The 82343-nt window shown below is 71.4% G+C and carries 71 protein-coding genes and 2 pseudogenes; 30 read left to right on the forward strand and 43 right to left on the reverse strand.

All coding sequences use genetic code 11. From position 1 onward, the window contains the following. Nucleotides 1–35 precede the first annotated feature (35 nt). The 3 genes from IE263_RS19405 to IE263_RS19415 form a co-directional block, all read right to left on the reverse strand. Complete coding sequence (locus IE263_RS19405; protein WP_189938134.1) at nucleotides 36–818, reverse strand: ABC transporter permease; 783 nt, start codon at nucleotides 816–818, stop codon at nucleotides 36–38. A gap of 4 nt (nucleotides 819–822) precedes the next feature. Further along, complete coding sequence (locus IE263_RS19410; RefSeq protein WP_189938333.1) at nucleotides 823–1572, reverse strand: ABC transporter permease; 750 nt, start codon at nucleotides 1570–1572, stop codon at nucleotides 823–825. A gap of 98 nt (nucleotides 1573–1670) precedes the next feature. After that, nucleotides 1671–2648 (reverse strand): ABC transporter substrate-binding protein, encoded by a 978-nt coding sequence (locus tag IE263_RS19415; RefSeq protein ID WP_189938143.1) that lies wholly within the window; start codon nucleotides 2646–2648, stop codon nucleotides 1671–1673. Nucleotides 2649–3110: 462 nt separating this feature from the next. Between IE263_RS19415 and IE263_RS19420 the strand changes: the two genes are divergently transcribed. Both IE263_RS19420 and IE263_RS19425 read left to right on the forward strand, forming a co-directional pair. Beyond that, nucleotides 3111–3965, forward strand: coding sequence for a PaaX family transcriptional regulator (locus tag IE263_RS19420; RefSeq protein WP_229911068.1), 855 nt, complete (start codon nucleotides 3111–3113; stop codon nucleotides 3963–3965). 231 nt (nucleotides 3966–4196) lie between these two features. Then, the gene (locus IE263_RS19425) at nucleotides 4197–5090 is read left to right on the forward strand and encodes an alpha/beta hydrolase (RefSeq protein WP_189938146.1); all 894 of its coding nucleotides are present in this window, start codon (nucleotides 4197–4199) and stop codon (nucleotides 5088–5090) included. 74 nt (nucleotides 5091–5164) lie between these two features. On the opposite strand, the gene IE263_RS19430 is transcribed toward IE263_RS19425, so the two are convergent. Both IE263_RS19430 and IE263_RS19435 read right to left on the reverse strand, forming a co-directional pair. Beyond that, nucleotides 5165–6157, reverse strand: a complete 993-nt coding sequence (locus IE263_RS19430) for a DMT family transporter (RefSeq protein WP_373312012.1) — start codon at nucleotides 6155–6157, stop codon at nucleotides 5165–5167. Continuing rightward, complete coding sequence (locus IE263_RS19435) at nucleotides 6154–6762, reverse strand: TetR/AcrR family transcriptional regulator (protein ID WP_189938148.1); 609 nt, start codon at nucleotides 6760–6762, stop codon at nucleotides 6154–6156. The genes IE263_RS19430 and IE263_RS19435 overlap by 4 nt, the downstream gene beginning before the upstream one ends. 312 nt (nucleotides 6763–7074) lie before the next feature. On the opposite strand from IE263_RS19435, the gene IE263_RS19440 reads away from it, so the two are divergent. Both IE263_RS19440 and IE263_RS19445 read left to right on the forward strand, forming a co-directional pair. After that, complete coding sequence (locus IE263_RS19440; protein WP_189938150.1) at nucleotides 7075–7560, forward strand: hypothetical protein; 486 nt, start codon at nucleotides 7075–7077, stop codon at nucleotides 7558–7560. A gap of 330 nt (nucleotides 7561–7890) precedes the next feature. Continuing rightward, nucleotides 7891–8868 (forward strand): expansin EXLX1 family cellulose-binding protein, encoded by a 978-nt coding sequence (locus tag IE263_RS19445; RefSeq protein ID WP_189938152.1) that lies wholly within the window; start codon nucleotides 7891–7893, stop codon nucleotides 8866–8868. A gap of 7 nt (nucleotides 8869–8875) precedes the next feature. Here the strand turns inward: IE263_RS19445 and IE263_RS19450 are convergent, their stop codons facing one another. Genes IE263_RS19450 through IE263_RS19470 form a run of 5 tightly spaced genes read right to left on the reverse strand, consistent with a single transcriptional unit; the run spans nucleotide 8876 to nucleotide 13435 of the window. Beyond that, nucleotides 8876–9973 carry a DUF475 domain-containing protein gene (locus IE263_RS19450; RefSeq protein ID WP_189938154.1) on the reverse strand — a complete coding sequence of 366 codons (1098 nt, stop codon included), beginning with the start codon at nucleotides 9971–9973 and terminating at the stop codon, nucleotides 8876–8878. Next, entirely contained in the window at nucleotides 9970–10371 is a 402-nt protein-coding gene (locus tag IE263_RS19455; RefSeq protein ID WP_189938156.1) for a universal stress protein, read from the reverse strand. The genes IE263_RS19450 and IE263_RS19455 overlap by 4 nt, the downstream gene beginning before the upstream one ends. A gap of 15 nt (nucleotides 10372–10386) precedes the next feature. Beyond that, nucleotides 10387–11886: a tripartite tricarboxylate transporter permease gene (locus IE263_RS19460; protein ID WP_189938166.1), complete on the reverse strand. Its 1500-nt coding sequence runs from the start codon at nucleotides 11884–11886 to the stop codon at nucleotides 10387–10389. Continuing rightward, nucleotides 11886–12428 (reverse strand): tripartite tricarboxylate transporter TctB family protein, encoded by a 543-nt coding sequence (locus IE263_RS19465; RefSeq protein WP_189938168.1) that lies wholly within the window; start codon nucleotides 12426–12428, stop codon nucleotides 11886–11888. The genes IE263_RS19460 and IE263_RS19465 overlap by 1 nt, the downstream gene beginning before the upstream one ends. Continuing rightward, entirely contained in the window at nucleotides 12425–13435 is a 1011-nt protein-coding gene (locus IE263_RS19470) for a Bug family tripartite tricarboxylate transporter substrate binding protein (RefSeq protein ID WP_189938170.1), read from the reverse strand. The genes IE263_RS19465 and IE263_RS19470 overlap by 4 nt, the downstream gene beginning before the upstream one ends. A gap of 97 nt (nucleotides 13436–13532) precedes the next feature. On the opposite strand from IE263_RS19470, the gene IE263_RS19475 reads away from it, so the two are divergent. The 5 genes from IE263_RS19475 (at nucleotide 13533) to IE263_RS19495 (ending at nucleotide 19581) form a co-directional block, all read left to right on the forward strand. Next, complete coding sequence (locus IE263_RS19475) at nucleotides 13533–15197, forward strand: sensor histidine kinase (RefSeq protein ID WP_189938172.1); 1665 nt, start codon at nucleotides 13533–13535, stop codon at nucleotides 15195–15197. Next, the gene (locus IE263_RS19480; RefSeq protein ID WP_189938174.1) at nucleotides 15194–15871 is read left to right on the forward strand and encodes a response regulator; all 678 of its coding nucleotides are present in this window, start codon (nucleotides 15194–15196) and stop codon (nucleotides 15869–15871) included. Before IE263_RS19475 ends, IE263_RS19480 begins: the two co-directional genes overlap by 4 nt. A 130-nt stretch (nucleotides 15872–16001) precedes the next feature. Further along, nucleotides 16002–16712 (forward strand): hypothetical protein, encoded by a 711-nt coding sequence (locus IE263_RS19485; protein ID WP_189938176.1) that lies wholly within the window; start codon nucleotides 16002–16004, stop codon nucleotides 16710–16712. A 96-nt stretch (nucleotides 16713–16808) separates the two neighbouring features. Further along, nucleotides 16809–18911 carry a histidine kinase gene (locus tag IE263_RS19490; RefSeq protein WP_189938177.1) on the forward strand — a complete coding sequence of 701 codons (2103 nt, stop codon included), beginning with the start codon at nucleotides 16809–16811 and terminating at the stop codon, nucleotides 18909–18911. Next, nucleotides 18901–19581: a response regulator transcription factor gene (locus IE263_RS19495; RefSeq protein ID WP_268256039.1), complete on the forward strand. Its 681-nt coding sequence runs from the start codon at nucleotides 18901–18903 to the stop codon at nucleotides 19579–19581. The genes IE263_RS19490 and IE263_RS19495 overlap by 11 nt, the downstream gene beginning before the upstream one ends. A gap of 84 nt (nucleotides 19582–19665) precedes the next feature. Here IE263_RS19495 and IE263_RS19500 read toward each other — a convergent pair whose 3' ends face one another. Further along, nucleotides 19666–20724 carry a glycoside hydrolase family 5 protein gene (locus tag IE263_RS19500; protein ID WP_189938179.1) on the reverse strand — a complete coding sequence of 353 codons (1059 nt, stop codon included), beginning with the start codon at nucleotides 20722–20724 and terminating at the stop codon, nucleotides 19666–19668. A gap of 587 nt (nucleotides 20725–21311) precedes the next feature. On the opposite strand from IE263_RS19500, the gene IE263_RS19505 reads away from it, so the two are divergent. Beyond that, entirely contained in the window at nucleotides 21312–22253 is a 942-nt protein-coding gene (locus IE263_RS19505; protein ID WP_229911060.1) for a M28 family metallopeptidase, read from the forward strand. 97 nt (nucleotides 22254–22350) lie between these two features. Here the strand turns inward: IE263_RS19505 and IE263_RS19510 are convergent, their stop codons facing one another. From IE263_RS19510 to IE263_RS19540, 7 genes are all read right to left on the reverse strand, one after another. Further along, complete coding sequence (locus tag IE263_RS19510; RefSeq protein ID WP_189938183.1) at nucleotides 22351–24690, reverse strand: amino acid adenylation domain-containing protein; 2340 nt, start codon at nucleotides 24688–24690, stop codon at nucleotides 22351–22353. 44 nt (nucleotides 24691–24734) lie between these two features. Then, on the reverse strand, nucleotides 24735–25163 hold the full coding sequence (locus IE263_RS19515) for a nuclear transport factor 2 family protein (protein ID WP_189938185.1): 429 nt from the start codon (nucleotides 25161–25163) through the stop codon (nucleotides 24735–24737). Nucleotides 25164–25236: 73 nt separating this feature from the next. Beyond that, nucleotides 25237–26478, reverse strand: coding sequence for a beta-ketoacyl [acyl carrier protein] synthase domain-containing protein (locus IE263_RS19520; RefSeq protein WP_189938187.1), 1242 nt, complete (start codon nucleotides 26476–26478; stop codon nucleotides 25237–25239). Nucleotides 26479–26491: 13 nt separating this feature from the next. Beyond that, on the reverse strand, nucleotides 26492–27505 hold the full coding sequence (locus IE263_RS19525) for a zinc-binding dehydrogenase (RefSeq protein ID WP_189938188.1): 1014 nt from the start codon (nucleotides 27503–27505) through the stop codon (nucleotides 26492–26494). A gap of 25 nt (nucleotides 27506–27530) precedes the next feature. Then, complete coding sequence (locus tag IE263_RS19530; RefSeq protein WP_189938191.1) at nucleotides 27531–31532, reverse strand: non-ribosomal peptide synthetase; 4002 nt, start codon at nucleotides 31530–31532, stop codon at nucleotides 27531–27533. Further along, nucleotides 31529–31837: a cispentacin biosynthesis acyl carrier protein AmcB gene (gene amcB, locus IE263_RS19535; protein ID WP_189938193.1), complete on the reverse strand. Its 309-nt coding sequence runs from the start codon at nucleotides 31835–31837 to the stop codon at nucleotides 31529–31531. The genes IE263_RS19530 and amcB overlap by 4 nt, the downstream gene beginning before the upstream one ends. Further along, entirely contained in the window at nucleotides 31834–32772 is a 939-nt protein-coding gene (locus IE263_RS19540; RefSeq protein WP_189938202.1) for a ketopantoate reductase family protein, read from the reverse strand. Before IE263_RS19540 ends, amcB begins: the two co-directional genes overlap by 4 nt. A 678-nt stretch (nucleotides 32773–33450) precedes the next feature. Here IE263_RS19540 and IE263_RS19545 point away from each other — a divergent pair. From IE263_RS19545 to IE263_RS19570, 6 genes are all read left to right on the forward strand, one after another. Next, complete coding sequence (locus tag IE263_RS19545; protein ID WP_189938205.1) at nucleotides 33451–33798, forward strand: acyl carrier protein; 348 nt, start codon at nucleotides 33451–33453, stop codon at nucleotides 33796–33798. Between the two features lie 18 nt (nucleotides 33799–33816). Further along, the gene (locus IE263_RS19550) at nucleotides 33817–34890 is read left to right on the forward strand and encodes an SAM-dependent methyltransferase (RefSeq protein ID WP_189938207.1); all 1074 of its coding nucleotides are present in this window, start codon (nucleotides 33817–33819) and stop codon (nucleotides 34888–34890) included. Then, nucleotides 34890–35276, forward strand: a complete 387-nt coding sequence (locus IE263_RS19555) for a cupin domain-containing protein (protein ID WP_189938209.1) — start codon at nucleotides 34890–34892, stop codon at nucleotides 35274–35276. The genes IE263_RS19550 and IE263_RS19555 overlap by 1 nt, the downstream gene beginning before the upstream one ends. Next, nucleotides 35273–36355, forward strand: a complete 1083-nt coding sequence (locus IE263_RS19560) for a pyridoxal phosphate-dependent aminotransferase (protein WP_189938211.1) — start codon at nucleotides 35273–35275, stop codon at nucleotides 36353–36355. Before IE263_RS19555 ends, IE263_RS19560 begins: the two co-directional genes overlap by 4 nt. An 89-nt stretch (nucleotides 36356–36444) precedes the next feature. Next, nucleotides 36445–37488, forward strand: a complete 1044-nt coding sequence (locus tag IE263_RS19565; RefSeq protein ID WP_189938213.1) for a methyltransferase — start codon at nucleotides 36445–36447, stop codon at nucleotides 37486–37488. Further along, complete coding sequence (locus IE263_RS19570; protein ID WP_189938215.1) at nucleotides 37485–38339, forward strand: hypothetical protein; 855 nt, start codon at nucleotides 37485–37487, stop codon at nucleotides 38337–38339. The genes IE263_RS19565 and IE263_RS19570 overlap by 4 nt, the downstream gene beginning before the upstream one ends. 39 nt (nucleotides 38340–38378) lie before the next feature. Here the strand turns inward: IE263_RS19570 and IE263_RS19575 are convergent, their stop codons facing one another. The 12 genes from IE263_RS19575 to IE263_RS19630 form a co-directional block, all read right to left on the reverse strand. Beyond that, nucleotides 38379–39101, reverse strand: coding sequence for a thioesterase II family protein (locus IE263_RS19575; protein ID WP_189938217.1), 723 nt, complete (start codon nucleotides 39099–39101; stop codon nucleotides 38379–38381). Next, nucleotides 39098–40498, reverse strand: a complete 1401-nt coding sequence (gene amcH / locus IE263_RS19580) for an adenylate-forming 2-oxoglutaryl-ACP ligase AmcH (protein ID WP_189938220.1) — start codon at nucleotides 40496–40498, stop codon at nucleotides 39098–39100. The genes IE263_RS19575 and amcH overlap by 4 nt, the downstream gene beginning before the upstream one ends. Beyond that, nucleotides 40495–41043, reverse strand: coding sequence for a cispentacin moiety biosynthesis protein AmcG (gene amcG / locus IE263_RS19585; protein WP_189938222.1), 549 nt, complete (start codon nucleotides 41041–41043; stop codon nucleotides 40495–40497). Before amcG ends, amcH begins: the two co-directional genes overlap by 4 nt. Continuing rightward, entirely contained in the window at nucleotides 41040–42281 is a 1242-nt protein-coding gene (amcF, locus tag IE263_RS19590; RefSeq protein ID WP_189938224.1) for a cispentacin biosynthesis acyltransferase subunit AmcF, read from the reverse strand. The genes amcG and amcF overlap by 4 nt, the downstream gene beginning before the upstream one ends. A 203-nt stretch (nucleotides 42282–42484) precedes the next feature. Beyond that, complete coding sequence (locus IE263_RS19595) at nucleotides 42485–43522, reverse strand: rod shape-determining protein (RefSeq protein WP_189938226.1); 1038 nt, start codon at nucleotides 43520–43522, stop codon at nucleotides 42485–42487. A 204-nt stretch (nucleotides 43523–43726) separates the two neighbouring features. Beyond that, nucleotides 43727–47194 (reverse strand): SAV_2336 N-terminal domain-related protein, encoded by a 3468-nt coding sequence (locus IE263_RS19600; protein ID WP_229911061.1) that lies wholly within the window; start codon nucleotides 47192–47194, stop codon nucleotides 43727–43729. Next, nucleotides 47184–48239, reverse strand: a complete 1056-nt coding sequence (locus IE263_RS19605) for an AAA family ATPase (RefSeq protein ID WP_189938228.1) — start codon at nucleotides 48237–48239, stop codon at nucleotides 47184–47186. The genes IE263_RS19600 and IE263_RS19605 overlap by 11 nt, the downstream gene beginning before the upstream one ends. A 79-nt stretch (nucleotides 48240–48318) precedes the next feature. Continuing rightward, nucleotides 48319–50016 (reverse strand): VMAP-C domain-containing protein, encoded by a 1698-nt coding sequence (locus IE263_RS19610; RefSeq protein ID WP_189938230.1) that lies wholly within the window; start codon nucleotides 50014–50016, stop codon nucleotides 48319–48321. Next, nucleotides 50013–50366: a CU044_2847 family protein gene (locus IE263_RS19615; protein ID WP_189938232.1), complete on the reverse strand. Its 354-nt coding sequence runs from the start codon at nucleotides 50364–50366 to the stop codon at nucleotides 50013–50015. Before IE263_RS19615 ends, IE263_RS19610 begins: the two co-directional genes overlap by 4 nt. Before the next feature lie 129 nt (nucleotides 50367–50495). After that, nucleotides 50496–51827 carry a carboxyl transferase domain-containing protein gene (locus tag IE263_RS19620; RefSeq protein ID WP_189938233.1) on the reverse strand — a complete coding sequence of 444 codons (1332 nt, stop codon included), beginning with the start codon at nucleotides 51825–51827 and terminating at the stop codon, nucleotides 50496–50498. Further along, the gene (locus IE263_RS19625) at nucleotides 51824–53269 is read right to left on the reverse strand and encodes an acyl-CoA synthetase (protein ID WP_189938235.1); all 1446 of its coding nucleotides are present in this window, start codon (nucleotides 53267–53269) and stop codon (nucleotides 51824–51826) included. The genes IE263_RS19620 and IE263_RS19625 overlap by 4 nt, the downstream gene beginning before the upstream one ends. Nucleotides 53270–53327: 58 nt before the next feature. After that, complete coding sequence (locus IE263_RS19630; protein WP_189938237.1) at nucleotides 53328–54716, reverse strand: SLC13 family permease; 1389 nt, start codon at nucleotides 54714–54716, stop codon at nucleotides 53328–53330. 179 nt (nucleotides 54717–54895) lie between these two features. Here IE263_RS19630 and IE263_RS19635 point away from each other — a divergent pair, with 179 nt between their 5' ends. Further along, nucleotides 54896–55603, forward strand: a complete 708-nt coding sequence (locus IE263_RS19635) for a FadR/GntR family transcriptional regulator (RefSeq protein WP_189938239.1) — start codon at nucleotides 54896–54898, stop codon at nucleotides 55601–55603. Nucleotides 55604–55644: 41 nt separating this feature from the next. Here IE263_RS19635 and IE263_RS19640 read toward each other — a convergent pair. Then, nucleotides 55645–55842 (reverse strand): annotated as a pseudogene (locus tag IE263_RS19640) (MerR family DNA-binding transcriptional regulator); the annotation flags it as partial. 87 nt (nucleotides 55843–55929) lie between these two features. Here IE263_RS19640 and IE263_RS19645 point away from each other — a divergent pair. Further along, nucleotides 55930–56811, forward strand: coding sequence for an ATP-grasp domain-containing protein (locus IE263_RS19645; protein WP_189938241.1), 882 nt, complete (start codon nucleotides 55930–55932; stop codon nucleotides 56809–56811). A gap of 9 nt (nucleotides 56812–56820) precedes the next feature. Here the strand turns inward: IE263_RS19645 and IE263_RS19650 are convergent, their stop codons facing one another. Then, nucleotides 56821–57420, reverse strand: coding sequence for a hypothetical protein (locus tag IE263_RS19650; RefSeq protein WP_189938243.1), 600 nt, complete (start codon nucleotides 57418–57420; stop codon nucleotides 56821–56823). Between the two features lie 162 nt (nucleotides 57421–57582). On the opposite strand from IE263_RS19650, the gene IE263_RS19655 reads away from it, so the two are divergent. Further along, on the forward strand, nucleotides 57583–58356 hold the full coding sequence (locus tag IE263_RS19655; RefSeq protein ID WP_189938245.1) for an IclR family transcriptional regulator: 774 nt from the start codon (nucleotides 57583–57585) through the stop codon (nucleotides 58354–58356). Next, the gene (locus IE263_RS19660) at nucleotides 58353–59210 is read left to right on the forward strand and encodes an SMP-30/gluconolactonase/LRE family protein (RefSeq protein ID WP_189938247.1); all 858 of its coding nucleotides are present in this window, start codon (nucleotides 58353–58355) and stop codon (nucleotides 59208–59210) included. Before IE263_RS19655 ends, IE263_RS19660 begins: the two co-directional genes overlap by 4 nt. Before the next feature lie 78 nt (nucleotides 59211–59288). On the opposite strand, the gene IE263_RS19665 is transcribed toward IE263_RS19660, so the two are convergent. From IE263_RS19665 to IE263_RS19680, 4 genes are all read right to left on the reverse strand, one after another. Further along, nucleotides 59289–60122: a hypothetical protein gene (locus tag IE263_RS19665; RefSeq protein ID WP_189938249.1), complete on the reverse strand. Its 834-nt coding sequence runs from the start codon at nucleotides 60120–60122 to the stop codon at nucleotides 59289–59291. 118 nt (nucleotides 60123–60240) lie between these two features. After that, nucleotides 60241–61674 carry an NAD(P)/FAD-dependent oxidoreductase gene (locus IE263_RS19670; protein WP_189938251.1) on the reverse strand — a complete coding sequence of 478 codons (1434 nt, stop codon included), beginning with the start codon at nucleotides 61672–61674 and terminating at the stop codon, nucleotides 60241–60243. Continuing rightward, the gene (locus IE263_RS19675; RefSeq protein ID WP_189938341.1) at nucleotides 61667–62893 is read right to left on the reverse strand and encodes an MAB_1171c family putative transporter; all 1227 of its coding nucleotides are present in this window, start codon (nucleotides 62891–62893) and stop codon (nucleotides 61667–61669) included. The genes IE263_RS19670 and IE263_RS19675 overlap by 8 nt, the downstream gene beginning before the upstream one ends. Nucleotides 62894–63066: 173 nt before the next feature. Beyond that, a complete protein-coding gene (locus tag IE263_RS19680) occupies nucleotides 63067–63675 on the reverse strand; it encodes a toxin-antitoxin system, toxin component family protein (RefSeq protein WP_189938253.1) in 609 nt (202 codons plus the stop codon). A 254-nt stretch (nucleotides 63676–63929) separates the two neighbouring features. On the opposite strand from IE263_RS19680, the gene IE263_RS19685 reads away from it, so the two are divergent. From IE263_RS19685 to IE263_RS19710, 6 genes are all read left to right on the forward strand, one after another. Then, nucleotides 63930–65279, forward strand: coding sequence for an extracellular solute-binding protein (locus tag IE263_RS19685; RefSeq protein WP_189938261.1), 1350 nt, complete (start codon nucleotides 63930–63932; stop codon nucleotides 65277–65279). Next, a complete protein-coding gene (locus tag IE263_RS19690; RefSeq protein WP_189938263.1) occupies nucleotides 65276–66214 on the forward strand; it encodes a carbohydrate ABC transporter permease in 939 nt (312 codons plus the stop codon). Before IE263_RS19685 ends, IE263_RS19690 begins: the two co-directional genes overlap by 4 nt. After that, entirely contained in the window at nucleotides 66211–67074 is an 864-nt protein-coding gene (locus tag IE263_RS19695) for a carbohydrate ABC transporter permease (RefSeq protein WP_189938265.1), read from the forward strand. Before IE263_RS19690 ends, IE263_RS19695 begins: the two co-directional genes overlap by 4 nt. A 22-nt stretch (nucleotides 67075–67096) precedes the next feature. After that, the gene (locus IE263_RS19700) at nucleotides 67097–68065 is read left to right on the forward strand and encodes an arabinan endo-1,5-alpha-L-arabinosidase (RefSeq protein WP_189938267.1); all 969 of its coding nucleotides are present in this window, start codon (nucleotides 67097–67099) and stop codon (nucleotides 68063–68065) included. A gap of 128 nt (nucleotides 68066–68193) precedes the next feature. Then, nucleotides 68194–69708, forward strand: coding sequence for an arabinosylfuranosidase ArfA (arfA, locus tag IE263_RS19705; RefSeq protein ID WP_189938269.1), 1515 nt, complete (start codon nucleotides 68194–68196; stop codon nucleotides 69706–69708). Between the two features lie 53 nt (nucleotides 69709–69761). Further along, nucleotides 69762–70226, forward strand: a complete 465-nt coding sequence (locus IE263_RS19710; RefSeq protein ID WP_189938271.1) for an RrF2 family transcriptional regulator — start codon at nucleotides 69762–69764, stop codon at nucleotides 70224–70226. Nucleotides 70227–70231: 5 nt separating this feature from the next. Here the strand turns inward: IE263_RS19710 and IE263_RS19715 are convergent, their stop codons facing one another. After that, nucleotides 70232–70909, reverse strand: a complete 678-nt coding sequence (locus tag IE263_RS19715) for a macro domain-containing protein (RefSeq protein ID WP_189938280.1) — start codon at nucleotides 70907–70909, stop codon at nucleotides 70232–70234. 116 nt (nucleotides 70910–71025) lie between these two features. Here IE263_RS19715 and IE263_RS19720 point away from each other — a divergent pair, with 116 nt between their 5' ends. Together IE263_RS19720 and IE263_RS19725 are read left to right on the forward strand one after the other, a co-directional pair. Then, on the forward strand, nucleotides 71026–72648 hold the full coding sequence (locus IE263_RS19720; protein WP_189938283.1) for an ADP-ribosyltransferase domain-containing protein: 1623 nt from the start codon (nucleotides 71026–71028) through the stop codon (nucleotides 72646–72648). A 157-nt stretch (nucleotides 72649–72805) separates the two neighbouring features. Next, nucleotides 72806–73456: a DUF4360 domain-containing protein gene (locus IE263_RS19725; protein WP_189938285.1), complete on the forward strand. Its 651-nt coding sequence runs from the start codon at nucleotides 72806–72808 to the stop codon at nucleotides 73454–73456. A 60-nt stretch (nucleotides 73457–73516) separates the two neighbouring features. Here IE263_RS19725 and IE263_RS19730 read toward each other — a convergent pair whose 3' ends face one another. Both IE263_RS19730 and IE263_RS19735 read right to left on the reverse strand, forming a co-directional pair. Next, nucleotides 73517–73699 (reverse strand): DUF397 domain-containing protein, encoded by a 183-nt coding sequence (locus IE263_RS19730; protein ID WP_189938287.1) that lies wholly within the window; start codon nucleotides 73697–73699, stop codon nucleotides 73517–73519. Next, on the reverse strand, nucleotides 73696–74541 hold the full coding sequence (locus IE263_RS19735; RefSeq protein WP_189938289.1) for a helix-turn-helix domain-containing protein: 846 nt from the start codon (nucleotides 74539–74541) through the stop codon (nucleotides 73696–73698). The genes IE263_RS19730 and IE263_RS19735 overlap by 4 nt, the downstream gene beginning before the upstream one ends. A 127-nt stretch (nucleotides 74542–74668) precedes the next feature. Between IE263_RS19735 and IE263_RS19740 the strand changes: the two genes are divergently transcribed. Next, nucleotides 74669–75160, forward strand: coding sequence for an ATP-binding protein (locus IE263_RS19740; RefSeq protein ID WP_189938291.1), 492 nt, complete (start codon nucleotides 74669–74671; stop codon nucleotides 75158–75160). Between the two features lie 85 nt (nucleotides 75161–75245). Here the strand turns inward: IE263_RS19740 and IE263_RS19745 are convergent, their stop codons facing one another. The 4 genes from IE263_RS19745 to IE263_RS19760 form a co-directional block, all read right to left on the reverse strand. Then, complete coding sequence (locus IE263_RS19745; RefSeq protein ID WP_189938293.1) at nucleotides 75246–75893, reverse strand: hypothetical protein; 648 nt, start codon at nucleotides 75891–75893, stop codon at nucleotides 75246–75248. Nucleotides 75894–76107: 214 nt separating this feature from the next. After that, nucleotides 76108–76806 carry a hypothetical protein gene (locus IE263_RS19750; RefSeq protein WP_189938295.1) on the reverse strand — a complete coding sequence of 233 codons (699 nt, stop codon included), beginning with the start codon at nucleotides 76804–76806 and terminating at the stop codon, nucleotides 76108–76110. Nucleotides 76807–77962: 1156 nt separating this feature from the next. Next, on the reverse strand, nucleotides 77963–78538 hold the full coding sequence (locus tag IE263_RS19755) for an AMIN-like domain-containing (lipo)protein (protein ID WP_189938297.1): 576 nt from the start codon (nucleotides 78536–78538) through the stop codon (nucleotides 77963–77965). 236 nt (nucleotides 78539–78774) lie between these two features. Beyond that, on the reverse strand, nucleotides 78775–81537 hold the full coding sequence (locus IE263_RS19760) for a S8 family peptidase (protein WP_189938299.1): 2763 nt from the start codon (nucleotides 81535–81537) through the stop codon (nucleotides 78775–78777). Nucleotides 81538–82157: 620 nt separating this feature from the next. Between IE263_RS19760 and IE263_RS19765 the strand changes: the two are divergent. Further along, nucleotides 82158–82343, forward strand: a pseudogene (locus IE263_RS19765) (DUF4097 family beta strand repeat-containing protein); the annotation flags it as partial.

The following is an 82343-nucleotide window of genomic DNA, read 5'->3' on the forward strand; positions in this document are numbered from 1 at the left end:
CGTACGGGTGGTGGGCGTCGTGGCCGGACGGCGGGTCAGGTGTCGCGCTGGGCGCGGCGCAGGCCGTGGTACCAGGCCAGGGCCCGGTTCTCGGCGAACCGGAAGAGCAGCGACAGGACGAAGCCGAGCAGGCCGAGCAGCAGGACGCCGCTCCACATCTCGGGGATGGCGAACGTGCGCTGGAACTGCACGATGGTGAAGCCCAGTCCGTTGCTGGCGGCGAACATCTCGCTGATGACCATGAGGATGATCCCGATCGACAGCGACTGCCGCATGCCCGTGACGATCTGCGGGCTGGCCGAGCGCAGCACGAGGTGCCACAGGCGGGACGGGCCGGTGATGCCGTAGGAGCGGCAGGTGTCGCTGAGCACTTCGTCCACGGCGCGGACGCCCTCGACCGTGTTGAGCAGGATCGGCCAGACGCAGCCGCTGACGATGACCAGGATCTTCATGGTGTCGCCGATGCCCGCGAACAGCATGATCACGGGTACCAGCACCGGTGGCGGGACGGCCCGGAAGAGCTCCAGCACCGGCTCCAGGACGTCCCGTACGACGCGGCTCATGCCGACGACGAGGCCGAGTCCGACGCCGACGGCGACGGCGAGGAGGTAGCCCGCGGTGAGCCGGAGGAGGCTGGGCAGGATGTCGGCCGTGAGCCGGTCGCCCGCCCAGACCTCCCCGAACTTCCGCAGGATGGTGGACAGCGGTGGGAAGTAGACGTCGGTGCTGTCGGCGGTGGCGAACCACCACACGGCGAACAGGACCGCGGGCATGCCCAGCAGAAGCAGAATCCGCCGGCCCGCTGTGAGGACGGTCATCAGGTCATCCCTCCCTGCGCAGGGACTGGTGCCAGTGCAGCGCCCGCCGTTCGACGGCCCGCGCCACCAGGTTGATCGCGACTCCGAGCAGGCCGGTGACCAGCACCAGGGCATACACGCGCGATACGGCTCCGGAGTTCTGCGCGACGGCGATCTCGTGGCCCAGGCCGGGTGAGCCGATGACGAGTTCCGCGGTGATGGCGAGGACCAGCGCCACGGCGGACGCCAGCCGTACGCCCGTCATCACATACGGCAGCGCGGTGGGCCACAGGACGTACCGCACCCGGCCCCATCGGCCGAGCTGATAGCTGCGGGCGGTGTCGTCCGCCACCGGGTCGACGTCCTGTGTGCCGGCCAGCACCTGGACGAGCACCTGCCAGAAGGAGGCGTACACCACCAGCAGCAGTGTGGACTCCAGGTCGGTGCCGTAGAGCAGCACCGCCACGGGAATGAGTGCGACGGACGGGATGGGCCGCAGGAACTCGATGGTGGAGGCCGTCACCGCCCGCAGTACGGGAACGGAGCCGATCACCACTCCGGCCACCACCCCGGCCACGACCGCGATGGCCAGTCCGAGCCCCCACCCGGTCAGGGTGTCGGCGAGTGCCGTCCAGAACGCGTTCTCGGCGAGCAGGTGCCACAGTGTGCGGCCGATCTCCGAAGCGGGTGGAAGGTAGTCGGCCGAGACCACACCGGTGTGGGGCAGTGCTTCGAGGACCGCCACCAGACCGGCCAGGCCGGCGAGCCCGCGCAGCGCGGTGACGGTGCCGGGGCCGCGCCGACCGGGGGCCCCGCCGGGACCGGCACCGGTCCCGGCGGGCTTCGTCTTCACGGACGCGATGGCCGACGGTGTCACTGGAACAGCGCCTTCAGGTCGGGCTTCTTGTCGCTGAAGAGTCCGTCCTGCTCACCGAGCGAGGCCAGCTTCTCCAGGGAGGCCATGTCGTACTCCGCGGGCCACGACGGCAGCGTCAGGTTCTTCAGCACGTCACCGTCGATCTTGGTGTAGGTGGTGAGGATCTGCCGCGCCTCGTCCTTGTGCGCGGAGGCGTACGCGAGCGACTCGGCCATCGCCTCGGCGAACTTCTTCACCAGGTCGGGGTCTTCCTTCGTCAGCCGGGTCGAGGTGAAGAAGGTCGCCAGCGTGAGCTTGGGGTCGGTCTCGGCGAACGGCGACGCCACGACCCGGGCGCCCTGCGACTTGGCGATCGTCAGCGCGGGCTCGCCCATCCAGGCCGCGTCCACCTGGCCACCATCGAGGGCGGCCGGCATCTGGTCGAAGGGCATCTCGACGAACTTGACCTTCGAGGGATCGCCGCCGTCCTTGCGGACCGCCTCACGCACGGTGGTGTCACCGATGTTCTGCAGGGTGTTGACCGCCACCGTCTTCCCGGCGAGATCCTTGGCCGACTTGACAGGACTGTCCTTCTTGACCGCCACGCCGCTGATGTCGGTCGTGGTGTCTCCGGTCGTGGCCGAGCCGTTGGCCACCGACGTCACCGGAACTCCCTTGGTCTGGGCGATCATCAGTGACGTGGTGTTGCTGAACCCGAACTGGAACTGTCCGCTCACCACACCGGGAATGATGGCGGCGCCGCCCTGGGCGCTCTCCATCTTCAGCTCGATGCCGCGGCTGCTGAAGAAGCCCTTCTTCTGACCCAGATAGAGCGGCGCGACATCGACGATCGGGACGATACCGACCTTGACCTGGGTGGTCTTGCCGCTGCCCGAGGCGGACGAACCGCTCGTCCCAGCGGACGAGGATCCACATCCGGCCGCACCGGCGACCGTGACCACTGCTATCGCAAGCCCGAGAATGCGCCGTCGCATAGGGCTCCTCCTGACGGAAGTGTGAGTGAGAATGAATCACTTTGCGCACTTATGTGCTTACTTGAGCGAGTGGCGCGGACGTTATGTCGTTGCCGGACTTGTCGTCAATAGGGGTGCTGTGGGAGTTCTGGGTGGGGGTGCCCGGCTGCTCTGATGGCGCGGGGTGGTGGGGGGGCGTTCGTCGTGTCGAGCGGCTCGCCGACTACGACGACGGAATGACTCCGTGATGTTGTGCAGCTTCTTGACGGGCGCAATCTACACGCCTACCTTCGCGGTGTCATGCCCCCGGACGAAAGAGACCGAAGACAAAGGAGTCCGCTCCGTGAAGTCCGTACCTGCGCCCCAATGACCTGGCCCACCCCGCCGACCGGTACCGGCCCTGAGCCCACGCCGCCCGTGATGACCACGGGGGGCGACCGTACGCTTGCCGGCGTGACGCTCTCCCAGGTGAACGCTTCCGACGTGGACGACGGGTACGCCGGTGCGGCCCCGGACTCCCCGGCCGGTCCGCAACTGCGCCCGCAGTCGCTCCTGCTCGCCTTCTTCGGCGACCACGTCCTGGAAGAGGGCCCGCTGTGCGTGTACTCGGGGAGCATCATCGACGCCCTCGGACGCGTGGGAGTCGGGGAGCAGGCCGTCCGCTCCACCCTGACCCGCATGGTGAACCGCGGCCTGCTGCAGCGCCGGCGGCAAGGGCGCCGCATGTACTTCGGCCTGACCCCGCACGCGACGCAGATCCTCGACAACGGGCGCAAACGCGTCTGGCACACCAGTGCGGTCAACGACGACTGGGACGGCACCTGGACCCTGCTCGGTTTCTCGCTGCCCGAAGCCTGGCAGCGTCAACGCCACGACCTGCGCTCGCGGCTCACCTGGGCCGGCTTCGGTCCCCTCTACAGCGGGCTGTGGATCGCGCCGGGGGACGTCGACATCTCCGAGATCGTCGCCGAACTCGGCATCGCCGCCCATGTCAAGATCTTCCACGCGCACGCGGACGCCGCCACCGACATCGATGTGATGATCCGCGACACCTGGGATCTGGAGACCATCGCCGCCCGCTACGCCGCCTTCGAGAAACGCTGGATCACGCATCTCGGCGATCGCTCCGGCGACCCGCTGGCCACCCGCCTCCGCCTGGTCGCCGAGTGGCTGGGGACCATCCGCACGGATCCCCGGCTGCCCGCCCGGCATCTGCCACCGAACTGGCCCGCCCGGCCGGCCGAAGAGACCTTCCGGCGCCTCGCGGTGCAGACCGGGGAGCCCGCCCGCCGGGTGGCCGCCGATCTGCTGGAGACAACGCCTCTGGAACCTGCCTGAGCAGCACTCGGGCGCCTGGTGCGGGACCGGCGGATCATGCGCGGCGCGTCACTGCTCGGCAGGGTCTCCGACCACCGAGGCGACGTACTCGAAGGCCGCTGTCCGCACCTGCGCGGCGGATGACGAAGCGGCGTCGGCCGGTTGCTTGAGCCGACCCATTGCGTGATGCGGGACGGCCAGTCCATTATCAGGAATCCTGATATTTCAATGTTGCAATGATGAGGCGGGGTCATGCCATTCAGCTCACGAGTCCAGGCCAGAGGTATCCAGCTGCTGCTCGGCCGCATGATGGCCCGCGTGCACAAGGACCTGCGCTTCGCCGACATCCCGAAGCGCACCGAAGCCCTTCGGGTGGAGACCGGGGCCGGGCCGGTGGCCTGTACCGTCTACCGCCCGCCGGCCACGACCGGAGCCCTCGCCCCCGTGTACGTCAACTTCCACGGCGGCGGTTTCGTGGTCGGCCGCCCGGAGCAGGACGACCACATCTGCCGCTACATAGCCGCCACGGCCGGCTGCGTGGTGATCAACGTGGACTACGCCGTCGCTCCACAGACGCAGTTCCCCGTACCCGTCACCCAGGCGTACGACGTCACCGCGTGGGTCACCGAGAACGGCGCCGCCCATGACTGGGACGGTTCGCGACTTGCCGTGGGCGGACACAGCGCCGGGGCCAACCTGACCGCCGCGGTCTGTCGCACGGCCCGAGACCGCGGCACCTTCTCGCCCCGGCTCCAGATCATCGACTCCGCCCCGCTCGACCAGCTCGCCGACCCGGCCACCAAGCAGTCCCTCATCGCCAAGCCGCTGCTCAGCCCCCAGCTCATGCGGATCTTCACCGCCGCCTATGTCCCGGATCCGGCCGACCGTGCGCATCCCCTCGTCTCGCCCGGACTGGCCGATGACCTCGCCGGACTCCCTCCCGCCCTGGTCATCACCGCGGAGAACGACCGCCTGCGCGACGAGGGCGACGCCTACGCCAAGGCCCTGGATGCCGCCGGCGTCCCGGTCACCCACCGTGTCTTCGAGGGGGTCGACCACTACTTCACCCACACCGGCCCGGTGCCGGCGGCGAAAGAAGCCATCGATCTGATGGCCGCCACCCTGCGCACCGCACTCAGCGACTGACGCGAGCTCCGAAACCGCTCGCGCCGATCACGGCGCCTTCATCTCCGGCGAGTGTATGGAGCGCCGGCTTCGGCTCAGCGGACCGGATCCGCTGCCGGCGCTGCGCTGTCCTCCCGGGTGCCGGTGGTCGCCCGGGTCTTCGCGGCAGGGCGGGTCGGCGTGGTGAGTACGGCGAGGCAGCCGAGGACCAGGGCGATGCCGGCCCAGCCGAGCAGGGGCAGGCGTTCCCCGACCACCAGGACGGCGAGTACGGCCGCGACGGCGGGTTCCAGCAGCGAGAGTGTGGTCGCGGTGCTCGCCGGGACGTGTGCCAGGCCCCAGCCGAACAGGACGTAGCCGGTGAACATGGGCACCAGGGCCATGTAGGCGCCGACGGCCGCGTTGGACCAGGAGTCGAGGAGCGGGGCGCCGGTGGCCAGCAGCACGGGCAGGAGCAGCAGACCGCCCAGTCCGAAGACGGTGCCCATGGCCGCGCCGGAGGTGACGCCGTGGCTGATCAGGCGGTGGGCCGCCCAGGAGTACAGGGCGTAGGTGAAGCCGGCCACCAGGCCCAGAGCCACTCCGAGCACGGTCGTCTGCGCGGAGTGGGTCCCCGTGCCGGAAGGTGCCTCGGCCGCTTCGGCCGCGCACAGCAGAACGGTCCCGGTCAGGCCCAGAGCCGCACCGGTCGTCCAGCGGCGTGTGAGGCGGCGTTTGTCCACCACGCGCTCTATCACGGCCGAGGCGAGCGGGGCCGAGCCGATCGACACCACCGTGCCGGCGGCGACCCCGGCCAGGTGCATGGAGCTGTAGAACGCCAGCGGGTAGGCCCCCACCGCCAGCGCGCCGAGCACGACCACACCGCGCTGTGCGCGCAGCCCGGACGTTTCCCGGGCGATACGGGGGGCGGCCATGAGGGCTTGGAGCAGTCCGCCCAGGCCCATGGCGGCGGCCCCGATCGCGAGGGGGCCCACAGCCGGGGCGAAGGTCGCGGCGGTGCCCGTCGTGCCCCACAGAACCGACGCCAGGAGCACGCACAGCGAACCCATGCCCACCGAGCCGGCCGCATGTCCGGCGAGCCGTGTCACAGCCGGCCCAGCAGGTTCGCCGCCATGGTCCGCGCATGCTCCAGACGCGTGCCCGCGCCCTCCAGGCCGGCGCGTGCCACCGCGCCTTCCAGCAGGAACGACAGATGCTCCGCAAGCGCGTGCGCCTCCTCGGGCCGGTCGGGCAGCAGTTCCTCGAGGTGCCCGGCGAGCAGGGACTCGACCTCCTCCTTGTGCCGGCGCACCACGTCCCGACCCTCGTGTCCGGCGGGCAGTTCGGCAGCCGCGTTCAGCAGCCCGCACCCGCGAAAGCCGTGCTCGTAGGCGAAAGCGGCGTGATCGGCGTACGCGTCGAAGACCGCCAGTACGCCGCCGCGAGCGTCCCCGACTCCTTCCATCCGTCGCCGGTACAGGCCCAGCCACTCCTCGTGCCGTGCATCGAGGTAGGCCATCACCAGGTCGGCCTTGGAGGAGAAGTTGTTGTACAGGCTCATCTTCGCCACGCCCGCCTCGGCGGTGATCGTGTCGATCCCTGTCGCCGACACACCGTCCGCGTAGAAGCGGCGCGCCGCGGCGTCGAGCAGCCGCGAGCGCGCGCTGCCCTGCTTCTTGCGGGGGTGCGCTGCCGGAGTGGGGGTGTCGCTCATTGCGCTGCTGCCCTCCTCTTCTAGGTAGGTCAGTCTACCTAGAAGAGGAAGAGTGCCCCCAGGGCGGGCGTCGCTCTCGGAGTTCCCCGTTCATCTGCCCTCCGTTCGGCCTTCACCCATCCGTGGGCGCAGCTCACACACAGCTCGCACACAGTTCGGCGACTCTCAGTGCGCTTGGGGTGATGATTCTTCGCCGCTGCCGAAAAACAGACGACTTCAGCCGTCGCCCCCGCCTACCTGGGGCAGACGGCTTCGGGCTGCGACCATGTGAGGGACGACGACGTGTTCCCCTCGCGAATCGGTGGTCCAGCGGTGACGACGAGCGACGAGCTGCGGCCGGGCCAGTCCATGATGTGGATGGTCAGTTCGTTCTTCCAGGTGGACGGCGAACCGGTCGGCGCGCTCTCGACGCAGGCCGGCCGAGGCCGCCAGCACGTGCTGGGAAGCACCGATCGGGTCGGCGACGAACCCCGTCTGATCGTTGACTTCAACGAGGGACAGCCGCTGCTGTCGGTGGGCGGACAACAAGTGGGAGAGCGCCACGGGAACACCGTGCTGCTGTGGGACCAGGAGTACCGCATCCACCGTGCCCGCTTCCGGAGAAGACTGCGGTTCACGGTGACCGCGGGTGAACGGGCCGTCCTTCGGGTGGGGGAGACGTCCCGGCCCGACCGTACGGTCCATACCTACGTCACCCACAGCGATCCCGCGCTCGACCCGATCGCGGCGCTCGGTCTGATCCTGCTGGAGGCACGGCCCGACAGGATGAGCGTTCTCCATGAGCTGTTCGGCCGTTGAGCACTGAGCATCAGGCCCACAAATGAGGTCGTCGTCGACTCCGCCGAGGGACAGTGAGAGATACGCCTTCACCTGCTTGGCCCGCCGCTCCGCGATCCGCTCCGCAAGCGCCGTTCCGTCAGTCACTCCAACCCCTGTGTGTCGCGGTACTGACACGCACAGCACGGTAGAACAGGAGCGGCGGCGGGGCCAGGCAGCCACTCACGCGCGCCCCCCGACGCGGCTGTTCGTGTGCGCCGCTGAAACACCGGGAAACCCCGGCAACCTTTTCACGCCCCGCGGCCACTGAAGGGGAACAGGTGTTGTTCCGGACTACGCAAGGGCTCATCCGTGGCGTCCTCTTCCCACCGCCGTTCTCCCCGCAGACGGCCCACCGTTCTCGTCTCCACCGTCGCCGTGGCGGCTGTCGCGCTCGTCGTGTCCCTGGTCGTGGCCTTCCGGCCCGACCGTGAGGCAAGTGACGGGCCCGGCGCGGCGACGCCCGTCGCCGGCCGGCAGGTGAGCGTGCCGTCCGGAGCGCCGGAGCCGCGGCCTTCCTCGGCGTCCCCGACCGCGACGGCCGCCACGACCACCCCGTCGGCTGCCGTGAGCACCCCGTCGGCCCCCGCGACCAGCGAGGCGGCGCGGCCGTCGGCCCCGAGCGCCGCGCGTACCCCGAGCGCCCCGCGGGCGGAAGACGCCGGCGGGTCGTTGGCGGGACGGATCCGGCCCGCGGTCGACTACCAGGGGGTCGCCACGTCCTACGACGCGGGGAACGGCGACGGTGCCTGCTCGTACGGTCCGAGCGACGACCTCATGGTCGCGGCGATGAACACCGCCGACTACGAGACGTCCAAGGCGTGCGGGGCGTACGTCCGCGTCCGCGCGGCGGGCGGTGCGTCCGTCACGGTCCGGATCGTCAACGAGTGCCCGGCGCCCTGCGAACCCGGTCAACTGGACCTCAGCACCCAGGCGTTCGCCAAACTGGCCCCGCTGTCGGCCGGACGGATCCCGATCACCTGGAGTCTGGTGAGCCCGAGCACGTCCGACACGATCTCCATCCGGTACAAGACCGGGTCCAGCCGCTACTGGTGCGGCATCCAGGCGATCGGCCACCGCAATCCGCTGGCCCGGCTGGAGGTCCGTACGAGCAGCGGCTGGACCCGGCTGCCCCGCACCGAGTACAACTACTTCCTCTCCGAGCAGGGCAGCGGGTGTGGTGGCGCGATCAGGATCACCGACATCTACGGGGAGCGACTGACCGTCGACGGGATCGCACTGCGGCCGGATGCGGTGCAGCCGACCCGCGTCCAGTTCTCCGGACACTGACACCTCGTCAGGAGGCCGTCTCCAGCGCCTTGTTGCGGCGGACGGACGACAGGAACGAGGCGGCGATCAAGACCACGCCGAGCAGGCCGGTGACGATCTCGCTGATCTGGTGCTCGATGGTGATCAGCAGGATCGCGGCGAGGGCACCGATCGCGTAGTGGGCGCCGTGCTCCAGGTAGACGTAGTCGTCGAGGGTGCCCTGGCGGACCAGGTAGACCGTGAGCGAGCGGACGTACATGGCGCCGATGCCGAGGCCGAGGGCCATCCAGAAGATGTGGTTGGTGATGGCGAAGGCGCCGATCACGCCGTCGAAGGAGAAGGAGGCGTCGAGGACTTCCAGGTAGAGGAAGAGGAAGAACGCCGCCTTGCCGGCGAGGGCGACCGCTGACACCTGCCTGCCCTCTGCCCTGGCCTTCTCCTCCTCCTCGTGTTCGTGTTCCTCCTCCTCTTCCAGCTTGTCCTCGAAGTAGCCGGAGAGGCCACCGACCACGAGATACGTGATCAGGCCGGCGACGCCGGAGAGCAGTACCGTGGCGGACTTGTCCGCGTGGCCCGTGCTGATGTGCGCGTGGGTCGCGAAGGTCATCGCCGTGACCATCAGGACGATCAGCGCGACGCAGACCGACAGCATGTCGATCTTGCCGAGCCTGGCCAGCGGGCGCTCCAGCCATGCCAGCCACTTGATGTCCCGGTCCTCGAAGATGAAGTCGAGGAAGATCATCAGCAGGAACATGCCACCGAAGGCGGCGATCGCCGGGTGGGCGTCGGTGACCAGGTCCTCGTACCGGTCCGGTTCGTCGAGGGCGAGCTGTACCGCCTCGACGGGGCCGACCTTGGCGCTGATGGCGACGATCACGACCGGGAAGACCAGCCGCATGCCGAACACCGCGATCAGGATGCCGAGGGTGAGGAAGATCTTCTGCCAGAAGGCGTTCATCTTCTTCAGGATCCCGGCGTTGACGACCGCGTTGTCGAAGGACAGCGAGATCTCGAGGATCGACAGGATCAGCACGATCCCGAAGGCCTCCCAGCCCCACTGCCACGCGGCGAAGGCGAGGCCGAGCGCGGTGACGGCGAACGACCAGCCGAAGGTTCTCAGGATCATTCCTGCCCCGCCGCCTTCACCGCGAGGACCGGGCAGCCGGCCCCCAGCAGGATCTGCTGCGCGGCGGAGCCCATGATCAGCTTGCCGACCGCGCTGCGGCGGCGCAGCCCGATCACCACGAGGGACACGTCCGACTGCTCCGCCAGGTCGATGATCTCCTCGGCGGCGTCGCCGCCGCCGAGCACCTGGCGTATGTCGAACTCGATGCCCAGGGCGGCCAGTTCCTCGCGGACATGGGCCAGTTCGGGCTCCTGCGCGAAGCGCGGGTCCACATAGGCGTCACCCCGCGAGGTGTTCACGACCAGCAACTTCTCGCCCCGTAGCCGGGCTTCGTCGATCCCCGCGCGCAGCGCGGCCTCACCTTCGGGCGAGGGTACGTATCCGACCAGTACGGTCATTCTCCGCTCTTCCTCTCAGGCACTTCGCTCACGCAGGGGACGTACGACGAACCGCCGGACCAGCGGCCAGAGGAGCGCCAGGACGATCGTGGTGTAGACCGCGTAGGAGACCGGTCCGCCCACCAGCCCCGACAGGTCGCCGCCCGACAGTTGCAGGGAGCGTCGTCCCTGCAGTTCGGCTCGGGGGCCGAGGATGACGCCGACGATCAGCGGCAGCACCGGCAGTCCGAACCGCCGCATCGCGAAGCCGAGGAGTCCCAGCACCAGCAGCACGAACAGGTCCAGGGGCTGGGCGTTGACGGCGTAGGCGCCCATCGACGCGAAGAACAGGATTCCGGCGTAGAGGTAGGGGCGCGGGATCCGCAGCAGCTTCGCCCAGGCGGGGGCGAGCGGCAGGTTCAGCAGGAGCAGCAGCAGGTTCCCGACGAACAGGCTGGCGATCAGCACCCACACCAGGCTCGCCTCGCGGTCGAACAGCAGGGGGCCGGGCTGGATGCCGTACGACTGGAAGGCCGCCAGCATGACCGCCGCGGTGGCGTTCGTCGGCAGGCCGAGGGCCAGCATCGGAACCAGGGTGCCCGCCGCGGAGGCGTTGTTCGCCGCCTCCGGCCCGGCCACACCCTCGATCGCGCCCTTGCCGAACTCCTCGGGGTGCTTGGTCAGCCGCTTCTCCGTCGTGTACGACAGGAAGGTCGGGATCTCCGCGCCACCGGCCGGCAGCGCGCCGAACGGGAAGCCGTACGCCGTGCCCCGCAGCCAGGGCTTCCACGAGCGCTTCCAGTCCTTCGCGCCCATCCACGGGCGGCCGACCGGGATGATCTCGGCGGGCCTGCGCCGCAGATGGGCGGCCACCCACAGCGCCTCGCCGACGGCGAAGATGCCCACGGCGACGACGACCACGTCGATGCCGTCGGCCAGCTGGGGGATGCCCAGCGTGAGCCGCTGCTGTCCGGACACCGCGTCGATGCCGACCAGGCCGATCGTCAGACCCAGCAGCAGCGAGATCAGGCCCCGGATGCGGGACGAGCCCAGGACGGACGTGACCGCGATGAAGGAGAGCAGCATCAGGGCGAAGTAGTCCGGTGCGCCCAGGCTGACCGCGAAGTCGACCACGAACGGGGTCACCAGGACCAGCAGCAGGGTGCCGATGGTGCCCGCCACGAAGGAACCGATCGCGGCGGTGGCGAGCGCCTGCGCCGCCCGGCCCGCCTTGGCCATCTTGTTGCCCTCGATGGCCGTCACCACCGAGGACGACTCGCCGGGGGTGTTCAGCAGGATGGAGGTGGTCGAGCCGCCGTACATGCCGCCGTAGAAGATGCCGGCGAACATGATGAACGCCTGGACCGGTTCCATGCCGTAGGTGATCGGCAGCAGCAGGGCCACCGTCATCGCCGGGCCGATGCCCGGCAGGACGCCCACCGCGGTGCCGATGACGACACCGATCAGCGCCAGCAGCAGGTTCATGGGGGCCACGACGTCCGCGAAGCCCTGCATGAGGTTGTTCAGGTTGTCCATCACAGGATTCCTTGCAGGACACCGGCCGGGAGGTTCACACCGAGCCCGATCGCGAAGGCGTAGAACGTGGTGAGGGACAGCGTCACCGCGATCAGCAGATTGCGTACGTAGTGCCGGTTGCCGAGGGCGAAGGCGGTGCCCCAGAACAGCAGCGAGCCGCTGATCACCCAGCCGAGCCGCTCGATCAGCACCGCGTTCACCACGAACGCGCCGATCAGCAGCAGCACCGTGCGCCAGTCGCTGCCCTGGGTGAGGTCGACGTCCTCGCCGGCCTCGGGTTCGCCGCGGCCGCCGCGGGCCACGTCGACGGCGTACAGGGCGGCGATCACCACGAGCAGGACGCCCAGGATCAGGGGCACCGCGCGCGGACCGACGGGGTCGGTGCCGCTGGTGATGTGCGGGATCCCGAGCCCGTCCACGATCACCGCGGTGCCCAGCAGGGCGAGGAACGCGCACACGCCGTACTGTGCGCGGTCCTTGCCCTCGGGCGGACGGGTGTCCTGGACGCTCTCTTCGTCTGTGGGGGAGCTGGGGGAGCTCATGCCAGCCCGAGCTCGGTCAGCAGGCTGGCCACGGACTCGTCCTGGTTCTTCAGGTACGTGCCGAACTCGTCACCGGTGACGAAGGCGTCGGTCCAGCCGCGCTTGGCCAGCTCGGCCTTCCACTGCTTCGATTCGTGCATCTTCGTCAGCGAGTCGATCCAGGTCTGCTTCTGCTCGTCGGTGATCCGCGGAGGGGCGACGATGCCGCGCCAGTTGGTGAAGACCAGGTCGATGCCGGAGTCCTTGAGGGTGGGGGCGTCCTTCACCGCGTCGATCGGCTTCTCGCTGGTCACGGCCAGGATCCGCACCTGGCCGGCCTCGATCTGGTCGAGGAACTCGCCGAAGCCGCTGGCGCCGAAGGCGACCTTGTTGCCGAGGATGGCGGGCAGCAGCTCACCGCCGCCGTCGTAGCCGACGTAGTTGACCTGCTTCGGTTCGATGCCGACGGCCTTCGCCAGCTGCATCGGCAGCAGATGGTCCGGGCCGCCCGGCGACGAGCCGCCGCCCACGGCCACCTTCTTGGGGTCCTTCTTCCAGGCGGTGACGAGGTCGTCGATCGTCTTGTACGGGGAGTCCTTCGACACGACGATCGCGCCGGCCTCCTCGATCAGCTTGGCGATCGGTGTGGTGTCGGTCAGGGTCGCCGACGACTTCGAGGTGTACGCGGCTCCCACGACGCCCAGGCCCATCTGCATGGCCAGCTTGCCGTTGCCCTCCTCGTTCACCAGGCGCTGCAGGCCCACGGTGCCGCCGGCGCCGGGCAGGTTGTACACCTGGACACCGGACGCCACCTTGGAGTCCTGCATCACCTGGGCGACGGTCCGGGCGGTGGTGTCGTAGCCGCTGCCCGGGGTGTTGGGCACCATCAGGCGCAGACCGGTGACGGGCTTGTCGCCCGCGCCCGCGCTTCCCGAATTCTCCTTGTCCGCGGTCGCGCCGCAGGCGCTGGCGGCGAGCATCGACACGGTGGCAAGAGCGCCGAGAAGTGCGGCTCTGCGAGTTCTCATGGCTCATCTCTTTCGCTCGGGCTGGTCCGGCGCCATGATTGTGCGGTTCCTGGGACAGCCCGTCTGCGTTGTGTGACCATTGAAGGTTGAGTTCATAGTGGTCGTTGCGTCACGTCGTCATACGCTCGCCGGCGAGCTGCTGGTACTGCAGCTGGCCATCGTGGTGATTGTGCTGGTCGCGGTCGCCGCGGTCTCGCTGGCGCAGTCGAAGGCGACCTTCGACCGGGTCGAGGGACGCCGCGTGACCGCCCTCGCCGAGGAAATGGCCGGAAACCCACTGTTGCGCAGCCAGCTCGTCCGCCCCGCACCCGCCGAGACCCTCGCGCCGCTGCTGCAGACCCGCCTGACCCAGTCGAACGTCACCTCCGTCACCGTCGCCGACGCGCGCGGCGAGATCGTCGCCTCCACCAACCCCACGCTGGTCGGGACGCCGCTGCCGGTCGCCGGGCCCAGCGTGGCGCAGGCGCGCGGCTGGTCGGGGGAGCTGCCGGTGGACGGGGTGCGTCACCTGGTGGCCCAGGTCCCGGTGCTCGGGGAGGACCGCGACCACATCGGCGAGCATCTCGGCACGGTCATGATCGGACGCGTGTCACCGTCGGTCTGGCAGCGGCTGAGCGGCGCCTCCTCCTACCTGCTCGCCTACCTCGGCATCGCGAGCGTGCTCGGCGTGGCCGGCTCCTGGCTGCTGGCCCGGCGGATCAAGCGCCAGACCCTCGGCCTCGAACCCCGGGAGATCGCCGGGCTCGCCGAACACCGCGAGGCCATGCTGTTCGGGATAGCCGAGGGCGTGATCGCGCTCGACCCGCACCTACGGCTCACCCTGGTGAACGAGGTCGGTCGCAGACTGCTCGACCTGCCCGAGGACTGCGTCGGCATGAGCCTGTCCGACCTCGGCATCGGCGGCAGACTGTACGACGTCCTCGCCGGCACCGGCGGCGGTGAGCGCGACGCCGAGCCCGGGGCCGAGCGGCGCGACGAGGTGGTCGTACGCCGAGGCCGGGTGCTGGTGATGAACCGGATGGACGTCACCAAGGACGGCCGCCGCCTGGGCTCCGTGACCACCCTGCGCGACCGCACCGAACTCGCCCAACTGGAACGCGAGTTGGGCTCCTTCCGCAGCAGCACCGAGCTGCTGCGCGCCCAGGCCCACGAGTTCTCCAACCAGTTGCACACCATCTCCGGGCTCATCCAGATCGGTGAGCACGACGAGGTCGTCCGGTACGTCCGCGCCCTGCGCAAACACCGCGAGTCGCTCGACCTGACGCTCACCAGCCGGGTCCGTGACCGGGCCGTCGCCGCGCTGCTCATGGCGAAGTCCGCGCTCGCGGCCGAGCGCAAGGTCCGGCTGCGCATCTCCGAACGCACGGCCCTGGACCGGCTGGACCCGACGGACTCCGCGGACGTGGCGACCGTGCTCGGCAACCTCGTCGACAACGCCCTCGACGCGGCCGCCGCCGCGGACCCCGACGGCGAGGCCTGGGTGGAGGTCGAGCTGCGCCAGGACGCCTCGAGCGTGGAGATCGTCGTCCGTGACTCGGGGCCGGGCGTGGCTCCCGAGCTCGCGCAGGAAGTGTTCTCCCACGGCTTCACCACCAAGGCCGCGCGGGGCGGCGACCGGGGGATCGGCCTGGCGCTCACCCGGCTGGTCTGCACCCGCAGAGGTGGCGAGGTGTCGGTGTCCAACACGCAGGAAGGCGCCATGTTCATCGCCTGGATGTCCGTAGGTCAGCTGACCGGACCGGAGACGGAGAGAGTCCGATGATCGACGTACTCGTGGTCGAGGACGACTTCATGGTGGCGCGGATCCACCGCGGATTCGTCGACAGTGTCGACGGCTTCCGCGTGGTCGGAACGGCGAACTGCGGCGAGCAGGCGCTCACCGCCGCCGCCGAACTGCAGCCCGACCTCGTCCTGCTCGACCTCTACCTGCCCGACATGTTCGGCCTGGACGTCGTCCCCCGGCTGCGGACCGCCGGCCATGACTGCGACGTGATGGTGATCAGCGCCGCCCGCGAGGCGGAGACGGTCCGGGGCGCCGTCCGCCAGGGCGTCGTCGACTACCTCCTGAAACCCTTCGACGCCGACGACCTCAGGGACCGGCTGGAACGGTACAGCGCCCGCCGCAGCAACCTGAGCGCCGGCATGGTCAGCGGACAGGCCGACGTGGACCGGGCTTTGGGCCGGGTCGCGGCACCCCCGGTGACACCCACGCTGCCGAAAGGCATGAGCGTGGAGACCTCCGAACTGGTCGAACGCGCCCTGCGCGCGGCCGACGGCACCCTCTCCGCGGCCGAGTGCGCGACCCGGGTCGGCCTCTCCCGCGTCAGCGCCCGCCGCTACCTCGAGTACCTCAGCGTCACGGGACGGGCCGTGGTGACACTGCGGTACGGGCAGGCGGGGCGGCCGGAGCGGCGGTATCACTGGCACGACCGGTAGAGCATCGCCCGGCCGGTGTCCCGCCCGGCAGAACGGGACACCGGTCCCATGCGGCCGGGACACCGGGCGCGCCATGGTTGCCCTGTCCACAGGCAGTACTGCTTCGGCAGCACCACTTCACGGGGGAACCATGTCCATTCCGCTGTCCGAGCCGACCACAGCCGGCCACCACGCCGTCCCCGAGCCGCCGCGTGCGGTCGCCGAGGGGCGCGGGTGGGCCTGGGGAGGCATCGTCACCGCGCTCGGCGGGCTCGTCGTGTTCTTCGCGGCGGGGCCGCTGTGGCCGTACGAGGAGTCCGACATCATCGACAACGCGAAGATGGTGGCGCGGCTCGACGGCTCCGCTCAGGGCTGGGTGTTCGTCACTCAGCTGGCGTTCACCGCGGCCGCGCTGGGCGCCGTGCTCTTCGGGGCCGGGCTGCGGCGCCGGCTCGAGCGGCAGTGCCCGGCGGGCAGTCTCGTGCCGACGACCGCGTATCTGGGGATGCTGCTGGTCGGGGTGATGAGCCTGGTCGGCGCCGGGATGGGCACCGAGGTGTTCCACAACCTGCGCAATGCCGACAAGACCGACCCGGACACGATCGTCGGTGAGCTCGCCCAGCTCGGTACGTACGGCTGGCTGTGGGCGGGACTGGTGCTCACCGCCGCCGCGCTCGTCGTCGCCGCGTTCCGGCAGGGTGCGGTGAGCCGTTGGATCGGCGTAGTCAGCGTGATCTTCGGCTTCCTGGCGCTGGTCACCCAACTGCTGCCGTTCCAGTACATGGCGCTGTTCGTGGGGGTGCCGTATCTGCTGGTGCTCGGCTGCGCGTTCGCCTTCGGCCGCAGGCCCGCGCTCGACTGAACGCCGTACACAGGGGGGAGGCGTTCGTCGTAGTGGCGGCGCAGTGACGACCGCGCCGCAGTGACAATCCGCGAGACCCGCTGCGAGGCTGGGCCTGTGGGGGGAACAGGCGAGGCGGCCCGGTGGGGCACAGACGGCGGGGGCCATCCGGTCCCCGCCGTCGGCGTGCTCGTGGTCACGTGGGGGCTCGCGGTGGCCGCCCTGGTCCTGATGGGCCTGGCGGGTGCGCCCTGGGACCCGACGCAGTGGTACTTCGTCGTCGACACGGCCGACGCGCTGGTGTACGGGCTGGTCGCGGCCGTCGTGCTGAGCCGGCGCCGGCACCCGGTGGCCTGGCTGGTGGCGCTGACCGCGGTCGGCGGGGGCGTCGCGGCGGTCACCGCCCAACTGGTCGTGCTGTGGGCCAAGGACGCCGGGCCCGACGCGCTGCCGCCGGCCTGGTCGATCCTGCAGGGCACGGCCTGGGTGCCGGGGACGCTCGCGCTCGTCCTGATCGTGCCGTATCTGGTGTCGGAGCGGGCCGCCTCGCGGGCGGTGCGCTTCGCGATCGGTGGCGGGATCCTGCTGATCGTGGGCCTGCTGGCGGTGCGGCTGACCGATCCCTGGCCGTGGCCCGAGGCCGCCGGGTCGTACGCGCCGCTGCCGGTGCGCGACGCCGACTGGGCGCGGCTGATCGAGCCGGTGCAGCGGGTGCTGATCGGGGCGGTCGTCGTGCTCGGGCTGGGCGCCGCGGTCCACGCCGCCCGGCGTCGGTGGCGGCAGCCGGCGGCGCGGGGGCTGGGCTGGCTGGCGATCGGTACGGCGCTCGTCGCGGCGACCTTCCTGCCGTTGGTCGTGTGGGCGGACGGCGGGCCGGCGTCACTGGCGCTGTTCACTCCGTGGACGCACCTCGCCTCGCAGGCCTTCTTCCCGGCCGCCGTCCTCGTCGCGGTCCTGCGTCAGCAGTTGTGGGGCATCGATCTCGTGGTCAGCCGCGCGCTGGTGTGGTGGCTGCTCACCGGGCTGCTCGTGGCCGGGTACTTCGTGACGGTCGCCGTGCTGGGGCTGCTGTTGCCCGGTGAGGGAGCGTTGGGCCGGGTGCTGGCGACCGCCGCGACCGCGGCCGGGATCCAGCCCGCCCGCGGCTGGTTGCAGCGGCGCGTGGACCGGCTCGTGCACGGGGAGCCGGCCGCCGGTGCGCTCAGCCGGGTCGGCCGTCACCTCGGCAGCGCGGCCGGACCGCAGGAGGCGCTCACCGGCATGGCGGAGAGCGTGGCCGCTTCCTTCAACCTCGGGTCGGTGCGGGTGCTGGACGAGGACGGCGAGACCCTGGCCGCCCTCGGCGAACCGGCCGGCGCGCAGCCGGTGACCGTCCCGCTGGTGGTGCGTCGGCGTGCCGCCGGCACCCTGGTGGTGACCGCACGGCCCGGTGAACGGCTCGACCGGCGCGCCCGCACCGCCCTCGACGAGGTCGCGCCGATCGTGGCCACCGCCGTGCACCTCGCCGCCGTCACCCGGGCGCTGCGGGAGTCCCGCGGCCGGCTCGCCGCGGCCCGCGACGACGAGCGCCGCGCCCTGCGCCGGGAACTCCACGACCAACTGGGCCCCGCGCTGGCCGGCATCGGCCTCGGCCTCGCCGCCGCCCGCAACCTCCTCCCCGACGACTCGCCCGCGGGTCCCCTGCTGACCCGTCTGCGCACCGAGGCCGACGCCCGCGTCGACGAAGTCCGCGTCCTCGCACGGGGGCTGGTGCCGCCGGTCCTCGCCGAGCTGGGTCTGGTGCCGGCCGTCCGCGAACTCGTCATGCGGTACGAGGCGGACGGGCTCCAGGTCGTCGTACGCGCCGACGGAGACGGCTGCGGGGCTGCCGTACGGGACGTGCCCCAGGAGGTCGCGGGCGCCGTGTACGCCGTCGTCGCCGAGGCGTTGCGCAATGTCTCGCGGCACGCGCGGGCCCGGACCTGCACGGTGACCCTGGCGGGGCTCGCCCCCGACGCGGGGCCGCGGTTGACGGTGAGCGTCGAGGACGACGGCCGGGGGATGGGGCCGGCGGTCCGGGCCGGGGTGGGCACCCAGTCACTGCGGGAACGCGCCGAGACCCTCGGTGGCACGGTCACCTGGCAGCCGGGGGAGGGCGGCCGGGGCACCCGGGTCGTGCTCGACGTGCCTCTGGTGCGCGACGGTGAGCAGGAGGAAGAGGTGAGGGGCCGTGTCCGGTGAGGTGCCCGAGGGCGGGGCGGTGCGGATCGCCGTCGTCGACGACCACCCCGTGTTCCGGATGGGGATGGCCGCGCTGCTCTGCTCGTTGCCGGGACTGACGGTGGTGGCCGAGGCCGAGGACCTGGAGTCGGCCGTGGCGGCGGTGCGGGCGCACGGGCCCGATGTGGTCGTCATGGACCTGCACCTGGGCGACCGTACGCCCTCCGGGGTGGAGGCCACCCGGGAGATCCTGCGGCTGCGGCCCGCCACGGCCGTCCTCGTGGTGACCATGCTGGACGACGACGACTCCGTCTTCGCGTCCATGCGGGCCGGGGCCCGCGGTTATCTGTTGAAGGGCGCGGCGCCCGCCGAGATCGAGCGGGCGGTGCGGGCGGTCGCGAACGGTGAGGTGATCCTCGGTCCCGCGGTGGCCTCCCGTGCCGTCGCCCATCTCACGGGACTGCGGTCGGCGGGCGCCGGGCCCGTGGCCCTGCCCGAACTGACCGCGCGGGAGCGCGAGGTCCTCGACCTGGTGGCCCGGGGACTGGACAACCTGGCGATCTCCCGGCGGCTCGTCCTCAGTCCCAAGACCGTCCGCAACCACCTGTCCAGCATCCTCACCAAGCTCCAGGCGGCGACCAGGGCGGAGGCCATCGTCCGGGCGCGGCAGGCGGGACTGGGGGAGGGGTGATCGCGGGCGCCTCGGGGGCTCCGCCCCGCATTTGCTCGGGGGAGGCTCCGCACTGGGGCAGTGCGGGGCGGAGCCTTGGTGCCGTCAGGGCTGCTGGACGGGCTTGCCGCGTCCCCAGGCCCAGGCGAGGCGGTCGGCGCCGGACTGGTTGGTCGTGGCCAGCCACGGGCGGGCCGGGTCGCCGGTCAGGGTCTGCAGGGAGTACGTGTCGTCCGTGCGCAGGCCCGGCCAGTAGACGGAGCCCATCTTCAGCTCACGGAAGGTGTCGGTGACCGCCTGGATGAAGTTGATGTAGTTGTTGTCGGGCGTCGGCTTGTTGTAGTCGAGGCCGGTCGTCATCGGGGCGCCGAACTCGTCCGCCACGGTCCGGCCGGCGCAGTCGCCGATGCGTACCTTCAGGTCGGCCACCCACTGGTCGTAGGTGGCGTACTCCTTCCAGAAGCCGTAGTGGTGCAGGGAGAGGTAGGTGCCCTTCAGGCGCGGGTCGGCGCAGACGGTGGTGACGTGGTCGTTGTAGCCGGCGCCGCTGACGAAGACGCGGTTGCGGGGGACCGAGGGGTAGGTGGCCAGCCACTTCGCCGCGATGTCCGCCCACTCGGTGTCGGTGTAGCCGTGGGGCTCGTTCATCGGCTCGAAGTAGACGTGCTTGTCGTTCTTGTAGGCCTTGACGACCGTGTCCCACATGGGCCAGTAGGTGGCGGTGTCGTCGATGAAGCCGTCCTTGCGGGGGCCCGTGCCCTCCCAGTAGGACAGGATGACCTTGAAACCCTTGGCCGACGCCGCGTCGACGACTCCGCGGTACGACTTCCAGTACGCGCCGTTGACCGTGTACGGGTTGATGGGCAGACGGACGGTGTTGGCGCCGAGGTTGGCCCGGAACGCCGAGATCACCCGGCTCGCCTTGGTGTAGGTCTGGGCGTAGGTGTCGGAGAGGGAGAGGCCGGACAGGACGACGGGGTCGTCGGCGAAGTTGTCGCGGGGGTCGGCCCAGTTGACGCCTTTGAACTGGGTCGTGTCGGTGGCCGGCGCGGCCGTGGCGGGGGTGCCGGCGAGGGTGGTGGTGCCCGCCCCGGCGATCAGGAGCGCGATGAGGGCGGCTCGGAGGCGGGGGGTGCGGCGGGTGCCGGCGGGGGTTCTGCGCATCGGCTTGGCCTTTCGGGGGTCCTCATGTTTGCGTAAACATCGGCCCTTGGGGTGGCGGATGTTTACGCAAACATCTCGGCGCCCGGAATCGTGGCACCCGGCACAGTGATCGTCAAGGTTTCCCGTGCGTGACATCCGTTGCGCGGGTGGGGCAGAGCGGGCGTGGTGGTGGGGGTGTGGCTGTCCCGAAGTGTGAGTCGGGGGCCGAGTCGGGTGGTGGGTGGGTACAGGCCGGGGTCCAAGGGGCGGAGCCCCTTGGCGGGGGGCGAAGGGGTGGAGCCCTTGACGGGACGGGACGGGTAGGGCGGCGGGGGCGAAACAACCCCATCGGTCACCGGGCACCCGCAGGCCGTACAAAATGCGCCATGAATTTACGTGAGAATTCAGTGCCGCTCGAGTCGTTCATACGTGATTTTCAGCGGCTCTTCCGGCGAGAAAGCCGGTGTGGGTGGGGTGGCGGAAAAGGGGCGGCTGGTGGATTCCGGTTGTGAAAGCGGGTGGCGTTGGTTCCGGTGGGGTGGAAGTATTCGGGGCGATCTCAGGTGCCCGCACCTGCAAAAGTAGAGGGGAAATTCTCCGTGGCTTTCATGTCGTCCCGTCCTGTCGTCGTCGCGGCCTCCGCGCTGTCCGTCCTGGTGCTCGGGGCAGGTGGTGTGCATGCCGAAGAGCCTGCTCAGGCAGGGGGTGCGCCCGACATCTCCGTCGGCAAGGTGATGCGGCACCTCGACGCGCTGCAGAAGGTCGCCGACGCGAACAACGGCAACCGGGCCCATGGCACGGCCGGTTATCAGGCGTCCATTGATTATGTCAGGGGGAAGCTGGATTCTGCCGGTTTCGTCACCTCGCTGCAGGAATTCGAGTTCGGCGGGAAGAAGAGCTGGAATCTTCTTGCGGATTGGCCTCGGGGTGGGCAGTCCGGGAAGGTCCTGATGGTCGGGGCGCATCTCGACTCCGTGGACACGAGCCCCGGCATCAATGACAACGGCTCCAGCGTGGCGGCCATTCTGGAGACCGCGCTGACGGTTTCCGCGAAGAACGTCACTCCTTCCCAGCACCTCCGTTTCGCCTTCTGGGGAACGGAGGAGGAGACCTACATCGGATCCACGCACTACGTGAACACCCTGCCGCCGGCCGAACTGGCCAAGATCAGCGCCTACCTGAACTTCGACATGATCGGCTCGCCGAACCCCGGGTACTTCGTCTACGACCAGAGCCCCGAGGTCGCCCAGCACTTCAACCAGTACTTCACCGCCAAGGGCATCCCCACCGAGCCCGCCACCGCACTCAACGGCCGCAGCGACCACGAGCCGTTCCTGGCCAAGGGCGTCGCCGTGGGCGGCATCTTCACGGGGTCCGCCGAGATCAAGACCCCGGAGCAGGTCGCGAAGTGGGGCGGCACCGCCGGTGAGGCCATGGACAAGTGCTACCACCTGGCCTGCGACACCCCCGCCAACATCAACAAGCGGGCCCTGGACGTCAACACCGACGCCGTCGCCGCCATGGTCTGGAAGCTGGGCGTGCGCAAGTAAGCACGGAAGGCAGGGAAAGCAAGGCAGGCGGGGAAAGCAGGGAAGGAGAGGGGGCGGGCCTTCGGGCCCGGCCCCTCTGCCTGGCCTTTCTTCGGCCTCAGCCCGCTCTGCGGCCCCTGGGGCGTGCCGCCGACCGGGCCAGTTGGTCGCGGTCCACCTTGCCCGTGGGGCCGACCGGCAGAGCCGGCAGGACGAGAACGTGCTCCGGGAGCATGTAGCTGGGGAGGAGCCCGGTCAGGTGGCGGCGGACCGAGCCGCCGGACAGTTCCTGCCCCGCGGACCCCGTGGCCACCGCCGCCACGATCTGCGGGCCGTCCTCACCGCGCAGCGTGGTGACTGCGCAGTCCACCACCCCGGGCACCTGCCGCAGCGCGGCCAGCACCTCGCCCAGCTCGATCCGGTAGCCGCGCACCTTGACCTGGTCGTCCCGGCGGCCCCGGAACTCCAGGTTGCCGTCGGCCATCCAGCGGGCCCGGTCGCCCGTGGCGTACATGCGCTCGCCCGGCAGGCCGCAGACCGTGTCGGCCGTGAACTTCCCGGCCGACAGCTCGGGATCACCGACGTACCCGTCGGCCACGGCCACGCCCGCGATGTAGAGGTCGCCCTCGACGCCGATCGGGCACGGCTTGCGGTCGCCGTCCAGGACGTAGTAGCGGGCGTTCCGGATCGGCTTGCCGTACGGGATGCTGGTCCACTCCGGGTCGATCTCGCCGACGTCGAAGTGGTTGGACCAGATCGTCGCCTCGGTGGCGCCGCCCAGGGCGACGACGTGGGCCTTCGGGAAGCGGGCGCGGACTCGGTCGGGGAGGGCCAGCGGCACCCAGTCGCCGCTGAGGAAGACCAGGCGCAGGCTCGGGGCCGGGCCCTTGTCCTGCGGTTCGTCCGCGAAGGACATCACCATGCTCAGTGCGGCCGGTGCCGAGTCCCAGAAGGTGACCGGCTCGTTCAGCATGATGTCCAACAGGCGCTCGCCGTCGGAGAGTTCGACCGCGGGGACCACACGCAGGCTGGCGCCCGCCGCGAGGATGCCGAGCAGGTCGTAGACGGACAGGTCGAAGGTGAGCGCGGTGACCCACAGCAGACAGTCGTCCGGGCCGACCTCGTAGGTCTCGTTCACCCACTGGATGACGTTGACGGCGCTGCGGTGGCGTACCGAGACGCCCTTCGGTACGCCGGTGGAGCCCGAGGTGAAGATGACGTACGCGGTGTCGTCGGCGCCGGGGCCGGTGGGGAGCGGCAAGGCGCGGGCCTTCTCGACGTCGCTCCAGGTGCTGATCACCGGCACGTGCGGTGTACCGGTCTCCGTCGGTTCGAGGCGCAGGACCACGTCGTAGCGGTCCCGTAGGACCGGGGGCCAGGCGTGCCCTTCGCGGCGGTGGATCTCCGCCCGTACCGGCAGGCCCAGTTGGGCCGCCAGGCGGGTGAACCATTCGGTGGGCACGTGCAGATGGCCGCTCTCGCGGCCCTCGCCCGGTTCCGCGAGATCCGCGAGGACCACCGCGCCGCCCGGTGCCAGGGCGCCCAGCGCGTCCCGGAGCACGGACCGCAGGTACTCGAAGCCCGGGAAGAACTGGGCGACGCTGGCCAGCACCACCACATCGGCGCTCGCCCGCGCCACCACCCGGCCCAGTTCGTCGGCGGGCGCGTGCACGAACCGTGCGCCCTCGCCGTACTCCCGGCCCGCCCGCTCCAGCGCGACCGACGACACGTCGACGCCCGTGTAGGCGGCCACCCGGTCCCGCAGCGCGCCCGCGATCAGACCGGCGCCGCAGCCCACCTCGACGACCCGCGGCTTGTCCGCCGCCGACAGGACGAGGTCACGGACATGGGAGACGTACGTGTCGATCTGGGCGGCGGAGATGTCGTCGGCCGGGTTCTGGTTGAAGCCCGAGGCCCGGGCGAGGTCCTCGTCCTCGGCGACGGTGTCCCACAGCAGGCCCACCGCCTCGGTGTCCAGCGGGTCCGGGGTCGCGGCCCGCAGGTCGGTGCAGACCAGCCGGAGGCCGGTGCCCGCGAGGTGCCCGGCCTCCTCCGCGCGGCGGGCCAGCGCATGGCCGGTCACCAGCCAGCCGATGCCCAGCTGGCGTACCGGGGCGGCGATCCGGGCGGCCGGCCAGCGCGCGTCGAGCGGCACGTAGGCGGCGCCGGTGCGCAGCACACCGACGACCGCCCGCACACTGTCGTACGAGTTCTCGTGCAGGATGCCCACGAAGTCGCCCCGGCCCACCCCGTGGTCGCTCAGGAAGCGGGCGAGCAGGCCGGAGTCGCCCCACAGTTGCGCGTACGTCCTGACCTCCCCGTCCCCGAGGCGGACGGCCGGGGCGCCGGGGTTCTCCCGTACGCGCCGCTCGATCAGGTCGATCATGCTCACCTGGTCCTCGAACGGCCGTGCTGTGTCGTTCCATTCGGCCGGCGGCAGCTCCCAGGGCTCTGCCATCTGCTCTGCCCTCCTTCGTGAGGTGCGGGTCGGGTGACGGTACGTCAGATGACGCGGCCGTACTTGGGGTTGTCGCGGTGGATGACCCGCTCGCGGATGCGCAGTTCGCCCTTCTCGCGCACCATGCGGTCCTCGACGCTGGAGGAGGAGAAGAAGTGGACCTCGTCCTGGGTGTTGGTCTGGGTCACCAGGGAGTAATAGGTGACGCGCAGGCCGTCGTCCTCGGCCGGCTCGATCAGGAAGTGGTCGAACCAGTGGCGGGTGACCAGCCCCTCGTACATCGGGAGCATGCTCTTCATCTTGGCGCGCATCGCCTCGCGGCCCTCGACCTTCTCGCCGCGGTGGGGGTGGGCGACCGAGCCGTCCTCGGTGAAGGTCGCGGTGAACTGCTCGATGTCCAGGTCGTCGAGCACGCGCATCTGACGGGCGTAGAAGTTCTTGACCTCGATGTAGAGGTCCGGCGTGATGGTCATGTCCACTCCTCAGGGGTGACAAGGGATTCGGTCGTCGATCAGGTCGTCGATCAGGTCGTCAATTGACGGGTCGTCAGGATGGCGGGGCTTCCTCGAGGACGAGGAAGGCGTTGGTGCCGCCCACGCCGGCCGACATCAGGCCGGCCGTGCGGGGGCGGCCGTTCACGGGCCAGGGGCGGCCCTCGGGGAGGATGCCGAAGCGTTCGCCGCGGCCGGTGAACTCCTCGATGGGGTCCTCGGTGTTCGGTGTCGCCGGCAGGAAAGCGCGGTCCATCGCGAGGCACGTCTTGATCAGGGCCGCCATGCCGGCCGCGGTGTCGCAGTGGCCGACGGAGGCCTTCACCGAGCCGACCGCGACCGGCGGGCCGTCCGTGCCGAGCGCCTCGATCAGGGCGGTGGCCTCGATCTGGTCGTTCAGCGGGATGCCGACGCCGTGCGTCTCGACGTAGTCGACGTCGGCGCCGGTCAGACCCGCCGCGTCCAGGGCCCGGCGCACCGCGCGGACCTTGCCGTCGACGCCGGGGATGACGAAACCGGGCTTGGCGCGGCCGTCGTTGGTGACGGCGCTGCCCCGGATGACGGCGTAGACCGGGTCGCCGTCGCGCAGGGCGTCGTCGAGTCGGCGCAGGAGGACGGCTCCGGAGCCGTCGCCGGGGACCACGCCGTTGTGGCGGCGGTCGAAGGGGCGCACGATGCCCTCGGTGGAGTAGATGCTGCGCGGGGTACGCAGATAGGAGCCGTCGGCGTCCTCCTGGACGGCCACCGCGCCGGCCAGCGCGTAGTCGCAGGCGTGCAGTCGCAGGCTCTGGCAGGCCAGATGGACGGCGACGGCCGAGGTGGCACACGCCGAGTCCAGCATCAGCGACTCGCCCCACAGGTCCTGGAGATAGGAGAAGTAGGGCCCGGCGAACGTGGGGTCGACGTGCACCACGTCGTCGAAGGCGGCCCGCGGCACGTGCTTGGTGCGGGCACAGCCGGCGTAGACGGCGGTGCGGTCGGCGATCGCCGACAGGCGGACACCGGCGTCCTCGGCCGCCTGCCACAGCGACTCCTGGAGGATGCCGTGCTGCGGGTCGAGGCCCTCGACGCCGACGAGCGCGCTGTCGTAGGCGTCCCGGTGCGGGGCCACCCCCCACGAGTGGACCCGCAGCCGGTCCTCGCCCAGGTCCTCCACGACCGGCACCTGCTCCCGCTGGAAGCAGTCCCGGCCCGCGACGAGGTTCTCCCAGAACGCCCCGACGTCGGGCGCCTTGGCGAAACGGCCGCCCACGCCGACGACGGCCACGGGCGCGGAGTGCTCGGAGAGCTCTGACATGCCCACCCTCCCTTCAGTCGAAAGTGAGCGCGACCTTGACGACGCCGTCCCGTCGGGTGTGCGCGAGGTCGAAGGCGTCGGCGATGTTCTTGAGGCCGAAGGTGTGGGTGATGTGGTCGTCGACACGGATCGAGCCGTCCCCGATCAGGTCCAGCGCGGTCCGGAACGAGGCGAGCCCCGGCTCGAGCTGGGCGCCGCCCACCGCGTTGATCAACTGGGCGTTGCGGACGAAGAGATGGGCGTACGGGATGCGCATCTCGTAGTCCTCGGGCATGCCGAAGAAGCCCAGCCGGCCCTGCTGGCCGACCATCCGCATCGCGTGCTCGCGCGCCCCGTCGGTGCCGGCCGCCTCGACGACCAGGTCCACGCCCTGCCCGCCGGTCACCTCCATGGCGACCTCCTCGGCGCTCTGCCCGGGCACGTGTACGGTCGCGTCCGCGCCGAGGGACCGCGCCACAGCGAGCCGCCCCGGCTCCAGGTCGACCGCGACGACCTTCTCGAAGCCGCGGTGCTTGAGCAGTTGCAGGAACAGCAGGCCCGCCGAGCCGACGCCGACGACGGCGGCCGTCCGGCCCTCCGGCACGGGCTCCGGCCAGAACCGCTTCAGCGCGAAGACGATCGTGCCCAGCTGCTGCGCCATCAGAGGGACGGTGGGCGCGCCGGTGGCCTTCAAAGGCAGCAGGAACCGGTCGGCGATCGTCTGGTAGCGGGCGAACGACGCCATGTAGGCGTGGTTGGGCACGGTCAGCACGAGGTCGCCCGGCGCGAACCGCGCCGACCGGCTCTCCACGACCTCACCGACGCCCTCGTGCCCCGGATAGCCCGCCGGGCAGGGGTAGGGGTGGTCGCGCATGTCCCGGAAGAAGGGGGACTCGGCGCGCACCCGGTGCACATCGCTGCCGCAGATGGCGGCCACGGTGTTGCGGACGAGGACCTCGTCCTCGTTCAGCTCCCGGAAGGTGACCTCCTCCACCTCCAGGCGCCCGGGTTCGACGAGAACGGCGGCTTCGCCACGTACGTGCGGCATGCGGACCTTCCTTGTTCAGGGACGTTCACGAGTGGTCGGGGTGGGCGTGCGCCCACGACAGGGGGTGGCCGGGCAGACGCAGCCGGCGGCCGGAGCCGTCCGGGGTCAGCTGGGCCTCGGCGCCCTGGCACCACAGGGCCGCGAGGGCCGTGAGCAGGGCTTCGTCGTCGAGATCCGTCTCCGGTACGTCCAGGACGGCCACCTCGCCGAGCCGGTCGCGGGCGACCTGGAGCAGCTTGGCGGGTTCGGCCTCGGCCGACAGGTGCTCCTCCCGCGGGGCCGGGTCGTCGGGCGTGACCGGACCGAGGGCAGTGGTCCAGAGCAGGCGCGGACGCCGCAGCCGGGGTACGGTCCCGTCGGCGGCCGACCGCAGTCCCTCCTCCGGCCCGAGGGCACCGCTCATCACCGCCGCCGCGAGCCGGCCCGTCCCGACGCCGTACACCGCCGCCGGGGTCACGCCCCGCTCGGCGAACCGTTCGGCCAGGTGCATCTGGAGAGCGAGGTCGGTCCCGTCCGCGAAGGCGAACACCACGGCGGGGGCCGGTCCCGAGACGGTGTGCCCGCCCGCCGGCCCGTCGCGCAGGGCGCGTACCGCCTCCTCCCGGCCGTCCACCACCACGGCGAACCGGTGCCCGAACCGCTCACGGCCCCGGTCCAGGGTGTGCGCCACGTCCGCCAGTGCCACGTCGGCCGTCCCCTCCAGGTGCGCGGCCAGCCGCTCCCGGGCCACGGCCAGCGCGTCGGCGGTGGCGGCGGAGAGGGCGAGGACGTGGTGACGACGGCCGGTGGGGGCCGGTGGCGGGGGTGTCGTACGCGTCAACGGCGCCCGCGCGGTGGGTCGTCGGGATACGACGGCAGCGGCGGACGCGGCTGCCGGGGCGTTCGTCGGCCGGTGGGTCGTGGCGATCAGGCGGGCCTGGTCCTGGACCGTGACGTGCCGCAGCAGGTCGATGACCGGGACGTCGGCGCCGGTCGCGAGCCTCAACTGCTCCCGGAGCTTCACCAGCAGCAGCGAGTGACCGCCCGCGTCGAAGAAGTTGCGGTCGGACCCGAAGCCGTCGTGCTCCAGCACCGCCCGCCAGGCGGACCGTACGCCGTCCAGTACCGAGGGCAGGTCGGGGGCTGGAGGCGGAGCCGGAGCCGGTGGCGGTGGGGCAGAGGCGGGCGCGAGAGGTCGCGCACCCCGGTCCTCCCCGTCCCCGCGGTCCACATCCGGCAGCCGGCGCCGGTCGATCTTGCCGGTCGGGGTGAGCGGGAGTTCGTCGACGAGGACGAGGTGGCTCGGGACGGCGAAGGCGGGCAGTCGCAGCCTGGCGTGCCGGCCGATGTCGTCGGCGTCCGTGCCGGGCGCGGCGACCGCGTAGGCGACGATCTCCTTCTCGCCGCGCCGGTTGACGCGGGTGGTGACGAAGACCGACTCGACGGCCGGGTGGGCGTCCAGCACCGCCTCCACCTCGCCGAGTTCGACGCGCTGGCTGCGGATCTTCACCTGGTTGTCGTTGCGGCCGATGAACTCCAGCAGGCCGTCCGGCGTCCAGCGCACCCGGTCGCCGGTCCGGTAGAGCCGGGTCGTGCCGTCGGTGACGAAGCGGTCGGCGGTCATCCCCGGAGCGTTGAGGTAGCCGTCGGCCAACCCCACGCCCCCGAGCAGGAGTTCCCCGGGCACCCCGCGCGGCACCGGACGCGTGCCGCCCTCCTGGACCACCCGCACCTCGGTGCCGGGCACCGGCCGGCCGATGGGGACGGTCCGGGCGTTCGCCGCGAGGCCGGTGATCGGGAACCAGGTCGAGGTGAAGGAGTTCTCGGTGGGGCCGTAGCTGTGCAGCAGCACGCCCGGACGGCTCCAGCGCAGCGCACGGCGCATGTGCCGCACGGAGATCAGCTCCCCACCGAAGTAGACGCGCCGCAGCGACTGCAGCATGTCGGGGGCGTCCTCGATGATCCGGTTGAGCAGCGGTGTCGTCACGAGCAGGGTGGTCACCCCGCGCTCACGGACGACCGCCCGCATCTCGCGCGGGCTGAGCACCAGGTGCTTGTCGAGGACGACCAGTTCGGCGCCGTGCGTGAGCGCGCCCCAGATCTCGTAACTGGCACCGTCGAAGTTGAGCGGGCACAGCTGGGCGACGACGTCCGTCTCGTCCAGCGGGATGAAGTCGGGCCGTCCGAAGAGACGGGCCAGCCCGCGGTGGGGCAGGACGACGCCCTTGGGCCGGCCGGTCGTCCCGGAGGTGTAGAGCACGCAGAGCGTCGAGGTGTCGTCGCAGGCGACCTCGGGCGCCGCCGAGCCGCGCGCCTGGGCCAGCGCCTCGTCGAGCCGTACGGCGGTGTCCTCCGGTACGTCGAGGGTGTGCCCGCAGTCCGGGTCGACGACGAGGACGGCCGGGCGGGCGTCGTCCACGATCAGCTGGAGCTGGGCCTGCGGGTAGGCGGGGTCGAGGGGGAGGTAGGCGGCGCCGGCCAGGGCGGACGCCAGCCAGAACACCGGGGTGTCGACGCCGGGAGAGAGCAGCAGGGCCACGGTGTCGCCGGGCTTGACGCCCCGGTCGTGCAGCCAGCCGGCCACCTCGCCCGCGCGGGCGCCGAGTTCGCCGTAGGTGAGGACGCGCTCCCCGTGGCGTACGGCGACGCTGTCCGGGCGGGCGGCCGCGTGCCGCAGGACCAGCTCGGGGATGCGCGGCGCCGGTGAGGCGACGGGCGCGCCCTGGGCGGCGACCCGGGACAGGCCCGGGTCGCAGGCGGCGAGCAGGTCGCCGCAGGTGGTGGCCGGGTCGTCCACCGCGCGGGCCAGCAGCTCGCGCAGCTCCTCGGCGAACAGTCCGGCGGTGGCGGGGCGATAGCGGGCGGTGTCGTAGTAGACGCACAGGCGGGTGCCCGCCGAGCCCTCCAGGACGTTGACGGAGAACTCGTACTTCGTCGTCTCGTCCGGGTGGTCGAAGCGGCGGACGGTCACCTCGCCGGCCTGCCACTCGTCCTCGTAGGCGGGCGTGTACATGAACACCGTGCGCTCGACTCCCGGCCCGTCCGCCTGCTCGCTGCGGATCTCGCGCAGCCGGCGCATCGGGAGGTGGGCGTGCTCCATCGCGTCGAGCATCTGCTCGCGCAGCCGGGCCGTCACGTCGAGGAAGCGGTCCCCGGGATTCAGCCGGTCACGCATCGGCAGGGCCCGGCTGAACAGGTCGACGCGCTCGGCGTCGGTGTCCTGGCGGCCGGCGAACACCATGCCGAAGGTGCCCTCGGACTCACCGGCCCACGCGTGCAGCAGCACCGACCAGGCCGCGAGCACCACCACGGCGGGGGAGCTGCGCTCGGCCGAGGCCAGGGCCTGGACGCCGGCGTTCACCTCGTCCGGGAGGAGGACCTCCATGCGGCCGGAGGGGCCGGGGAAGCCGTCCTCCGGCACCAGGTCGTGCGGGGGCGCGAGGGAGGCGGGGGCGTCGCGCAGGACGGACGTCCAGTACTGCTCCGCGTCGGTGTCGGTGTCGGTGTCGGTCTGGGCGTCTCTGCCGGTCGTGCCCTCGGCATCGATGTCAGAGGCGCGCGCGGGGAGGCCGGGCCCGCCCGCCGCACGGGAGCGGTACGCCTCCACCAGGTCCTCGGCGAGGATCCGGCTCGACCAGCCGTCGGAGACGATGTGATGCATCGTGACGACGAGCAGGGCGCCGCCGTCCCCGGTCAGCAGGGTCGCCCGGATCAGCGGGGCGGTGGCGAGGTCGAAGGGGGCGCGGCCGGCGACGACCGCGCGGGCCAGGGCCTCGGCACGGTCGTAGCGGCCGGGGAGCTGCTCGGTGACGAACGCCGGCGGCGGGTCGGTCTCGGTGGTGCGCCACAGGTCGCCGCCCTCGGTGGAGAAGGAGCCGCGCAGCGCCGGGTGAGCGCGCAGGACGTCGCCGAGCGCGGCTCGCAGCGCCGGCACGTCGACGGTCGGGGTGAACTCCAGGTCGACGGTGACGTTGTAGCGGTCGGACTCCGGCTCGCGCTGGCAGGCGAGCCAGACGTCCAGCTGCTCGGAGGAGGCCGGTTCCCTCACTTCGGGACCGCCACGTGCTCGCCGGCGGCGTTCGCGCGCAGGGCGCGCACCAGGTCGGCCACCGTGCGGACCGAGCGGAAGTGGACCGGGGTGAACTCGGCGTCCGTGATCTTCACGCCGAAGCGCTGCTCGCACTGGGCGCGCAGCTCCACGAAGCCGAGGGAGTCCAGGCCCAGGACGTCCTGGAGTCCGTCGTCGTCCCCGATGCGCTCCGCGGGCACGTCCAGGAAGAGGTCCTCGACGAGGATCTCCTTCAGGGTCGTTTCCAGGGTTTCGGCCTGCTTCTCGCCCGAACCGACTGTCATGACGTTTCTCCATTGCTGTAGGTGGATCCGTGCGGCGCGGGAGGCTTTGCCCGCCGTTCCCGCTCCGCGGCCCTGCGCGCCAGCTCGGCGATCGCCGGTACGGCCACGTCGTGGTCCCGGGCGCGGTGCAGCACCGGCTCGGTGAGCGCGGCGAGTTCGGTCGGCCGGACGCCGGCGGCCACGTCCCGGTGCAGGGAGGTGTCGGTCCGGCCGGGCAGTGTGTCCAGGGTGTGCAGCAGGTTCCGGTCGTCGACGGCTACGGCCTCGGCCGCGGCGACGGCACAGGCCTCCCGGGCTGCCTCGTACAGCAGGGCGGACAGCTCCGGCTGCCGGCGGACGACTCCGAGGGGGCCGTCGCCCGCGGTGGTGGCCAGGGCCAGTGGCAGCAGCAGGACCAGCTTCCGCCACAGGACGGTCGCCGGGTCCGGCTCGGGTGTGCAGCCGATACCGGCGTCGGCGAGCGCTTCGGTGAGGGGGGTGAGGGCGGTGCTCCCGTCCTCCGCTGCCAGACTGACCTCGGCGAACAGCGAGTTCCACGTCACCCGCCCCGGCCCCGTCCGCTCCGCCTCGACACGGATCGCGCCGACGACCTGGCGCGGGCCGAACCGGGCCCGCAGCAGCCGGGGATGGTCGAGCCCGTTGAGCAACGGCACCACCGTGCCCGGCAGCAGCGACGGGTCGATGCGTGCCAGGGCGGCCTCGAGGGCCGGTGCCTTCACGGTCACCCACAGGACGTCGACCCGCTCGTCGAGCCGGTCCACCGCGCGGGCCTTGACGCGGTGGTCGCCGCGCAGCCTGCTGTGGACGTCGATCGTGCCGGAGTAGCGGGCCCGGGTGGGCTCCCGCATCACCAGCACGACCTCGTGGCCACCGCGGGCCAGCGCCGCCCCCAGGGCGAGCCCGACTCCGCCGGCGCCCAGAATCGCATGCCTCAACACGCTTCCTTGATGCATCTCGTGACGAATGCCGGTGCCTCGCCCACCCGTGCCGCATGCGGCGGGCAGCCGAAAAGGACACCGTATGAATGACAGGGGACCGGAAATGGAAAACGAAAGACCCTGAACGGCCTCGAAGGATCAAGCGGCCGCTGGTCGGGCGGCCGGTGATTGAAAGTTCAGCGGAGTTCGGAAACGACTCTGACGATGTGCCGACTCTGCTGGTCGGCCCGTACGTACTCCCCCGTGGCGGCGTACATTATTCCCCCTGTCACGCCGGTTCATGTCTCCATCGACGCAGTCGCTGAAATACTGCGTTCACAAACGACTCATCGACCGTAGGGGTGCCAAGTTTTGGCCGTCAACCTGCTTTTCGGCCAACTGGCTGGCTGATGCACGGACCTGTTGGGTGCGGTTGACACGCGGCGTTGAAGTGTTGACCGAGGCCGGTGGCGGGGCATGGCCGACAATCGACCCTTGACTGGCTCGATGGCTGCTGCCTACGCTCCGATATCGGCAATCTGGCCGCCATGGTGAGCATTCACCTCAGGGACCGAACCGGTTTGATCCACCGGTTTGTGCGTCCGTTTCTACGGGGGATCATCAATTGAAACTTCACACAGCCACGCCCATGTGTGGGGCCGTTCCACGGCTGCGCCGAATCCGGGGCGACCAACCGTGAGCCGCAAGGACACAGGGGAATCCCTTTTGAGTGAAGACGGTGTGAAAACACGTCCACAACCGCATTCCGAGCCGCATTCCAGGACGTCTGCGACCACGCCCGCGCAGACGATGACGGACAAGGTCAGAGCCGCGTGGATCGAGGTCCTCGGGCATGACGACTTCGACGACGACACCCCCTTCCTCGAAGCGGGTGGCCACTCCCTGAAAGCCACGCAGGTACTCATCCGGCTGCGCCGGCAGCTCGGTGTCCGCCTGCCCAACCGGCTGTTCTTCGACCACCCCACCGTGCGCGAGCTGGCGGCCGCGGTGGAACGTATCGCCGCCACGTCTCCCATTGCGTGAACAAGGAAGGCTCTGCTTGTGACTGCTCCCGTTTCCCGTGACGGCGTCCAGGAGTTAGGAGAAAGCGTTTTCCCTCCCAGTGAATGGCGTGGAGACGCGAAGACCCCGCTCGACGCCGACACCGCGTTCAACGGATTCATCTCCACCAATGTCGTGTTCGCCTTGGAACAACTGGGTTTGTTCGCCTGGTTCGACGAGGCCGACCGGCTCGACGTCGCCGAGTACTGCCGCGTGCGGCAGCTGGACGAAATCGTTTTCCGCCGACTGCTGTCCGCGGGTGAGGCCTTCGGGTATCTCATCGTCACCGGCGACCGGGTGACGCCCACCCCGGCCTGGAGTGAACTCCGCCGGAAAATCGGGTTCTTCACATGGGGTGTGGGCGGCTACCACGACGTGTTCGCGAGCGCCGCCTCCATAGCGCGCGGAGAACGCGTCTTCGGTAAAGACGTCCTGCGGAACGAGGCCATGGTGGCGCTCGGCTCGGCCCAGGCCGACAGGGCGCTGATGCGGCACATCCTCGACGAGCAGATCGCCGAACTCGACTTCTCCGTCATCGCCGACCTCGGCAGCGGCATCAGCGAGCGTGTCTGCCGCCTCGTCAAGTCCCGCCCCGGCGCCCGCGGCCTGGGCCTGGACATCAGCGCCTCGGCCACCGACCTCGCCGCCGGCACCGTCGAGCGCTACGAGCTGACCGACCGGGTTCAGCCGATCTGCGCCGACGTCCTCGACGTCCTCTTCCGGGGCCGTCGTATCGAGGGCGCCGACCAGGTCGACGTCGCGATGAGCTTCATGTTCCTGCACGACCTGCTGGTCGACCCGGCCACGCGGATGGACGTCATCCCGGCGCTGCGCAAGGCGTTCCCGCACGCGCACACCTTCCTGCTCGGCGACACCACCGTCCGCCCGCGCGGCGAGGACGACAGCCTGCCGGTCTTCTCCAGCGGCTTCGAGCTGGCGCACGCCCTGATGGGCGTTCCGATCTACACGCGCGAGGAGTACGAGAACCTCTTCCGCGAGGGCGGTCTCCACCTGCGCCGCACGATCCCCTTCGGCGCGCCGCACACCTACCTGTTCGTCCTGGAGGCCCAGTGATGAGTGAGCGAGGTCCCCGCGACCCCGAGATCGTCCAGGACCTGCCCATCCCCCTCGCCGTGGCCGGGCACCACCAGCCCGCGCCCTTCTACCTCACCTCCGACATGTTCGGCGGCCTGCCCGTACAACTCGCCGGCGGTGAACTGAGCGCCCTGGTCGGCAAGCCGGTCGCCGCGCCCCACACCCACCCGGTCGACGAGCTGTACCTGCTGGTCTCCCCGAACAAGGGTGGCGCCCGCATCGAGGTGCAACTCGACGGCAAGCGCCACGAGTTGCTGTCGCCCGCCGTCATGCGCATCCCGGCCGGCAGCGAGCACTGCTTCCTGACGCTGGAGGCCGAGGTCGGCAGCTACTGCTTCGGCGTTCTGCTGGGGGACCGCCTGTGAGCCCCGCCGCCGCCGGGGAGACGGCCGCCACCGCCCCCGGCAAGACGTTCAACGCGAGCATCCCCGGAGCCGACGACCTGATCCGCCTCCACCTGAGCGAGAGCCCCTACGGCGCCAGCAAGACGGCCCTGCGGGCGGCCGAGCGGGAACTGGGCCGGGTCAACGTCTACCCCGACCCCGAGCGGCAGGAGCTCATCCAGGCACTCGCCGCGCACTGGGACGTCACCCCCGACCACATCGCCGTCGCCAACGGCAGCGACGAACTGGTCCTGGCCACCGCCCTCACCCTCGGCGACCGGACCCGCCCAGGCCTCGTCACCGACGGCACCTTCCCCGGGTACCGGTCCTGCCTGGAGCTGACCGGACGCGGCTGCACCGCCGTACCGCTCAGCGGCACGGCCGTGGACGCGGACGCGTTCGCCGCGCGGCTGCCCGAGCACGGGATCGGCTACCTCTGCAACCCGCACAACCCCAGCGGCGCGGCCCACACCCGGGACGAGCTGACCGCGCTGGTCGACGCATGCGGCCGTAGCGGCGTCCCGTTGGTGTTCGACGAGGCGTACATGGAGTTCGCCGACCCGGACACCCCGCAGACCCGCGACCTGCTGGACGGGGACGTGCCGGTCGTCGCGCTCCGTACCTTCTCCAAGGCCTACGGGCTGGCCGCACTGCGCGTCGGCTACGCCGTCGGCCGGCCCGCGCTGATCGCCACACTGCGGCAGACGCTGCGCTCCCTGCCCTTCAGCGTGAACCGGCTCGCGCAGGCGGCCGCGATCGGCGCCCTCGGCGACCGGGACTTCGTCGACGGGGTGCGCCGGTCCAACGCCGAGCGGCGCCGCTGGTTCACCGCGGAACTGAACCGGCGCGGGCGCGGCCACCTGCCCTCCGTGACCAACTTCGTCGCGGTCGCGGCCCGGGACTGTGCGTCGGCGCAGGATCGTCTCGCCGCCGATTTCGGCATTCTCGTTCGCAATGCAGGGCTGTTCGGATTTCCCGGATACTTGCGCACTTCGCTCGGCACGCAGGAAAACCTCGTGCGGTTCCTCGACGCCCTCGACGAAATCGAGAGAAACGCCTGAACCGGCCCCTGAGTCGCCCTTGAATCGGCCCGAATCCCTCCGGGACGCCCGGCGAACGACCTGAACGAGAACGAGAAGGAGCTATCTGCGTGTTCCGTCAAGACCCGTTGAACACGATCCTCGCGCTGGGCTCCGGGTTCACACCCACCGCCGTGCGTGTGACCGCGACGCTCCGGCTGCCCGATTTGGTGGAGCAGGGGCACCGGACCGTGGACGCCCTGGCCGCCGAGACCGGCACCGACCGCCAGTCCCTGGGCCGCGTCCTGCACTACGTCAGCCTCCTCGGCCTCTTCACCGAGACCGAGACCCCGCAGGGTCCGGGCAAGGCGTACGAGCTCACCGACGTGGGCCGGGTGCTGCTCAGCGACCACCCGAGCAACCTGCGCCGCTGGCTGGACTACGAAGACCCCAGCCGGGCGATGGAGGCCCGCTTCGAACCGGCCATCGGCCGGCTCATGGATGCCGTACGCACCGGCCTCCCGGTGTACGAGCAGGCACACGGGCGGCCCTTCTGGGAGGATCTGGAGGCGCATCCGGACATCGAGAAGTCCTTCAACGCGGGCATCGCCCGCATCGCCAACCGGCTCGTCCCCGAGCTGGCCCGCATCTACGACTGGGCGTCCGTCCAGCACGTCGTGGACGTCGGCGGCGGCAACGGCTCCCTGCTGCTGAAGCTCCTCACCGAGCACCCGGCGCTGCGCGGCACGCTGCTGGAGCTGGACAGCGTTGTCGAGGAGGCCAAGGGGACCCTCGCCCCGGTGGCCGACCGCTGCGAACTGGCCGCGGGCAGCTTCTTCGACCCGATGCCGGCCGGCGGTGACGTCTACCTGATCGCCAACACCCTCCACAACTGGAGCGACCGGGACGCCTCCCGCATCCTCGGCCGCTGTGCGGAGGCGCTCGCCCCCGGCGGGCGGGTCGTGGTCGTGGAGCGGCTCCTGGACAGCGGCAAGGACCCGGTGATGGCGAGCTACGCCGACCTGCTGATGCTGGTCCTGCTCGGCGGGCGCGAACGCAGCATGGACGACCTGCGCGACCTCGGCGCCGGCGTCGGGCTCGGCCTCACCGGCTCCACGAAGTTCGAGCTGCCCGGCCACTGGCTGATCGAGTTCACCAAGGGGGAGACCCGGTGAAGCGCTCGCTGAACCCCGACGAGCCCAACGCCCTGCTGTCGTACGACTTCGACCGGGGCAGCAACTACGAGAACGTCCTGAACCTCACCGACGCACTCGGCGCGCTGGTCCCGGAGAGCGAGACCGAACACCCCGACCAGCGGTTCTTCCAGGTCACCCACCTCATGACCGAGTACGCCTGGGTGCAGATCCACTACGAGCTGCGCCGGGCCCTCACCCACCTCGACCACGACCGGTACCAGCAGGCGGTCCGCCTGTTCGACCGGGCCACCGGGCTGAGCGAGGTCACCGTGCAGGCGGTGCGGCTGCTCACCGACCATCTTCCGCAGCACAGCCTGCTGATGATGCGCAACGCCCTCCCCGAGGACGCCACCGGCCTGGACTCGCCCGGCTACCGCAATCTGCGGCGGGTGGCCCGGCCCGTGTGGAAGGCGTACGAGCAGGCGGTGGAGCGCGCCGGGCTGTCCCTCCAGGACGTGATCGCCCAGCAGGACGACGGCTACGACGGCCCGCGCTCGCCCGAAGGGCAGTCGCTGGCCCTCGTACGGGAGGCGATGCTGCGGCTGGACGGCAGTGTCCTCGGCTGGAAGCAGCACCACCTCATCATGGTGTGGTCGCAGCTGGGCGGGCAGCCCGGCCTGCGCAAGGAGAACGCCGAGAACGAGGTGGCGCAGCTGCCGCAGAGCCTGGGCGGCCGGTCCCTGGCCACGCTGGAGGCCCGTTCGCAGCTGGCGCTCTTCCCGGAGCTGTGGCGGGCGGCGGAGGAGGCGTACTGGCTGCTCGGCACCCGGCACGACACCGACGCCCCGGTGCGGGGCGGCGGCGGGAACGGGTGCCCCGTGCAGCACTGACGCACGGTCTCGCCACGCGAGCGGGCCGCCGACCTCGGGTCAGTGGTCCGCTCGCTGCTGCGCCAGCTCCACGAGCCGGGCCGCGACCTCCTCGAAGTGCTCGTGCGGGAAGAAGTGGCCGCCGTCGAAGCCCTCGACGCGGTGCGCGCCCCGCGTGTAGTGCCGCCAGCCGGCCATCACCTCGGGCGGGGTGTCCGGGTCGCCGGTGCCGTACCAGGCGACGAGGTCGCTCGGCAGGGGCTCGGGGGTGGGGTCGGGGCGGTGGCCGGCGACGAGGGCGAGGTCGCCGCGGATGACCGGCACGAACAGGTGCCGCATCGGGGAGCGGCGTACCTCCGGCGGGATCCGGCCGTGGTCGGCGAGCGCGTCGAGCAGGGCGTCGTCATCGCCCACGGCGAGCAGCGGGCCGTAGGGGGAGTCGCCGAGGAGGTGCGGCGGGCGGGTCGCGGCGACGAGGACGAACTCGGGGGCGGGACGGCCCAGGGCATGCAGGGCACGGGCCGTCTCGTAGGCGAGGAGGCCGCCCATGCTGTGGCCGAGGAGCGCGTACCGGCCGGGCGGGTCGATGCGGTCGGCGAGGTCGGCGGCGGCCTCGCGCAGGGTCGCCTGCCGTGGCTCGCGGGAGCGCAGGCCCTTGCCGGCGATCTCCAGCGGCCTTGCCCGTACGGCCGGCGGCAGCTCGCGCCGCCAGCGCACGAAGCTGCGTGCGGAACCGCCGGCGTGCGGGACGCAGTACAGGGTGAGCGGGTCCGTCGTTGTCACTTGTGGTGCTCGCCCGCGGCCAGCGGCTGGATCCGGACCGTCAGCGGCAGTTCGTTGCGGGTCAGCAGGGACCGCAGGTGCCGCCGCATCTCCGCTTCCGAGGGCGGTACGGCCTCGTCGACGTAGACGTCGAGTTCGAGGACGGCGGAGTCGTCCTCGACCGCCGCGATCCTGGTCGCGGCGCGGACCACGCCGGGCAGCGACTCGGCGGCCCGGCGCACGGTCGCCGTCGACACCTTCTCGCCTCGCACCATCGCGAAGTCGGAGGAACGGCCGTGGACGGACACGTATCCGTCGTCGTCGACGTGTCCGATGTCGCCGGTCGCCAGCAGACCGGGCTTGAGCAGGTCGCCGCGCTTGGACGGCGCGGGCTCGCCCACGCGGCGCCGGTAGACGGTGTCGGAGCGCACGAGCAGCTCCTGCTCGCCGGCGTCGGTGGGGCGGGTGAGGACCTCGACGCCGTCCAGCGGCAGGCCCACCGAGCCGTGCCGGTGCGGTGGTTCGCGGTGCGCGGCGAGCGTGGACACGCGCGGCCCGGCCTCGGTCAGGCCGTAGGTCACGTACAGCTCCAGCTCCGGGTTGAGCTTCAGCAGCCGGGAGACGTACGACGGATCGAGGGCCTGGCCGCCGACGGTGAGCGTGCGCAGCGGCGGGGGCAGTTCGCCGCCGGCGGTGACGACGGACTTCACCAGGCTCGGGGTGAGGGAGGAGAGCGTGACGCCCTTGTCGGTGACCGTGTCCAGGTAGTTGGCCACGGAGAACGGCGGTCCGGCCATGACCAGGCGGGAGCCGCTGACCAGGCCGCCGAGGACCTGCGCGACCAGGGCGAAGGAGTAGTAGACGGGCAGGCTCACCAGCGCGGTGTCGCTCGCGCGCTGGCCGAGGGAGCGGCTGTGGCGGCCGGCGTTGCGCAGCAGCGCGTCCACGCCGTGCAGACAGCCGGTGGCCATGCCGGAGGTGCCGGAGCTCATCAGGATCACGTGCCCGGGCCCGTGGTGCCGGTACGACCAGTCGGTGAAGACGCCGAGGTCGGCGCCGCCGGTCCGGGTGACGCCGGTGACCCCCTCGGTCCTGATCGCGGCCCGCACCAGTGCGCAGGCGCCCAGCTCGCGGGCCACCTCACGCACCCGGGTGACCGGGGTCGAGGGGGAGAGCAGCACGGGGGTGTGCCCGGCGAGGGAGACGGCGAAGAAGAACCGCAGGGCGCGGACGCCGTTCGGCAGCGCGATGACGACGACCGCGCCCGGCGGGGCGGGCAGCGCCGCGAACCGGTCCACCAGGGCGGGCAGTTCGTCCGGGCCGGGGTCCTCGGTGAGCGACACCTCCTCGATACGGGCGAGGAAGTCGGCGACGACGGTGGGGTCGAGGTGCTGCTCCGTCATGTTCTGCGGGGTCATGTTCTCCGGGGCCTCCGCGTGGGCGTCGGCCCACTGACGACCAGGCAGTGCGCCTGGTGCTTGCCTTCGTCGGTCGTGGCGTGGGTGACGACCAGGACGTGTGCGGCGCCGGGCGGATCGCCGAGCAGCCAGTCGCCGCACAGGGCTCTGGTCAGCGGTGCGGCCGGCGCGAGGGGCATGGGCAGCATCGACACCGGCCCGTGGAAACCGAACGCCGAGCAGACGACACCGACGAGGGAGCCCGGCCCGGCGCCCGCGAACCGCATGGGGGAGAGCCTGCCGCGCGGTACGGCGTCGGCGAGCGCCCGCAGGGTGTGGCGGGTGGCGTGCTCGCTCACCCCGACGACCCCCACCTCCTCGGGCCGCTCCGGCGCCGCTTCCCCGCACTCCTCCAGCGCGGCCGCCACCGCCTCCGCCATCAGCCACGCCACCGGGTCGGCGTACACCCCGGCGATCCGGCGCCCGACCGTGCCCGGGTCGTCGACCTCGACGACGGCCGAGCCGCTGATCACAGCACCTTCGGGACACCACAGCGCCTGGTTCACGCGGCTCCCTCCACCAGCAGGCACGTGTTGAAGCCGCCGAAGCCGAGGGTGAGGCTGATGCCCAGGGACCCGGTGACCTCCCGGGGCCGGCCGGCCGCGAGGGGCAGCGTGAGCTCCGGCATGACGGTACGGGTGTGGGGGAGCGGCGGCACGGCACGGTGCCGCAGGGCGAGCAGCAGGGCGATGACCTCCAGGGCACCGGTGGCACCGAGGGTGTGACCGAAGGCGGGTTTGGTGGCGAAGACGACCGGCGCGGAGCCGGCCCCACGGGCACCCTGCCGCCGGCCCTCGTCGCCCGCCGGACCGGCCGGGGCCGCCGGCCGGTCGCCGTCACCGGGCGCCGTACCGGCCCGGGCGGGGGGACCACCGCCGACGGCGGGTGCCGCGTCGGGCCCCGGGCCGAACACCGTGCTGTAGCACGCCGCCTCCGCCGTGTCGTTGGCGCGGGTGCCCGTGCCGTGGGCGTTGATCACCGCGATGTCCCGGGGGGCGGCACCGGCCCGGGACAGGGCGCGGCGTACGGCGAGGACCGCGCCGGCGCCGGTCTCGTCGGGGGCGGTCGGGCCGGTGCCGTCGTTGGAGGCGCCCCAGCCGCGCAGTTCGCCCAGGACGCGGGCGCCGCGAGCCGTGGCCGCGGCGCGGGTCTCCAGCAGCAGGAAGCCGGCGCCCTCGCCGAAGAGGGTGCCGTCGCGGTCGGTGTCGAAGGGGCGGACGGTGCCGGAGGCGGAGAGCGTGCCGAGTGCCTGGTGGCCGAGGAGCTTGCCCTGGGTCAGCAGATCGATGCCGCCGCACAGGCAGCGCTCCGCCTCGCCGGCGGTGAGCAGGGCGGCGCCGGCCAGGACGGCGTCGGCGCCGGAGGAGCAGGCGGTGCTCACCGAGGCGGACCGGGCCACGCCCAGCTGCTCGGCGACGGTGGCCGTCAGGGCGTGTGGGGAGGTCTCGGCGGCGTCGTCCAGATGCGGCCCGAGGCTGCTGCCGAGGACGAGCGTGCCGACGTCCCCGGCCGGGCAGCCCGCGTTGCGCAGGGCGGCGGACGCGGTGGTCACGGCGAGGGAGATCTGACGCTTGGACGGGGGTTCGGTCGGGCCGCCGTCCGCCAGGAGCGCGGCGGCCGGCGCGGGCGGCCCGCCGTCGCCCGGTAACGCCCGGACGCCGCTGCGGCCGCTCATCAGGTGCTGCCAGACCTCCTCGAGGCCGTCACCGAGCGCCGTCGTCCAGCCCATTCCGGTGATGCACACGGCCCGATCGCGGTCGGCGGCGAGAAAACCCCCCAATTAATCCCCCAAGTGCTCCGGAAAATGATCCGCGAGAAACTCCGTATAGCGTCTATTTGCTGATCGCGTTTTTATTTGCAACAAGCAATCGTATTTTAACGAAGGAGTTCTGGGGTGGCAAGGGACGCCGACCGCGCTCACACCGGCGCCGACCGTGTGACGTGGCGTCAGGTGGCCAGCGGGTTCAGCGTCAGCGGCGCGATCCTGCCCTCCAGCATCGCGCCGAGGCCCTGGGCGGCGCAGATGTCGGGCCGGTCGGCGATGTGCACCGGCATGCCGGTGGCCTGCCGGAGCATCTGGTCGAACCCGGGGAGCAGCGCGGATCCCCCGACCATCATGATCCCGCGGTCGGCGAGGTCGGCCACCAGATCCGGCGGGCAGTCCCGCAGCACCCGTCCGATGCCGTCGAGCACCGCGGTCAGCGGGGTCTCGATCGCGTCCCGTACGGCCGCGGTGTCGACCTGCACGCAGCGGGCGAGGCCGGTGGCGACGTCCCGGCCGTGGATCTCCGTGGAGGCCGGACCGTGCGCGGTGAGGCCGTTGCCGGACAGGGCGAGCTGCAGCGGTCGTACCGACTGGCTCGGGAGCATCAACTCGTGTTCGTGGCGCAGGTGCTGGACGATCGCGTGGTCCACGGCCTCGCCACCGACGGGGATGCGCTCGGCGGCCACGAGGGAGCCGAGGGAGAGGACCGCGATCTGGGTGGCGGCCGCGCCGCACACCATGATCATGGTGGCCTCGGGCTGCTCGACGGGCAGCCCGCAGCCGACGGCGGCCGCGATGAGCGTCTCGACGAGCTCCACGCGCCGGGCACCGAGACCGACGAGCGTCTCGATGGTCGCGCGCTGGGCGAGGGGGCCGGCGTCGTGCGGGGTGCACGCGGCGGCGCGCAGGAACGGCTTGCGGCGCAGCTGGCGGCGCATCTTGTCGCCGATCAGGTGCCGCAGCATGCGCTGCGCCATCTCGATGTCGACGACCGTGCCGCCGGAGACGGGGTGGACGACCCGGATGTAGTGGGGGGTGCGGCCCGTCATCTTCTCGGCCAGCTCGCCGACCGCGATCAGCGCGCCGGTCCGGGTGTTCACGGCGGCGGCGGACGGCTGGTCGACGACGAGTCCGGCCCCCTTCACGTACACCCGGGTACTCGCCGCGCCCAGGTCGACGGCGAAGTGGCAGCGGCGCAGCTGCTCCAGACTGACGGTCATGGCAGGTCCTCCCGAGAGCGCAGACCGTGGCGGCCGCCGGGCCGGCGGGCCTTCTTTCCGTGGGCCGCCGGGCGGTGGCCTCCTACGCATCGTGCGGGGACGGGACGGCGGGCGCCCGCTGGAGGGGGCCGGGCGGGGCGCCGCCGAATGGGGGGATGCGTTCCCCACACCCCTGTGTGTTCCGGTCAAAGAGCGCCGCAGGTGCTAGAGAGCCCGCGCCGCCTCCAGCACGGGCGCCAGCGACCGCACGGTCACCTCGCACCCCGCCTCCCGCAGCTCCTGCTCGACCGTCGGATTGCGCGCGAGGCCGAGGAACCCCAGCCCGATCCGCTGGGCGGCGGTCAGCTCCGCCACCGAGGAGCCGATCAGCACACCCGCGTGGGCCGGCACGCCCGTCGAGCGCAGAGCGCGCTGCAGACAGTCCGGATGCGGGGTGAGGAGCGTCAGATCCTCGCCCCGGCCATGGATCCCGGCCAGCGGCAGCCGGTACGGCTCCACGTACCGGTGCACGGCCTGCTCGCACACGTCCGTCACCACGGCCACCCGCCGCCCCGCCGCGTGCAGCGCACGCACCACGGCCACGGAGTTGTGCGTGGTCGGCGCGTTCGGTACGGCGTCCAGCTCCAGCGCGTCCAGCCGCTCCCGCAGCAGGGGCCCGAGCGGGTCGCGGGCGAAGACACGCAGCACGTCCAGCGGATGCACGACCGACTCCCGGGCCGCGGCGACCGCCAGTGGGCGGCCCGTCAACGCGTCCTCCGGATCACGGTGTTCGGCGGCGAGCGCCAGCAGCTTCAGCGCCGCGGCACGCGCGGTCGTCGCCGTGAACAGCCGGGTGAGGGGGCCGTCGAAGCCGAGCAGTACGGTCTCGGCCTCGGCGAGCAGACCGGCCGGCGTCGGCTCGCCGACCGGCCCGGTGAGCACGCGCGCGGCCTGGGCGTCCCGCTGCGGCGGCTCGGGCGCCGGCGCCCACTCCGGCGCCAGCCGCACCTCGCACGTCACCGCGAGCCCCGGCACCGGCCACTTCCCCACCTGGGTGTTGACCGCGCGCTGCGCTCCGGCCGCCCGGCGCAGGGAGTGGCGCCGGGTGATCCGGGACGCGGCCTCCCTCAGATGTGCCGACAGCCGCTCCGACACCCGCGCCACCTCCGCCCGCACGAAGGCCACCGGGTCTGCGACCCGCCAGGACAACTCGGCCACGGCCAGGAAGTCGCCCTTGCCGGAACTCGGCAGGGACAGCTGGTGGACGGCGTGCTGCGGGGTGAGGTCCACCTCGTAGTACGTGGTCAGCCGAGGCGGGCGTTTGCCGTGCGGCTGGGCGGGGTTGAGGAGGGTGAGCGGCCCGTCGGCCTGTGTGTGCACGACGGCGACCCGGCCGGGCGCCGGTATGCCCAACTGCCGCAGGTCCCGCGTGATGAACGGCCCCCGCACCAGATCCCGTTCCTCGTCCTCGGCGCGGGGCGCGGGCAGCGGGCAGTACCAGGCGAGCGGCGGAGAGCCGGGGGCGTCGCCGTACAGCGGGCGGAACCGGTGGGGGCCGGAGGCGGCGGAGCTGTCGGCGAAGGCCTCGTAGAGGGACGGGGGGACGAGGACCAGGACCGGAGCCGTCACCTCGGCGGGGGCCGGGGGGACCGGGGCGACCGGGGCGGCCCGGGGATCGGCAGGTGGCTGCTGGAACGTCACCCGCAGGCGCGACGGGGCCAGATCGGCCAGGGGCCCGGGGAGCCAGCGCAGGGCGGCGGCGAGGACGGGGAGGAGGTAGGCGTCGGGGTCGATGCGGACGCGGTAGCCGTCGGCGCGTACCTGCACCTCGTACTGCTGGGGAGCGAGAGCGCCGCGGTCGAGGACCTGGTGCACGGCGTATTCGAGGGAGATACGGGCCTCGGGGCGGGCGCCGAGATCGGTGTCGGCCTCGAAGAGGAGGGTGGGCTGGGGGCGGTCGCTGCCGGGGGCCGTCCCCTCCGCGGCTTCGCCGCCCGGCCGCCGTACCGTCTCCTCGTCTCCCCCGCCCGGCCGCCGTACCGTCTCCTCGTCTCCCCCGCCCGGCCGCCGTACCGTCTCCTCGTCTCCCCCGCCCAGCCGCCGTACCGTCTCCTCGCTCACCGTCGCGAACGCCGGGCCGCTGCCCGAGCCGTTGCCGTCGGCGGTCGCCGCGCGGAACTCGCCCGCCGCGAGGCCCGCCCGCTCGTCGATCAACCCGCCCACCCGCTCCAGGAGTTCACGGGTCCGCCCCCGCGCGGTCTTCGGCAGTGTGCGCAGGAGCAGGTCGCGGACGCCGGGGCGGAAGGCGTAGGAGCCGGGTGGGCCGGGGACGGCGGTGAGCATGCCGCTGAGGATCACCTCGGCCAGGTGCTGGGGGCGGGGATGGTGGTCCACGGCGCGTTGGACGAGGCGCATCACCGGGACGGAGGGGACGGCCAGGGCCAGGTGGCCGGCGAGGCGGAAGGCCTCCGGGGACGCGGTGGCGCGGAAGCGCAGGACGAGGTCCCGGGCGGGGAGCGACGCGGGGTCGGGCGCCGGGTCGGCCGGAGCCGGCGCACCGGGCTCCGGCAGGAGCCAGGCCGCCGCTCCCGGGGCGCTTCCGCCGCCCGGGGTCGCCAGCAGCGTCGCCCAGTGGGCGATCCAGGGGGCGCCCGGTTCCAGGACGGGGAGGGGCACGGCGGCGGGGTGGGGGCGGGTGGCGTCGGGGTCGTAGGGGGTGAAGGTGAGCGTGGTGGGCGGGGCCGCCGCCGAGGGGGACGACAGCGAACCCGGTTCGGCCGGCAGGGCCGTCGTCGGCCACAGGTGTTCCGGCAGCGGCTGGACGACGGCCAGCGGCATCCGGGCCGCCCAGTGGCGCAGGGTCCCGTACCAGCGGTCGCCCGCCGGACCGGGGCGCCACTGCGGGCCCATGCAGTCGCTGACGACCAGGGTGACGGTCCGGCCGTCCGCCGGGTCGGGGACGTGCCGGGCGTGGCCGTCGGGCCCGGCCGGGTGCAGGGTGACCGTACGGAAGATGCCCGACTGGGCCAGGACGGTGTGCAGTTCACGGACGAGGGGCCGCCAGACCGGCATGGTGGGGCCGGTGTCGTGCACGAGGTTCAGGCGCAGCCAGCGGTCCCGCGCCGGGCGCAGAACCGGCAGCCACACGTCCGGATGCGCGCCGAGCCGCGCGATGCGGTCGGCCGTGGCCCGCTCGTCCAGCAGCCGTGTCCGCGCCGAAGGCACCGTGCGCTTCAGCGGGCGCAGGGCGCGCTGGAGGGCGAGGGGGTGGGGGAGCATCGGGGGCGCGGGGGCCAGCAGGGGTGTGCCGCCGCCGCTCGGTCGGTCCGGTGGTCGCGGGGGAGGTACCGGGGCGGGGAGGTGCAGGGGGACGCGGTCGGTGGACGGGGCCTGCGGGGACGGTGGTTCGGCTGCGGGCGGGACGGGGACAGGGGCGTCGGACCGGTGAGGCCGGGGAGCGGGGTCACGGTCCACCGGAGGCGTGGACACCGTCGTCGTGCCCTCCGCGTCCTCCGCGTCCTCCGCGTCCTCCGCGTCCTCCGCATTCTTCCGGCCGGCCTCCAACTGTCCCGCCAGCCACAGCACTTCCGCCAGTTCCAGCGGGGTCGGCGCCGTCTTCCCGGCGGCGGTCAGGAGTGCGGCCAGCCTGCTGACGGCCGTACTGCCGTCCTCCGGCATGCCCTCAGAAGCCATCGCCGTCCGCCGTGGCGCTCAGGTACGGCATCAGCTCGTCGGCCAGGGCGTCGCGGGACTCCGCGTCCAGGCCGGCGACGCCGGTGAGGTAGAGGGCGTTGAGGAGCTGGTCGGTGGCGAGTTCGCCGTCGGCGGCGCGGGTGAGGAAGCGGTCGATGAGGTGGTCCGCCTCGCCCGGCGGGGTGTCGAGATGGGCGCGGACGATCTCGGTGAGCTGCGCGCGGTCGGGGCGGCGCAGCTGGAGGCGGACGCAGCGGCGCAGGAAGGCGGGCGGGAACTCGCGCTCGCCGTTGCTGGTCAGCACCACGAACGGGAAGGCCCGGCAGCGGACCCGGCCGCGGGCCACGGTGACCGGCGTGTCGGTGCCGTCGGTGAGGACCTCGGCGGTGGCGCCGGCGGCCGAGTGGCGGGCGGCGCGCATCAGCTCGGGGATCTCGTACTGGCCCTCCTCCAGGACGTTCAGCAGGTCGTTGGGGAGGTCGAGGTCACTCTTGTCGATCTCGTCGACGAGGAGGACGCGGGGACGCTCATAGGGGAGGAGGGCGGTGCCGAGCGGGCCGAGACGCAGGTGGTCCTCGACGCCCCCGCCCTCAGGCACCCCGGAACCGGGTACGCCGGGTGCGCCGTCCCCGGCGCGCCCCGCCGCCTGCCGGGCCGCGTACAGCCGGGACAGCGGGTCGTACTGGTAGAGGCCGTCGGCCAGGGTGGAGCGGCTGGTGATGTTCCAGCGCAGGACCGGGCCCAGCCGCAGCTCACGTGCCACCGCGTACGCCAGGGAGGACTTGCCGGTGCCGGGTGGGCCGGTGACCAGCAGCGGGCGGCGCAGGACGAGCGCGGCGTTGACGAGCTGCACGCTCTCGGGGGTGGCCACGTAGGTGCGGGCGCGGTGCACACGGTCGGGGGAGACGGCCGCCTCGTCGTCGCCGTCGCGGGGCGCGGACAGGACGGGCTCGCCGTCGAACGCCCGCCAGGGCGGCGGGGCGGGCAGCCGGTCGATGCCGTCGTGCGGCTCGCTGTTGCCGGTGTAGACGGACCAGTGCGGCATGGGGGTCTCTCCGTGCGACGAACTCGGGGTGGTGACTCGGTGTGGTGACTCGGGGGGTGGAAGGAGGGCGGGGGCGGGGTCAGGCCACGGGCGACCGGGCGTGCGCGGGGGTGCTGCCGTGCGGGTCGGTGAAGACGCGCGGGTCGTCCCACAGCAGCTGGATGTCCCGCGCCCAGTGGCCCTCCTCGGCGTCGGCCTCCTCGCGCAGGTCCAGGATCCTGCGGGGCAGTTCGGCGGGCGGTACGCCGGACACGACCGCGTCGAGCTCGTCCAGGAACGTCTTGCCCGCGCACCCGTCGCCGCCCGCGCAGGGCTCCTCCGAACCGCTGTCGCAGCCGCCCCGCGACCACACGACGACCGGGGCGGGCGCGGTGAGCGAGGTGTCGAAGTGGGCGCGGGTGCGGGCCGCGGCCGGGGCGGTGGCGAACCCGGCGAGACAGGCGTCGGGCTTGCGCAGCCGTACGCGGAGCCGGGCGGGCTCCTCGGCGCCGCCGCACTCGACGCGGTGCACACGCGCGCCCGGCAGGGAGTCGAGCCGGTTCCAGACGCGGGTCAGCTGGTGCCGGGCGCCGGCCCGGCGGCGCGCCTGGTCGGTGACGACGAGCGGGTACACGCAGCCCAGCGGGGTGTCGTCGTCGGGCGCGCTCGCCCAGCGGTCGACGGGCAGGTCGATCCAGTCCCGGGGCAGCGCGAACGCGATCAACTCGTCGGAACCGGGCGTCAGATGCCGGAAGGCGGCCTCGATGCGGTCCTGCACGTACGTGCGCAGCCGGGCCCGTGGGACGGTGTCGGAGCCGACCGGGTGCCGGCGTCCCCCGCTGTACGCGGACACCTCGACGAGGACCAGGCCGTCGCCCGCGCCGCTGTGCTGGAGGTCGACGAGGATGGGCGACCAGTCGGGGGCGGCGGGTGTGTCGACGGGCGTCCGGAACAGGGCCTCGACATGTTCGGTGAAGCGGGCGACGGTGCCGGCCGCGTCCTCGCCGTCGATCTCGCACAGCACGAACAGGGCGGCCGAGCGCAGCGAGTCGAAGCCCTCCTGCGGCGGATCCGGATCGAACGGGCCGGCGGCGGCCCGGTAGAGCCGTACGGGGTCGCAGTCCAGGCCCGCGCGGACGGCCCGCTCGACGAGGTCGCGCAGCCGGGCACGGTCGTCGGTGCGATGGTCGGAGGTGGGGACGAGGCTCGTGAGGTCGGACCAGTAGCGGGCCATGACCTCGGTGGGCATCATCCGCCCGTTGCGCACCCCCTGCGCGCCCGCGGCCGCCGTGACCATGCCGACGACCTCGCCGGTGTCGACGAGGGTGACGGCGGCCCCGCTGAACCCGGGCTCGAGCGGCTGTCCGTCGGGCGCCCAGGCCTCCAGTTGCAGCCACTCGCGGTTGATCAACTGCGGTGCGGTGACGCGGTACTCGGCGAGCGTGCCCTCGTCGAAGCCGAGCGGGAAGCCGTACACGACGAGCTTGCGCGGCTGCCGGCCGTGCGCCGCGCCGACGGGCGCGAGCGCGGCCGGGGCGATGGGGACCTCGTCCGCGAGTTCCAGTACGGCGAGGTCGCCGAGGTCGGTGGTGCCGCCGGCCCAGCCGCCGTCGGCGACGATCCGCGCCGGAACGGGGGCGGAGCCGGGGCGCTCGGTGAAGGTCACCGTCAACGCGTCCGCCGGGCCCTCGTGCACGACGTGTGCGCAGGTCAGAACCTTGCGCGGGGTGACCAGGAAGCCCGCCCCGACGACCCGGCCGGCGCATTCGATCCGGGCCTGCCACTCGGCGCTCTTCATGGGGTGGCGGACGGCTCCGACGGCGCGGAGTCGGGCGAGGGCGACCAGGTCAGCTTCACCACGAGATGGCCCTCCGCGCTGCCCTTGGCGATGATCGCGCCCGTCTCGGCCGCCAGCTTCACCCCGAACTCGATCTCCACCCCGTCGGGCCGCAGCGCGCCGTCCCGGAAGACCCGCAGCGCCGACTCCGCCGCCGCGCGCACCCCTTCCAGGGCGCCCTCGAAGGTACGGGCCGCCTGGACCGTACCGTCGCCGCGGGCCACCAGCCGGGATCCGGGCCGCTGTTCCTCGACGGCCTCGACGGCGACCACGGCACCGTCGCCCGTCCTGAACTCCACCAGTCCTGCCACGGCGCCCCCGTAGTACCCGTCGTCCGTCGTCCTGCGGCTCTGTGCACGGCCATTGTTACGGACGGTACTTGAGATTGTCCTGTTCCGGCCGCCGCGGGAGCCCGGGACGGACGGAAACCGGCCACCTCGTCAGCCGTCTGTCCGGATCAGGCCCAGCTCCGCCAGGTCCTGCGGCCGGATCCGGAGCTGGTTCGCCGTCGCCTCCACCTCCTCCGGGGGCCGCTTGAGGATGGCCGCGGCCAACTCCGGCGCTATGACGGAGAAGTAGCTGTCCGGGGTGGCCCAGGTCCGCCCGGGCGCGGCCAGCGCCAGCGCGCCCCCGGAGCCGCCCTCGCCGATCACCAGCGTGGTGACCGGCGTACGGGCGGTGGCCACCGCGCCGAACAGCTCGGCGATCGCCGCGCCCGCGCCCTGCCGTTCCGCCTCGGCGTCGTTGGCCGCGCCCGGGGTGTCCACCAGGGTCAGCACCGGTATCCCGAGCCGGTCCGCGAGCCGGATCAGCCGGGTGGCCGTGCGGTACCCGGCGGGCCGGGTCGCGGCTCCCGTCTGCGCCGCGTACGCGACCGTACGGCCCTCGTGCTCGCCGAAGCCGCAGAGCATGCCGTCCGGATCGGTGCCGCCGCAGCGGTCGCCGCTGATCGCGAGACGGTGGGTGAAGTAGGCGTCCAGGTAGTGACCGGCACGAGGGCGTTGAGGTGAGCGGGCGCGCTGGACGGCGTCCCAGCCGGAGTCCGGCGGGTCCGCCGCGCCGAGGGCCCGTGGCACCGGCGCCGGCTCACCCGACGGGTGGGTCAGCAGCCGCAGCCACCGCCCCAGCGTCTCCCGCAACCGCTCCGGCGCCACGACCGCGTCCGCCGACCCCGCCGCGACCTGCGCCTGAGCCGTGTAGGCGGCCGGGTCGGCGTCCGGCGGCCGCACCCGCGACCCCGCGAAGCCGACCTGGGCACCGGGCAGTGCGAGGACCACGTCGGCGCCCGCGCCCAGGGTGGCCCAGCCGCCGCCGGTCGTCGGATCCCGCAGCACGGCGATCTGCGGCAGCCCGGCCTCCCGGGTGAGCGCCGACTGACGTGCCACACGCTGGAGTTGGGTGAGGGCGAGCATGCCCTCCTGCATCCGGCTGCCCCCGGTGGCGACCAACGGGACGACGGGCAGCCGGTGTTCACGGGCGTACGTGTACGCCGCCTCCAGGCGGTCGCCGGTGCGTTGGCCCAGCGAGCCGCCCAGGAAGCCGAACTCGAACGCGATCAGCACGGCCCGGGTGCCCTCGACGCTCGCGGTGCCGCAGACGACGGACTCGCTCTCGCCGGTGCGCTCGGCGGCGCGGGCGCGCGAGACGTCGTACCCCGGCCAGGCGAGGGGGCCGTCGGGCGCCGGCTCCTGGTCGCCGTAGGGGAGTTCGGTGAAGGAGTCGGCGACGAGGGCGACGGCCTCCCGGGCGCCGAGACGCGTGGGGCCGCTCACGAGGGCAGCGCCCGCTTCATGATCTTCCCCATGTCGTTGCGGGGCAGGGAGTCCAGATACCGCACGACCCGGGGCCGTTTGTGCGGGGCGAGCCGCCGGGCCACATGCTCGGCCAACTCGCTCTCGGACGGCGGCCCTTGAGGATCCGCAGGAACCACCCACGCCACGATCCGCTCCCCGAGGTCCGCGTCCGGCTCCCCGGTGACGGCGGCCTCCCGCACCCCCGGGTGCTCCAGCAGCGCGTTCTCGATCTCCCCGGCCCCGATCTTGTACCCGCCGCTCTTGATCAGATCGGTTGCCTTCCGCCCCACGATCCGGACGTACCCGTCCGGCTCGCGCACCGCCATGTCCCCGGTCCGGAACCAGCCGTCGGCGGTGAAGGCGGCCGCGGTCGCGTCGGGCCGGTTGAGGTACTCGGTGAACAGGTTCGGCCCGCGCACCTGGATCTCGCCCACGGTCTCCCCGTCGTACGAGGTGATCGGCGCCCCGTCCTCCTCCACCAGCCGCAGCTCCACGCCCGGCAGCGGCACGCCCACCGTCCCGGCCCTGGGTTCCCCGTCCGCCCGCACGCTGGTGTTCATCAGCGTTTCCGTCATGCCGTACCGCTCGATCACCCGCTGCCCGGTCGCGGCCGTGATCCGCTCGTGGTCGTGCACGGGCAGCGCGGCGGAACCGGAGACGAGCAGCCGGGCCCGGCCGAGCGCCTTGGCGAGCCCGGGGTCGCCGGGGAGCGTCTGCGCGATCCGGTGGTACATCGTCGGCACGCCGAAGAGCATGGTCGCGCCCTCGCTCAGCTCCCGCGCCACGCCCTCGGTGCTGAAGCGGCCCAGGTGCCGTACGGTTCCGCCGCGGCGGAGCGGGCCGAGGACGCCCAGCACCAGCCCGTGCACATGGAACAGCGGCAGCCCGTGCACGAGCACGTCGTCCTGCGTCCACTGCCAGGCGTCGGCGAGCGCGTCCAGGGTGGAGGCGATCGCCCGGCGGGGGATGACCGCGCCCTTGGGCGGGCCGGTGGTGCCGGAGGTGTAGACGATCAGGGCGGGGTCCTCGTCCGAGGCGTGGTCGTCGGGGAGCCGTCCGGTGCCGTGCACGTCGACGTCGACGCGGGCCAAGGCGCCCAGCGGAGGCGGGAGTTCGACGCCCGCCTCGGTCAGCACCACCGCGGGCGCGCTGTCGGACAGGATGTGCCCGAGCTCCTTCTCCCCGGACTTCGGGTTGAGGGGCACCACCGGCACCCCGGCCTGCAGGGCCGCCACGACGGCCACCGCGGTCTCCAGGGTGGGCGTCGCCCAGACGGCGACCCGGCCGCCGCCGGCCGGAAGCCGCCCCGCCAGGGAGCCCGCCGCGGCGGCGAGCTCCGCGTACGTCAGGGACCGGTCACCGAACCGGAGGGCGGTTCGCCCCGCCGGGCCGCCCGTCAGGGCCGGGAAGAGTGAGGACACGCGTGGAACTCCTTAACTGACTGTCGCTGCTGCCTGCTGCCTGCTGCCGTCTGCCGGTCTACCCCCAGCCGGGTACGACCATCACCAGCCACACCACCGCGGGCACCACCGCCACCACGATCCCCCCGTAGATCATCAACTGCCGGAAGAAACGCTCGCGGTCCACGTCCGGTGCCGCGGCCAGCACCAGCGCGCCGTTCGTCGAGAACGGGCTCACGTCCACCACCGTCGCCGACACCGCCAGCGCCGCCACCATGCCGACCGCCCCGATCTCGCCCTGCGCGAGGAACGGCACGGCCAGCGGGATCAGGGCGCCCATGATGCCGACGGACGAGGCGAACGCGGACACGATCGCGCCGATGTAGCAGAGCAGGACGGCGGCCAGCAGCGGCACGCCGATGTCGCTGACGCCCTCGCCGGCCCAGGTGATCGTGCCCATCTCGTCCAGGACACCGACGTACGTCAGGACACCGCAGATCAGCAGGACCGTCGACCAGGCGATCTGGCCGACCGCCCTGCGGCTGTCCTCCGGCCAGGCGGTGCTCAGCACGACGGCGAGGGTGATCGCGGTCAGACCCGCGTCGAGATCGAAGACGAGCACGGCGACGACGAGGGCGACGAGTGCGGTGAGAGTGGCGATCCGGGCCGGGGTGAGGCGGGTGGTGTCGGGGGCGTCGGGACGGGTGACGAGGGCGGTTCCGGCGACCGCGGTTCCGGCGGAGGCCGCGGGGGCGGTGCCCGTACCGGTGTCGCCGCCGACCGGGCTCCCCTTCCCCCTGCCGTCCGAGTCGCCTGCGCCCCCTGCCCCTCCAGGCTCCCCGTCCGGCGCCACGGCCCCCCGTGCCCACAGCTTCAGCCCTCCGAAGAGCACGAACACCACACCCGCGATGACGAGGTTGGCGAACAGGGAGGCGAGGAAGAGGGCGATCTCGTTGCCGGGGAGCTTCTCGCGCTCGACGATGCCGTTGACGATCGTGCCGTAGATGCTGATCGGCGAGAAGCCGCCCGCCTGGGCGCCGTGCACCACCATCGCGCCCATCAGCAGCGGGCTGATGCTGTACCGGGTGGCGAAGCTCAGGGCGATCGGCGCGACGATCGCGACGGCGGCCGGACTGACCGCGCCGATCGCGGTGAGCGCTCCGGTGAGGGCGAACATCACCCAGGGGATCAGCGCCACCCGCCCCCGGACGAGCCGGACGGCGGCGTGCACCAGCCAGTCGGTGGTGCCGTTGGCGCGGGCGATCGCGAAGAGGTACGTGACGCCGACCAGGACGACGAACAGATCACCGGGGAAGCCGGCGAAGATGCCGTCCGCGTCGAGGTCGGCGACGAGTTCGCCGACCGCGAAGGCGGCGGCGAAGGCCAGCGCGCCCATGTTGACGGAACGCGTGGTGGCGACGACGAACACCACGACGAGGACGAGGATCGAGATGAGTTCGGGGGACATGCGGGCTCCCGTCTCTGGGTCCCGGAGTGGCTGAGTGGCTGAGCCATTTCGGTGCTGGGGCTGCTGGCTCGCCAGCGTGGGCCCGGCCGGACGGGACGTCAAGGGGTCACGCAGGAATTGGCTCAGCCACTCAGCCATCGAGCCGCCCGGTGTTACGCTCCCGACGAGAGGGGGACCCCGTGACCGACGCACTGCGCCCCATGACGAAACAGCGCCTCTACGAGCAGGTGCTCGACCGGCTGCGCCAGTACGTCACCGAGGGCGGCCTCCGGGCGGGCGACCGCCTCCCGCCGGAACGCGACCTGGCCCAGCGGCTGGGCGTCAGCCGGGCCTCGGTCAAGCAGGCGATCGTGGTGCTGGAGGTCCAGGGCCTGGTGGAGGCGCGGCACGGCGGCGGCACCTACCTGGTCCGCGACAGCTTGGACGTCGAACCCGTCGAGAAGATGGTCGAACGCCGCCGACGCCTCCCCGACGTCCTGGAGGCCCGCGAGGCGCTGGAGACGAAACTCGCCGAACTGGCCGCCGAGCGCCGCACGGAGGAGGACCTGGCGGCGATGCGGTCCGCGCTCGCCCACATGGCGGCGGAGATCGAGGAGGGCGCGCCCGGGATCGAGGGCGACCGCCTGTTCCACGCGGCGGTCACGGCGGCCGCGCACAGCAGCCTGCTCGCGGAGTTCATGCGCTCCATCGCCGATCAGATCGCCGAGAGCCGCACCGAGTCCCTCCGCCAGCCCGGCCGCCCCACCCGCTCCCTCTCCCAGCACCAGGCCATCCTCGACGCCATCGCCGCGGGCCGGCCCGGACAGGCGGCCGCGGCGATGCGCCGTCATGTGCGTACGGTGGCGAAGGTACGGCTGCTGGACTGGGAGCCGGACGAGGAGCGGTAGGGGACATGGGTCCCGGGGCCGCCCCGGCCCGGCCTGCCGGTGTAGTAGCGGTACCCGGTGTCCGGGTCGACCCGTGCGGGGCGCAGCAGCTCCAGCTCGTCGTAGAGCCGCAGGGCCTTCGGTGACAGCCGGCACGCCTTCGCGAAGGCGCCGATCGTCAGCCACTCCATGACAGGTCCCCGTGCATGCCGCCCCTTCCGTTCCTCTTCCGTTTCCCGCCACCGATGCTGGGGCTTCACCGAAGGTGAAGGTCAAACGGGTTGCCGCGGTTGTGGCGCCGGCCGTTAGCCTGCCGGGACACGAGCCGTACGAGAAGGAGTCCCGCCGTGCCCCGCATAGCCCTCGTCACCTACGACCCCCGGCCGGAGCCCAGCAAGGACGACGACCTGCCCGTACTGGTGCGGGCGCTGGAGGAGGCCGGGGCCGAGGCGGAGGCCGTGTTCTGGGACGACGCCGGCGTCGACTGGGCCTCCTACGACCTCGCCGTCATCCGTTCGACCTGGGACTACAGCTGGCGGGCGGCCGAGTTCACGGCGTGGGCGCACAAGTGCGGCACGGCCACACGGCTGGCGAACCCGGCCGAGGTGGTGCGCTGGAACGCCGACAAGCGCTACCTCGGAGACCTGGCCGCCGCCGGAGTGCCCACCGTCCCCACCCGCTACCTGGCCCCGGGTGACTCGGGCGACTCCGCCGCCCTTCCGACCGACCACGAGTACGTCATCAAGCCCACCTCCGGCGCGGGCGCCCGTTACGCCGCCCGCTATACCCCCGAGCAGCACGAGACCGCCGTATGCCATCTCGCACGCATGCACGACGAGGGGCTGACGGCGATGGTCCAGCCGTATGTGAAGGCCATAGACACCGGCGGAGAGCGGGCCCTGCAGTTCTTCGGGGGGCGGCTGCTGCACGCCAGCCGCAAGCGGGCCGTCCTGGCCCCGGACACCGCCTTCGACGCGGACAAGGTCGCCCACCCGGGCCTGGAGCCCTGGACCCCCACTCCGGCCGAACTCGCCGTCGCCGAAAGGGCGTTGGCCGCCGTACCGGACGCACCCGACCTGCTGTACGCCCGTGTCGACCTCGTGGACGGCGACGACGGCGAGCCGCGGGTGATGGAACTGGAACTGGTCGAGCCGAACCTCTTCCTGTTCCTGCATCCGGGGTCGGTGGCACGGGTGGCGGAAGCGATCCTGGCGGCCGCCGCCTCCTGACCGCCGCCGCTACTCCTTGACCGCCGTCCGCTGCAACAGCCCCCACGTGAACTCGGCGACCACCTCCCGCCGCACCCCCTGCCCGTCCGGCGCCGTGAAGGCGAGACCCCAGCGGGTGGGGGCCGTGCCCTCCAGGGGTCGGGCGGGGGCGAAGGCGCGGGCGGCCTCGTCGACCGTGCAGGACCAAGGGGTGAGGTCGTCGAGGGTCCGCAGGGGTGGCGCCTCGGCGCCCGGTGCGCGGACCAGCCATTCGTTCCAGACGGCGCCGTTCGGGGCGAGGAGCACCTCGAAGCGGAGGTCGGGCCAGAGGGGCAGCGGCCAGAGCCAGGCCTCGCAGTCGAGATCGCCGATCCGGCGGGCGGACTGGGACTCCGGCGGGCCCAGGACTGAGCGGTAGCGCGAGGCGGCCCCGCGCGCCCGCGGCGAGCGGACCATCGCCTGCCACCGCTTGTTGGCCTCCCGCATGTCGGCGAGGGAGGCGCCCAGCTCCCGCCGGACGCCCTCCACCAGCTCCGGATTGTGATCGGCCATGCGCCGCAGCAGCACCAGCTGGAAGTCGAGGGACGTGAACGGGCGGGCGGGGCGCTTCTCGGACGGCATGCGCACCATCGTCGCCCACCGGTGGGGTCCGAAGCCCGAAGTGTGGGTGTTCTGTGCACGTCACGACCATTGCCGGGACATTGCAGTGTGGCTAGCCTGTGTTCGTCATGCCGATCGCCTGTTGAAATCTCGAACACAGGCACTGAGACGAACCAAGGGAGGGGGCCGGCCGTGGGACGACTCGTACCTGCCGTGACCCGAGCTCTCGATATTCTCGAGCTCTTCCTCGACGGGGACGGGACGCTCTCCGCCCCCGACATCGTGCGCAGGCTCCAGCTGCCACGCACCACCGTGCACGAGCTGGTGACCACGCTCGCCGCCCGGTCGTACATCGTCGCCGTGCCCGGACAGCCCGGACGCTACCGCCTCGGGGTGCGTCCGTACCAGCTCGGCAGCCGGTACGCCGAGCAGCTCGACCTGGCGGCCGAGGGCCAGCAGGTGGCCCGTTCCGTCGCCGAGACCTGTGACGAGACGGTCCACGTGGCCATTCTCGAGGGTACGGACGTCATCTACATCGCCAAGGTCGACTCCACGCACGCGGTCCGCATGGTCTCGGCCGCGGGGCGCCGACTCCCGGCGCACTGCACCTCCGTCGGCAAGATGCTGCTGGCCTCCCTGCCCGAGTCCGAGCTGACCGCCCGCATCCCCGACGACGCCGACCTCATCCGCATGACCCCGAACAGCATCACCGAGCCGGCCGCCCTGCGCGAGGCCCTCGCGGCGATCCGGGAGCGGGGCATCGCGGTGGAGAGCCGTGAGTCGAACCCCGACGTCAGCTGCGTGGCGGCCCCGGTCCGCGACCGCACCGGCCAGGTCGTGGCCGCCCTGTCCATCTCGGTCCCCATGATCCGCTGGAGCGACGACCGCCGCGCCGAACTGGAGCAGCTCGCCGCCAAGGGCGCCGCCGAACTGTCCGAGCTGCTGGGCTACCGGAGCGTGGCATGACGACCTACACGACGACGTACGAGGTGGCCGTCCGCGCCGAGGCCACCCTCGGTGAGGGCCCGACCTGGGACCCGGCGACCGGCCGCCTGCTCTGGCTCGACATCCTGGGCGCCCGCCTCAACTCCTACGACCCCTCCACCGGCAACCGCACGGTCCGGGTCACCGACCAGCACGTCGGCGCCGCCAAGCCCCGGGTCGGGGGCGGCCTGGTCCTCAACCTGCGCGACGGGGTGGGTCTCCTGGACGTGGACGGCGGCTTCCGCTGGCTCCACCACGAGCCCGTCCCCGGCCGCCGCGCCAACGACGCCGCCGTCGCCCCCGACGGCTCCCTCTGGGCCGGCACCATGCGCTACGACGAGGCCCCCGGCGGCGGCACCCTCTCCCGGCTCACCGGGGACGGCTCGGTCGATGTGGTCCTCGACGACGTGACCGTGAGCAACGGCACGGGCTGGAGCCCGGACGGCCGCCTCATGTACTACATCGATACCCCGACCCGCCGCGTCGACGTCTTCGACCACACCTCCGGCCAGGCCACCAACCGCCGCCCCTTCGTCGAGATCGAGGAGGGCGCGGGTTTCCCCGACGGCCTGACGGTGGACGCGGACGGCTGCGTCTGGGTCGCCCTGTGGGACGGAGGAGCGGTACGGCGTTACACGCCGGCCGGCGAACTCGACCGGGTCGTCCAGCTCCCGACCCCCCGCGTGACGGCCTGCGCCTTCGGCGGCCCCGACCTCACCGACCTGTACATCACGACAGCCCGCGTAGGCCTGGAAGCCCCCCACCCGGTGGCGGGCTCGCTGCTGGTGGTACCGGGCGCGGGGAAGGGACTGCCCCAACCGGCGTTCGCGGGCTGACCGGGGTCGCTGCCAGGGGATGGGGATGCGGGTGGGGATGGGGATCACCGCGGACCCGGGTGATCCGAACGACACCCCCTAGTTCTGGCTGCCGTTCAAGAGGTCGGCGTAGCTGCGGGCCTGGTCGGAGGCGTTGCGGTGCCAGTCGGACATGGTGCGGTGCTCCTCCGCCAGGGAGGGCTCGGCCGTGACGAGCTGGTCGTAGATGGTGGCGATCTCGGCGTGCACCGCCGCGATCGCGAGCCGGTTGGCGCGCACCGCGTCCGCGTGTCCCCGGTAGGCGTCGATCACCAGGGGGTCGCCGCCGACCGGCGAGGCCGCGGGGCCCTGGGCATGCAGGGCGCTGTACTCCTCGTTGAGCCTCGTGGCCCGCGCGTCCAGCTCCGTACGGCGGGTGTGCAGAGCCGACCCGCGGCTACGCAGACTGGCCTCGTACGCGTGAGAGCCGGGGAAGCGGACCGCGTCCAGGCCCGAGGTGACGGCGTGCGGTCGGTCGGGGCGCAGCCTGGCGTACCGGGCATCCGCCTCGGCCGCCACCTCGAGCGTCTTCAGATGCGGCGGCAGGGCGCTGCGCCCGATGGCCGCCCAGGCGTGGACGTCGCCGTACCACTTCTCGTGGGCGGACTGCCGGGTCATGCCGGCCGCCTCACCGATCTCGTGCCACGAGGTACCGCGTTCTCGCTCGGCGACCACCGCCTCACGTATGACGTCGTCCATACGGCGCTGCAGCCGCAGAGCGGTGCGGAGCAGGTCCCCGGGCGCGGGGTCCGGCTCCACCGGCACCGCGTCGAGGACGGCGTCGGCCAGTTGACGGAGCGTGAGGGCCAGAGCGACGCGGGACTCGTCGCGGGGAGACAGCCTGTGGAGCTCGGGCGCGGTCGGCGTCGAGGAGGCGTCTGCGGCATTGGTCATCTTGTCAGGCTATCCCTGACATTCGTGCTCCTGACATGCGTGCTCCTGGCGTCCGTGCTGCTGACATCCGTACTCATGACATCCGCGCTCATCAGATCCGTGCTCCCGACGGGCCGCCTCACACCAACCCCGCCGCCTTCCGCTCCTCCGCGGTCAACGGTGGTCCGCTCAGTGCCGGCTTCAGCGGGCCCACCGCCGCCGCGAGCAGCACCGACGGGGACAGCAGCACCTCCGGACCCCGCTCCAGGGACGTCACGTCCGTCACTCGCCGGGCGATCCTGCCGTTCCCGGTGGCCGTGTGCATCAGCCGGTCCACGTACGCGGCCAGCAGCCGATCCCGCAGGGTGGGCCCGTTCTCCGTCGCGCCGGGATAGAACACGTCCTGTCCGATCGCCAGGTCCCACGCCGCGTTCACCGGCCGGGCCACCGCCCGCTGGACCCGGCGGGACAGTCCGGGCGTGCCCCAGCCGTGACGCCGTACGGCCTCCCGGAGGGCCACCGCGGACTGGGCCGCGACCGACATGCCGTGGCCGTAGACGGGGTTGAACGCGGCCAGCGCGTCGCCGAGGACGGCGAAGTTCTCGGGCCAGGCCGCCATCCGCTCGTAGAAGTGGCGGCGGTTGACGGTCGTACGGGTGAAGGAGATGTCCGTCAACGGCTCCGCGCGCTCGATCAGTTCGCCGATCAGGGGGTGGCGCAGCCCTCGTGCGAACCGCGCGAACTCCTCGGCCTCCGTGGGCGGTTCGCCGCCGCGTGTGCCGCACAGGGTGACGATCCAGCGGCCGTCCTCGATGGGGAGCAGGAAGCCTGACCGTCCCGGACGCCCCGTACCCGGCGGATCGGCCTGCACGTTGACCACCGGGAAGCCGTCCCGGGCCGCCTCGGGGGCGAGGAAGAGCCGCGTGGCGTACGCCAGCCCGGAGTCCACCTCGCGCCGTTCCACCTCGGGCAGCCCGAGCGCCGTCAGCCACCGGGACGCGCCGGAGCCACGACCGGTCGCGTCGACGACCAGCCCCGCCGCAAGCACCCGCTCCCGGCCCCCGTCACCGCCCTCACCTTGCGCTGCCCCTGCCTGCGTCCGAACCCGTACGCCCGTGACGGTCCCTGCCGTCCCCTCCAGTCCCAGCACCTCCGTGCCGTCGAGCAGTTCGACCCGCCCGTCCGCGAGGACCTCCGTGCGGACCGTCGCGTCCAACAGGTCCCGTCCGGCCAGGACCACATGGTGGGATTCGGCCCAGCGCCGGAACCAGCCCTGGGACGCCATCACGACCATGTCCGTCGTGACCGGCGCCCGACGCGCCCCGGCGTCCCGCAGCGCCTCGGTGATGTCCGGCAGCAGCTCCTCCACGGCCCGCACCCCGCCCGACCACAGCATGTGGGCGTGGCGCGCCTGCGGCAGCCCCTTGCGGGGCTCGGCCCCGTCGGGCAGTTCGTCGCGCTCCACGACGACGACCCGGTCGACGAACTCGGCCAGGGCACGCGCCGCGAGCATGCCCGTATGGGATCCCCCCAGGACGACGGCGGTTCTGGCGGGGTTGGAGGGCTCAGTCATGCGTGGACACGCTCTCTGCCGGGGCGGCCGCGCGGGCGCGTACCGCGGTGATGTCGTCGGGGCGGCGAAGGACCTCGGAGACGGCCTGGATCTCCCGCAGCAGGTAGGTGGTGTCCGGCTCGGCCGGCGCGTCCGGGCCGGCCGGGACGCCGGACGCGGCACCGCCGGCGCCCTCGGCTTCCGCGGCCCGCCGCCCGGTGGCGACGGCGTCCAGGATGGTCACGGCGGCCGCGAGGGCCTGCGCCCGCCCGCGGTCGTGTCCGAGCGCGAGCGCCGCGTCGTACGCCCGTCCGCGCAGGTCCTCGTCGAGGTGACGGGAGAGCTGGAGCAGCGCGTCGCGGATGAAGGTCTCGCGGCGGATCAGACGCATCTCGGGGGTGGCGCGCAGGGCGAGGGGCTCGCGGCTGCCGGTGACGTTCCGCATCAGCCGGGCGAGAGGCCTCAGGCTCCGGTGCCGGCGGCGGACCAGCCACCGCTCCTGCAGGTACTGGCCGGCGTGCGGGACGATGAAGCCGATCGCGACGAACGTGGCGGCGATGCAGGCGGCCGACGGCGCCAGGTTGGTGTTCAGCCAGTCCAGGTCGTACCCGGTCCACCGGGCGACGACGGCCGTGAGCTTGGCCGCGCTGAACAGCAGGTTCGTCGCGTACCCGACTCCGAGGAACCGCAGCCCCCAGCGCAGCCAGGCGTCGAGGCCGTCGGTACGGATCCAGTTCCAGATGAGCCGGGCCGTGACGGAGCAGGCCACCGTGTGCGCGAGCAGGTAGAGCAGGATCCCCTCGCGGGCGAACGGCGTACCGGCGTAGTACGTGTCGTAGTCCTGGATCTGTTCCAACGGCACGTCGGCCAGCGCGAACAGCACCCACAGCGCGACGACCACGGCCGCGTAGACGGAGACCACCCACCGGGTCGCGCGCCGGGTCTGCGCCGAGCGCTCGGTGCCGCCGTTGCGCCAGGCGATGATCAGCAGCAGCCAGGACGCGGAGAGCGCGGTCAGCAGGGAGTACACCCAGGGCGCGGCGATGTTCGGTACGCCGGTGACCCGGTTGGTCCAGGCGATGGTCCTGGGCGCCGCGAAGACGAACACCGCGCAGGCGAACACCAGCAGTCCGCCGACGGCGCGCAGCAGCGGGTCCCGCCACAGCTTGAGGATGCTGGGCAGTTTGATCGCCAGGGCGGCGGTCAGCACCACGGTCGGCAGCCAGTAGGAGACGTACATCCCGCTGAGGAGGCTGCTCGCCGCGGGCCAGTTCTCCGTCGCCGCGAACCCGTGGCTCCCCGCCGCCCACCCGTTGCCGGCGGCCGCCCCGAACCCGTTCCCTCCCGGCGCCGCGAACCCGTTGCCGGTGACCGCCCAGAACCCGCTGCTTCCCGTCCCCACAAGCCCGTTCGTCACCGCGCCGTACCCCTGCGCCCGCGGTAGCCGAGGGTCCGCTGGACCGGGTCGGGGGAGGCGTGTCCGCCCCGCCCGGACAGGTACGGCCGGAAGGCCGCCGCGAGCCGGTGCCCGAAGGCGTCGGCCTCGGCCTCGTCGTCCTTGCGGGAGCCGTCGCGGGCGGCGACGGTCAGGGCGATGTCGTCCCAGCCGGGACGCCCGGCCAACGCGTGCGCGGCAGCCGTGCCGACGCCGTGGTGGTGATGCCGGTGCCCCGCGTGCAGATGCCACAACTCATGGCCCAGGATGACCAGTTGCTGGACGTCCTCGGCGCGCTCCTCGACGATGACCAGGTCGAAGTCCTGGAACTCCACCCACAGTCCGGTCACGTCGAACTCGTCGGGGAACCGCTCGAAGCGCAGCTCCACGGGCCGCCCGCCGCGCCGCGCGGCCATCTCCTCGCACAGTGCCCGGGACACCTCCCGCACACCGGCCGGGGGAGTGGGCCGTGTCCGCAGCGCGGCGGAGAGATCGCCGGCCAGCTCGCGCATGGCCGGGCCGGTCCGCGCGCGTCGCAGCGCCGAGGTGATCCGGGCCGCCTTACCGCGCGCGCCCGCGATGTCCATCCGGTCCCCCTTCTCGCCGCCGTGCGGCAGCCTGTTCGAGCCTAGTCGGCCGGAAGTGTCCTCGTCACCCGAAGTCGTTCACAGGTGCACCAACATCGGGCGTCGGCGGACACGAGGGGGCAGGTTCGAGCGAGCGGCGATAGAAAGCGCTATCAGAAGTCCTGTCAGAACCATTGACGTGCGCGCGCATCGAACTTACGGTCCCGTTCGAAGTTACGAGCGTTATTCGACATGCCGAACGACAGGGGCAAGGTATGGGACAACCTGGCCTGAACCGCAGGCAATTGCTCGCCGCCGCAGGCGGACTGGCCGTCGCCGGAAGCTTCGGCTTCGCCGCCCTGGGCACCGGCGCCGACGCACTGGCCTCCGACGCGCACACCCGGGTGCGGTACTGGAACCTCTTCAGCGGCGGCGACGGCTACAACATGATCGCGATGCTGGACGCCTTCCGTAAGGCCAACCCCGGCATCGACGTGAAGGACTCGACCCTCCAGTGGGGCAACCCCTTCTACACCAAGCTCGCCATGGCTGCCGCGGGCAACCGCGCACCCGACCTCGGCGTCATGCACATGGGCCGGGTCACCGGCTTCTCGCCCGGCCGCCTCCTGGACCCCTGGGACGTCGACCTGCTCGCCAAGTACGGCGTACGGGAAGCGGACTTCAACCCCGCGCTGTGGAAGCGCGCCGTCATCGACGGCAAGCTCTACGCCCTCCCGCTCGACATCCACGTCCAGCTCTGCTTCTACCGCAAGGACGTGCTGAAGAAGGCGGGGCTGCTCGGCGACGACGGCCGGATCGTGCCCGTGAGGTCGACCGACGAGTGGTTCGACTTGCTCAAGGAGGCCAAGAAGGCCACCAAGAAGGGCCTGCAGACCCTCGGCCTGTGGGCCAACGACCAGAACTTCCAGTGGTGGTTCTTCGTCGCCTTCTACACCCAGCTCGGCGGAACCTGGTTCGACGACGCCAACACCGAGGTCACCTTCGACACCGACAAGGCCGTCCAGGTCCTGGAGTTCCTGCGACGGCACATCACCGACGGCTACACCATCCCGGGTGCCGCCAACTCCGAACAGTTCATCAACGGCGCGCCCTTCACCTGGGAGGGCAACTGGTCCGTGCCGGTCTTCTCCGGAGCGAAGCTCGACTACGGCGCGACCCCGCTGCCCCCCGTCTTCGGCAAGCAGGCCACCCACGCCGAGTCGCACGCCTTCGTCCTGCCGCACCAGTCCGACCGCGGCGGCGCCACCAACGAGGCCGCCCATCAACTCGCCGCCTACGTCGTCCAGCACGCGCAGCAGTGGGCGGCCGGCGGCCACATCCCCGCGTACTCGCCCACCCTGTCCACGGCCGCGTACAAGGAGCTGAACCCGCAGAGCGAGTACGTGTCGGCCATGGACCACCAGGCCACCGAGCCGAAGGTGTGGTTCGCGGGCTCGACCGGCATCCTCGCCCAGCGCATCGGCCCCGTCGTCGTCTCCTCGACGATGGGCTCCGCCAAGCCGGAGGCCGTCGCCCGGCGGATGAAGGGCGCGCTCACCCAGCTGCTCGCCATGAAGAACCCCATGGACGGCAGGACCGCCGCGCAGGGAGGTGCGGGCGCATGACGACCAGTACGGAGACCCTCTTCGCAGCGGCGCGGACGAAGAGCGCCGCGCAGAGCGCCACCGTCCGCCGCAAGCAGGGCTTCCAGCACGGCGGCTGGTTCGTCGCCCCGTTCCTCGTCCTGTTCGTGCTCTTCGTGATCTGGCCGCTGCTGCGCGGCGTCTACCTCAGCTTCACGGACGCCAACATCTCGGGCGACAGCGCGAACTTCGTCGGCCTCGACAACTACCGCGAGGCCCTCCAGGACCCCCTGATGTGGGACGCGCTCGGCCACAGCGCCTACTTCACGCTCCTGGTGGTGCCCTGCATCACCGTGCTCGCCTTCCTCCTCGCGATGCTCGCCCACCACATCGAGCGCGGCAAGTGGCTGTGGCGGCTGTGCTTCTTCGCCCCCTTCCTGCTGCCCTCCACCGTCGCGGGCAACCTGTGGCAGTGGCTGTTCAACCCCGGCACGGGCATGATCAACCACGTCTTCGGCATCGAGACGCCCTGGCTGACCGACAAGTCGTACGCCATGCTCGCCATCGTCATCACGACCCTGTGGTGGACCGTCGGCTTCAGCTTCCTGCTGTACCTCGCCGCGCTCCAGGGCATCCCCGACCACCTCTACGAGGCCGCCAAGCTGGACGGCGCCAACGCCTGGCACCGCATGGTCCACATCACCCTGCCGATGCTGCGCAACATCACCGGGCTCGTCATCGCCCTGCAGATCCTCGCCTCGCTCCAGATCTTCGACCAGGCCGTCGTGATGATGGACTTCAGCCCCGGCCCCGAGAACGCGACCCGCACCTTCGTCCAGTACACCCTCGAAGAGGGCTTCACCAGCTACCGCGTGGGCTACGCCTCCGCGATCTCCATCATCTTCTTCGTGATCATCGCGGCCGTCGCCCTCGCCCGGATGTGGCTGCTGCGCAACCGTGAGGAGGGAGCCCGATGACCACCGCCGCAGAGGTACGCGTCAAGCCCCGCAGGTCGTCCTGGACACCCAGCCAGATCATCCTCACCCTCCTCGGCACGGCCGTCTCCGTCGTCTTCCTCGCGCCCTTCGCCTGGGGCCTGTTCACCTCGCTCAAGTCGGAGACCGAGGCCGTCGAGGTGCCGCCGCACTGGCTGCCGAAGGACTGGACGGGCCAGGCGTGGACGGCCCTCTTCGAGACCGGCAACATCACCAACTGGTTCGTCAACTCGCTCGTCGTCTCGGTGTGCGTGACGTCCGTGGTGCTGCTCGTCAGCGCCCTCGCCGGATACGGCTTCGCCCGCACCGAGTTCCGCGGCAAGGGCGTCCTCATGGGCGTCGTCATGGCGGGCCTGATGATCTCCCCGGCGGTCCTCGGCGTCCCCCTGTTCACCACGGTCCAGCAGATGGGGATGGTCGACACCTACTGGGGCATGATCCTGCCGCAGTGCGCACCCGCCGCGATGGTCTACATCCTCTACAAGTTCTTCCAGGGCATCCCGCGCGAGCTGGAGGAGGCCGCGTTCATCGACGGCGCGGGCCGCTGGCGCGTCTTCTTCACCATCGTCGTCCCGCTCGCCCGCCCCTCCCTCGCCGCGGTCGGCATCTTCACCTTCATCGCCTCGTGGAACAACTTCCTGTGGCCGTACATGGTGACCAACAACCCCGACCTGATGACCATGCCGAACGGCATCGCGACCGTCATGAACTCCTACGGCATCCAGTGGGCCCAGCTCATGGCCGGCGGCCTCATGGCGGGCCTGCCGCTGATCATCGTCTTCGTCTTCTTCCAGCGCCAGATCGTGGCGGGTGTCGCCCACACCGGCCTCGCGGGCCAGTAACTCCCCCAAAGGAGATACACAGTTGAAGCGCATCGGACTCGCGGCGATCGTCGCCGCGGCCCTCCTCGCCCTGCTCCCGAGCACGGCCACGGCGGACGTCACCTACCCCGACCCCCAGCCCGTCACCGGCCAGCAGATCATCCACGACCCGACCGTCATCCGCCTCAAGTCGGGTGACTACGTGGCCTATTCGACCGGCGGGATCATCGGCGCCCGCACCTCGAAGGACCGGAAGCACTGGGACGACGCGGGCAACGCCTTCGCCACTCCGCCGAGTTGGTGGTACGAGTACAACGACACCGGCGACCCCTGGGCCCCCGACATCTCCTACCGCGACGGCCGCTACTGGCTCTACTACGCCGTCTCCTCCTGGGGCTCCAACCACTCCGCGATCGGCGTCGCCACCTCCCGGACCGGCCTCCCCGGCACCTGGGCCGACCACGGCAAGGTCTTCACCTCCGAACGCACCGACTCCTGGAACGCCATCGATCCGGCGATCACCAGGGCCGACGGCAAGCTGTGGATGTCCTTCGGCTCGTACTGGACGGGCATCCGCATGGTCGAGCTGAACCCGAGGACGGGCAAGGCGGTCACCGACGCCCCGGTCCACCACCTCGCGACCCGCCCGGACGCGCCGTACGCGGTGGAGGGCCCGTACATCGTCAAGCACGGCCGCCACTACTACCTGTTCGCGTCGTACGACGCCTGCTGCTCGGGCGTGAACTCGACGTACAAGATCAGGGTGGGCAGATCGACGAGCGTGACGGGCCCGTACGTGGACAGCGCGGGGAAGCCGCTGCTGGAGGGCGGCGGTGACGTGTTGCTGGAGGGCCACGGCAGGTACATCGGCACGGGAGGCCAGTCGGTCTTCCGCGACCGAGGCCGGGACTGGCTGGCGTACCACTACTACGACGCGGAGGACAACGGCACCCCCAAGCTGGGGCTCAACAGGCTGAGCTGGACGGGAAACGGCTGGCCAGTGGTCTTCTAGGGGCGCGGGGCCGTATCGATCCGCGGCTCCGCCGCGATGGGGATCCCTCCCGCTCAAGCGACGTCGAGAGTGGGGGAGCGACCAGCCCCCACACACCCGCAGACAGAACTGAACGTCGAAAGGAAAAGATGAGCACCGCCCGCTTCACCCTCGACCCCGCCTTCACCGTCGGCACAGTCAACCCCCGCCTGTTCGGCTCCTTCGTCGAACACCTCGGCCGCTGCGTCTACACCGGCATCTACGAACCCGACCACCCCACCGCGGACGCCGAAGGCCTCCGCACCGACGTCCTCGACCTGATCCGCGAACTCGGCGTCACCGCCCTCCGCTACCCCGGCGGCAACTTCGTCTCCGGCTACAAGTGGGAGGACTCGGTGGGCCCCGCCGAGGACCGCCCCCGCCGCCTGGACCTGGCCTGGCGTTCCACGGAGACGAACCGATTCGGCCTCTCCGAGTACATCGCCTTCCTGAAGAAGATCGGCCCCCAGGCCGAACCGATGATGGCCCTCAACCTGGGCACACGAGGCGTGGCCGAGGCCCTGGAACTCCAGGAGTACGCCAACCACCCCGCCGGCACCGCACTCTCGGAGCAGCGGATCGCGCACGGCGACAAGGACCCCTTCGACATCCGGCTCTGGTGCCTGGGCAACGAGATGGACGGCCCCTGGCAGACCGGCCACAAAACGGCCGAGGAATACGGCCGTATCGCCGCCGAGACCGCCCGCGCGATGCGCCAGATCGACCCGCACGTCGAACTGGTCGCCTGCGGCAGCTCGGGCCAGTCGATGCCGACGTTCGCCGAATGGGAGGCGAAGGTCCTGGCCGAGACCTACGACCTGGTCGACTACATCTCCCTGCACGCCTACTACGAGCCGCACGACGGCGACGTGGACTCCTTCCTCGCCTCCGCCGTCGACATGGAGTCCTTCATCGAGAACGTGGTCGCCACCTGCGACCACGTGGGCGCGCGGCTGAAGTCGAAGAAGAAGATCAACCTGTCCTTCGACGAGTGGAACGTCTGGTACCTGTCCAGGTGGGAGGAGCACGCCCGCACCAGCGACCCCACCGACTGGCCGGAGGCCCCCCGTCTGCTGGAGGACAACTACAGCGTCCTGGACGCGGTCGTCTTCGGTTCCCTCCTCATCGCCCTGCTCCGGCACGCCGACCGCGTGACGGTCGCCTGCCTCGCCCAGCTCGTCAACGTCATCGCGCCGATCATGACCGAGCCGGGCGGCCCGGCCTGGCGGCAGACGACGTTCTTCCCGTTCGCGCAGGCGTCCCGGTACGGCCGGGGCGAGGTCCTCGACGTCCGGGTCGACTCGCCGACGTACGAGACGAAGAAGTACGGCGAGGCGGATCTGCTGCACGCCACCGCCGTACGGGCGGAGGACGGCACGGTCACCGTGTTCGCCGTGAACCGGAGCCGGACCGAGCCGCTCCCCCTGGAAGTGGCCCTGAACGGCCTCGGCGTCTCACGGCTCGTCGAGCACAGCGTGCTCTCCGACGCGGACCCGGACGCCCGCAACACCCTCGCCGACCCCGAGCGGGTCGCCCCGCACACGGCCGAGGGCACGGCGGTGACCGACGGGACGCTGACGGCGACGCTGGAGCCGCTGTCCTGGAACGTCATCCGGCTGGCCTGACCGGGTTCCCTCCGGTGCGCCGTCGCACGGCGGCGCACCGGACAATGGTCGCCATGAGGATCTCGGCACGCGCGGACTACGCGGTACGGGCGGTACTGGAGCTCGCCGTACGCCACGGCGACGACGGCGCTCCGGTGAAGGCGGAGACGATCTCCGCCGCGCAGGACATTCCGCACAAGTTCCTGGAGGGGATCCTCGGCGACCTGCGGCGTGGCGGGATCGTCGACAGCCGGCGCGGCGGGGGCGGCGGCTACAGGCTCGCCCGCGACCCCGAGAGCATCACGGTCGCGGACGTCATCAGGGCGGTGGACGGCCCGATCGTGTCGGTCCGGGGCGAACGCCCGACGGGTCTGGTGTACACCGGCTCGGCCCAGCCGTTGCTGCCCCTGTGGATCGCCCTGCGCGCCAACGTCCGCAAGATCCTGGAGGGCGTCACGATCGCCGACATCGCGGCGGACGCCCTCCCCGACCCCGTACGGCGGCTGGCGGCGGAACCGGCGGCCTGGGAGAACCCGTAGGTCGGTCAGCGACGGGAGGCCGACCGCTTCGGCGGTGCGATGCGCACCCGCGTCTCGGTGGGCGCGTTCTCTATGTCGTCGAGCTGCGCGACGATGGTGCTGCGCAGGTCGTCGTAGTCCTCGAAGCGGTGGTCGTTGAACAGCGTGTAGCCCGTCCACATCAGGTTGGCGCACACGCGTGCCGGTACCCGGCCGGTCTGCGCGCCCATGCCGACCAGCGCCACCGACCCGATGCTGCCGGGCGCCCCGGCGTTCTGCTGGTGGATCGCCTGGAACGCGGCGGCGCACGCCAGGGCCACGTTCAGGGTCTCGCTCACGTTCTGCGAGGACTGTTCCATCGTCGGCGTCGAGATCAGGAACTTCGGGTTGGTCGCCCCGGACGGGACGCACACCGCGCTGCCCACCGGGAGCCGTCCCTCGAACCGGTCGCGGATCGCCCGCTGTACGCGCAGCTGGATCCCCGCTCCGAGGTGCCGCTTGATGACCGCGTCCACCCCGCCGTTCATCAGGCCCCGCGAGTTGGTCGGGCTGACCCAGGCGTCGACCGTCTCATCGAGGATCGAGCCCTTGCGGATCTCGATCTCGGGAGTGTCGGCGAACGCCGCCCGCCATGCCTCCACCACCTTCGTGTTGATGTCGGTCAACACCACTTTGAGCGGCGGCTGCACGCGGTTCACGGTCATCTTCCACACTCCCATCACGAGGCGGTCCTTCCACCGATCACGACGCTACAGCGCCCCACTGACAACGCAGTTGGGAGCCGGGGCCGTTGTCATAGCCCGCTGTTAGCCTCCCGGCCATGATCGATGCCAACACCCCCGCCCAGCCCGATCCGAACGACCCGCTGGGCCTCGCCGAACTGTTCAAGGGCGGCGGTGAACCGTGGCTTCCACTGCTGAAGCCGGTCATCGAGGCGCAGCCGAACGCCGCCTCGTTCATCGGTCCGGGCCGTGGCCCGGACGTCGTCCCCGTCCGGGAACTGACCTTCCAGGCGCTCAAGCCCAACCCGCCGCACAAGTGGAAGGTCGTCGTCTTCGGCCAGAACCCCTACCCGCGGCCGGAGAGCGCCACCGGCATCGCCATGTTCGACAACACCTTCCACGACTGGAAGGACAGCCAGTTCGGCAGGGTCGTCAGCATCCGCTGCATCATCAAGGCGGCGGCGATGTGGAAGTACGGCATCCCCAAGAAGACGCCGATAGCCGACATCCGCGCGCTCCTGAAGAAGCAGGACACCGTCCAGCCGCCGGAGTGGTTCCAGGCGATGCTCACGCAGGGCGTCCTGTTGCTGAACGCGGCGCTCACCGCCAGCAGTGACGGCCCGAGGGGAGCCGACCCGCACACCGCGTTCTGGCGTCCGGTCGCGGAGCGGATCGTCGAGGAGATCCTCAAGGCCAAGCAGAACGCCGAGGACGAGGAGGACCGTGGTGTCGTCTTCGCGTGGTGGGGTGCGCACGCGCGCAACCTGAAGAAGGTCGTCCTCCAGCTCCAGAAGAAGTATCCCGAGGTCGAGGTCCGGCACATCGACCACTGCAATCCCGCAGCGCAGGGCGACATCTTCTGCGACGGCGACCACTTCGGCATGGTGAACGACGCCCTGGCGTCGCTGGGCGCGGACGCGATCGACTGGCTGCCGAGCGGAGGGTGGGACCAGCACACGGCGGAGGCCGGCGGCACGGACGGCGGGGTCGCCGAACGCATGGGCGCGTTCATCACGTCCACCATGGAACTGCACCAGCTCTATCTGGAGCGGCTCTCCAGCGTCAAGGACGAGGGCCTCGTCCTCCCCGCGATCACCGGCGTGTTCGACACCCCGCTCATGGACTTCCGCGACGCCGTCAGCCCCGTCGCCGAGCTGCTGAACGGCCTCGACCGCCACGTCCAGCGGTCGCACGACTTCGGAAAGCGGCGGGTGGACGAAACGGCCGGCGGCGGCCTCTCCGCCGACGCGGTCGCCGCCCTCTACCTCTACACCTGCGAGTCCGCGTTCTACCGGGAGATCAACGCCATCCTCCGCAACCCGGACCGGTCGAAGGTCGTCCCGTACCTCCCGTACCTGCGGCTGCTGTTCTCGGCGGTGTCGGGTCTCCCCGTCCGCACGCAGCCGTTGTGGCGCGGGGTGCCGCTGGACCTGCGGGCGCAGTACCCGGTCGGACGGACCGTCACCTGGTGGGGCGTGTCCTCCTGCACGTCCGAGCTCGGCGTGGCGCGGTCGTTCCTCGGCAGCCGCGGCAAGCGGACGCTCTTCGAGGTGCAACCCGCACGGGCCGTCGGCATCCGCAACTTCTCCGCGTTCACGGGCGAGGAGGAGTTCATCCTCCTGCCGGGCACGCAGCTCGAGGTGGTGGATGTGAAGACCGAGCGCGGCGGCCTGTGCACCGTGAAGCTGACCGAGTCGGAGGAGCAGCCCCTCGTGTCCTGAGCACTCGCCTCGTCAGCAGGTGTGTGAACGGGCCGAGGTGAATGGCCGGAGTTCGGCCTGGGCGCGTCCCGTGGAGCTCCCTACGATTCGATCGCCGCGGTGCTTCACAGAAACCTCACAGGTTCTCCGCACTTCAACGAAGAAGGAGAGACCCCCCATGGCAAGTGGACTGCTTCTGGGCGGCGCCGTCGCCGCCCTCGTCACCGCGGCGATTCCCGCGCACAGCCCGTCCGGCGGGTTCGTCGACCCGCCGCCGGACAAGATCGTCATCGACGTCGCCACGGTGAACGGCTCCGGCTGTCGCCCGGGGACGGCGGCCGTCGCCGTCTCCGAGGACAACACCGCGTTCACGGTGACCTACAGCGAGTACCTCGCCCAGGTCGGCGGCAACTCCGACCCGACCGCCTTCCGCAAGAACTGCCAGCTCAGCCTGATCGTCCACGTTCCGCAGGGCTTCACGTACGCCATCGCCAGCGCGGACTACCGGGGCTTCGCCTCACTCCAGGCCGGGGCGAGCGCCGTGCAGCGGGCCTCGTACTACTTCCAGGGCTCGTCGCAGACGGTGTTCAAGAACCACACCTTCAACGGCGCGCTCAACGACAACTGGCAGGCGACCGACACCACCGACTGGGCCAACCTGGTCTACGCGCCCTGCGGAGTCCAGCGCAACTTCAACATCAACACCGAGCTGCGCGTCAACGCGGGCACCTCCTCGCCGTCCAAGGTCAGCTTCATGGCGATGGACTCGACCGACGGCGACATCAACACCGTGTACCACATGGCCTGGAAGGAGTGCCCGGGCAAGTGAGAGACGGGGCCGCCCGCGCCGGCGGGCGGCCCTCCTTGCTGTGGCTCTACGGCTCTACGGTCACTCGGCCGCGTGGGTGACGAAGTCGGCCCAGGCGGTGGGGGAGAGGGTGAGCTGGGGGCCGTCCTTGTCCTTGCTGTCGCGGACGTGGATGTGGCCGGGGCGGGTGGCGACTTCGATGCAGTTGTCGCCGGAGCCGCTGCTGTAGCTGCTCTTGAACCAGGCCAGTTCGGACGTGCTCATAGGTCTCCTCGCATCCGTTGCAACAGGCTCACGGAGTCCTGGATGGTGAGAGCCTGTGAGCGAATCCTGGCATACCGGCTCTGGAGCACGCTGATCCCTTTCGGGTCGGAGATGAGTTGGCCGCTTTCCTGACCCTCGCTGTATCCGAACCATTTGTGCTTCGGCGTCTCCAGCAGGGCGATGGGGCCGTGCAGACCGGCATGGGACGGCTGCTCCAACGGCATGATCTGGATCTCGACGTTTCGCAACTCGCCGACTTCCAGCAGGTGATCGATGGACTCTCGGGTGACTTGCACACCGCCGGTCCGCCGCAACAGGACGTGCTCCTCGAGGATGAAGTTGAAGGCGGTGTTCGGGCGCTCCCTCAGCAGCTTCTGACGCTCCGCCCGCGCGGCCCAGTTGGCCTCGATCTGCTCGTCGTTCAGCGGTGGCAACTCGTCGGCGAAGAGCTGCCGAGCGTACGCCTCCGTCTGTAGCAGCCCGGGGATCATCCGGCACTCGTAGTTGAAGAGGTTGATCGCCAGCTTCTCCAGCGCCGCCCACCGCCGGAACCAGGCCGCCAGCCCCGGCTGCCGCTCCAGATACTCCGCCCCGCGCCTTAACGCCCCCGTGTTCCCCAGCGCCCTCTCCGCAGCCTCGACGAAGTCCACATCCGGCATGCGCCGACCCAACTCCACCGAGGCCACCGTGTGTTTGGAGAACCCCACCAGATCCCCGAACTCCTCCCTGCTCAGCCCCTGGAACTCCCGCAGCGCCTGCACCACCGCCCCGAACGTTCGCAGACTGTCCGACGACTCCGGCTCACCACTGCTGCACGTACCCACGCGTCCGTCGACCACCATCGGTCACCTCCCGCACCCATGGTCACGCCCCGTCACCAGTACTGTCCAGCGCGTGACCGCGTACGCTGCGCGAGCGTACGCGGCTCCCACCTGGAGAAGTGGCCCTCCAACCCGCCACATTGGCCCCATGACAGCACGCCCCACCCCCCAACCCATGGTCACCGTACGTGTGTTCAGCCAGCGCCTGAGCGCAACACCGCGAGGTGCCCGTCTCGCCCGGCACCTGGCCCTGAACCAGCTCGACGCTTGGGGGATCCCGCACGGCACGAACGTCTCGGACGCCGTCGCGCTGATCGTCGCCGAACTCGCCGCGAACGCCGTGACTCACGGCCGTGTCCCTGGCCGGGACTTCGAGCTGCGGCTGTCGCTGGTGCCGGGGAGTGTCCGTGTCGAGGTCAGTGACACGCGTACGGATCCGCGTCCGCCCGGACCCGGCGCCGTACGGAACGCGAGCCCGCTGGACGAGACCGGCCGTGGCCTGTTCCTGGTCGACGCGCTGGCCGCCCGCTGGGAGGTGGTCGACCGGGAACCGCCGCCGGGAAAGACCGTGCGGGCCGAGGTGGACGTTCCCGGGTGGCTCGGGATCGTGAGACGGGCGCAGGCCCGACCGCTCGGGTGATCACCGCAGTGCCGAAGCGACCAACCCCCGGATCTCCTCCTCCGACACGGCACCCCCGTTCACGGGCCGGTCGGACGCTCCGTCGCTACTCCTCCCGAAGCCGCTCCAGGGGAAACTCAGTCTCGAAACCCTGGAGGTAGCGCAGGTATCGCGGAGCAAGATAGGCCGCCTCGTCCACCTGCCGCCGCATCGGAGCCAGTTCCCGATGGGCGCCCTCCATGTCTCCTTGCAGGGCCAGCGCGATCGGGAGCCTTTCCATGGTTCTTTCCGTCAGCTGGCCCCTGTCGAGCTTCATCGCGGCAGCCAGGCCGGCGTACGAAGCGTGCTCGCGCAGGAAGTCCAGGGCGATGTCGGTGACATCGGAGAGATTGGGACGGATGGCATCCTCGACCGAATGCGCCGCGAGGTCGATGCGATGTTCCCGCCACTGGGACTCAGGGGCGAGGTAGCCGACGTTCATCGAGACGGTAGGGACGTAGAACCGCCCGTCCCATCCCGGCACGACGTCACCGCACCAAGCCAGGATGCGGTTTTCGATCTCTGCACTCCGCACTCCCACGAAGGTCGCGACCCACAGGGCAGTCTTCTCCCCTTTCGTCGCGTCGGCGAAGGAGCACCAGCCCTCGAACCCGGGACCGAGGTCCAGAACGTACTCGTAGTTCGACTTCCGCCTCTTGAATCCCAGGCCCTTCATCTCGTGGGCCACCGCCGAGAAAAGTTCCGCCCTCTTCATCTCGAACCCTCCGTTCAGAAAACGGCACACACGCGATGTGCCCCGCCCTCCTGGGATAGTGGAGGGGCGGGCCTGCTCATCAGCTTTGTGGCTCTACGGCATGGTGGGGCAAGTCGCCACCACGGCTGGCATGACACCGCCCCACCGCGCTGCTGGATGGAACTTAGCCGGAAGACATCACTCACCACGACATCTACAAATTGGCTGGTTGGTCCTAGGTCCCGACCCGATGACGTTTCAGTCGCACCAGGTCCTCAAGCGGAACGTCGGTCTTCTTGGCGTACTGCCGGGCCCAGTCGGCCAGGGACTGCCGAAACAGGAAGGGTGTGTCCGGCTCCCAGCTGATGTCCCGTTCACCCACCTCGCGGAGCTTTGCCCAGGCCTCCCGCTCTACATCCTTGTACCTGCTCTTACGGGCGATGAGAAACGCCTTCACCAGCCTCGACGGCTCGTCCCCGGAGGACAACCGAGCCCAGACCTTGCCCCTGTGTACGTCCTCCACGGCCATCAAGAGACGTCCGAGATCTTTCTTGTCCCGCACGAACCGCAGGGCCGGTCTACCGAACTCACCCAGATCCTCCAGCAATGCCGAGCCGAGCGAGGCACGGTTCTTCGGCCAGGGATAGAGGTACCTGTTATGAAGGGACTCGAGGTCCCCCTCTTGTACGCGGTCCGGCCGCCAGATCTCCACCCCTACTCCGCCGTATTTCTGCATCTCGGGGAGGAAATCCTCGTCCTCGATGAAGACGGTCCACGAAAGGAGGGGAGACTCCCGCTTCACTCTGGAAATCGTGACGCTGACCCTCATGCCCTCGGAGCGGAGTACGACGGCACTTCCGGACACGTTCTCACTGCTCAGCCCGAGAGATTCTGCGACCATTTCAGCCGCCCCCGACAGGGGGACCGCCGTCATGCTCCACTCCTTGTGTCAAGGCGTATCTATTACAGTCTGTCAAACCAGTTCCAATGCTTGGACGGGCCTGGCTTGGGAACTGCAATCGCGTATCGGCCCGCCCTCACCATAGTGGATCACGGGCCAGTCCCTACATGCGGGTGCCTCCACGAGAGATTCGAGGGCGCATCGGAAATCCGCTAGACATCGGGGCCCGTATCAATCCATGTAACCGTCGAGAATGAATCGAGATAAGTAAGGACGGAGTCGCTCAAACCTGCAATCCGAACGGCTGAATATCCGGCCCTGCTGAGCCATGGCGCCTGCGGATCAACTGCCGGACCGACTTCCGCCAAAAGGCTATCGGCCATGAAGATCCGATACCCAGGACGGGGCCATTTCCATCCACCGAAACCGACGCATTCCATTGAATTAAGGACCTGAGGCAACGCCTCATTCGGCACCTGTGCGCCCAGTCTGCCAGAATTGGATAGCAAGATAACCGACCTTACGGTCGCATGTACAAGTAGTTCTGCAAGACCCTCGGGAGTGCGATTCAAGTTACCGATCGAATCTCCCTCATAGGCGACATTCGACTGATTGGGATCAAAGGCCCAAATCCAGTCGCCGGTTAGGTCTTCCATAAACGCGACCTGATCTGCGTCCATTCGGAGGCGATCTGGATCATAAATTCTCGTGCCAGCCGACCGAACCTCGGGCCAGGGGGAAGTGAGCTTGTACCACTCCCTGAGTGGCGCGGGTAGGTTGGGGGGCAAGATTGCCGGTTGAACCCTGGGGGGCCGTGCTGGACCACGCCATCGGCTAAGAAGTTCGGAGGAATCGATATCGGATGGGTTGATCATTTGGCCATTATGGGCGCCGCCGCCAACCGCACGGCGTACGCCACGGGCTGGACCATGACCGCCCGCCCTCAGTTGACCTTCGACGCGCTGGCCGCCCGCTGGGAGGTGGTCGACCGGTAACCGCCTCCGACACCGCGTCCCGCCGCCCAGCCACACATCGGTGATGTAACCGACCGGGGCGCGCTCGCAGGAGACGGACGACCCCGTCCACCATGTCGAGCGTGCGCGGTTCACCGATGGTGACCCACTGGCTGGCAGGGCCGTCGGCCGTATGGCGCGTGGCTGAGCTGTGCTGAAGGGAGCCGTCGGCCGCCTTACCAGGAGTGGGCGACGTCCACCACGAGCTTGTCGGACAGCTGGGTCACCTTGAACGGCAGCCGGGCGCGCACGCCCACACCGACCTGGCTGTAGCCCTCGAAGCTGGCGCCGAACTTGGCGTCGCGGAAGGTCTTGTAGCCCGTCAGGTCCACGCCCGGCAGCGGCTGCTTGGCCTTGCCCGGATAGGTCACCTTCTGGTTCTCCATGTCGTACGAGGCCGCCTGGACGCGGACCTCCAGGATCGCGCCGCCGGACACCGGGATCGGGTCCCCGCTGCCGTCCTGCTCGAAGGCGTCGACGTACTGGACGTAGTAGCCGAGCCGGCTGGTGCTGCCTGCGGGGATGTCGAAGACGATGCGGTCGTAGCAGTCGTGACTGCCCGTCCTGACGTTCGTCAGGTACGCCGGTGCGCTGCTGCTCGCCGTCTTCATCAGGCTGCCCCAGCCAGTCGCACAGGCGGCGGCCGTCGCGCCTGCGCTCGCCTCGGCGAACGCGGCCGGAGCCGCCACCACCAGGGACAGGCTCACCGTGGCGGTCGCGGCGAGTAACGCTCCGCGCGATGCCTTACGCATGTTTCCTCCAAGCGGGACTTGGTGATCGGTTTGGCTCCCCTTGAGACGTCGACAACAGGCACTTGGTTGGTTGCGGGGAGAGGGCTTTCACCGCGGTGCGGTCCGCGCACGACGGGGGTCGGGCGGGCTGTTTCCGATCACCGTTCCGGTGGCCGGAACGGGTGAGGCCCCGGAGGGAATCCTCCAGGGCCTCACTTCTCAGGTGCGTCCGGTCAGGTCCGGATCCACCGTCGCGGTCAGCCGATCGCCCAGCCGAAGCCGCCGCCCGCGGCCGGGAGGCCGTTCTGGCCCGGCTGGTGGACGGTCACCGTGCCGGTCGCGCCGGTACGGCCGCCGGTGGCGTTGCCCCACGGCAGGGACTGCGCGGCACCGTACGGAGCGGTGTTGGGCACACCGACGTAGAAGCGGGAGGCCGTGGCGCCCAGGTGGTTGCCGACGGCGTGGCCGGCCGTCGGGGTGCCGACCAGACCGGACGCGTTGCCGGCCTCCACCCAGAAGTCGGTGTCACCGGGAGCCCCGAACGGGTAGAAGGTCTGCACCGCGCCCGCGTCCGCGGTGGTGCCGAGGTCCTCACCCGGGATGCCGACCGCGAGGACGAGGGTGTCGGCGGCGCCGGGCTCGTGCGGCGCCAGGTTGGCGAGGGCGACCTTCTGGCCGAACTTGTCGCCGGCCTCGGCCGCGCCCTGCACGTTCTCGACCTCGGCGTTGAGGTTGGCGGCCTGGGTGACCGCACCCGCCCCGGTGACGCGGAAGGTCTGGACGGCGCCGGCCTGGGTCACGGTGCTGGTGCCGACCGCCAGGGCCTCACCGGGGGAGCCCACCGCGAAGACGGTGTCGGTCGCGGCGGACGTGGCGGACGGGACGTACGCGACGGCCGCCAGGGACGCGCCGAACTGGTCGCCCGCCTCGGACGCGCCGGACACGAAGTCGTCGTCCTGGCTGATGCCCTGGACCGGGGCCGGGATGCCGTCGGCGCTCAGGTCGTGCTTGAGGATCTGCACCCCGCCCGCGTTGGCCAGGGTGCCGATCGCCTCGCCCGGCGAGCCGATGACGAGGTGGTTCGCGGAGGCCGCGACGGAGGAGCCGAACTTGTCGCCGGCCTCCGCGGCACCGCCCATGCCCGGCTTGTCCTGGTGGACGGCGACGTTGACGCTGCCGCGCAGGTAGTGGGCGCTGCCCGCGTCGGCGACGGTGCCCAGGTCCTCGCCGGGTACGCCGATCACCAGGTACGGCTCACCTGCGGTGGTGTGGCCGGCGGTGACGGCGGCGCCGAAGCGGTCGCCGGCCTCGGGGGCCGAGGACAGGATCGAGCCCGCGCCGGTGCCCTGGACGAGGTTGAGGGGGGCCTTGCCGGTGGACAGGCCGCCCGCGGCGCCGTAGAAGACCTGGGCGGAGCCGGCGTCCGTGTTCGTGCCGACGTCCTCGGCCGGGACACCCACCACGAGGTCGGTGTAGCCGTCCCTGTCGTGGTCGAAGGTGGCGAGGTTCTCCCCGAACGAGTCGCCCGGCTCGGCGCCTTCCGACACGGCGGTGAGGTCCTGGCTGATCTCGGCGGTGCCCTTGCCGCCGCCGTACACCACGCGGACGACACCGGCGTCGGCGTCGCCGCCCACGGTCGCCTTCGGGTCGCCGACGACCGTGTCCTGAACGCCGTCGCCGTTGAAGTCCGTGATCCGCGGTGCCAGGTCGAGCTTGATGCGCGGAGTGGCGGCGCCCGTGTAGCTGATGGTCTTCCCGCTGGTCTCCAGGACCGACTCCAGCTCCGAGACGCTCGCCCGCGGGTACGCCTGCTTGAGCACCGCGAAGGCGCCCGTCACGTGCGGGGCGGCCATGGACGTGCCGTTGTACGAGGCGTAGCCGTTGCCGGGAACGGAGGAGACGACGTTGCTGCCGGGGGCGAAGACGTCCAGCAGCGGCCCCCGGTTGGTGAAGGAGGACAGCTGGTCGTCGTCGGTGGTGCTGCCCACCGTGATGGCCGAGGAGATGCAGCCGGGGGCGCCCACCGCGTCGGTGTACGCGTTGTTGCCGGCGGAGATCACCGTGGCGACACCGGCGGCGCGCAGGTTGTCGATGGCCACCTTGCGGGAGTCCGTGTCGCAGGCCGTCGTGTACTGGCCGCCGCCCAAGCTCATGTTGGCCGCCACGACCGGCGTCCCGGCCTGACGCAGCAGCAGCACCTTCTCCAGGGCCGCGAGCTGGTCGCTGCTGTAGCTGAGCACGCACGGCGCCTTGCCGACGCCGCAGGACGCCTCGGTGCTGAACTTGCTGAACACCTGGATGGCGATGATCTTCGCGCCGGGGGCGACACCGGCCTTGGGGGCTCCGGTCAGGCCCTGTCCGTTACCGGCGGCGATACCGGCGACATGGGTTCCGTGGCTGCACAGGCCGGAAGCAGCGCAGGGGCCGCTCTCCGCGTCGGCCGCGCCCGCTCCCTCCTGCTGCTCGGTGCCGTTGGGGCACAGGCTGGTGACGCCGGAGGCGGAGTTGTTGGTCGAGAAGCACGCCTCGGTGATCACCCGGTTGCCGAAGAAGGGGTGCTTGACGGCGACGCCGCTGTCGAGGACGGCCACCACGTTGCCGGCGCCGGTCTGGCCGGCGGCGGCGGTCTTGCCCGCGCCGACGACCGGAATGGTCGAATCCAGGGTGGGGGGTACGGCCACGTCCTCGGTGACGCTCACGACACCGGGCTGGGCGGCCAGCTCCTCCAGACCGGCCTTGTCCACGTTCAGCGTGGTCACCGGCAGCGTGGACAGGGTCTGGAGGGCCTTGCCCGTCTCGCTGGCGCGGGCGGCGGCGGGCAGGTCGGCACGGCTCCTGGTGACGACGTTGACCCTTACCGTGCCGCCGTCGGTGACCTCGTCCTGGAGGGCCGGGTCGACGGGGTCGGCCGGCGTGGGGGTCGCCGTCGCAGCGCTCACCGGTGCGGCGTGGGCCGGTACGGCGCCGAGCGTCACGGCTATCAGCGCCGTGACGACCGTGGACCATATAGGTCTTTTCATGTCGCTCCATCGTGAAGCGGGCAGCGGGGGATGCCTGCGTGATCATGCATGAGAAGGCGACACGGTATCGAACGGCCTATCGAGGGCGAGCAGTTGCCCCCCTGCGGCGGTCAGGTCCGGCAGAGGGGCTCGGGCGCACAGAGCCCGACGACTTGGAATGGCGCCGACAGCGCGTAGACCAGGGTGACCGAACGGCGGCCACCGGTCGGGACGGTGACGTCCCGTCAGGCGATGCCCTCGGCGCGTCCACCCCAGCGTGCGCTCGACTCGCCGGCGGCGCGGACACCACTGGCCGTGACCGTCGAGCCGGCTGTCTGTCCGCGATCTGAACGCGGCTCAGGCAGTGCCGCCTGACGGCGTTTCGGGTTTCGTGCGGAGGACGTCGCGGGCCTGCTCCGCCGCGCGGGCGCTGCTCTCGCCCGGTGCCTCCCGCATAGCGTTCACCCTCAGTACATTGCAACGAACAGGCGGCTATCGTTGCGTTAAATTGGCGACCATTGCAATGATTTTATAGCTTGTACCTGCGCTAATGATGATTGTGTGCAACGATTGTGTTGCCTCACCCGTGAATGCAACGTAGCTTTTCCGTCATCAGAAACAAGGAACCGAAGGAGAGCACGATGCACACGTTCGCCACCCCCGCCCCGATCGCCGCCGTCCTCGACATCCAGGCCGGGCGGGTGCAGGTCATCGCCGCCGACCGGGCCGACACCGCGGTCGAGGTCCGGCCCACGGACCCCTCCAAGAGCCGGGATGTGAAGCTGGCCGAGCAGACCACGGTCGACTACGCCGACGGCGTCCTGCGG

The sequence above is a fragment of the Streptomyces aurantiogriseus genome, assembly GCF_014649375.1.
GTDB lineage: Bacteria > Actinomycetota > Actinomycetes > Streptomycetales > Streptomycetaceae > Streptomyces > Streptomyces aurantiogriseus.

What these genes read in the sequence shown, in the direction of transcription:
- IE263_RS19405 (WP_189938134.1), bottom strand. Translation starts at nt 818, where the DNA reads ATGACCGTCCTCACAGCGGGCCGGCGGATTCTGCTTCTGCTGGGCATG.
- IE263_RS19415 (WP_189938143.1), bottom strand. Translation starts at nt 2,648, where the DNA reads ATGCGACGGCGCATTCTCGGGCTTGCGATAGCAGTGGTCACGGTCGCC.
- IE263_RS19425 (WP_189938146.1), top strand. Translation starts at nt 4,197, where the DNA reads ATGCCATTCAGCTCACGAGTCCAGGCCAGAGGTATCCAGCTGCTGCTC.
- IE263_RS19435 (WP_189938148.1), bottom strand. Translation starts at nt 6,762, where the DNA reads ATGAGCGACACCCCCACTCCGGCAGCGCACCCCCGCAAGAAGCAGGGC.
- IE263_RS19450 (WP_189938154.1), bottom strand. Translation starts at nt 9,973, where the DNA reads ATGATCCTGAGAACCTTCGGCTGGTCGTTCGCCGTCACCGCGCTCGGC.
- IE263_RS19455 (WP_189938156.1), bottom strand. Translation starts at nt 10,371, where the DNA reads ATGACCGTACTGGTCGGATACGTACCCTCGCCCGAAGGTGAGGCCGCG.
- IE263_RS19460 (WP_189938166.1), bottom strand. Translation starts at nt 11,886, where the DNA reads ATGGACAACCTGAACAACCTCATGCAGGGCTTCGCGGACGTCGTGGCC.
- IE263_RS19465 (WP_189938168.1), bottom strand. Translation starts at nt 12,428, where the DNA reads ATGAGCTCCCCCAGCTCCCCCACAGACGAAGAGAGCGTCCAGGACACC.
- IE263_RS19470 (WP_189938170.1), bottom strand. Translation starts at nt 13,435, where the DNA reads ATGAGAACTCGCAGAGCCGCACTTCTCGGCGCTCTTGCCACCGTGTCG.
- IE263_RS19480 (WP_189938174.1), top strand. Translation starts at nt 15,194, where the DNA reads ATGATCGACGTACTCGTGGTCGAGGACGACTTCATGGTGGCGCGGATC.
- IE263_RS19485 (WP_189938176.1), top strand. Translation starts at nt 16,002, where the DNA reads ATGTCCATTCCGCTGTCCGAGCCGACCACAGCCGGCCACCACGCCGTC.
- IE263_RS19500 (WP_189938179.1), bottom strand. Translation starts at nt 20,724, where the DNA reads ATGCGCAGAACCCCCGCCGGCACCCGCCGCACCCCCCGCCTCCGAGCC.
- IE263_RS19505 (WP_229911060.1), top strand. Translation starts at nt 21,312, where the DNA reads ATGTCGTCCCGTCCTGTCGTCGTCGCGGCCTCCGCGCTGTCCGTCCTG.
- IE263_RS19510 (WP_189938183.1), bottom strand. Translation starts at nt 24,690, where the DNA reads ATGGCAGAGCCCTGGGAGCTGCCGCCGGCCGAATGGAACGACACAGCA.
- IE263_RS19515 (WP_189938185.1), bottom strand. Translation starts at nt 25,163, where the DNA reads ATGACCATCACGCCGGACCTCTACATCGAGGTCAAGAACTTCTACGCC.
- IE263_RS19520 (WP_189938187.1), bottom strand. Translation starts at nt 26,478, where the DNA reads ATGTCAGAGCTCTCCGAGCACTCCGCGCCCGTGGCCGTCGTCGGCGTG.
- IE263_RS19525 (WP_189938188.1), bottom strand. Translation starts at nt 27,505, where the DNA reads ATGCCGCACGTACGTGGCGAAGCCGCCGTTCTCGTCGAACCCGGGCGC.
- amcB (WP_189938193.1), bottom strand. Translation starts at nt 31,837, where the DNA reads ATGACAGTCGGTTCGGGCGAGAAGCAGGCCGAAACCCTGGAAACGACC.
- IE263_RS19555 (WP_189938209.1), top strand. Translation starts at nt 34,890, where the DNA reads ATGAGTGAGCGAGGTCCCCGCGACCCCGAGATCGTCCAGGACCTGCCC.
- amcH (WP_189938220.1), bottom strand. Translation starts at nt 40,498, where the DNA reads ATGACCCCGCAGAACATGACGGAGCAGCACCTCGACCCCACCGTCGTC.
- IE263_RS19595 (WP_189938226.1), bottom strand. Translation starts at nt 43,522, where the DNA reads ATGACCGTCAGTCTGGAGCAGCTGCGCCGCTGCCACTTCGCCGTCGAC.
- IE263_RS19600 (WP_229911061.1), bottom strand. Translation starts at nt 47,194, where the DNA reads ATGGCTTCTGAGGGCATGCCGGAGGACGGCAGTACGGCCGTCAGCAGG.
- IE263_RS19605 (WP_189938228.1), bottom strand. Translation starts at nt 48,239, where the DNA reads ATGCCGCACTGGTCCGTCTACACCGGCAACAGCGAGCCGCACGACGGC.
- IE263_RS19610 (WP_189938230.1), bottom strand. Translation starts at nt 50,016, where the DNA reads ATGAAGAGCGCCGAGTGGCAGGCCCGGATCGAATGCGCCGGCCGGGTC.
- IE263_RS19630 (WP_189938237.1), bottom strand. Translation starts at nt 54,716, where the DNA reads ATGTCCCCCGAACTCATCTCGATCCTCGTCCTCGTCGTGGTGTTCGTC.
- IE263_RS19650 (WP_189938243.1), bottom strand. Translation starts at nt 57,420, where the DNA reads ATGGTGCGCATGCCGTCCGAGAAGCGCCCCGCCCGCCCGTTCACGTCC.
- IE263_RS19660 (WP_189938247.1), top strand. Translation starts at nt 58,353, where the DNA reads ATGACGACCTACACGACGACGTACGAGGTGGCCGTCCGCGCCGAGGCC.
- IE263_RS19665 (WP_189938249.1), bottom strand. Translation starts at nt 60,122, where the DNA reads ATGACCAATGCCGCAGACGCCTCCTCGACGCCGACCGCGCCCGAGCTC.
- IE263_RS19670 (WP_189938251.1), bottom strand. Translation starts at nt 61,674, where the DNA reads ATGACTGAGCCCTCCAACCCCGCCAGAACCGCCGTCGTCCTGGGGGGA.
- IE263_RS19675 (WP_189938341.1), bottom strand. Translation starts at nt 62,893, where the DNA reads ATGTACGTCTCCTACTGGCTGCCGACCGTGGTGCTGACCGCCGCCCTG.
- IE263_RS19680 (WP_189938253.1), bottom strand. Translation starts at nt 63,675, where the DNA reads ATGGACATCGCGGGCGCGCGCGGTAAGGCGGCCCGGATCACCTCGGCG.
- IE263_RS19685 (WP_189938261.1), top strand. Translation starts at nt 63,930, where the DNA reads ATGGGACAACCTGGCCTGAACCGCAGGCAATTGCTCGCCGCCGCAGGC.
- IE263_RS19690 (WP_189938263.1), top strand. Translation starts at nt 65,276, where the DNA reads ATGACGACCAGTACGGAGACCCTCTTCGCAGCGGCGCGGACGAAGAGC.
- IE263_RS19695 (WP_189938265.1), top strand. Translation starts at nt 66,211, where the DNA reads ATGACCACCGCCGCAGAGGTACGCGTCAAGCCCCGCAGGTCGTCCTGG.
- arfA (WP_189938269.1), top strand. Translation starts at nt 68,194, where the DNA reads ATGAGCACCGCCCGCTTCACCCTCGACCCCGCCTTCACCGTCGGCACA.
- IE263_RS19710 (WP_189938271.1), top strand. Translation starts at nt 69,762, where the DNA reads ATGAGGATCTCGGCACGCGCGGACTACGCGGTACGGGCGGTACTGGAG.
- IE263_RS19715 (WP_189938280.1), bottom strand. Translation starts at nt 70,909, where the DNA reads ATGACCGTGAACCGCGTGCAGCCGCCGCTCAAAGTGGTGTTGACCGAC.
- IE263_RS19720 (WP_189938283.1), top strand. Translation starts at nt 71,026, where the DNA reads ATGATCGATGCCAACACCCCCGCCCAGCCCGATCCGAACGACCCGCTG.
- IE263_RS19725 (WP_189938285.1), top strand. Translation starts at nt 72,806, where the DNA reads ATGGCAAGTGGACTGCTTCTGGGCGGCGCCGTCGCCGCCCTCGTCACC.
- IE263_RS19730 (WP_189938287.1), bottom strand. Translation starts at nt 73,699, where the DNA reads ATGAGCACGTCCGAACTGGCCTGGTTCAAGAGCAGCTACAGCAGCGGC.
- IE263_RS19735 (WP_189938289.1), bottom strand. Translation starts at nt 74,541, where the DNA reads ATGGTGGTCGACGGACGCGTGGGTACGTGCAGCAGTGGTGAGCCGGAG.
- IE263_RS19740 (WP_189938291.1), top strand. Translation starts at nt 74,669, where the DNA reads ATGACAGCACGCCCCACCCCCCAACCCATGGTCACCGTACGTGTGTTC.
- IE263_RS19745 (WP_189938293.1), bottom strand. Translation starts at nt 75,893, where the DNA reads ATGAAGAGGGCGGAACTTTTCTCGGCGGTGGCCCACGAGATGAAGGGC.
- IE263_RS19750 (WP_189938295.1), bottom strand. Translation starts at nt 76,806, where the DNA reads ATGACGGCGGTCCCCCTGTCGGGGGCGGCTGAAATGGTCGCAGAATCT.
- IE263_RS19755 (WP_189938297.1), bottom strand. Translation starts at nt 78,538, where the DNA reads ATGCGTAAGGCATCGCGCGGAGCGTTACTCGCCGCGACCGCCACGGTG.
- IE263_RS19760 (WP_189938299.1), bottom strand. Translation starts at nt 81,537, where the DNA reads ATGAAAAGACCTATATGGTCCACGGTCGTCACGGCGCTGATAGCCGTG.